This window comes from Pantoea sp. (assembly GCF_032114055.1).
GTDB lineage: Bacteria > Pseudomonadota > Gammaproteobacteria > Enterobacterales > Enterobacteriaceae > Pantoea.
In genome coordinates this window covers 422,904-538,246 of the sequence record NZ_DAMCTB010000001.1, presented here as the reverse complement: position 1 = coordinate 538,246, position 115,343 = coordinate 422,904, and the positions used below count along the sequence as shown (strand labels likewise).

At 53.9% G+C, this 115,343-nt stretch carries 101 protein-coding genes and 4 pseudogenes (2 of these 105 cut by a window edge); 54 read left to right on the top strand and 51 right to left on the bottom strand.

Annotated features, from left to right (window positions below):
* Both mfd and RT657_RS02505 read right to left on the bottom strand, forming a co-directional pair.
* On the bottom strand, positions 1 to 2,111 hold the 5' portion of the coding sequence (gene mfd / locus RT657_RS02510) for a transcription-repair coupling factor (protein WP_313652255.1). The gene continues 1,333 nt to the left of window position 1, outside the view; only the first 2,111 of its 3,444 coding nucleotides appear in the window; its start codon is at positions 2,109 to 2,111; its stop codon lies off the left edge, out of view.
* A 225-nt stretch (positions 2,112 to 2,336) separates the two neighbouring features.
* Positions 2,337 to 2,546, bottom strand: a complete 210-nt coding sequence (locus RT657_RS02505) for a hypothetical protein (protein ID WP_313652253.1) — start codon at positions 2,544 to 2,546, stop codon at positions 2,337 to 2,339.
* A gap of 241 nt (positions 2,547 to 2,787) precedes the next feature.
* Here RT657_RS02505 and lolC point away from each other — a divergent pair, with 241 nt between their 5' ends.
* The 4 genes from lolC (at position 2,788) to cobB (ending at position 6,907) form a co-directional block, all read left to right on the top strand.
* A complete protein-coding gene (gene lolC, locus RT657_RS02500) occupies positions 2,788 to 3,987 on the top strand; it encodes a lipoprotein-releasing ABC transporter permease subunit LolC (RefSeq protein WP_313652251.1) in 1,200 nt (399 codons plus the stop codon).
* Positions 3,980 to 4,684 carry a lipoprotein-releasing ABC transporter ATP-binding protein LolD gene (gene lolD / locus RT657_RS02495; protein ID WP_313652249.1) on the top strand — a complete coding sequence of 235 codons (705 nt, stop codon included), beginning with the start codon at positions 3,980 to 3,982 and terminating at the stop codon, positions 4,682 to 4,684. The genes lolC and lolD overlap by 8 nt, the downstream gene beginning before the upstream one ends.
* Positions 4,684 to 5,928 carry a lipoprotein-releasing ABC transporter permease subunit LolE gene (gene lolE, locus RT657_RS02490; protein ID WP_313652247.1) on the top strand — a complete coding sequence of 415 codons (1,245 nt, stop codon included), beginning with the start codon at positions 4,684 to 4,686 and terminating at the stop codon, positions 5,926 to 5,928. Before lolD ends, lolE begins: the two co-directional genes overlap by 1 nt.
* Positions 5,929 to 6,073: 145 nt before the next feature.
* The gene (cobB, locus tag RT657_RS02485) at positions 6,074 to 6,907 is read left to right on the top strand and encodes a Sir2 family NAD+-dependent deacetylase (protein ID WP_313652244.1); all 834 of its coding nucleotides are present in this window, start codon (positions 6,074 to 6,076) and stop codon (positions 6,905 to 6,907) included.
* 144 nt (positions 6,908 to 7,051) lie between these two features.
* On the opposite strand, the gene potD is transcribed toward cobB, so the two are convergent.
* The 4 genes from potD to potA are packed head-to-tail and all read right to left on the bottom strand — an operon-like array spanning position 7,052 to position 10,836.
* Positions 7,052 to 8,095 (bottom strand): spermidine/putrescine ABC transporter substrate-binding protein PotD, encoded by a 1,044-nt coding sequence (potD, locus tag RT657_RS02480; RefSeq protein WP_313652241.1) that lies wholly within the window; start codon positions 8,093 to 8,095, stop codon positions 7,052 to 7,054.
* Positions 8,096 to 8,106: 11 nt separating this feature from the next.
* A complete protein-coding gene (gene potC / locus RT657_RS02475; RefSeq protein WP_313652239.1) occupies positions 8,107 to 8,880 on the bottom strand; it encodes a spermidine/putrescine ABC transporter permease PotC in 774 nt (257 codons plus the stop codon).
* On the bottom strand, positions 8,877 to 9,728 hold the full coding sequence (gene potB, locus RT657_RS02470) for a spermidine/putrescine ABC transporter permease PotB (protein WP_313652696.1): 852 nt from the start codon (positions 9,726 to 9,728) through the stop codon (positions 8,877 to 8,879). The genes potC and potB overlap by 4 nt, the downstream gene beginning before the upstream one ends.
* Positions 9,721 to 10,836 carry a spermidine/putrescine ABC transporter ATP-binding protein PotA gene (gene potA / locus RT657_RS02465; RefSeq protein WP_313652237.1) on the bottom strand — a complete coding sequence of 372 codons (1,116 nt, stop codon included), beginning with the start codon at positions 10,834 to 10,836 and terminating at the stop codon, positions 9,721 to 9,723. The genes potB and potA overlap by 8 nt, the downstream gene beginning before the upstream one ends.
* Before the next feature lie 312 nt (positions 10,837 to 11,148).
* On the opposite strand from potA, the gene pepT reads away from it, so the two are divergent.
* Complete coding sequence (gene pepT, locus RT657_RS02460) at positions 11,149 to 12,378, top strand: peptidase T (RefSeq protein WP_313652235.1); 1,230 nt, start codon at positions 11,149 to 11,151, stop codon at positions 12,376 to 12,378.
* Positions 12,379 to 12,444: 66 nt separating this feature from the next.
* On the opposite strand, the gene RT657_RS02455 is transcribed toward pepT, so the two are convergent.
* The 8 genes from RT657_RS02455 to rluE all read right to left on the bottom strand — a co-directional run bounded on the left by RT657_RS02455 (position 12,445) and on the right by rluE (position 20,294).
* The gene (locus RT657_RS02455; protein ID WP_313652233.1) at positions 12,445 to 13,569 is read right to left on the bottom strand and encodes a cupin domain-containing protein; all 1,125 of its coding nucleotides are present in this window, start codon (positions 13,567 to 13,569) and stop codon (positions 12,445 to 12,447) included.
* 57 nt (positions 13,570 to 13,626) lie between these two features.
* The gene (phoQ, locus tag RT657_RS02450; RefSeq protein WP_313652231.1) at positions 13,627 to 15,087 is read right to left on the bottom strand and encodes a two-component system sensor histidine kinase PhoQ; all 1,461 of its coding nucleotides are present in this window, start codon (positions 15,085 to 15,087) and stop codon (positions 13,627 to 13,629) included.
* A 2-nt stretch (positions 15,088 to 15,089) separates the two neighbouring features.
* Positions 15,090 to 15,758 carry a two-component system response regulator PhoP gene (gene phoP, locus RT657_RS02445; protein WP_313652229.1) on the bottom strand — a complete coding sequence of 223 codons (669 nt, stop codon included), beginning with the start codon at positions 15,756 to 15,758 and terminating at the stop codon, positions 15,090 to 15,092.
* A 104-nt stretch (positions 15,759 to 15,862) separates the two neighbouring features.
* Entirely contained in the window at positions 15,863 to 17,233 is a 1,371-nt protein-coding gene (purB, locus tag RT657_RS02440) for an adenylosuccinate lyase (RefSeq protein WP_313652227.1), read from the bottom strand.
* A gap of 44 nt (positions 17,234 to 17,277) precedes the next feature.
* Positions 17,278 to 17,919 carry a high frequency lysogenization protein HflD gene (gene hflD / locus RT657_RS02435; protein WP_293769549.1) on the bottom strand — a complete coding sequence of 214 codons (642 nt, stop codon included), beginning with the start codon at positions 17,917 to 17,919 and terminating at the stop codon, positions 17,278 to 17,280.
* 42 nt (positions 17,920 to 17,961) lie between these two features.
* Complete coding sequence (mnmA, locus tag RT657_RS02430; RefSeq protein ID WP_313652221.1) at positions 17,962 to 19,074, bottom strand: tRNA 2-thiouridine(34) synthase MnmA; 1,113 nt, start codon at positions 19,072 to 19,074, stop codon at positions 17,962 to 17,964.
* 42 nt (positions 19,075 to 19,116) lie between these two features.
* A complete protein-coding gene (locus tag RT657_RS02425) occupies positions 19,117 to 19,590 on the bottom strand; it encodes an NUDIX hydrolase (RefSeq protein ID WP_313652219.1) in 474 nt (157 codons plus the stop codon).
* A gap of 41 nt (positions 19,591 to 19,631) precedes the next feature.
* The gene (gene rluE / locus RT657_RS02420) at positions 19,632 to 20,294 is read right to left on the bottom strand and encodes a 23S rRNA pseudouridine(2457) synthase RluE (RefSeq protein ID WP_313652217.1); all 663 of its coding nucleotides are present in this window, start codon (positions 20,292 to 20,294) and stop codon (positions 19,632 to 19,634) included.
* Between the two features lie 104 nt (positions 20,295 to 20,398).
* Here rluE and icd point away from each other — a divergent pair, with 104 nt between their 5' ends.
* On the top strand, positions 20,399 to 21,649 hold the full coding sequence (icd, locus tag RT657_RS02415; RefSeq protein ID WP_313652215.1) for an NADP-dependent isocitrate dehydrogenase: 1,251 nt from the start codon (positions 20,399 to 20,401) through the stop codon (positions 21,647 to 21,649).
* A gap of 120 nt (positions 21,650 to 21,769) precedes the next feature.
* On the opposite strand, the pseudogene RT657_RS02410 reads toward icd, so the two are convergent.
* Positions 21,770 to 22,027, bottom strand: a pseudogene (locus RT657_RS02410) (tyrosine-type recombinase/integrase); the annotation flags it as partial.
* A gap of 674 nt (positions 22,028 to 22,701) precedes the next feature.
* On the opposite strand from RT657_RS02410, the pseudogene RT657_RS02405 reads away from it, so the two are divergent.
* The 7 genes and pseudogenes from RT657_RS02405 to RT657_RS02375 all read left to right on the top strand — a co-directional run.
* A pseudogene (locus RT657_RS02405) lies at positions 22,702 to 22,901 on the top strand (DNA methyltransferase); the annotation flags it as partial.
* 679 nt (positions 22,902 to 23,580) lie between these two features.
* Positions 23,581 to 23,838 carry a hypothetical protein gene (locus RT657_RS02400; RefSeq protein ID WP_313652213.1) on the top strand — a complete coding sequence of 86 codons (258 nt, stop codon included), beginning with the start codon at positions 23,581 to 23,583 and terminating at the stop codon, positions 23,836 to 23,838.
* A gap of 77 nt (positions 23,839 to 23,915) precedes the next feature.
* On the top strand, positions 23,916 to 24,308 hold the full coding sequence (locus RT657_RS02395) for a putative holin (protein ID WP_313652211.1): 393 nt from the start codon (positions 23,916 to 23,918) through the stop codon (positions 24,306 to 24,308).
* A 106-nt stretch (positions 24,309 to 24,414) separates the two neighbouring features.
* Positions 24,415 to 25,258: pseudogene (locus tag RT657_RS02390) on the top strand (IS3 family transposase); the annotation flags it as partial.
* Positions 25,259 to 25,582: 324 nt separating this feature from the next.
* Positions 25,583 to 25,780, top strand: coding sequence for a hypothetical protein (locus RT657_RS02385; protein ID WP_128085120.1), 198 nt, complete (start codon positions 25,583 to 25,585; stop codon positions 25,778 to 25,780).
* Between the two features lie 73 nt (positions 25,781 to 25,853).
* Complete coding sequence (locus RT657_RS02380; RefSeq protein WP_313652208.1) at positions 25,854 to 26,138, top strand: hypothetical protein; 285 nt, start codon at positions 25,854 to 25,856, stop codon at positions 26,136 to 26,138.
* Positions 26,139 to 26,430: 292 nt separating this feature from the next.
* On the top strand, positions 26,431 to 27,501 hold the full coding sequence (locus tag RT657_RS02375) for a glycosyltransferase family 9 protein (protein ID WP_313652206.1): 1,071 nt from the start codon (positions 26,431 to 26,433) through the stop codon (positions 27,499 to 27,501).
* Here the strand turns inward: RT657_RS02375 and RT657_RS02370 are convergent.
* The 7 genes from RT657_RS02370 to RT657_RS02340 all read right to left on the bottom strand — a co-directional run bounded on the left by RT657_RS02370 (position 27,432) and on the right by RT657_RS02340 (position 32,103).
* The gene (locus RT657_RS02370) at positions 27,432 to 27,770 is read right to left on the bottom strand and encodes a DUF1493 family protein (RefSeq protein ID WP_313652204.1); all 339 of its coding nucleotides are present in this window, start codon (positions 27,768 to 27,770) and stop codon (positions 27,432 to 27,434) included. The genes RT657_RS02375 and RT657_RS02370 overlap by 70 nt on opposite strands.
* Positions 27,770 to 28,831, bottom strand: a complete 1,062-nt coding sequence (locus RT657_RS02365; RefSeq protein ID WP_313652202.1) for a glycosyltransferase family 9 protein — start codon at positions 28,829 to 28,831, stop codon at positions 27,770 to 27,772. Before RT657_RS02365 ends, RT657_RS02370 begins: the two co-directional genes overlap by 1 nt.
* A gap of 358 nt (positions 28,832 to 29,189) precedes the next feature.
* The gene (locus RT657_RS02360; RefSeq protein WP_167498249.1) at positions 29,190 to 29,360 is read right to left on the bottom strand and encodes a hypothetical protein; all 171 of its coding nucleotides are present in this window, start codon (positions 29,358 to 29,360) and stop codon (positions 29,190 to 29,192) included.
* Between the two features lie 158 nt (positions 29,361 to 29,518).
* The gene (locus RT657_RS02355) at positions 29,519 to 29,767 is read right to left on the bottom strand and encodes a CsbD family protein (RefSeq protein ID WP_313652200.1); all 249 of its coding nucleotides are present in this window, start codon (positions 29,765 to 29,767) and stop codon (positions 29,519 to 29,521) included.
* A 353-nt stretch (positions 29,768 to 30,120) separates the two neighbouring features.
* Positions 30,121 to 31,131 carry a phosphatase gene (locus tag RT657_RS02350; protein WP_313652198.1) on the bottom strand — a complete coding sequence of 337 codons (1,011 nt, stop codon included), beginning with the start codon at positions 31,129 to 31,131 and terminating at the stop codon, positions 30,121 to 30,123.
* Positions 31,132 to 31,154: 23 nt separating this feature from the next.
* Positions 31,155 to 31,712 carry a hypothetical protein gene (locus RT657_RS02345; protein ID WP_313652196.1) on the bottom strand — a complete coding sequence of 186 codons (558 nt, stop codon included), beginning with the start codon at positions 31,710 to 31,712 and terminating at the stop codon, positions 31,155 to 31,157.
* A 61-nt stretch (positions 31,713 to 31,773) separates the two neighbouring features.
* On the bottom strand, positions 31,774 to 32,103 hold the full coding sequence (locus tag RT657_RS02340; protein WP_313652194.1) for a hypothetical protein: 330 nt from the start codon (positions 32,101 to 32,103) through the stop codon (positions 31,774 to 31,776).
* A 212-nt stretch (positions 32,104 to 32,315) separates the two neighbouring features.
* Here RT657_RS02340 and RT657_RS02335 point away from each other — a divergent pair, with 212 nt between their 5' ends.
* From RT657_RS02335 to RT657_RS02325, 3 genes are all read left to right on the top strand, one after another.
* Complete coding sequence (locus RT657_RS02335) at positions 32,316 to 32,495, top strand: hypothetical protein (RefSeq protein WP_313652695.1); 180 nt, start codon at positions 32,316 to 32,318, stop codon at positions 32,493 to 32,495.
* Positions 32,496 to 32,680: 185 nt separating this feature from the next.
* Positions 32,681 to 33,064: a hypothetical protein gene (locus RT657_RS02330; RefSeq protein ID WP_313652192.1), complete on the top strand. Its 384-nt coding sequence runs from the start codon at positions 32,681 to 32,683 to the stop codon at positions 33,062 to 33,064.
* Positions 33,065 to 33,076: 12 nt separating this feature from the next.
* Entirely contained in the window at positions 33,077 to 33,490 is a 414-nt protein-coding gene (locus RT657_RS02325; protein WP_313652190.1) for a GNAT family N-acetyltransferase, read from the top strand.
* Here RT657_RS02325 and RT657_RS02320 read toward each other — a convergent pair whose 3' ends face one another.
* Together RT657_RS02320 and ldcA are read right to left on the bottom strand one after the other, a co-directional pair.
* A complete protein-coding gene (locus RT657_RS02320; RefSeq protein ID WP_313652188.1) occupies positions 33,491 to 34,153 on the bottom strand; it encodes an MBL fold metallo-hydrolase in 663 nt (220 codons plus the stop codon).
* 22 nt (positions 34,154 to 34,175) lie between these two features.
* A complete protein-coding gene (gene ldcA / locus RT657_RS02315) occupies positions 34,176 to 35,099 on the bottom strand; it encodes a muramoyltetrapeptide carboxypeptidase (protein WP_313652186.1) in 924 nt (307 codons plus the stop codon).
* A 162-nt stretch (positions 35,100 to 35,261) separates the two neighbouring features.
* Between ldcA and emtA the strand changes: the two genes are divergently transcribed.
* Positions 35,262 to 35,891: a membrane-bound lytic murein transglycosylase EmtA gene (gene emtA / locus RT657_RS02310; RefSeq protein ID WP_111138705.1), complete on the top strand. Its 630-nt coding sequence runs from the start codon at positions 35,262 to 35,264 to the stop codon at positions 35,889 to 35,891.
* A 10-nt stretch (positions 35,892 to 35,901) separates the two neighbouring features.
* On the opposite strand, the gene RT657_RS02305 is transcribed toward emtA, so the two are convergent.
* Positions 35,902 to 36,858 (bottom strand): sugar-binding transcriptional regulator, encoded by a 957-nt coding sequence (locus RT657_RS02305; protein ID WP_313652182.1) that lies wholly within the window; start codon positions 36,856 to 36,858, stop codon positions 35,902 to 35,904.
* Between the two features lie 563 nt (positions 36,859 to 37,421).
* On the opposite strand from RT657_RS02305, the gene RT657_RS02300 reads away from it, so the two are divergent.
* The 3 genes from RT657_RS02300 to RT657_RS02290 are packed head-to-tail and all read left to right on the top strand — an operon-like array spanning position 37,422 to position 40,679.
* A complete protein-coding gene (locus tag RT657_RS02300) occupies positions 37,422 to 38,252 on the top strand; it encodes a transketolase (RefSeq protein ID WP_313652180.1) in 831 nt (276 codons plus the stop codon).
* Positions 38,245 to 39,192, top strand: a complete 948-nt coding sequence (locus RT657_RS02295; protein ID WP_313652178.1) for a transketolase C-terminal domain-containing protein — start codon at positions 38,245 to 38,247, stop codon at positions 39,190 to 39,192. Before RT657_RS02300 ends, RT657_RS02295 begins: the two co-directional genes overlap by 8 nt.
* Positions 39,192 to 40,679, top strand: coding sequence for an FGGY-family carbohydrate kinase (locus tag RT657_RS02290; protein WP_313652176.1), 1,488 nt, complete (start codon positions 39,192 to 39,194; stop codon positions 40,677 to 40,679). The genes RT657_RS02295 and RT657_RS02290 overlap by 1 nt, the downstream gene beginning before the upstream one ends.
* Positions 40,680 to 40,848: 169 nt before the next feature.
* Here the strand turns inward: RT657_RS02290 and RT657_RS02285 are convergent, their stop codons facing one another.
* Positions 40,849 to 41,979: a mechanosensitive ion channel family protein gene (locus tag RT657_RS02285; RefSeq protein WP_313652173.1), complete on the bottom strand. Its 1,131-nt coding sequence runs from the start codon at positions 41,977 to 41,979 to the stop codon at positions 40,849 to 40,851.
* Positions 41,980 to 42,074: 95 nt separating this feature from the next.
* Complete coding sequence (locus RT657_RS02280) at positions 42,075 to 42,809, bottom strand: flagellar regulator YcgR PilZN domain-containing protein (protein WP_313652170.1); 735 nt, start codon at positions 42,807 to 42,809, stop codon at positions 42,075 to 42,077.
* Positions 42,810 to 43,017: 208 nt separating this feature from the next.
* Here RT657_RS02280 and RT657_RS02275 point away from each other — a divergent pair, with 208 nt between their 5' ends.
* On the top strand, positions 43,018 to 43,266 hold the full coding sequence (locus tag RT657_RS02275; RefSeq protein ID WP_009090782.1) for a GlsB/YeaQ/YmgE family stress response membrane protein: 249 nt from the start codon (positions 43,018 to 43,020) through the stop codon (positions 43,264 to 43,266).
* 93 nt (positions 43,267 to 43,359) lie between these two features.
* Here RT657_RS02275 and RT657_RS02270 read toward each other — a convergent pair whose 3' ends face one another.
* From RT657_RS02270 to treA, 3 genes are all read right to left on the bottom strand, one after another.
* Positions 43,360 to 44,043 (bottom strand): class I SAM-dependent methyltransferase, encoded by a 684-nt coding sequence (locus RT657_RS02270; RefSeq protein ID WP_313652167.1) that lies wholly within the window; start codon positions 44,041 to 44,043, stop codon positions 43,360 to 43,362.
* A gap of 274 nt (positions 44,044 to 44,317) precedes the next feature.
* Entirely contained in the window at positions 44,318 to 46,417 is a 2,100-nt protein-coding gene (locus RT657_RS02265) for a TonB-dependent siderophore receptor (protein ID WP_313652165.1), read from the bottom strand.
* Positions 46,418 to 46,608: 191 nt separating this feature from the next.
* Positions 46,609 to 48,294 carry an alpha,alpha-trehalase TreA gene (treA, locus tag RT657_RS02260; RefSeq protein WP_313652162.1) on the bottom strand — a complete coding sequence of 562 codons (1,686 nt, stop codon included), beginning with the start codon at positions 48,292 to 48,294 and terminating at the stop codon, positions 46,609 to 46,611.
* Positions 48,295 to 48,502: 208 nt separating this feature from the next.
* On the opposite strand from treA, the gene ghrA reads away from it, so the two are divergent.
* The 3 genes from ghrA to RT657_RS02245 are packed head-to-tail and all read left to right on the top strand — an operon-like array spanning position 48,503 to position 50,816.
* A complete protein-coding gene (ghrA, locus tag RT657_RS02255) occupies positions 48,503 to 49,444 on the top strand; it encodes a glyoxylate/hydroxypyruvate reductase GhrA (RefSeq protein WP_313652160.1) in 942 nt (313 codons plus the stop codon).
* A 39-nt stretch (positions 49,445 to 49,483) separates the two neighbouring features.
* Complete coding sequence (locus RT657_RS02250) at positions 49,484 to 50,221, top strand: phosphatase (RefSeq protein ID WP_313652158.1); 738 nt, start codon at positions 49,484 to 49,486, stop codon at positions 50,219 to 50,221.
* Between the two features lie 28 nt (positions 50,222 to 50,249).
* Positions 50,250 to 50,816, top strand: coding sequence for a molecular chaperone (locus tag RT657_RS02245; protein ID WP_313652156.1), 567 nt, complete (start codon positions 50,250 to 50,252; stop codon positions 50,814 to 50,816).
* A gap of 1 nt (position 50,817) precedes the next feature.
* Here the strand turns inward: RT657_RS02245 and RT657_RS02240 are convergent, their stop codons facing one another.
* Entirely contained in the window at positions 50,818 to 52,197 is a 1,380-nt protein-coding gene (locus RT657_RS02240; RefSeq protein ID WP_313652154.1) for a CoA transferase, read from the bottom strand.
* Positions 52,198 to 52,243: 46 nt separating this feature from the next.
* Complete coding sequence (locus tag RT657_RS02235; RefSeq protein WP_313652152.1) at positions 52,244 to 53,128, bottom strand: EamA family transporter; 885 nt, start codon at positions 53,126 to 53,128, stop codon at positions 52,244 to 52,246.
* 171 nt (positions 53,129 to 53,299) lie between these two features.
* Here RT657_RS02235 and RT657_RS02230 point away from each other — a divergent pair, with 171 nt between their 5' ends.
* Positions 53,300 to 54,028, top strand: a complete 729-nt coding sequence (locus RT657_RS02230) for a glutamine amidotransferase (RefSeq protein ID WP_313652149.1) — start codon at positions 53,300 to 53,302, stop codon at positions 54,026 to 54,028.
* Here the strand turns inward: RT657_RS02230 and RT657_RS02225 are convergent.
* Positions 54,016 to 54,579: a methyltransferase domain-containing protein gene (locus tag RT657_RS02225; RefSeq protein ID WP_313652146.1), complete on the bottom strand. Its 564-nt coding sequence runs from the start codon at positions 54,577 to 54,579 to the stop codon at positions 54,016 to 54,018. The two genes, RT657_RS02230 and RT657_RS02225, sit on opposite strands and share 13 nt — an antisense overlap.
* A 232-nt stretch (positions 54,580 to 54,811) precedes the next feature.
* On the opposite strand from RT657_RS02225, the gene RT657_RS02220 reads away from it, so the two are divergent.
* The 13 genes and pseudogenes from RT657_RS02220 (at position 54,812) to RT657_RS02160 (ending at position 80,399) form a co-directional block, all read left to right on the top strand.
* A complete protein-coding gene (locus RT657_RS02220) occupies positions 54,812 to 56,332 on the top strand; it encodes an aldehyde dehydrogenase family protein (RefSeq protein WP_313652144.1) in 1,521 nt (506 codons plus the stop codon).
* A 1,978-nt stretch (positions 56,333 to 58,310) separates the two neighbouring features.
* Positions 58,311 to 63,071: an inverse autotransporter beta domain-containing protein gene (locus RT657_RS02215; RefSeq protein WP_313652694.1), complete on the top strand. Its 4,761-nt coding sequence runs from the start codon at positions 58,311 to 58,313 to the stop codon at positions 63,069 to 63,071.
* Positions 63,072 to 63,904: 833 nt separating this feature from the next.
* Positions 63,905 to 64,093, top strand: a complete 189-nt coding sequence (locus RT657_RS02210; RefSeq protein ID WP_047416694.1) for a hypothetical protein — start codon at positions 63,905 to 63,907, stop codon at positions 64,091 to 64,093.
* A gap of 32 nt (positions 64,094 to 64,125) precedes the next feature.
* Positions 64,126 to 64,467 carry a hypothetical protein gene (locus RT657_RS02205; protein WP_313652140.1) on the top strand — a complete coding sequence of 114 codons (342 nt, stop codon included), beginning with the start codon at positions 64,126 to 64,128 and terminating at the stop codon, positions 64,465 to 64,467.
* Positions 64,468 to 64,512: 45 nt separating this feature from the next.
* Positions 64,513 to 65,325 (top strand): hypothetical protein, encoded by an 813-nt coding sequence (locus tag RT657_RS02200; protein ID WP_313652138.1) that lies wholly within the window; start codon positions 64,513 to 64,515, stop codon positions 65,323 to 65,325.
* Between the two features lie 634 nt (positions 65,326 to 65,959).
* Positions 65,960 to 67,627 (top strand): AAA family ATPase, encoded by a 1,668-nt coding sequence (locus RT657_RS02195; protein ID WP_313652136.1) that lies wholly within the window; start codon positions 65,960 to 65,962, stop codon positions 67,625 to 67,627.
* Entirely contained in the window at positions 67,620 to 68,801 is a 1,182-nt protein-coding gene (locus tag RT657_RS02190) for a hypothetical protein (protein ID WP_313652134.1), read from the top strand. Before RT657_RS02195 ends, RT657_RS02190 begins: the two co-directional genes overlap by 8 nt.
* Positions 68,802 to 68,930: 129 nt before the next feature.
* Positions 68,931 to 70,051 (top strand): IS3 family transposase gene (locus RT657_RS02185; protein WP_313652132.1). Its coding sequence is split into 2 segments (ribosomal slippage): positions 68,931 to 69,189 and positions 69,189 to 70,051, totalling 1,122 coding nucleotides; the frame shifts between segments, so codons are not numbered across the junction.
* 1,260 nt (positions 70,052 to 71,311) lie between these two features.
* The gene (locus RT657_RS02180; RefSeq protein WP_313652130.1) at positions 71,312 to 72,784 is read left to right on the top strand and encodes a hypothetical protein; all 1,473 of its coding nucleotides are present in this window, start codon (positions 71,312 to 71,314) and stop codon (positions 72,782 to 72,784) included.
* A 416-nt stretch (positions 72,785 to 73,200) separates the two neighbouring features.
* Positions 73,201 to 73,908, top strand: a complete 708-nt coding sequence (locus RT657_RS02175; protein ID WP_313652128.1) for a hypothetical protein — start codon at positions 73,201 to 73,203, stop codon at positions 73,906 to 73,908.
* A gap of 430 nt (positions 73,909 to 74,338) precedes the next feature.
* Positions 74,339 to 75,442 carry a DUF3800 domain-containing protein gene (locus RT657_RS02170; RefSeq protein ID WP_313652126.1) on the top strand — a complete coding sequence of 368 codons (1,104 nt, stop codon included), beginning with the start codon at positions 74,339 to 74,341 and terminating at the stop codon, positions 75,440 to 75,442.
* A gap of 343 nt (positions 75,443 to 75,785) precedes the next feature.
* Positions 75,786 to 76,176: pseudogene (locus tag RT657_RS02165) on the top strand (transposase); the annotation flags it as partial.
* A 266-nt stretch (positions 76,177 to 76,442) separates the two neighbouring features.
* Positions 76,443 to 80,399 carry a P-loop NTPase fold protein gene (locus RT657_RS02160; protein WP_313652124.1) on the top strand — a complete coding sequence of 1,319 codons (3,957 nt, stop codon included), beginning with the start codon at positions 76,443 to 76,445 and terminating at the stop codon, positions 80,397 to 80,399.
* 376 nt (positions 80,400 to 80,775) lie between these two features.
* Here the strand turns inward: RT657_RS02160 and RT657_RS02155 are convergent, their stop codons facing one another.
* The 3 genes from RT657_RS02155 to pth form a co-directional block, all read right to left on the bottom strand.
* Positions 80,776 to 81,969 carry an integrase arm-type DNA-binding domain-containing protein gene (locus RT657_RS02155; protein WP_313652122.1) on the bottom strand — a complete coding sequence of 398 codons (1,194 nt, stop codon included), beginning with the start codon at positions 81,967 to 81,969 and terminating at the stop codon, positions 80,776 to 80,778.
* A gap of 214 nt (positions 81,970 to 82,183) precedes the next feature.
* A complete protein-coding gene (gene ychF / locus RT657_RS02150) occupies positions 82,184 to 83,275 on the bottom strand; it encodes a redox-regulated ATPase YchF (RefSeq protein ID WP_128084712.1) in 1,092 nt (363 codons plus the stop codon).
* 107 nt (positions 83,276 to 83,382) lie between these two features.
* Complete coding sequence (gene pth, locus RT657_RS02145; protein WP_111140259.1) at positions 83,383 to 83,970, bottom strand: aminoacyl-tRNA hydrolase; 588 nt, start codon at positions 83,968 to 83,970, stop codon at positions 83,383 to 83,385.
* A gap of 255 nt (positions 83,971 to 84,225) precedes the next feature.
* Here pth and ychH point away from each other — a divergent pair, with 255 nt between their 5' ends.
* Positions 84,226 to 84,501 carry a stress-induced protein YchH gene (gene ychH / locus RT657_RS02140; RefSeq protein WP_313652117.1) on the top strand — a complete coding sequence of 92 codons (276 nt, stop codon included), beginning with the start codon at positions 84,226 to 84,228 and terminating at the stop codon, positions 84,499 to 84,501.
* On the opposite strand, the gene RT657_RS02135 is transcribed toward ychH, so the two are convergent.
* The 4 genes from RT657_RS02135 to lolB all read right to left on the bottom strand — a co-directional run bounded on the left by RT657_RS02135 (position 84,498) and on the right by lolB (position 88,419).
* Positions 84,498 to 85,649 (bottom strand): GGDEF domain-containing protein, encoded by a 1,152-nt coding sequence (locus RT657_RS02135; protein ID WP_313652115.1) that lies wholly within the window; start codon positions 85,647 to 85,649, stop codon positions 84,498 to 84,500. The two genes, ychH and RT657_RS02135, sit on opposite strands and share 4 nt — an antisense overlap.
* A 208-nt stretch (positions 85,650 to 85,857) precedes the next feature.
* Positions 85,858 to 86,805, bottom strand: a complete 948-nt coding sequence (gene prs, locus RT657_RS02130; protein WP_111140256.1) for a ribose-phosphate diphosphokinase — start codon at positions 86,803 to 86,805, stop codon at positions 85,858 to 85,860.
* A 136-nt stretch (positions 86,806 to 86,941) separates the two neighbouring features.
* Positions 86,942 to 87,799, bottom strand: coding sequence for a 4-(cytidine 5'-diphospho)-2-C-methyl-D-erythritol kinase (ispE, locus tag RT657_RS02125; protein WP_313652112.1), 858 nt, complete (start codon positions 87,797 to 87,799; stop codon positions 86,942 to 86,944).
* Positions 87,796 to 88,419, bottom strand: coding sequence for a lipoprotein insertase outer membrane protein LolB (gene lolB, locus RT657_RS02120; RefSeq protein ID WP_313652693.1), 624 nt, complete (start codon positions 88,417 to 88,419; stop codon positions 87,796 to 87,798). The genes ispE and lolB overlap by 4 nt, the downstream gene beginning before the upstream one ends.
* A gap of 216 nt (positions 88,420 to 88,635) precedes the next feature.
* On the opposite strand from lolB, the gene hemA reads away from it, so the two are divergent.
* The 6 genes from hemA to kdsA are packed head-to-tail and all read left to right on the top strand — an operon-like array spanning position 88,636 to position 93,957.
* Entirely contained in the window at positions 88,636 to 89,892 is a 1,257-nt protein-coding gene (gene hemA / locus RT657_RS02115) for a glutamyl-tRNA reductase (protein ID WP_313652110.1), read from the top strand.
* 42 nt (positions 89,893 to 89,934) lie between these two features.
* Complete coding sequence (gene prfA / locus RT657_RS02110; RefSeq protein ID WP_313652108.1) at positions 89,935 to 91,017, top strand: peptide chain release factor 1; 1,083 nt, start codon at positions 89,935 to 89,937, stop codon at positions 91,015 to 91,017.
* Positions 91,017 to 91,850 (top strand): peptide chain release factor N(5)-glutamine methyltransferase, encoded by an 834-nt coding sequence (gene prmC, locus RT657_RS02105; RefSeq protein WP_313652106.1) that lies wholly within the window; start codon positions 91,017 to 91,019, stop codon positions 91,848 to 91,850. The genes prfA and prmC overlap by 1 nt, the downstream gene beginning before the upstream one ends.
* 23 nt (positions 91,851 to 91,873) lie before the next feature.
* On the top strand, positions 91,874 to 92,266 hold the full coding sequence (locus RT657_RS02100; protein WP_313652104.1) for a SirB2 family protein: 393 nt from the start codon (positions 91,874 to 91,876) through the stop codon (positions 92,264 to 92,266).
* Between the two features lies 1 nt (position 92,267).
* Complete coding sequence (gene sirB1 / locus RT657_RS02095) at positions 92,268 to 93,077, top strand: invasion regulator SirB1 (protein WP_313652102.1); 810 nt, start codon at positions 92,268 to 92,270, stop codon at positions 93,075 to 93,077.
* A gap of 25 nt (positions 93,078 to 93,102) precedes the next feature.
* Positions 93,103 to 93,957 carry a 3-deoxy-8-phosphooctulonate synthase gene (gene kdsA, locus RT657_RS02090; protein WP_313652099.1) on the top strand — a complete coding sequence of 285 codons (855 nt, stop codon included), beginning with the start codon at positions 93,103 to 93,105 and terminating at the stop codon, positions 93,955 to 93,957.
* A 60-nt stretch (positions 93,958 to 94,017) separates the two neighbouring features.
* Here kdsA and chaA read toward each other — a convergent pair whose 3' ends face one another.
* Positions 94,018 to 95,109, bottom strand: a complete 1,092-nt coding sequence (chaA, locus tag RT657_RS02085; protein ID WP_313652097.1) for a sodium-potassium/proton antiporter ChaA — start codon at positions 95,107 to 95,109, stop codon at positions 94,018 to 94,020.
* Between the two features lie 372 nt (positions 95,110 to 95,481).
* Between chaA and chaB the strand changes: the two genes are divergently transcribed.
* Positions 95,482 to 95,712, top strand: coding sequence for a putative cation transport regulator ChaB (gene chaB, locus RT657_RS02080; protein ID WP_313652095.1), 231 nt, complete (start codon positions 95,482 to 95,484; stop codon positions 95,710 to 95,712).
* A 223-nt stretch (positions 95,713 to 95,935) separates the two neighbouring features.
* Complete coding sequence (locus RT657_RS02075; protein ID WP_313652093.1) at positions 95,936 to 96,610, top strand: gamma-glutamylcyclotransferase; 675 nt, start codon at positions 95,936 to 95,938, stop codon at positions 96,608 to 96,610.
* A gap of 54 nt (positions 96,611 to 96,664) precedes the next feature.
* Here the strand turns inward: RT657_RS02075 and RT657_RS02070 are convergent, their stop codons facing one another.
* From RT657_RS02070 to RT657_RS02030, 9 genes are all read right to left on the bottom strand, one after another.
* The gene (locus tag RT657_RS02070) at positions 96,665 to 98,089 is read right to left on the bottom strand and encodes a protein kinase domain-containing protein (protein ID WP_313652091.1); all 1,425 of its coding nucleotides are present in this window, start codon (positions 98,087 to 98,089) and stop codon (positions 96,665 to 96,667) included.
* A 44-nt stretch (positions 98,090 to 98,133) separates the two neighbouring features.
* Positions 98,134 to 99,087 carry a hypothetical protein gene (locus RT657_RS02065; RefSeq protein WP_313652089.1) on the bottom strand — a complete coding sequence of 318 codons (954 nt, stop codon included), beginning with the start codon at positions 99,085 to 99,087 and terminating at the stop codon, positions 98,134 to 98,136.
* 14 nt (positions 99,088 to 99,101) lie between these two features.
* On the bottom strand, positions 99,102 to 99,878 hold the full coding sequence (locus RT657_RS02060; protein ID WP_313652087.1) for a serine/threonine-protein phosphatase: 777 nt from the start codon (positions 99,876 to 99,878) through the stop codon (positions 99,102 to 99,104).
* The gene (gene tagH / locus RT657_RS02055) at positions 99,875 to 101,011 is read right to left on the bottom strand and encodes a type VI secretion system-associated FHA domain protein TagH (protein ID WP_313652085.1); all 1,137 of its coding nucleotides are present in this window, start codon (positions 101,009 to 101,011) and stop codon (positions 99,875 to 99,877) included. The genes RT657_RS02060 and tagH overlap by 4 nt, the downstream gene beginning before the upstream one ends.
* A 36-nt stretch (positions 101,012 to 101,047) precedes the next feature.
* Positions 101,048 to 101,746 (bottom strand): type VI secretion system-associated protein TagF, encoded by a 699-nt coding sequence (gene tagF, locus RT657_RS02050; RefSeq protein ID WP_313652082.1) that lies wholly within the window; start codon positions 101,744 to 101,746, stop codon positions 101,048 to 101,050.
* A gap of 7 nt (positions 101,747 to 101,753) precedes the next feature.
* Entirely contained in the window at positions 101,754 to 103,874 is a 2,121-nt protein-coding gene (gene tssM, locus RT657_RS02045) for a type VI secretion system membrane subunit TssM (RefSeq protein WP_313652080.1), read from the bottom strand.
* Positions 103,875 to 105,092, bottom strand: coding sequence for a type IVB secretion system protein IcmH/DotU (gene icmH / locus RT657_RS02040; protein ID WP_313652077.1), 1,218 nt, complete (start codon positions 105,090 to 105,092; stop codon positions 103,875 to 103,877).
* Positions 105,093 to 105,177: 85 nt separating this feature from the next.
* Complete coding sequence (locus RT657_RS02035; protein ID WP_313652075.1) at positions 105,178 to 105,669, bottom strand: SH3 domain-containing protein; 492 nt, start codon at positions 105,667 to 105,669, stop codon at positions 105,178 to 105,180.
* Between the two features lie 667 nt (positions 105,670 to 106,336).
* Positions 106,337 to 107,149 carry a DeoR/GlpR family DNA-binding transcription regulator gene (locus tag RT657_RS02030; protein ID WP_313652073.1) on the bottom strand — a complete coding sequence of 271 codons (813 nt, stop codon included), beginning with the start codon at positions 107,147 to 107,149 and terminating at the stop codon, positions 106,337 to 106,339.
* Between the two features lie 351 nt (positions 107,150 to 107,500).
* Between RT657_RS02030 and RT657_RS02025 the strand changes: the two genes are divergently transcribed.
* From RT657_RS02025 to RT657_RS01995, 7 genes are all read left to right on the top strand, one after another.
* A complete protein-coding gene (locus tag RT657_RS02025; protein ID WP_313652071.1) occupies positions 107,501 to 108,298 on the top strand; it encodes a GolD/DthD family dehydrogenase in 798 nt (265 codons plus the stop codon).
* Positions 108,299 to 108,353: 55 nt separating this feature from the next.
* The gene (locus tag RT657_RS02020; RefSeq protein WP_313652069.1) at positions 108,354 to 109,289 is read left to right on the top strand and encodes a D-ribose ABC transporter substrate-binding protein; all 936 of its coding nucleotides are present in this window, start codon (positions 108,354 to 108,356) and stop codon (positions 109,287 to 109,289) included.
* A 45-nt stretch (positions 109,290 to 109,334) separates the two neighbouring features.
* Positions 109,335 to 109,946, top strand: a complete 612-nt coding sequence (locus RT657_RS02015; protein WP_313652692.1) for a DUF2291 domain-containing protein — start codon at positions 109,335 to 109,337, stop codon at positions 109,944 to 109,946.
* 10 nt (positions 109,947 to 109,956) lie between these two features.
* The gene (locus tag RT657_RS02010) at positions 109,957 to 111,489 is read left to right on the top strand and encodes a sugar ABC transporter ATP-binding protein (protein ID WP_313652067.1); all 1,533 of its coding nucleotides are present in this window, start codon (positions 109,957 to 109,959) and stop codon (positions 111,487 to 111,489) included.
* Between the two features lie 159 nt (positions 111,490 to 111,648).
* Positions 111,649 to 112,716: an ABC transporter permease gene (locus tag RT657_RS02005; RefSeq protein ID WP_313652065.1), complete on the top strand. Its 1,068-nt coding sequence runs from the start codon at positions 111,649 to 111,651 to the stop codon at positions 112,714 to 112,716.
* Between the two features lie 11 nt (positions 112,717 to 112,727).
* Entirely contained in the window at positions 112,728 to 113,525 is a 798-nt protein-coding gene (locus tag RT657_RS02000; RefSeq protein ID WP_313652063.1) for an SDR family oxidoreductase, read from the top strand.
* A 173-nt stretch (positions 113,526 to 113,698) separates the two neighbouring features.
* Positions 113,699 to 115,132, top strand: coding sequence for a YchO/YchP family invasin (locus RT657_RS01995; RefSeq protein WP_313652061.1), 1,434 nt, complete (start codon positions 113,699 to 113,701; stop codon positions 115,130 to 115,132).
* 142 nt (positions 115,133 to 115,274) lie between these two features.
* Here RT657_RS01995 and RT657_RS01990 read toward each other — a convergent pair whose 3' ends face one another.
* On the bottom strand, positions 115,275 to 115,343 hold the end of the coding sequence (locus RT657_RS01990; RefSeq protein ID WP_313652059.1) for a hypothetical protein. Its footprint extends 132 nt past the window's final position; only the last 69 of its 201 coding nucleotides appear in the window; the start codon falls outside the window, past its right edge; its stop codon occupies positions 115,275 to 115,277.

Here is a 115,343-nt window from a genome sequence, read left to right as displayed (position 1 = left end):
ATCTTGCCCTCGCTGGCCTGTTCCAGCACCTGCGCCTGCTCTTTTGCGGTGCGGAAACGGGAAAGCATCTCAATGCGAACCGGCCAGTTGGCGAAGCGATCGCGGAAGTTATCGTAATGCTGCTGGGCCAGCAGGGTGGTTGGCACCAGCACGGCGACCTGTTTATGGTTCTCAATCGCCAGAAACGCCGCGCGCATCGCGACTTCGGTTTTACCGAAACCAACATCGCCGCACACCAGACGGTCCATCGCCAGCGGCTGGCACATATCGCTCAGTACCGCATTGATCGCCTGCGCCTGGTCTGGAGTAGTCTCAAACGGGAAACTCTCACAGAACAGCTGATACTGCTCACGGTCGTGTTTAAAGGCAAAGCCCGCTTTGGCGGCGCGCTGGGCGTAGATATCCAGCAGCTCAGCCGCCACATCGCGCACTTTCTCTGCCGCTTTCTGCCGTGCGCGTGACCAGGCGTCGCTGCCCAGTTTGTGCAGTGGCGCGTTATCGTCCGCACCGCCTGCGTAGCGGCTGATCAGGTGCAGCGAGGAAACCGGGACATAGAGCTTGGCGTCATTGGCGTAAGAGAGCATCAGGTATTCCGCCTCGATGCCGCCCGCTTCCAGCGTGGTCAGGCCGATGTATCGTCCTACGCCGTGCTCCAGATGCACTACCGGCTGGCCGGGGTGCAGCTCCGCCAGGTTACGGATCAGAATGTCCGGATTAATGGTGTGACGGGTATCCTGACGACGACGGCTGACGCGCTCACCCAGCAGGTCGCTCTCACAAATCAGCGCCCGGTTGCTCTGGGTGTCGATAAAACCGCGTTCGCTGGCCCCGATCATCAGCGTGAAACGGTCGTCGCCGTTTTCATCGAAGCGATGCACCGGCTGAGGCCGCAGCTTAATCCGCGCCAGCAGCTCCTGCAGGCTCTCACGGCGGCCTTCGCTCTCTACCGAGAAGACGACGGCTCCGCTGAAGGTTTCGATAAACTGACGCAGATGATCAAGCGGCGCTTTGGCCTGGGCCTGAATAGCCAGGTCCGGCAGCGGGGTGTAGCCAAGGTTGGTATTGGCCGCCTTTGCCGGCAGCACCTCGCTGGTCATCTGAATGCGCGGCCAGGCTTTCAGCTCGCCCATTAAGGCATCCGGGCGCAGCCACAGGGTCACCGGCTCCAGCAGCGGGCGCATCGGGTCAACGCGACGGTTTTCATAACGCGCTTCAGCATCCTGCCAGAAGCGGCTGGCGCTGCCTTCAAGATCGCCGCAGTTTACAATCAGGGTGTTGTCGGGCAGGTAACTGAACAGGCTGGGTAGTGGCTGCTCAAAAAAGAGCGGCTGCCAGTATTCAATACCTGCGGGCAGTGTGCCTTTGCTGACCTGCTGGTAGACATGTTCCGATTCGCGGCGCACATCAAAGATTTCACGCCAGCGGCTGCGGAATAGCTCAATGGCCGCTTTATCGCTGGGAAACTCATGCGCAGGCAGCAGGTTGATTTCGGCAACCGCCTCCAGCGTGCGCTGCGAATCGACGTCAAACAGACGCAGGCTGTCAATCTCATCATCAAAGAAGTCGATACGGTAGGGCTGATCGCTACCCATCGGGAAGAGGTCGAGCAGGGCGCCGCGGGTGGCATATTCCCCGTGCTCCATCACCTGGTCCACATGGCGATAGCCCGCCTGCTCCAGCTGATCACGCAGCCGGTCGCGTGACAGTTTCTGCCCCTGCTTCATGACCAGCGCGTGGCCATGCAGGAAACTGTGCGGGCAGACGCGCTGCATCAGCGTATTGACCGGCATGATCAGCATACCGTTCTGCATTACGGGCAGCTGGTAGAGGGTCGACAGACGGGCAGAGATAATATCCTGATGCGGAGAAAAACTGTCATAGGGCAGCGTTTCCCAGTCGGCGAGGTAGGCGACCGGCAGATCGGTAAACTGGCGGATCTCATCCAGCAGTCGTAGCGCAGTCTGAGTATCGGGGGTAATCATCAGGACCGGACCGGTGTGGCGTTCGGTAATGCTGGCACACTCTACCGCATGTGCCGCGCCTGTGAGCTGGCCGAGCTGGCGGAGATCGCCGGATTTAACGGGCAGGGTATAACGAGTCTGTTCGGACATGGGATCTCGGGGTTGCTCCATTTTTCCAGGACGTAATCATTCCATATTATGTCAGGGGGATCACCTTTGCGGCACAATTTTCCTGCCGCACCGCGCTGAAGCCGGGCGTTCAGCCCTTACCGGGTGTCGGCGGTAACGAAGCGGATAAGAAGAGGATAGACGCAGTCTGGAAAGGAAACAGAGAAAACCACCGTCGCCATGCAGCGACGGGGTTAAACGGGCAGATTATTTTATGGATTGCTGTGTGTAATGCATGCGTGGCCGGTCGATACTGGCCCAGGATAACGCCTGTTCAGGGTGATAGCTGAGAGTGCCGTCATCCCATTTTACGTAGTACCCGACGGGTTCGTCCCGCAGTTCAAAGACGTTGATAATCTCGCCTCTGATCTCGCCGGATTGATGTTTTACGATGCTGCCTTTGGAAAATTTCGACATAATCGCACCTCTCTCCAGCCCGGTGATGGTTTACCCTGTTACTGAGTGTAGTCTACCCGCCGGGGCGGGGGATAATCCGCCAATAAGCGACGGCTTTATCGGCTATTCCGCTGCTTTGGCGCTGAAGGTGACGCATTCTGATGCAACTTTGCTGCCGACTCAGAGGGTTAGAGGTTTCATAAAGCCAGCCGCTCCTTTATCATCCCACTACCTATTTTCAGGCAACGGCTTACTGAATTCCATGTATCAACCTGTCGCGCTATTTATCGGTCTGCGTTACATGCGCGGACGAGCATCGGATCGCTTCGGTCGCTTTGTCTCCTGGCTTTCAACGATTGGCATTACGCTCGGCGTGCTGGCGATGGTGACTGTACTCTCGGTGATGAACGGTTTTGAGCGTGAACTCGAAGGCAACATTCTTGGCCTGATGCCTCAGGCGCTGATCACCAGCGACAAAGGCAGCCTCAATCCGCAGCAGCAACCCGCGGCCTCGCTGAACCTGCAGGGCGTCAGCCGCACCGCACCGCTGACGACCGCCAGCGTGGTGCTGCAAAGTCCGCACAGCGTCGCCGTGGGCGTGATGCTGGGCATTAATCCTGATCAAAACGATCCGCTGACGCCGTTCCTGGTGAACACCCGGCAGAGCGTGCTGCAGCCCGGACAGTACAACGTGATCCTGGGCGAACAGCTCGCGTCACAGCTCGGCGTGAAACGGGGCGATCAGCTGCGTCTGATGGTCCCCTCGGTCAGCCAGTTTACACCAATGGGGCGCGTGCCGAGCCAGCGTCTGTTCACCGTGGCGGGCACCTACGCGGCCAACAGCGAAGTTGATGGTTATCAGATCCTGGTCAATCTTCAGGATGCATCACGCGTAATGCGCTATCCGGCCGGAAACATCACCGGCTGGCGTCTCTGGCTGGACAAGCCGCTGTCGGTTGACAGTCTGAGTCAGCAGACACTGCCCGCTGGGCTGGACTGGAAAGACTGGCGTGAGCGCAAAGGCGACCTCTTCCAGGCGGTGCGCATGGAGAAGAATATGATGGGCCTGCTGCTGAGCCTGATCATCGCGGTAGCGGCGTTTAACATCATCACCTCGCTGGGCCTGCTGATCATGGAGAAGCAGGGCGAAGTGGCCATTCTGCAGACGCAGGGCCTGACGCGCCGGCAGATTGTCGCCGTCTTTATGGTTCAGGGCGCCAGCGCCGGGATTATCGGCACGCTGCTCGGCACCCTGCTTGGCGTGCTGCTGGCCAGCCAGCTCAACAACTTAATGCCGGTGATTGGCCTGTTCCTCGATGGCGCCGCGCTGCCGGTGGATATCAATCTGTGGCAGGTGATTACCATTGCCCTCAGCGCGATGATCGTTGCGCTGTTGTCTACGCTCTATCCTTCGTGGCGCGCTGCCGCCGTTCAACCTGCTGAGGCTTTACGTTATGAGTAACTCTCCTTTGTTGCAGTGCCGCGACCTGTGCAAACGCTATCAGGAAGGCAGCGTGCAGACCGATGTGCTGCGCAATGTGGCTTTCAGCCTCCAGCCCGGCGAACTGACGGCGATCGTCGGCAGCTCCGGTTCCGGTAAAAGTACGCTGCTGCATCTGCTCGGCGGCCTGGATGCGCCGACCTCGGGCGATGTGGTGTTTGATGGTCAGTCACTGAATGCCATGTCCTCCTCGGCCAAAGCGGAGCTGCGTAACCGCGAGCTGGGCTTTATCTACCAGTTCCACCATCTGCTGCCGGATTTCAGCGCGCTGGAGAACGTAGCGATGCCGCTGCTGATTGGCAAAATTGCGAAAGCGGAAGCACAGGCGCGGGCTCGTGAGATGCTGGCTGCGGTCGGGCTGGAGCATCGCGCCGCCCACCGGCCGTCTGAGCTGTCGGGCGGGGAGCGCCAGCGTGTCGCGATTGCCCGCGCGCTGGTGAACCGTCCGCGGCTGGTGATGGCGGATGAGCCCACCGGTAACCTGGATGCGCGCAACGCTGATGCCATCTTTGAACTGCTGGGCGAACTGAACGTCCGTCAGGGCACCGCGTTTCTGGTGGTGACCCACGATCTGATGCTGGCAAAACGGATGACGCGTCAGATGGAGATGCGCGACGGCCAGTTAAGCGACCAGCTCACCCTGGCAGGAGCGGTGTAATGGGTTCATCGTTATCCCTGTTGCTGGGCCTGCGCTTTAGCCGCGGGCGCCGTCGTGGCGGCATGGTGTCGCTGATTTCGGTTATCTCCACCGTGGGTATCGCGCTGGGCGTGGCAGTGCTGATCATCGGCCTGAGCGCCATGAACGGATTCGAGCGCGAGCTGAATAACCGTATTCTGGCGGTCGTGCCGCACGGAGAGATCGAGGCGGTCAACCAGCCGTTCCGCCAGTGGCAGTCCCTGATCGCTCCGATAGAGAAGGTGCCTGGTATCGCGGCGGCTGCGCCCTATGTGAACTTCACCGGCCTGATTGAGAGCGGCGCCCGGCTGGAGGCGCTGCAGGTTAAGGGCGTTGATCCCGCTCAGGAGCCGCGCCTCAGCGCGCTGCCGCAGTTCGTGGCTGATAACGCCTGGTCCTCCTTTGCCGCGGGTAAGCAGCAGATCATCCTCGGCGGCGGCATTGCGAAATCGCTGAATGTGAAGCAGGGCGACTGGATCACCATCATGATCCCCAACAACGACGGCGACAATAAACTGTTACAGCCCAAACGCATCCGGTTGCAGGTCAGCGGCATCCTGCAACTCAGCGGTATGCTCGATCACAGCCTGGCGCTGGTGCCGCTGGCGGACGCGCAGCACTATCTGGAGATGGGTGACAGCGTTTCCGGTATCGCCCTGAAAATGACCGATCCGTTCCAGGCGGTGAAGCTGGTGCGGGAAGCCGGGGAAGCGACCCGCTCTTACGTCTATATTAAGAGCTGGATTGGCACCTACGGCTACATGTACCGGGATATTCAGATGATCCGCGCCATCATGTATCTGGCGATGGTGCTGGTGATCGGGGTAGCCTGCTTTAACATCGTCTCTACGCTGGTCATGGCGGTGAAGGACAAGAGCAGTGACATTGCGGTGCTGCGCACGCTCGGTGCGAAAGACCGGCTGATCCGCGCCATCTTCATCTGGTACGGTCTGCTGGCGGGGCTGCTGGGCAGCGTCAGCGGTGTGATCGCGGGCGTGCTGGTGGCGCTGAACCTGACCTCGCTGGTGCGCGGACTGGAGTCAGTGACCGGCCATCATCTGCTGGCAGGCGATATCTACTTTATCGATTTCCTGCCGTCGGAACTGCACTGGATTGATGTGTTCTCAGTACTGATCACCGCAATTCTGCTGAGTCTGTTAGCAAGCTGGTATCCCGCGAGGCGCGCCAGCCGCATCGACCCGGCTCGGGTATTAAGCGGTCAGTGATCAAAGGCGGCGCGAGTGATTTCGCGCCGCCTCTGTTTTAAGACCTTTGCTGTTGGGCCTGGCCCGCAGCAACCGTTACTATCGGGTGAACTTACCCGGAAACTGTTTATAGCGGCTCGCCGCAGCCGCTACGCCAGGAGATTTTATGCGTACACCACGTCGCCGCCTGCGACTTGCCCGCCTGAAGAAAACCCGGAGAAAGGTACATCAGCGCTTTCGTCAGCGCATTTTTGAGCGCGACCGCCAGGCCGAACTGGCGGCCCATCCTCTGCCGCATGTGGTCGTGCTGACCGGCGCGGGCATCTCTGCGGAGTCCGGCATCCGGACCTTCCGCGCCGCCGACGGCCTGTGGGAAGAGCATCACGTTGAAGATGTGGCGACACCCGAAGGCTTTCAGCGCGACCCGGCACTGGTGCAGCGCTTCTACAACGCACGCCGCCAGCAGCTTCAGCAGGCAGAGATCCAGCCTAACGCGGCGCATCTGGCCCTGGCGGAGCTGGAGCAGGTGCTGGGCGACAATTTCCTGCTGGTGACGCAGAACATCGACAATCTGCATGAACGGGCCGGCAACAGCCGGGTACTGCACATGCACGGCGAGCTGTTAAAAGTGCGCTGCGTCTCCAGCGGTCAGGTAATTGCGTGGACCGGTGACATTACCCCGGACGATCGCTGCACCTGCTGCCAGTTCCCCTCGGCGCTGCGACCGCATGTGGTGTGGTTTGGCGAGATGCCGCTGGGCATGGAGGAGATTTATCAGGCGCTGGAGCAGGCCGATTACTTTATCGCTATCGGCACCTCAGGCCACGTCTACCCGGCGGCGGGTTTCGTGCATGAGGCTAAACTGCAGGGCGCGCATACGGTTGAGCTCAATCTTGAGCCGAGCCAGGTCGGCAACGAGTTTGCCGAGCGGCACTATGGCCTCGCGAGCGAAGTGGTGCCGGAGTTTGTCCACACCCTGCTGCGCGGTTGCGTCCGGTAAGCGGGACGGGTGAGTGAGGCGTGCCCGGCGCAAATCCGGCGTCTGAGGTCAATACCTCTTCAGACGCCGTTACGCGGGCCTGGCCTGGCCCGCCTGATCGGCGGCGCGCGGCCTCCTTCACGCCTTTTTAAGAAACCGGCGGCTCTAGCGGCCCGCTTTCAGCTGCTGGAACAGCGTTTCGTACTGAACGCTGGCCTCACCCACATCATCCTGCCATTCGCCATGTTTAATCACGTCAGCGGGTGGATAGAGCGAAGGATCGTTCGCTACGGCCGGTGGCAGCAGGGCTTTGGCGGCGAGGTTCGGCGTAGGATAACCGATGGTCTCCGCGACGCTGGCGGCGACGTCCGGACGCAGCAGGAAGTTAATCAGCTTCAGCGCGCCGGCTTTGTTTTTCGCATTAGCCGGGATTGCCAGGTTATCCATCCAGAAGATGCCGCCCTCCTCAGGCCAGACCACCGCTAACGGCGTGCCCGCCTGACGCGCGACCCAGGCCGAGCCATTCCAGAGCATCCCCAGATTGACCTCGCCTTCCATATACGGGTTCCCCGGGTTATCGGAGTTGAAGGCCAGCACATTAGGCATCAGTTTTTTCAGCTCCAGATACGCCGCCTTGATCTGCGCCGGATCGCGGGTATTGCCGGAGTAGCCCAGCTTGCGCAGCGCCATCTGGAACACCTCGCGCGCATCGTCAGTCAGCAGCAGGCTCTGCTTATATTCCGGTTTCCAGAGGTCGGCCCAGCGGGTCACCTTGCTGGCGTCGATCTCGTCGGTATTGACGCCGATCGCCGTAGCGCCCCAGATATAGGGGATCGAATAGTCATTGTCGGGATCGAACGGCTTATTCAGCAGGTCAGGATCGAGGTTACTGAAGTTGCTGAGCTGGCTTTTGTCGATCTTCTGCAGCATCCCCTCGTTGCGCATCTTCGCCACGAAGTAGGTTGAGGGCACTACCAGATCGTAAGCGCCATCTTTCCAGGTTTTCAGCTTGGCGTACATGCTCTCGTTGGACTCGTAGGTGGAGTAGATCACCTTAATCCCGGTCTCTTTGGTGAACTGCTCCAGCAGTCCCGGCGGCACATACTCCGTCCAGTTATAGAAGTAGAGCGTGTTGCTGTCGTCGGCCTGGGCCACATTCATGCCCAGCAGCAGCGCACCTGCCGCCAGCCAGTGAGATCGCTTTTTCATTATCTTTCCTCTTATCGATTTCTGTCGCGCAGTAACCACTGGCTGGCCGTCACCAGCAGCAACGACAGCAGCAGTAAAATGGTGGCCAGCGCATTCACCTCCGGTGAGACGCCAACCTTTACCATGGAGTAGATCTTCAGCGGTAAGATCTCAAATGTCGGGCCGGTGACGAACGACGAAACCACCACATCATCCATTGACAGCGTGAAGCTCAGCAGCCAGCCCGCCGCGACCGCGGGCATCGCCAGCGGCAGGATAATCCGGCGCAGGATGGTGATTTCACTGGCACCGAGATCTTTGGCCGCCTCCAGCATCCGCACATCAAACCCTTTCAGTCGTGCGTAGACCGTAATCACCACAAACGGCAGGCAGAAGGTGATATGGGAGATCAGCAGCGACCAGAAGCCCAGTGAAATGCCCAGCAGCATAAACAGCACCAGCAGGGAGATGGCCATCACAATGTCCGGCGACATCATCACCACAAACAGCATGCCGCTGACAAACGGCTTACCGCGGAAACGGTAGCGATAGAGCGCCACGGCGGTGAGGGCACCGATCAGCGTGGCGCACGTGGCAGATAGCACACCCATGATTAACGAATGCTGCGCTGCCTGAAGCAGGCTGTCGTTGTTCAGCAGCAGGCTGTACCACGTCGTCGTGAAGCCCTGCCAGTTGATACCGAACCGGGAGGCGTTAAACGAATTGACGATCAGAATCACGATCGGTATGTAGAACCAGGCGTAAATCAGCGCCATAAAAGCGCCGCGTAACAGGCGAGCGATCATCCCAACTCTCCCCTGTTATTCAGCAGTCGCGCGACGCGCCAGTAAATCAGCAGCAGCAGCCCCATTAACAGGGTCATGACGACGCTGGTGGCGGCCCCCAGTGGCCAGTCACGGATATTCAGGAACTGGCTCTTAATAATATTCCCGATCAGCAGGTTTTTGGCGCCACCCATCAGGTCGGCGACGTAAAACAGCCCCATCGCCGGGATAAACACCAGCAGGCAGCCCGCGATAATGCCAGGCATGGTCAGCGGCAGAACCACCCGGAAAAAGGTCTGCAGCTTACCGGCGCCCAGGTCGCGCGCTGCTTCCAGCAGCGGTCTGTCCAGCTTCTCCAGGCTGGAGTAAAGCGGCAGCACCATAAACGGCAGCAGGATATAGATCAGACCGAGGATCACCGCTTCCGGCGTATAGATGATGCGAAACGGCTTGTCGATCAGCCCCAGCGACAGCAGGCCATCGTTGAGCCAGCCTCGGGTGCTGAGAAAGATTTTCAGACCATAGATGCGGATCAGTGAGTTGGTCCAGAACGGCACAATCAACAGGAACAGCATCAGCGGGCGCAGGCGCGGCGGCAGTTTCGTCAGGCACCAGGCGAAGGGATAGCCCAGCAGCAGGCAACCGAGCGTGGCGATCAGCGCCATATTCAGGGAGTGCAGCAGCACCTCCGCGTAAAGCGGATCGAGCAGGCGACCATAGTTGCTGAGCGTTGGCGTCGTGCTGACGAAATGGGCTTCATCACGCGTCAGAAAGCTGGTGACGAAGATCATCAGATCAGGAATAAAGACGAACAGCGTCAGCCAGCCGACAATCAGCGCGATGACGCACTTCTGAAAACCATTACGCATCAGCTTCATAGGGCAGCACCACCTCCCAGCCTGGCACCCAGTTCACCACCATCTTCTGATTCAGTGAGTGGTCGAAGTCGGGGTCGTCTTCATTAAAGAATTCGCTCACCGTAATCAGCTTGCCATTCTCCAGCGCGACCACGGACTCCAGCGTCATGCCCTTATAGTTTCGTTCACGGACATAGCCAATCAGGCCATCTGCCGGGCGATCATCATGGATCTCGTCGACCCGCAGATCTTCCGGCCGCAACATCACATGCAGCCGGTCACCGGTGCTGACCGGGAAGGAGCAGTGGATCTGGCACTCGCGCCCCTCAACCCGTGCACGCACCGCTGGCGCGTTATCGGCGGCGATAACCTCTGCGTCAAACAGGTTGATTTCGCCGATGAAGCGGGCGACAAACAGGTTTTCAGGCTCTTCGTAGACTTCGCGTGGCGTGCCGTCCTGCACCACCTTGCCGTCGCGCATCACCACGATACGGTCGGACATCGTCAGCGCCTCCTCCTGATCGTGCGTGACGAAGACAAAGGTGATGCCGAGTTTACGCTGCAGCGCCTTCAGCTCGTTCTGCATCTGACGGCGCAGCTTGTAGTCCAGCGCCGAGAGTGACTCGTCCAGCAGCAGTACTTTAGGCCGGTTAACCACGGCACGGGCGATCGCCACCCGCTGCTGCTGACCGCCAGAGAGCTGATGCGGACGCCGATCGGCGAAGCTCTCCAGCTGTACCATCGCCAGCGCCTCGTTAACCCGTTCGCGAATCTGCGCCGCCGGCGTTTTCTGCATCCGCAGGCCAAACGCCACGTTCTCAAACACCGTCATGTGCGGGAACAGCGCATAGCTCTGAAACACGGTATTGACGTGACGATGCTCGGCGGGTGTGTTGGTAATATCCTGATTATCGAGCGTGATCTGGCCGCGGTCGGCCTCTTCCAGACCGGCGATCAGGCGCAGGATCGTCGTTTTGCCGCAGCCCGATGGGCCGAGCAGGGTGATGAACTCACCGTGATTGATGGTCAGGTTAAAATCATCAATGATGGTTTTACCGTCGAAAGCTTTACTGATGCCAGAAAGCGTAACCAGCGCCTGCTGTGCGCATGTTTGCGTCATTTTAGTCTCAGTCTGTTAGAGGTCGGACAGATTCAGCATAGCCGCATTGCGCAGCCAGCCAGCAAAGAGGGCGGATGATACCTGAAAAATGCAGTAATGCCATGATTTGCCCGCCTGATTGGGGCTGATGGGTGCCATGACGAAAAAGATTGCGTGTTTTGCCGCAACATTCGCTGGCTGCGTCGCTTTTTTCAGGCTTATGGCTTTCCCAAAGGTCCCCGACAGCGCTAACCTGTCTGCGAATGATTTTACGCAACATTGCGTTCGGCAGGTCTGTGAATAATAGCGGACGGCACTTTTAAAGGATGGGATATGGAACAGTTACTTGAGCGCTTTCTGAGTTATGTGGCAGTTGAGACCCAGGCTAAGCCGCAGGCGCGCCAGGTGCCCAGCAGTGAAGGGCAGTGGACGCTGGCGCGTCAGCTGCAGGAGGAGCTGCTGGCCCTGGGCTTTGTCGATGTCACCTTAAGCGATCACTGCTGCGTCATGGGCACGCTGCCCGCCAATGTTGACTGGCCGACGCCGGTCATCGGTTTCATCTCCCACATGGATACCTCGCCCGATTTCACGGCAAAGCATGTGAATCCGCAGATCATTGAGAACTATCGCGGCGGCGACATTGCGCTGGGTAACGGCAACGAGATTCTGTCGCCGGTGATGTTTCCGGTGCTGCACAAGCTGATCGGTCACACGCTGATCACCACCGATGGCAAAACCCTGCTGGGCGCGGACGATAAAGCGGGCATCGCCGAGATTATGACGGCGATGGCGGAGCTGGCTGCCAGCGACAGGCCGCACGGCGCTATCCGCGTGGCCTTTACGCCCGATGAGGAGATTGGCCGCGGCACCTCGCACTTTGACGTCGAAGCTTTTGCCGCAGACTGGGCCTACACCATCGACGGCAGCGATCTGGGCGAGTTCGAGTATGAGAATTTCAATGCGGCCTCGGCTACCGTGAAAATCGTCGGCAACAACGTGCATCCCGGCTCGGCGAAAGGGGTGATGGTGAACGCGCTGGATCTGGCTAACCAGTTCCATGCCGCGGTGCCGGCCAGCGAAAAACCGCAGTCTACCGACGGTTATCAGGGCTTCTATCATCTGCATCAGATTAAGGGCACGGTCGAACACGCCGAGATGCTCTATATCATCCGTGATTTTGAAACCCGCAGTTTTGAGCAGCGTAAAGAGACGCTGCTGCAGATTGCTGAGAAGATCAACAAGACCCTGCATTCGGACTGCTCGATCACGGTCGAAATCACCAACAGTTACCGCAATATGCGTGAAAAGGTTGAGCCGTTCCCGCACATCATCGATCTGGCGTTGCAGGCGATGCGCGACTGCGGCATTGAGCCGGTAGTGAAGCCAATTCGCGGCGGAACCGATGGGTCGGCCCTTTCATGGAAAGGCCTGCCGTGCCCGAACATCTTTACTGGCGGCTACAACTACCACGGTAAGCATGAGTTCGCTTCACTGAATATCATGGCAAAGTCGGTTGAGGTAATTGTGCGCCTGTCAGAGCTGGCGGCGCAGAAGCGGGATTAAAAAAGGCGCTCTGCCAGCATAGCAGAGCGCCTGATTCAGCCGCGGCGCAGGGAGGCGCCGGGCGGCTTATTCGTCGCCGAAGTACCAGTAACCGGCATTCACCAGGCCAGCAATCTGCGCCAGAACCGCCGGATCATCCAGCGCGTCGCCCAGGTCGTCCAGCGTAATGCGACTGTGATGGGCCAGAACCGCCATCACCTCGGGACGCGAACACTCAACCTGCTCCCCGTTCACATAGACTGCATCGCCAATGGTCAGGACACGCAGGCCACCTAACCGGCTCAGCGCGTCGCCCTGCTGCAGCGCATCGTAGATCTCATCAGGCTGATAAGGCGGTTCCGGCGGTGCCACATCCAGTTCGTGGCGTGACTGCGAAATAAATTCGCCAAACCAGCGTTCGAAATGTTCAGGCTGATTGACCACATCCAGCATCAGCTGACGCACGCCTTCAATTTCCTGCGGCAGGATCTGCGACGGGCAGTCACGCGCGGGTACGTCCGGATCGCTGAAGCGCAGGCTGCCCAGTTCATTGGCCAGCGCGTAGTCGGCAAATCCGCTGATCAGCTCACGACCGCTGGGGGCACGGAAGCCGACGGAGTAGTTCAGGGCGTTCTCCAGCGAGTAGCCTTCGTGCGGGAATCCTGGCGGAATATAGAGAATATCGCCCGGCTCCATCTCTTCATCAATGATGGCGTCGAAGGGTTCGACCTGCAGCAGGTCCGGGTGCGGGCAGTGCTGCTTCATCGGCACCTTCTCCCCGACGCGCCAGCGGCGACGGCCCATTCCCTGAATAATAAAGACATCATACTGATCGAAATGGGGGCCGACACCGCCGCCAGGCACGGCAAACGACACCATCAGGTCGTCAACGCGCCAGTCGGGCAGGAAACGGAAAGGACGCATCAGCGCCGCCGACGGCTCATGCCAGTGGTTAACCGCCTGAACCAGCAGCGACCAGTTGTTCTCGCCAAGGTGATCGTAACTCTCAAACGGGCCGTGGCTGACCTGCCACTTACCATCCTGATGGCTGACCAGGCGGCTATCCACCTCGTTTTCCATTGCCAGTCCGGCCAGTTCATCCGGTGAAAGAGGATCCACAAAGTTTTTAAAACCACGCTTCAGCACGACCGGGCGTTTCTGCCAGTAGCGCTGAATAAAATCGGGCCAGTTAAGATCGAGCTGATAGTCCATACAAGGGTTCCGCTTAGGGCTGCAAATGCCAGCAAGTATAACAGCCTCGGAAGGTTTCTACTCGCGGCGATGTTCGACTTCCTGGCGCTTAAAGATCACTTCCATCCGCGCGCCACCCAGAGCACTGCCGGAGGCGATGACGTTCCCCTCATATTGTTCGAGAATATCGCGCACCACCGCCAGACCTAATCCCTGCCCGGGCCGCAGGGTATCCACGCGCTGGCCGCGAACAAACACCAGGTCGCGCTTGCTTTCGGGGATCCCCGGACCATCATCATCGATGTAGAGATGCAGCGCATTTTCACTCTGAAAGGCGCTGACTTCGATAAATTCAAGACAATATTTGCAGGCGTTATCAAGCACGTTGCCCAGCACTTCCATGAAATCGTTCTGATCGCCGACGAAGGTCAGCTCCGGGGAGATATCGAGCGTAATTGCCACGCCTTTGCGCTGATAGACTTTGTTCAGGGCCGAACAGAGGCTGTCGAGCAGACCAGAAACGGAATGCAGGTCGCGCTGCAGCGGGTTGTGGTCGGCCTGCATACTGGCGCGATGCAGATAGTACCCGACCTGCTGCGAGATGCGGCTGATCTGCTCCAGCATGACCGGCTCAGCCTGTTCCACGGTCAGCTCTTTGCCGTTGCGCAGCGAACGCAGCGTGCTCTGCAACACGGCCAGCGGCGTTTTCAGGCTGTGGGTCAGGTCAGACAGGGTGGTGCGATAACGGGTGTAGCGTTGCCGTTCATTTGTCAGCAGCAGATTGAGGTTGCGGACCAGACTGCGCAGCTCCTGCGGTGGATTGTCCGCCAGGTTTTCGCGCTGGCTGGTTTCCAGTTCGCGCACCTGCTGGGTCAGCGTGCCGATGGGCCGGAGGCTCCAGTGCGCCGCCAGCCATAGCAGCGGCACAATCAGAATCAGGTTCGCCGCCAGCACATAGCTGAACCACGACCAGACGACATCTGAGTGCTGCAGCTCCTGTGGAATCGAGTCCACCACGACGATGGTGAGTGCAGGCAGATTGGTGGTGGCGTCGTAACGGTTTACGGCAACCGAATGCGTAAAGGTGTCGTTGCTGTCCGTATCCCAGTCATTGAGCCGTCGCTGTGCGTTCAGATTGTTGCCCATCGCCATCAGACTGGTGTGGTTGCTGGTGTCAATCTCGTAGAAGTCAGGCTTCAGTAACCATTCACGGCGGATCTTTTTACGGATATCCGGCACGTCGCGCTGTTGCCACAGCAACTTGCCATGCTCATCATAGATAAACACCAGCGTCGGAAAGTTGAGTGTCATCCGTTCCGGCTGAGCGATGGTGAGCGTGTTGTCGTGCCACTGCGCCAGCGTAAAGAACAGGTTGCTCTCGCCACGCATCACGCGGTAGGTATTTTTGTCGAAACTCACCACATAGCCGATGACCGCGACCATACCGTAAGAGAGTGAGAGGAACAGAACAATGGCTGCAGAGGCCAGCAGAAAGCGGGCCCGCAGCGAGATAGGGCGATAGCGTTTAAACCAGGACATGGTCAGAGATCAAAGCGATAACCCTGGCCACGCACGGTGGCGATAACGTCAGTCGGATGCAGTGCCAGAATCTTTTTGCGCAGACGGCCCATCAGAACGTCGATGGTGTGGCTTTCACGCAGTTCGGCATCCGGATAGAGCTGCAGCATCAGCGAATCTTTACTGACGACCTTGCCAGCGTTGCGGATCAGCGTCTCAACGATGGTGTATTCAAAGGCAGTAAGCTTCACCGGCTCTTCATTAACCGTCAGTTCACGACGGGAGAGATCCACCTGGAACGGCGGCATATCAATGATTTGTGAGGCATGCCCACTATTGCGGCGCATCAGCGCCTGCAGACGCGCAGCCACTTCCTCAATGTGGAATGGCTTGGTCACGTAGTCATCTGCACCCGCCTCCAGCGCTTCGACTTTCGCCTGCCAGCCTTCGCGGGCGGTCAGCACCAGAATCGGCTGACGCACCGCATCACTGCGCCAGCGGCGAATCAGCGACATGCCATCTTCATCTGGCAGGCCGAGATCGACCAGCGCGATATCCGGCAGATGCTCCTGAAGAAAATAGTCGGCTTCTTTGGCGTCTTCGGCGGCATCGACCTGATGGCCCATGTCACGTAACTGGACGGCAAGATGATGGCGCAGCAGGGCATTGTCTTCAACAACCAGAACACGCATAGAAATTCCTTACACTCTGTTTGAGTCAACCTGCAGAAAGTATACGCGAAATGTATTAAACAGGATGTTAACGCAGACCGGAGAGCACCGGTCTGCGGCGGGCACTATTTCAGCTCGTCAACCATCAGGACAGCACGGCCCAGATAGTTAGCAGGTGTCATCTGCTTCAGGCGCACTTTTTCTTCTTCCGGCAGCGCCAGGCTGTCGATAAAGGCCTGCATACCGGCGGCATCTACGCGCTTGCCGCGCGTCAGCTCTTTCAGCTTCTCATACGGCTTTTCGATGCCGTAACGGCGCATGACGGTCTGGATCGGCTCGGCCAGCACTTCCCAGTTGTGATCCAGCTCGTCCAGCAGACGGTCGCGGTTTACTTCCAGCTTGGAGATGCCTTTCAGCGTAGCCTGATAAGCAATCAGCGCGTAACCCACACCTACGCCAAGATTACGCAGCACGGTAGAATCGGTCAGGTCGCGCTGCCAGCGTGAAACCGGCAGTTTGCTGGCCAGATGCTGCAGCACGGCGTTCGCCAGACCCAGGTTGCCTTCGGAGTTTTCAAAGTCGATCGGATTGACCTTGTGCGGCATGGTTGAGGAGCCAATCTCACCAGCAATCGTTTTCTGTTTGAAGTGGTTCAGCGCCACATAGCCCCAGATATCGCGATCGAAGTCGATCAGGATAGTGTTGAAGCGGGCAATACAGTCGAACAGCTCTGCAATATAGTCGTGTGGTTCGATCTGAGTGGTGTAGGGGTTCCAGGTGACGCCCAGTGAGGTGACGAACGCTTCGCTCAGCGTATGCCAGTCCACTTCAGGATAGGCGGCAATGTGAGCATTGTAGTTGCCGACCGCGCCGTTAATCTTACCCAGCACCTCAATCTGTTTCAGCTGACGCAACTGACGCTCCATGCGGTAAGCGACGTTCGCCATCTCTTTACCCATGGTGGAGGGGGTTGCTGGCTGGCCGTGAGTACGGGAAAGCAGCGGAATATCACGGTACTCGCTGGCCAGGCCCTTCACAGCATCAATCAGCTGCTGCCAGTAAGGCAGGATGACGTCCCGGCGGGCCGTTTCCAGCATCAGCGCGTGCGACAGGTTATTGATATCTTCAGAGGTACAGGCGAAGTGGATGAATTCAGAGACAGCGTGCAGGGCAGGGAAATCGGCAACTTTCTCTTTCAGGAAATACTCTACCGCTTTCACGTCGTGGTTAGTGGTGCGCTCAATCGTTTTGATACGCGCCGCATCGTCTTCTGAGAAACTGGCAACAATCGCGTCAAGGAAAGCGTTTGCGTCGGCGTCAAATGCAGGAACTTCCTTGATCTCTGCGGTCGCGGCCAGTTTTTGTAACCAGCGAACTTCAACCTCAACGCGGAATTTCAGCAAACCAAATTCGCTGAAAATCGCACGCAGCGGGCTGACTTTATCGCCGTAACGACCATCGACAGGTGAGACGGCGGTCAGAGAGGATAATTCCATCAGTGCAACTCCTGAATCATTTAGCAGTGTTTTGCCGCACCGACTTAGTAAGTCAGTGGCAGCCGGGATAAGAGGGTTTTCGCTTCACGCAGCAAACGCTGACGCGAGAACATCAGTTGCAGTCGGCCACCGCCGACCTGCTGCCACAATACCGCAGCACGGATACCGGCCAGCAGCGTGGCACGCACTTTACTCTGAACCTGGGTATTCTGCAGAACCGCCGGAGAGCCGGTCACCTGGATACGCGGACCCAGCGGGCTGATCACATCCACGTAGATGGCCGCCATCGCGCTGAGAATGGTATCCGATTCCAGTTCATAGTGCGCCAGCTGACGATCCAGCTGGCTGATACGCTGCGCCAGCGTGTTCATGGCGGACTGGCTGCCGCTGAGCTTGCGCTCCAGCACCATCATGCTCAGCGTATAGCGTGTCAGTTCAGCACCGGCGCCCTGGCGGCTGGTGCTGTTCAGCATCGCCATCAGGGTTTCAAGGCCGAGGCGCAGGTTCGCTTCACTGTTGCCGAACACCGCCAGCGTGGAGCCAGGATTGAGATCCAGTACGCTGCGCAGCGAGACGGTCAGCGCCTCCGGCTGGCAGTGACCCTGCTGAGCCAGTTGCTGAACCAGGTGCGCGGACTGACAGATGCCCGCCAGTGCCAGCGTGATGTCCTGATAATTTTTCGCCACGGTTACTCCTGTTTACGCGTCATCAATGCGGGCCAGGCCCGCTTACTCTGTCACCAGCGGCAGACGCTGTTCGATAATACCGCCACCGAGGCAGATGTCGCCAAGATAAAACACTGCGGACTGGCCCGGCGTAACGGCGGCAACCGGCTCGTCGAAACGCACCTCAATCCGGTCATCGCCCTGCGGAATGATCTCACAGGGAATGTCGGTCTGCCGATAGCGGGTTTTCACGGTGCAGCGAAGTGGGGCGGTGATCGGGGTGCGATCGACCCAGTGCAGCTGCTGCGCAATCAGGCCAACGGACATCAGCCGCGGATGATCGCCACCCTGGGCGACAATCAGGCGGTTACGCGCCACATCCTTATCGACCACATACCACGGGTCATCTTTGCTCTCTTTCAGGCCGCCAATACCCAGCCCTTTACGCTGTCCCAGCGTATGGTACATCAGCCCCTGATGCTCGCCGACGATCTGGCCATCTGTGGTTTCGATTTCGCCAGGCTGAGCCGGGAGATAGCGCGCCAGGAAGTCGCGGAATTTGCGCTCGCCGATAAAGCAGATGCCGGTCGAGTCTTTCTTCTTCGCAGTAATCAGATCCAGCTGCTCAGCGATGCGGCGGACTTCCGGTTTTTCCAGCTCACCGACCGGAAACAGACTCTGAGCGATCTGCTGATGACTCAGCGTGTAGAGGAAGTAGCTCTGATCTTTATTGCCATCCAGCCCGCGTAACAGCTGGCTCTGGCCTGCCACATCCTTGCGACGTACATAGTGGCCGGTCGCGATAAAATCGGCGCCCAGGTCTTCAGCGGCGAACTCCAGGAACGCTTTAAATTTGATCTCTTTGTTGCAGAGGATATCGGGGTTAGGCGTACGACCGGCCTTGTACTCTTCAAGGAAATGCTCAAAGACGTTATCCCAGTATTCCGCGGCAAAGTTAACTTTGTGCAGCTTAATCCCGAGCTTGTCGCACACCGCTTGCGCATCCGCCAGATCGTCCGCGGCGGTACAATACTCCTCGCCATCGTCCTCCTCCCAGTTCTTCATGAACAGGCCTTCAACCTGGTAACCCTGCTGCTGCAGTAACCAGGCGGAAACGGAAGAATCGACGCCGCCGGACATACCGACGATCACTTTTTTCTGGCTGTTGTCAGACATGACACGCTCGCATTACGATAAAAAAACAGGCGGCGCATTCTATCATGCTGAAGGCAGGCGCGCACCCTCATGAAACGGCCACTGGAAGGGGCTGACCAGATGCAACGGATAACGGATACCCTGTTGCCACAGGCGTACGCTCTCCGCCACTAGCGGTGAACGCAGGTTAGAGGCCGTGAGAATCCGCGCTGGCGGCAGCCACCAGCAGCAATCGATGTCACTGTCGTGCGGCTGCGTGGGCGCTTTTTCCGCCAGATCGACACCAAACAGAAAACGCACAAAAGGTGTACTGTCCGGGGCGATCCACTGATGGATTCCGATGAAATAGTGCATCTGCGCGGCGATACCCGTCTCTTCATAAAGCTCGCGTGCGGCGGCTTCCTGAAGCGTTTCGTCGGCTTCGAGATGCCCGGCAGGCTGGTTCCAGGTGGCGCGACCGTTAATCGTCTCCTCCACCACCAGCAGTTCACTTTCTGCCTGAACCAGACAGGCGACAGTAACATGAGGTTTAAACATCCTTTCTCCGCAATTGTTAACCTGAGGTTATAAAAAAGGCTTCAGCGCGGCTTGTCGCTGATGTCGCGCCACGCCCCGGGTGCCAGATCGTCGAGCGTGTAGCTTCCCATGGCAAAGCGAATCAGCCGCAGCGTAGGAAAGCCGATATGGGCGGTCATCCGGCGAACCTGACGGTTACGGCCTTCATAAAGCGTGACTTTCAGCCACTGGGTCGGAATATTTTTGCGCTCGCGGATTGGCGGCTGACGTGGCCAGAGCCATGCCGGTTCGGCCACTTTTTCGATGCCGGCGGGCAGCGTCAGGCCATCTTTCAGATTAACCCCATCCCGCAGCGGCTGCAGATCCGCCTCCTGAGGTTCGCCCTCCACCTGCACATAATAGACCTTACCCGTGCGCTTACCGGGCTGTGTCAGCGCGGCCTGCAGGGCACCGTCGTTGGTCAGGACCATCAGTCCTTCGCTGTCACGGTCGAGGCGACCGGCGGCATAGACCGCTGTCACGCTGACAAAATCTTTCAGCGTGCGGCGGCCTGCTTCATCGGTGAACTGCGGGAGAACGTCGAAGGGTTTATTAAACAGAATGACGCGGCGTGGGGCCGCCGGGCGGTCAGGCGCACGCCGCGTATCGCGTGTCGGGCGGCTGAATCGTTTATCCTGGTGAATTCGTTGAGAAGTTTTTCGCATGGGCTTTGCAGTCAGAAACATTCGGCGCATTATAACGTGAAATTGCGGTGATTGGCGTGGCGTAAATATTCAAGTAGTATTGACCCGCATCTTACAAATCATTAACAAACGCCCAGGAGAGGTTAATGGAAAGCAAAGTAGTTGTTCCGGCGGAAGGTCAAAAAATCACCCTGAATCAGGGCAAACTCACAGTGCCAGACAATCCGATCATTCCTTACATTGAGGGTGACGGTATCGGTGTTGACGTTTCCCCGGTCATGCTGAAAGTGGTCGACGCGGCGGTGAAGAAAGCCTACAACGGCGAGCGCAAGATCTCCTGGATGGAGATTTACACCGGTGAGAAATCAGTCGAACTCTACGGCCAGGACGTCTGGCTGCCACAGGAAACGCTGGATTTAATCAAAGAATATCGCGTGGCAATCAAAGGCCCACTGACTACCCCGGTCGGCGGCGGTATTCGTTCACTGAACGTGGCCCTGCGTCAGGAGCTTGACCTCTACGTCTGCCTGCGTCCGGTACGTTACTACAAAGGCACCCCAAGCCCGGTAAAACGCCCTGAAGAGACCGACATGGTGATCTTCCGTGAGAACTCCGAAGATATCTATGCGGGTATCGAGTGGAAAGCGGGCTCTGCCGAAGCGGACAAAGTGATCAAGTTCCTGCGTGAAGAGATGGGTGTGAAGAAAATTCGCTTCCCTGAGCAGTGTGGTATCGGCGTTAAGCCGTGTTCAGAAGAGGGCACCAAGCGTCTGGTGCGCGCTGCAGTGGAATACACCATCACCAACGATCGTGATTCACTGACGCTGGTTCACAAAGGCAACATCATGAAGTTCACCGAAGGCTCTTTCAAAGACTGGGGATACCAGTTAGTGAAAGAAGAGTTCGGCGGCGAACTGATCGACGGCGGCCCGTGGATGAAGTTCAAAAACCCGAACACCGGCAAAGAGATCATCGTGAAAGATGTGATCGCGGATGCGTTCCTGCAGCAGATCCTGCTGCGTCCGGCTGAATATGACGTGATTGCCTGTATGAACCTGAACGGTGACTACATCTCTGACGCCCTGGCTGCGCAGGTTGGCGGTATCGGTATCGCACCTGGTGCGAACATCGGTGACGAATGTGCCCTGTTCGAAGCGACCCACGGCACCGCACCGAAGTATGCCGGTCAGGATAAAGTGAACCCAGGTTCCGTCATCCTGTCTGCAGAGATGATGCTGCGTCATCTGGAGTGGTTCGAAGCGGCTGACCTGATTGTGAAAGGTGTTGAAGGCGCTATCGCTAACAAGACCGTGACTTACGATTTCGAACGCCTGATGGATGGCGCTAAACTGCTGAAATGTTCAGAGTTTGGTGACGCGATCATCGAAAATATGTAATCCGCATTACGTATTATAAAGCCAGCACGGATGTAAAAGTCGTGTTGGCTTTTTGCGTCTTCTTTTCTTTCCCCAAAACTTCCCCAAAACTCTTCCCCAAAACTGTCTATAAAATCATCATCACACAGCAACCACAATCCACTCTTTCCCGCGATCATCGTTGTAGCGATCAGTCATTTTTTGAGATTTATGGCCGAGTAATTTTTGAGTATCCACACCCTGTTCACGATAGAGACGTTCCGATAGCGAGCGCTGCTCATGAAAGGTAGGTGCTGCACCTTCAGCCCATGTTATGCCGCAGTGATTTCTGGCCTTTTTGAACGTCGTTGTAATAGAGCTGGCAGAAACCTTATCACCCCGGACGGCCTGCGAGGTTGATATTTCTGATATCGGCAAAGAGTAGAATTTTGATGTTTTTTTAATTACTTCAATTGTTCAGGATAAATTGTTTTCATTAGTAGGATAAGCTATGAAAGCTGAGAATGGCTCCGCAGATTTATCGACAATTTTCGATACGTATTCGAGTCATCTTTTAAATCCAAACGATTAATAAAATCGTTAAAATAACCTAATTTAGCACCTGCGATAAAACAGACTCCTTTTCTTATTCGGCTTTTATTATTGTAATTACTGCGGCGCATCGGTTCGATGAAGTTATTTGAACTCATTCTTAATTATTTGGATATTAATTCCTCAATGGAATCCAATCTATTTAATTTGTATTTTTTTAGCTATTGGGTTTGCGAGGGTTCTTTTATAATGAGGGTGTCTGTAACTCGATATATTGGATTGTCTGGTTATTTGTCAATTAACGCCTAATAAATCGCCTTTTCTAGCTTAAGTATTGATCCAAAAGTACCTGCCATGTCATTTTTATAGAATAATGTACGCTCATCTGAAATGTCGAATGGTATCGTAGTTCCATTTTCGGCAATCGTTATAACTGGGCGTCTCACAGCATGTCTAACTGCCAGTTCATACATTACGTTTGGGTTTTATTAGGTTAGATTAGCAATTACAAGTTCATCCTGAATTAAATGCTTGATCACTTCTATACGGATGTATGGACGCATAAACCGGTTCAGTCCTATCCCGGCAAACACCTCTGCGAAAAACCGGCTGATATGCTGGAGCAGATTATCAACGCCAGCAGTAGGCCGGGTGATGTGGTCGCTGATTTTTCATGGATTCAGGGTCAACGATAAAGGCGGCGATGAAGCTGGGACGCTCGGCAATTGGTGTTGAGCTGTAAGAGGAGCGATATCTGCAAACGGTAGATGAAATTCAGTTGCTCAATGCAGAAACGGCTGATAAAAGCGCCCTTACTAAATGACCTGGTTGCCAATTATGAATGTTAAAAATAAGTACGCTATTTACATCGTTATCACAAACTAAAAGTTAATGTGCTCTGTATCGCAGTTTTTTGTAATCTCTTTATCTTTCTAATGGGCTTTTATAAGCCAAAGAGTCATTAAATTGACGGTTTTTACTATATGTGACTGTTTATTTTTATAATTTATCGACCCCCTCCATTTCCTAATTCGATTTTGGAGAGTCTGGTTGTAAGTGATACAATAAATTAGCAGTGCTGCACATATGTAATTCAGGATGAAAACTTAGGAGATATAAGATGGAATTGTTGACTCACGAGCAGTGTGAACAGGTAACTGGTGCAAGCGGTGCATATGACCCCGCCTATGCTGGTGCAAGCTCCAGACACAGCCAGAGTGGCATTGCTTATGGCGGACAGGCTAACGGATTTTTAGGTACTCAATCAAACTGCCTGGATTTAGGTACAGTCATCAGTGAGAACCCATGTGCAACGGGTATTATTGCCGGCGCTATTGCGGGTTCAACCTCGTTGCCAGGCGTAGTCCGAGGGGTTGTTGCTGGGGCGATAACTGGACAATGCTTTTCAGGCGGAAACGGCAATGGTGGCGGTTCAGGGAGTAATTATGGCGGACAGTGCACGTGGTAGGGAAAAAAAGGTAAGAAGCACCTGCGTTATACCAGGGATATTATTGGCTGGGGTTCTATTAACCTCGATAAATATTTTCCCAAAAGATGGAGTGCTGGGTTTCCTGCCGTATGAATTTGCAAAGTTTTTTGTAATTTTATTTTGCTTCTATGGTGGCGTATCCATTCTCAAAGATTTGACTCTTTACTTCATGAAAAGAAAAGGGGAGTAATATCCCCTAACTTGCATAAGCTCGCTTCGGCGGGCTTTTTTTGTGTCTAAAGAATCCGATAATTAGAGAGGACAGTAATGGCCGAGCCATTAAGCACCGGCGCTACGACAACCGTAGCGGGCTGGGGCATAGTCACGTCTGCGCTGGTGGTATTTATTACCTCCGTGGATTATTCCATCGCGTTTGGTGCGTTTGCCGGTTCGATGTGTTTCATCGTCACCGCCATCAATCTGAAGCGCCGCCAGATTTTCGGGTATTTCCTGTTTGGCTATGTGGCTGGCGTATTTGGGGCCGGTTTTGTCGCTGACAAAATGGAGGTTTATCTGGATTACTGGGAAAAACCACTTGATGCCCTGGCGACTGTCGTAATCTCCGCTGCTACGGTACAGGGCTATTTCTGGCTGAAAAATGGTGGCGTTTCAAAACTGCCATTTGTAAAAAATGGCTTGGGGAGAAATCATGATCAGTAGCGATTTCCTGACAGTCATTGATGTCGCCATTTGCGCGGCTATTGAATCGCCAGAGTTTAACAGAAACCTCAGAGTCATTTAAGATGGCTTAAAGAGAGAGGTGCCCATGAGCGGTAAGCGTTATCCCGAAGAGTTTAAAATTGAAGCAGTCAAACAGGTTGTTGATCGTGGTTATTCTGTTTCCAGCGTTGCAACACGTCTCGATATCACCACCCACAGCCTTTACGCCTGGATAAAGAAATACGGTCCGGATTCTTCCGATAATAAAGAACAGTCAGATGCTCAGGCCGGGATTCGCCGTCTCCAGAAAGAGCTGAAGCGGGTTACCGACGATCGGGACATATCAAAAAAGCCGCGGCGTACTTCGCAAAGCTATCCGACTGAGGTACGACTTTTTCCGCGACAACAGCCGTTGCTGGCCTGTTCGCCTGCTCTGTCGGGTTCTGGATGCACATCCGGGTGGATTTTATTTCTGGCTTCAGAAGCCACATTCACAGCGTCACTATGCAGACCAGATGCTGACCGGGCAGATTTAACAGTTCTGGCTGGAATCGGGATGCGTCTATGATTATCGCAAGATCCATCTCGATCTGCGTGATACCGGGCAGCCGTGCGGAGTGTACCGGGTCTTGCGGCTGATGAAGCGTGCCGGAATAAAAGCTCAGTTCGGCTACCGGAGCCAGCGGGCACGTAAAGGCTAAGCCAGTATCGTTTCGCCTGACAGGCTCCGGCGGCAGTTCAACCCGGATGCTCCGGATAAGCGTTGGGTAACGGACATAACCTATATCAGGACCCACGAAGGATGGCTGTATCTGGCCGTGGTTGTTGACTTATTCTCACGTAAGGTTATTTGCTGGTCAATGCAACCCCGCATGGCAAAATAGATTGTCCTGAACGCATTACTTATGGCGGTGTGGAGGCGTAATTCTCAAAAACAGGTATTGGTTCACTTTTCGTCAAGGCTTTCAGCTGTTGCTGGCAGGAGCTGCCCGCGCGTCCGGTTCTGCGCTCTCATCCTTTTTTTACCGTCGTCCAGGGGCTTCAACAGACACTGCTTAGCGTTGTCGCTACATGAAACATCCCTTTAACATGCGCTCCATCCGGAAAACGATGTTCCGCGCAGGTGTAACAATACATTTCCTTCAGATGTAAATTGTAATACTTCTGCAAATTATATTATCCGATGCCACTGTAAAAACGGCGTGAAAAGCCACTTCGCGTCTCTGTCTGCGCCGCTATAGCGTTACTGTAAGTGCTCACGCTATGGAGGATGTATGGATACGAAATATACAAAAGACGCGATTCATCTCTGCCGCCTGATGTTTGGTCAGGCGGTACTGGAATTATTAGCCGAAGATCAGCCGGTGACCAATTACGCGCTGGAAGCAAAGATAAAGGGCATGTTGCCCGATGCGCAGCCTGCGCTGGTTTACAGTGTGGCACTTGAGCTGTTAAACGATACGCTCTGCTAATGCCTGCCCGCTGAAGGACGCGCCCGGCATGAACTCTGCCGGGCCAGGCTGGCATAAAGCGGGTCAGGGGTTTATGGAATCCGACACGCAAAAAGAGCTGTTGAGCATGATCCGGATGCCGCTGCGGTGTAGGCTGCAGCTGAAATACAGGGAGGGTAGGATGGACGATGAGTCAGTCGATGATGCTATTGCGGCATGCCGCCTGCTGTTTGGCCAGGCAGTGCTGGAGATCCTGGCCGAGGATAAGCCACTTACGCGCGACGCAATTTCAGAAAACATTGAGAGGATGTTTAACGGCATCCCTTCAGAACCCGTTATGAAGCTGGCTATCAGACTGCTGAAAAAAAGCAGCGACTGACAATCTGCACTCTGTCAGTCGCCGGTTGCCGCCAGCGGTGGCCATGCCGCGCCTGACATCCCTTGCTGGCACCATCACAGCCGAAACCCCGTCCGGTCTCTTATTGCAGAGAATCCTTACTGTAAGGTGCCGCGCCGGTATTTAACAAAGAATTACCTACGGAACCAATCTGACACTGCGCTGACTAATCTGCTGACTATTACCGTTACGTTATCGTTTCCAGAGCGTTAACCGGGCGAGTCTCACCTTATTCAGCCGGAATGGCTTAGCCTGTGCGCAGAGGATGTCAGATATGCGGGTTTTAATTATTTGTCGGGATAACATTGGCGACACCTTACTGACCACGCCGTTAATCAGTGCGCTGGCGCAGTCGGGTCAGCATCAGGTCGATGTGCTGACTAACCATTATGCCGCACCCGTGTTAGAGCATAATCCCGATATCCGGCAGCTCTTCTGTTACACCAAACTGCATCACCGGGAGGCCGGGCAGGGGCGGCTCGCCTGCCTGCTACAGCGGCTGACGCTGATGTGGACCCTGAAAAAACAGCGCTACGATGTGGTTATTCTGGCAAAAAGCCGCTGGGACCGGCATGGCCTGAAATGGGTGAAAACGGTGCGTCCCGGTCGGGTGATCGCGCTGGGCCAGCAGCCGCACCCGCTGATTACCGATCTGTTACCGCCTGATCCGTCGCCCGCTCATATCAGTGAAGTTCTGTTCCGTCTGGGAGGGCCGCTGCTGCCTGACGCCACGATGCCTGGCCGGCTGACGCTGCGGCCAGATGCGACCCTCGCGGCCCGTCTGCGGGATAAATATGCTATCGATTCCGCCATTCCGGTTTATGCGTTGCAGATCAGCGCACGTAAGCCGAGTCAGCAGTGGGACGTTACCCGCTTTGTCGGGCTGGCTGAAAAAATCGCCGCGCGTCAACGCTGCCAGATTATGCTGCTCTGGTCACCCGGCAGTCGCGATAATCCTCGGCATCCCGGTGATGATGAGAAGGCGCGCGACATCATGGCGCGCTGTCCCCATCTTCCGGTCAGAGCAGTGCCGACCACCACGCTGCCTGAGCTGATTGCGGCGATGTCATTGTGTCTGGGGCTGGTCAGCAGTGATGGCGGGGCAATGCATGTGGGCGCCGCGCTGGGATTACCGGTGGTGGCGCTGTTTGGTGACAGCGATCCTGCCTGCTGGCATCCATGGCAGGTAAATTATCAGGTGCTGCAACCCGCGTCCCGGGAGGTTAATGCGCTGACCAGCTGTGAGGTCTATGACGCATTCCTCCATACCATTCTTCACGCGTCCTCAGCGGGCCAGGCTCCCGTGCTGGCCGCTTCACATAACATGGCGACGGTCAGCGGATAGCCGGCTTTTGCGGCACCGGCTCTGAACCCGCGAGCCGGTGCGAAATGCCGCGTTTTTTCCGCCGGAAAATAGCGCGCTTCATCGTAGTGCTCTGAACTGACGCCGAAGGTAACGAAGAAGTCGCTCATCAGAATCGCAAATTCCACCTCGTTCAGCGGGAGCTGCTGCAGATAAAACCCGGCCCGGTCGACTCTGCGGAATCGCCCCAGGGCGGTAGGCCGATTGTGATATTCAATCAGCGTGATGATAGCCTGAGAGAGTTCGCGCATTATCCCACCAGTTTCGCCACGGCCTGCTCCACTTCTTCGGCCTGGATTGCCGCCATCGGATGCGGCGATGCGGCGCTATCCGGACGATGAATAATGATGTGACGATCGCTGTCCTGGCAGGGGCCGGTGTAGCGTGGGTTGGCGGTGGCGAAGAGGCTGACGGTCGGCGTCTGTGCCGCCACGGCGATGTGCAGAGGCCCGGTATCGCCGGTGACCAGCAGATCCAGCGTGCGAATCAGGCCAATCAGTCCGCTCAGATTGGTTTTTCCCGCCATCGGCGTGATGTTGCTGCGGCAGTGCGGAGGCAGGCCTTCGATAAATGCCCGCTCCAGGGGCTGCTCAGCGGCGGTGCCGGTCACAATAATCTCTGCGTCAGGCCAGCGCCCAAGCAGTGCGGTCGCGAGCTGGCAGAACGATTTCAGCGGCCAGCGGCGAATATCTTTGGAGGCGCCGAGCTGAAACCCGATGCGGCGATGACCCGGCGTGGCGGCGGTGGGGAGATTCAGCTCAGGCAGATGCATCCGGGTCTGCGCGCTCTCTGCACCCAGCGCCTCAATCAGTTTCAGCTTACGTTTAATCGTGTGGTCGTCGAAATAGCCGGAATAGTGGTCGAGATATTTATTCAGCAACGGCGATTCACTACCGTAATGGTCGCGCACGATAGCCTTACTGCCGCTGAGCACCGAACTCATAATATCGTAGGGGAAATGGGCGTGTAATATCACCGACAGGTCGGGTTTATGACGACGCAATTTAAAAAACAGCGGCAGGTAATTGGCAATCTTGTTATCCCAGATATAAATCTTATCGAACCAGTTATACCGGCTGACCAGATCCTTGTTTTTCTCGCTGGAAACCAGAACAAACTTGCTGGTGGGAAAACGATTTTTCAGGCTCCAGATAGCTGGCGTATTCATCAGGAAATCGCCCAGCGCGGTCGTAGAGTAGACGACTACCGTCTGTGGCGTCAGGGCCTGCAGAGGCTGAGAAACCTTTCTGCCGGAAAAACGGGAATAGGCAGTTAATAGTCGATCGATCAGATAAATCTTTTTTTTCTTCACGCCTGAATTCTCTTAGCAGTGCCGTAACAGTTAACAAAAAGAGGTTGTGCGTGATTAGAGATTATCATTGTGGCTGAAGTTCATTGCGGGAGGATGTTTTTTTAGCTTCTAAAGGGTTCGTTTAAATTGTTTCCATGATTTTTATGTTGTTTATTTCTGGTATATATACAGGATCGTGTAAAGAGAGTAAGGCATGTTAAAAAGAACTTAGATAACTCTGACTTTAGTGAGGAAAAAGCCCTTTTTATAATTCCTGTCATAACTAATAGCAGGTTAATTATTAGTAAGGATATTTTTATCAGCAGGCAGAAATATTACGACGATGATAAACCCCGGCAAATCTGCCGGGGCAGGGGAATCAAGACTGTGGCTGGCCGACAGGGCCGGAACCCAGTGTACCGCCAGGCGAAGACTGACCACTTGGCGCATGTGGACGGCCATCGGCTTTAATCGCGTCACTTCTCTGGGAGCAGCCTGCAAGCGAGGCGAAGGTCGCTGCAACCAGCAGCAGGGCAGGAATCGTTTTCATAAGGTCACCTTGATGTTGTCAGAAAGAGTACAGAATGAACGTCATAACCGCTTCCCCCCGCCTCGGACACGTCTCTTTCAGAGACCGCTTAACCGGCAGGCGTGAAAGCCAAAAAAAACGGAAGCCTCAGGCCTCCGTTCCGTTGACGTCAGGACGTATTACTTGCGGCCCAGCAGGAAGCCGATAAACACGCCTACGCCAGCCGCAATGGCCAGACCGGCAGCAGGATTAGACTGAACCTGATCCTTGATGCACTCAGCCGCATCGCGTGCTGCATAGCTTGCCTGGTTGGTATAACGGCGAGCTGCGCCTTTTGCCTGATGTTCGGATGAACCGGTTGCTGCACCCCATTGTTCCTGAACTGCGCCAGCCGCTTCTTTTACTTTATCTTCGATTTTTCCTGACATTTATTGCTCCTTGGTTTTGAGTGAGACCTTAAAAGCGTAGCAAAGATAGTGAGTTCTGCTCTGGCTGAGGGGATCTGGAGCCTGAAAAATCGTTTCTGACTGTGTAGAGCAGCCTGTTTGCGGGCCAGAGATTGTCTGTCTGAGCGACGGTTCTGGCGGCGCCAGGGCGCTGAAAAAGGAGCACGGTAAGCGTGTAGGGATGGCAGTATCGACCCGGTGAAGAGGGAAGCTGAAGAGGGGGGCGGCGCAGGGCACCCCCTTACGACGCAGCAATCCCTGAATGAAACCGCCAGCGGCGAACGGAAGGCATCGCGCACGCTCGTCGCACTTGCCTCCTGACGGGCGACAGGGGGTTACTGCAGCAGGACACCCTGAATCAGACTGGCCTCAACAACGGTGACCTCATTGATCTTCAGCGCCTGCATATAACCTTCGACCAGCAGCAGATTGCTGACGTCAGTGGCCCGGTAGTCGCCCGACAGTTCACTGTCGCCTTTCCAGACCTGCTGCTGAGACAACTGCTGGAGGGCCGCCAGCGTATAGCGACCCGGTTTTCCCGGTAGCTGATTGCGGATGGAGAAACCGTGAACGCCGCCGATGCCGATTACCCGCCGGCCGGCCACATCCTGTCTGATCTGCGGGCTGACATCATTCGCCGCATAAAACTGCACAAAACGCAGCACCGGGGGCCGCCAGGAGCCGATGGGATTGGGTGACGGGGCATCCGGTTGATTCTTCAGCACCGTCAGAATAAAGTTTTTCAGCGTTACGGAGGCCAGTCTGCCCTGATAAATATCGGCAACTGGTTTGCCCGCCTCCTGCCGCCAGGCGGTCATCTGCATCGAGCCGCCGCCGATATCCCAGACCAGTAACTGCTCATCGCGGATGCCGGGATCGCCCAGCGCCGCTTTTGCGGAGAGGAAACCGAGTTTCGCTTCCTGTTGCTGCGAAATGATGCTGATCGCCGCACCGGTCTGCTGCTGTAGCTGCGCGATCGCGGCTTCTCCGTTGCTGGCGTTACGGAACACTGCGGTGGCGACGCCGCTGATTCGCCTGGGGTGAAAACGCTGTGCACGGGTCAGCAGCTGGCGGAGCGCGGTCACCCCTTCCTGCATGATCGCCGGGCTAAGCTGATTATCGGACGAATGGGCCAGAGCGTCGTTCCAGGCCACAGCCCGCTGATCCTGATAGAGCATTTCCTCAATGCGCAGCTGGCAGACGTTAACGCGCGCGACCGCTATTTTAGTGGTGCCGGAACCGATATCCAGGCCGGCGCGGATCTGCTGGCAGCGATCGGCTTCAGCAGCCGTGGCAAACAGCAATGAGCAGAAGAGTATCACGGCAGACAGCGCAGCAGATCGCATGGCAACTCCAGGGGCAAAAGGGCTCAGCGTGATCGGGCAGCGACGCAGGCCGGGTAGACGCTGACCAGAAAATGACGCAGATGGTCGAAACACCATTCGGCATCCTCAGCCTGCGGACAGTAAAACTGGATGGTGATCTTCTCATAGTCGCGCTGACGCTGGCGCAGCGGTGACCAGCTCCAGTCGAGAACCGAACGGGCATAGTTCACCAGCGCGTCGGCGGGCATCTGATGCTGTTTCTCCTGTCCGGCCAGATAGCGGTTAAACCGGGCTTCAAGCTGTAGCGCCTCCTCATGACCGTGATGCGGTAAATCCGGGCGGAACGCGACATCAATAAACCCACAGACCGCATCGGTCTGCTGCTGCCAGTCGCAGGCCAGCGTCATAAACAGCCCCTCCTGCAGGTTGATCTCCTCAACCAGCCGCCGGAGATTCACCGAACGGTTCAGCACCGCAATCTCTTCAAGGCGGCCCGCTTCCAGCGTCAGATCGAACCCACAGGGATTAACGGAGCCATCCGCGTTACGGGTTGCGGGGAAGGGAAAGTCAATATAACCGTTGTTATCGAGACGTTTTTCCATCGGGGAGACCTGCAGCTTGACGTTTCCTGACAATAAACGATCTGGCAGCAGGATTCATCCGTTATGGGCAGGTCCAGGTGATTTGGGTGTCCTGCCAGGGGTTGATCAGGCGGAACTGCTTGTCTGACAGGCGCTGGGCATAATAGCCTTCGCGCGTTACGGCAGAAGGGACATATTTAAACCGATCCAGCGACTGCAGCGGGCCGCTCTCCACACTCACCTTGTCGCGGCTGACGGTAAAGGCGTTAACCAGGTCGAAAATCACCGCGCTGGTCTGTCCCATCGGCTGACCATAAATCGTGTAAACCTCACCCGGACACTCCACCCCTTTCGGGCCAGATGAACATCCAGTAAGCATCGCGATGAGGATTAACACGCTGAGTCGCATCATGAATTATTACCTGCTTCAATCCCTGGGAGTTTGCTGGCGCACTGTCACTCTTCTGCGCCCTTTTGACCTGATTATAGCATTTTCCGCTGTGCATCCTGTTTGTGATTTGTTTAATCGTTAAGCAGCAGGAATGTAAAAGGGTGACTTTTCCTGTTGATTAACGGTATTCTTGGCGTCTTTGCGCACCGCTTAGGCAAATCCAGGGATAAATGATGAAAGAAGAAGAAGCAAGTCTGATGATTATTCGGCAGGCGATTGATCAGTTAGAAGCCGATAAGAAGCAACAGGTGATTGCTTGTTCCGCCGATATCCGCGCAGCGATGCAGGCTTATGATGGCGAGAATGCCGGGCTGGCCCTGATGTTAGTGGCCGCAGAAGTGGCAGCTGAATAATCTTTATCCGGCCCGTGTGACAGCCTGTTACACGGGCCGGATATACTTTACCTTTTCTCAACTTTCAGCTTTTTCGCAGGCTGAGTCCACTTATCCGTGGTCTTAACGATCGCAGTCGCGCCGCTCACCCTTGTTCTCTGATGTGTTAAGCTAAAAATTCTGAATAAAATCAGCGGAGACACAGCATGAAGGCAGCACTGATTGCCCTGGGCCTGCTGGCCTGTCACATCGCCCCTGCCTGGAGCGAAACCGAATTTCAGCTTAACTGTCCCGGCCGGGCGACCATGATCGTTTCGCGCGCCGAATATGGCTTAACCACCCTGATGTGGCCGGAAAACCATTTCCAGATTGCGGCCGGCCAGCAGCGTACCCGGCTTGAGGCGGGCGACCGGGTGGCGATTACCCGTTTTCGCAATGGTGACCAGCTGATCGTGAATCAGCGCAGTCAGGCCACCTTCTTTGTCTATCACGACAGCGATAAACTGCTGCCCTGCAGCCGCAGCGAAAAACGCGATGTGGATGCGCTGAGCCTGGAACGCTACGACGACCGTCAGCGTTCCGATTCTTAACCGGGAGCCAGTATGCAACCTGAGATTACCGACACGGTCACCGCGCAGGATCTGGATGAGGTCAGGCTGGGCCTGAAAGCACATAACAGCCGCTTCTTCGACGCAGATGAAATTCGTTCAGTCGGCGTCTTTATCCGGGATGAGCAGGGCAGGAAACTGGCCGGGCTGACCGGCTCGACGGCCGGTAGCTGGCTGCGGATTGATATGCTCTGGGTCAGTGAAACGCTACGCGGTCAGGGCGTCGGCACCCAGCTGATGCGGGCGGCCGAACAGGAGGCGGTGCGGCGCGGATGCCGCTATGCGCAGGTGGATACGGCCAGTTTTCAGGCTCGCCCTTTTTACGAAAAGCTCGGCTACACGCTGCGGCTCACGCTGGGGAACTATATCCTGCATCACCAGCGACACTATCTGACCAGAGAACTTTGATCAGAATAGCGGTTGCTGACGCAGGTCCAGCGGGTGCTGCTCAGCTTCATCAATCGCCGCCAGCCAGCTCTGCAGCGTGACCGTTTTCCAGGAAAGATGCCCACGCGTGGTACTCATCAGTACGACATCAGGGCGCAGCGAGCGATAAAAATCCAGCGTCTTACTTAGTTCAGCCGGATTGCTGTCCGGCACCATGACGGTGATCCACTGGTCATGCGCACGCGTCACCGTATCGCCCACAAACAGATAGGTCATGCCCAGCGGTGAGGTGTAAAGATAGCTGGCGCTGCCCGGCGTATGGCCGGGTGTCGGCAGCAGATGAAAATCCCCGAAGTGTGTGTCCGGCTGAGTGAAGGTGTCGTCCGGCTCTGCAAAACGGCTGATCGGACCCAGCGACCGGCTGTGGCAGTAAAGTGCGCTGCTGAATCGCTGCTGGATCACGGCTGTTCCTGGTGCCGCCTCGTGCCAGTGGGTCAGATAGTGACGGATCACGCCGCCGCTATCGGCAATCACCTCGTGATCGAGCAGGTTTTCTACCCGGCCAATCAGCAGGTTGCCGCGCGGATGACGCAGCATAAAACCATGCATCATCAGATCGTTAACGGCATCTTCCACCGGAAATTCCGGGGTTGAGATCCACAAATCGTCATACAACGGCTTCAATGTCGATCTCCTGAAACGTTCGCTATTCCCGCAGAACGGGATGCCCGGTTGCCTGTAACTGCGCCTGCCCCTGACGTACAGCTAACCGCGCGCGGGCGCCCAGCGGCAGCGTCACGGTTTCCGTATCATGACCGAAATCGAGATCGGAGATGACCGGCAGCCCGGTGGTGTCGCGCAGCCGCTGCCAGACGGTGCTGAAGTCAAAGCCATTGTCATAGTCCGACAGCGCCGTGCTGGTAAAACTGCCGGTGATGATCGCCCGCTGTCGCGCCAGAATGCCGCTCTGCTCCAGCTGGATTAACATGCGTTCAATGCGAAATGGATGCTCATTGACGTCTTCGATCACCAGAATGCCATTGTTGATCTGCGGCATCCAGGGGGTGCCAATCAGGGAGCAGACCATGGCCAGATTCCCGCCCCAAAGCGTGCCCTGCCATTCACCCTGGTCCGGCGTTTCGCTTTGCCATTTCACCTCAACCGTCGGGGATGTCAATGCCTGCCAGAAGTGATGAAGGGTAAATTCAGATAAGGTCGCGGCCCCGAAATTACCGGCCAGCATCGGTGAACTGAAGGTAATCAGGCCAATCTGCGCCAGCAGCGCCAGCTGAATCGCGGTGAAATCGCTGTGACCGCACAACGCCAGCGGCTGATTCAGCAGACGACGTTGCAGACCTGTATAGTCGATCGACGACAGCAGCCGGCTGGCGCCGTAACCGCCGCGCACGGCCAGCACCACGTCGGGCAGGGTAGCCAGACCGGCGAGCTGGTTAATATCCGCCAGTCTCTCCGCATCCGTACCGGCAAAGCGCTGAAACCGGCGGGTAATCACCTGCTCGTTTTCAACCTGATGACCTGCCGCGCGCAGCCGTGCGATGCCCTGCAGCGCCGCAGGCTGATTGTGGCAGTAACCGGAGGGGGAAATAAGACGGACTGAACGTGAAATCATCATACTTTCCTGCTGTTAGCACCCTTTACCGCGATGATGGCGAAAAGCGCCACTGAAGTCACGGTACGCGCCAGATTTTAGCGCATTTAGGATAAACGGTAATTTTGCTCCCGGACTGTCTGGGTATGATAGCATTCGCCATCACAGCGAAGAGATGAAAAATTGCTGAAAATCCGACACCTTATACTCTCAGCGTTACTCCTGACCGGCTGTTCCAGCGAGCCACCGCATCAGATTGTGAAGCAGCGCAACACGCCGTTAACTCAGGCACCGCCGTCCAGCGTCAATGGAACCTGGGCCATGTTTACCGAAGATGCCGCCAGTCATTATGGCGTTGATGAGAAGTTAATCAGCGCCATTATCAGTGTCGAATCAGGTGGGAATCCGGGCGTTGTCAGCCGCTCCAACGCGGTAGGGCTGATGCAGATCAAAGCCTCAACCGCCGGACGCGAGGTCTATCGCACGCTGGGCCGCCGCGGACAACCCTCCAATGCCGAACTGCGCGATCCGGCAAAAAATATCGATATCGGCACCGCCTATATCCGCATCCTGCAGGACTCTGCGCTCTCGGGCATCCGCGATCCCCTGACGCTGCGCTACGCCACCATTGTCTCCTACGCCAATGGAGCCGGTGCGCTGCTGCGGACCTTTTCCCGCGACCGCGATCGGGCGATTGCGATGATCAATGCCATGTCACCCGATGAGTTCTATCAGCACGTACAGAACAAACATCCGGCGGCACAGGCACCGCGCTATCTGTGGAAAGTCACGACGGCTTACCGCACCATCTGAGCGCTCGTAATCAGATCTGCGGCGTGAGCAGCAGCCGTGCCGTAGGATAATCAACGATCAGCACGTTGATGTAACCGCCCAGCAGTGCCCCGCGAATGGCCTGGGCTTTTTCCCGCCCACCCGCCAGTCCGACAACCTGTGGACAGCGTTTCACCTGAGCCAGCTCCATTCCGATCACCGGATCTTCTTCGTCTTTCAGCACCGGCTGCCCACAGGCGTCGAAATAGTGCAGGCAGATATCGCCCACCGCGCCGCGCGCCGCCAGCGTCTGTAACATCCCGCCGTCGTAGTAGTTGCCTGAATTCCGCAGCAGGGCCGACGGCTCCAGATCGCCAATGCCGACAATCGCCAGATCAACCTGATCAAACTTGCTCAGCACCTCAGCCACCTCGGCATTGGCCGACAGCCGCTGGCGATCGCTGACCGAGTGCTCGATTGACTGCGAGGGCAGCAGCCAGGCAGGGCAGTTGAGCAGCGCCGCCAGATTCTGCGTCAGAATTGTCGCCTGCACGTTGCCGTTCGCGCCAACGCCACCCAGCAGCTGAATTACCCCCTTGCAGGCGCTATTCAGCGGATGCAGCGCGTCCACCATCGCCCGGATCGTGCCGCTCCATGAGGAGATGCCAATCAGCTCGTCATGGCGCAGCCGGGTTTCAAGATAGTGAGCAGCGGCCGAACCAATCGCCTGCTTGATTTGCAGCGGAGAGGCCTGATCGGGCACATCCACTACGATCGCCTGCGGCAGGTTATAGGTCTGCTCAATCGCTTTTTCCAGCTCCGGATAGACATTGGCGGGCGGCACCACACTGATCTTGACCACCCCCTCTTTCACGCTGCGATTAAGAATGCGTGAGACAAACGACTGCGATAGGGTGAGTGACTGCGCAATCTCCGACTGCTTCAGCCCTTCGACATAGTAAAGGGTGGCAATCTTTACCATCAGTCGCTGTTCGTCCTGTTTTGCCATCGGTTTTTCCCTCTCTGACTCTTGCCCGGTATTGTTAACCAGGATGTTCAAAATCACAACGCAGGCTGATTTGTGATCGTTTTCGCTTTTTAACGATTGTGGATTGGACGCCACCGTTGCGCAGGTGCATAGTCATTATGCATATAAAATCGAACATGAATATATATTCATGAAGAGAATTGACGTGCTGTTGTCTGATGGGATCAACCCGTCGGTTTTACTTTTCGCTCAGCCGCCATAAAGCGGATGACCTGCGGGCGATGCTCATCTCATAGCATTCCCGCAGGTTTTATGACGGGCTTAAGTGAAGCCTGACAAAGGAGTATCACAGACAATGTTGCGACGCTCAGATCCAAATCGGATGCCGCAGGAGGTGAGGCTGATGGAAAGAAGGCGTTAACTGAGAAAGCCATGGCAGCAACGTCCGGCACGCCGCTGACGGCTTAGCAGCAGACGTGTCTGAATACTGAAAGCGTGAGGTCGCCAGACCTGTCTGTCGCGACTGATTTTTTTAAGCACCTTGAATATATATTCACAACCGACTCAAAATTCAGAGGTAGAGCATGAATCCTTTCAATCTCCCGGTGGCGGATCTGGAGCGCCGGGCACGCGCCATCCGCCGCCATATTATCCAGCTGAATGCAGGCAGCCCGGCGGGCGGTCACACGGGTGCCGATCTCTCTCAGGTTGAGATCCTCACCGCACTCTATTTCCGTATTCTGAACTGTGCAGCGGATCGTACAGAGGACGACCAGCGTGACATCTATATTCAGTCAAAAGGGCATGCGGTTGGCGGCTACTACTGCGTACTGGCTGAAGCGGGTTACTTTCCTGTCAACTGGCTGGCCACCTATCAGCATGCCGACTCGGCACTGCCGGGCCATCCGGTGCGGCAGAAAACCCCGGGCGTTGAACTGAACACCGGCGCGCTGGGACACGGCCTGCCGGTAGCCGTGGGCCTCGCTATCGCGGCAAAAAAAGATAACAGTTCGCGTCGCATCTTTGTCGTCACCGGCGACGGTGAGCTGGCTGAGGGCAGTAACTGGGAAGCGGCGCTGGTGGCCGCTCATTATGGCCTCGACAACCTGATCATCATTAATGACAAAAACAAGCTGCAGCTGGCCGGGCCGACCCGCGACATCATGAATACCGATCCGCTGCCGGAAAAATGGCGCGCCTTCGGTCTGGAGGTGACCGAGTGCAACGGTAACGACATGGCCGATGTGGTCACGACCCTTGAAAACCTGCCGCAGAACGGCAAACCCCAGGTGATCGTCGCGCATACCGAAAAAGGTTTTGGCGTCTCCTTTATCCAGAGCAAAGCCGAATGGCATCACCGGGTGCCGAAAGGCGAAGAAATTGCACTGGCACTGGAGGAACTAAAAGATGAGTAATGCACAACATTTAGCCAGCGTCATGGTCACGGCATTTATCGACGCCGTGAATCGCGGCGTCGACCTGGTGCCGGTGGTCGCGGACTCCACCTCCACCGCTAAAATCGCGCCCTTTATCAAAGCCTTTCCCGGTCGGCTGATTAACGTCGGTATCGCTGAGCAGACGCTGGTTGGCACCGCGGCGGGTCTGGCGCTGGGCGGCAAGATCGCGGTGACCTGTAACGCCGCGCCTTTTCTGGTTTCCCGCGCCAATGAGCAGGTGAAAGTGGACGTCTGCTACAACAACACCAACGTCAAACTGTTCGGGCTCAACGCCGGTGCCAGCTATGGTCCGCTGGCGAGCACCCACCACAGCATTGATGATATCGCAGTGATGCGCGGCTTTGGCAATATCGAGATCTATGCGCCGTCCTGTCCGCTGGAGTGTCGTCAGATTATTGATTATGCCCTGGATCATGTCGGCCCGGTCTACATCCGTCTGGATGGCAAAGAGCTGCCGCAGCTGCATGATGAAAACTATCGTTTCAGGCCGGGTGCTATCGATGAACTGCGCGAAGGTCGTGACATCGCGCTGGTGGCAATGGGCTCGACGGTTCACGAGGTGGTTCACGCCGCTGAGCAACTGGCTGAAAAAGGGATTTCAGCCGGTGTGATCGCGGTTCCATCAATCCGACCCTGTGATACCCAACAGTTACGCAACCTGTTAAATCACTATCCAGCGGTGATCACTGTGGAAGAGCATAACGTCAATGGCGGTGTCGGCAGCCTGGTGGCTGAAGTGCTGGCAGAGGGCGGCGGCGGCATCCGGCTGTTACGGCTGGGCATCGCGGATGGCGAGTATGCGATTGCAGGCGATCGCGCCGCCACCCGCGCCCGTCATGGCATTGATGCCAGCAGCGTGGTGAATCATGCAGCGCGCATCTGCACAGGAGAAAAGTGATGGCGGGCCCTCTGATTCTGGCGATAGACGAAGGCACCACCAACGCCAAAGCGATTGCGGTTGATCGCGAGGGACGTGTAGTGGCTCGGGGCAGCCAGAGTTTAACCCTGCAGCATCCGCAGCCTGGACTGGCTGAGCAGGACCCGCTGGCGATCTGGCAGGCGGTCAGAGAGGCAATTGCCCAATGTCTGGCGACCTGTGGCGGCACGCCGGTGGCGGCGGTAGCAATCAGCAATCAGCGCGAATCGGTGCTGATCTGGCAGCGACGTGACGGTCAGCCGCTGACGCCGCTGGTGAGCTGGCAGGATCGGCGGTCTGAGGCTCGCTGTCGCGAGCTGCGTCAGGCAGGCAAAGCACCCCGCATCACCGGTCTGACCGGACTGGCGGTTGACCCGATGTTCCCGGCCGCCAAGCTGGGCGACATGCTGGCCACCATCCCTGACGGCCCGGCGCGGGCGGCGGCTGGTGAACTCTGCATCGGCACGGTGGATTGCTGGCTCGCCTGGCAGCTCAGCGCCGGTGACGTTTTTGTGACCGACCACGCCAATGCGTCACGTACCCAGCTCTACAGCCTGCATCTGAACGACTGGGATGACGAACTGCTGGCGCTGTTCCATCTGCCGCGTGCCGCGCTGCCGCATATTGTCGCGTCCGCCAGCCAGCAGGGCACGGTGGCGGTAAAGGATATTCCGGGCCTGGCGCCGGGAACACCGATACTGGCACGTATCGGCGACTCCCATGCCGCACTCCAGGCGCAGCGGCGGGGAGAAGCTGAAGTGGTCAAGGCCACCTACGGCACCGGCTCGTCACTGATGATGTCGATGGCGACGCCGCTGCTGACCGAAAATGGCCTCAGCACCACCGTCGCCTGGCACGACGGCACGCTGCGCTACGCCTTCGAAGGTAATATCACTCATACCGGTTCGGGCGCGGCCTGGCTGGGGAGAATGCTGGGTGTGCAGGACCCGCGTGAACTGACCGCGATGGCGCAACGCTGCGACGACAATCAGGGCGTCTATTTCGTTCCGGCGCTGTCGGGGCTGGGCGCACCCTGGTGGGATTTGCAGGCGCGTGGCATGGTGTGTGGTCTGACGGATGCCGCCACACCAGCGGTACTGGCGCGGGTGGCGCTGGAGTCTGTCGTCTGGCAGATCGCCGACGTCTTTTTTGCGATGGAGCAGGCCAGCGGCCAGTATCTGCCAGCGCTCTGCGTGGATGGCAGCGCCACCGAAAATGCGTGGCTGATGCAGTTGCAGGCCGACGTATTGCAGCGGCCGCTGCAGCGGGTGCCGACCGCCGAGGTTTCCGCGCTGGGGGCGGCGCTGCTGGCAGGTAAAGTGCTGGGATGGTGGCAGCAGGGCAGTGATATGCAGGCGCTGCAGGGCGGCAGTGTAATCATGCCGCGTGAGGACTATGCGCAGCCTATGCAGGAAGCCTATAAAGGCTGGATCGACGCCGTTGCGCGTTGCCGTTATCAGCCGCATTGATCCCCGTCCGGCGTGGGGCAGTGGCAACATGCCGTCAGCCCCGTAAGCAGTGCGGGCAGCCGTGACGCTTGCCAGGAAAGAGGTGAGATGTCAGGTGAACAGCCGGTGCGGGCACGCGCTGTGCCGCACCGGCTTCACTGCCTGCGTTGCCGGAGAGAGGTGCAGGGGATCAGCGCGCCATTCTGCGCACGTCGCCCTCGTCATTCTCCACCGCTACCAGATCCACCGGCGGCAGATTACCGCCGCTGAACTCCACCTGGCGAATCGGGAAGGCGAAGCGAATATCACGTTCCTCCAGGGCTGCCATCAGTTGCAGGTTAATCTCCTGCTGAATATCCATATATTTGTTGTAATCCGCATCCAGCACGAAGTAGACCACTTCAAAGGTCAGCTTTGAATCCTCGAACGCCAGGAAGTGGGCACGGTCAAAGCGGGTGGTTTCCACACCTTCGATAATCGATTTCACCAGCGGGCTAATCTCACGTACCCGCTCAGACGGCGTCGCGTAGCTGATGCCAAACTTAAAGACGATGCGGCGCTGCTGCATACGCTTGTAGTTGTGGATCGTCTGCTGTAACAGGATGGTGTTTGAGCAGACGATCTGCTCACCACTCAGGCTGCGCAGGCGGGTGGTTTTCAGACCAATATGTTCAATCGAACCGGCAATATCGCCAAAAACAATGAAGTCACCATGCTCAAACGGCTTATCAAACCCTATCGCCAGTGAGGCAAATACATCGCTCAGCACGGTCTGAATCGCCAGCGCAATTGCGATACCGCCCACGCCCAGACTGGCGACCAGCGCGGTAATGTCGATACCCATATTCGACAGAATGGCGAGGAGCATCATTACCCAGACCACCACCCGCAGCAGAATACCCAGGATCACCGTGGTGACCGGATTACGCACATGCAGCGGGTCGCGCAACAAACTCTTCAGCCAGAGCCGGATGCCGCAGTCAATCCACAGTGCGAGCTGCACAATCAGCGCCAGGAACCAGCCATGCGAGATCGTTACGCCCCAGGAGGCGGGCAGATCCACAAACTTCAGGGCGATCAGTAGTGAAAAAATCAGCAGCAGGGTCTGGCTGGTACTGCGCAGTATCTCCACCAGAATCGCCGTGGCGCGAACGTGACGATGTTCGCTGTAGAGAGCAATCCGGTTGGAGATAAAGCGAATCAGGGTACGCAGTACCCAGTAGATGACCAGAGTCGACACCACCACGATAGCGCTGTTGATCCAGAGATTCTGATTAAAAAAGAGGGAGTGAAAACGACGTGAAGAGAGCCAGTTTTCCATTGGGGAGAGTCTCCTTGCTGGGTTCCGGTTTAAAAGAATCGAGCAAGAAGCATAGCCTGGAAACGCGCCATTCGCGGCGCGCATCCCTGAAGCCGTTACTGAAAACGGGTCGATTTCTCGCGAGCAAGTCGCTCAAGTGCAAAGATAATCTGCTGCAGCTGCCGCTCCTGCGCGGGATTCAGCGTAGCAAATTGAAAGCTCAGCCGGGGAGTGATGCGGGTTTCGTTTTTACGGGTCACCACGCAGCGTTCGCCTATGTGCAGCAGTTTTACCGGTACGTCAAAATGACCATACTCGCCCAGCTCAACCCGGAACTGACTGAAGCTGTCGCCATTCTGCAGGTCTTCCGGCAGCGCTTCATCCACCAGTACGCCGATGCCGCCCAGCGACAGATCCTGTAATCGCAGTCGCGTTTTAGTTCCATCAGGCCAGACGGTATGACACCAGAATTGGGGTTCAAGCGGGGCAGTCACGCGGAAAAATTCCCGGCGCTGGATCTGCCATAGCAGCTCAGGCAGGGGTGCACTAAAAGCAGGCAGGCCATCAAATTCCACTTTTTCCAGCGCGGTAAGGCTGAACTCCACCTTTGCGCCGTAAGTTTCCGCGGTGATACTGAGATCCTCGCTGTTAAGGGCGTGGTCGTTGTCCAGATGATGACTGCCAAGGTCAAACATCAGGCGCGTTTCATCAGCCGCCAGCATCCGGCTGATAAACTGTCCGCGCGGAAAACTGACCAGTAGTGGCGTCTGCAGCCGTAGCAAATCTTTCATCACGCCCAGAACCGCCAGCGTGCCACGTTTGAGATATTGTTCCTGGTCGGTTTCTTTCACATCCTGCTCCACAAGCGGGTCACTGTTCTGGGGTATTGTCTGTTTCGTCACGGTTATCGGCTCGGTTAAAAAAAGCTTTAGTCAGGACATCCTGAAAAATGCGTGTGCGCAGTCAGGCATTTCCTGAAAAGCTGTCTATACTTATCGCAGTAAACCGCTTGATTAATCAGGCGTTCACGATTTAATCATAAAAAGGAAGGAGCAACAGATGGGTATTATTTCCTGGATCGTCTTTGGCTTAATCGCGGGTATTCTGGCGAAGTGGATTATGCCAGGTAAAGACGGTGGCGGTTTCATTCTGACAGTAGTGCTGGGTATTATCGGTGCTGTGGTCGGGGGCTGGATCAGTACGCTGTTTGGCTTCGGCCGCGTCGATGGGTTTAACTTCGGCAGCTTTGTGGTCGCCGTGATTGGTGCCATCGTGGTGCTGTTTATCTACCGCAAGGTACGCAGTTGACCGTAACGGTTTCAATAAAAAGGGGACGAAGCGATTCGTCCCCTTTTTTTAATGTGACCACCCGAACGGATTGCTTTTTATCGCACATGTCGTTTATGTCGTGAGCGTGTTTTGCTGCGAACAGACTATCGTGGCGTGATCCCACCAGGCATTTTCATTAACGCTGATTGCCTCCACAGTAAAATGGGCACTCTCTACTTCACGTCTTAAATCAGGGAGCGGCTTCAGAGTCCGCCAGGGCTTGCCGGCTTTCCATAAATGATGTCTGCAAGGGTCATAGGCCGCAATATCAGCGGAATGGCGAGGCGTGCCGCACATCGAACCAATCACAAATCGCCCCTCCGGGCTGAGCAGCCTTCTGACCTCTGCAAAGAAGCGCGCCCTGTCATCGTCGATCAGGCAGTGTAGGCAGCTGCCGTCAATAATGAGCGCAAATGTTGCCTCCTGAAAATGAGCGAGATGACAGACATTGCCGACAAGAAAGGTCGCGGTGAGGCCGGCCTGTTGAAAACGCTTTTTGGCCCACGCTATTGCAGTCTCTGACCAGTCTACTCCCCAGACCGAATATCCCTGCTCAGCGAGAGACTGCGCGGCCATGGCACCATTACCGCATCCCATCTCCAGTACCGGCGCGCCAGGCGCCGGTAAATAGTGGTGAGTGCGGAGCCACTGAAAGATCTCTTCCTGCTGTTTTTTGGCTCTGAGATAACCTTCTCCCGCCCAGGCGACCGCGCCGTTTGCCAGAAGTTGCCTGTAATAGTGTTCATAGGGGTTCATGTCAGAGACTCCTTTTTAACGCCAGACCCTCTGTTTTATACGTCAGGTTCGGCTGTGTGTCATCGCGACAATTTGGCCACAGGCCTCTCTGTGAGCGAAACAGCAGGGAAGAGCCGGGCGGATTCAGAAACCTTGGGGCGTGGAAAATCTGCAGGGACAGAAAAGATAACCTGGCGCAGGTTGTCTTCAGGTATGGCCGGAGATGCTAAAAAAGCGTGCTGTCAGACGAGAAAACCCCCCGGCTGGCCGGAGGGTTTCATAACGGACGCGCTTATCAGAAGTCGTAACCCACGGTCGCCATTACGCTGCGTTCCGCACCCCGATAGCAGAAGCCTGTGCCATAGCAGCCCGCCACATAAGTGCGGTCAGTCAGGTTATTGGCGTTAACCTGCAGCCAGGCACCTTTCAGACTGCTGCTCCAGACCCCCAGATCGGCTTTCACAGACGCATCAAACAGTGTCACCGAAGGAACACGGGTGGTATTTTCATTGTCCGCCCACTGTTTACCGATGTAGCGCACGCCTGCGCCTGCACTCAGGCCGTAATCAAACTGATAGTGGCCCCACAGAGACGCCATGCTGTTGGGCGTGATGTAAGGCGTGTGCCCATCATTACCATCCACCGAATCTTTGTAGCGCAGATGATTCAGCGTGTAACTCGCTACGGTGCTCAGGCGTGAGGTCAACTGATTACGTGCTTCCAGCTCTATGCCCTGGGAATGCACTTTGCCCGATGGCGTGAACGTCGACGTCAGCACGTCGCGGTTCGACACATCTTTCTGCGTCAGATCATAAATCGCAGCGGTATAGAGATCACGTGTGCCAACCGGCTGATATTTTACTCCGGCCTCATACTGCTCAGCGGTGGTCGGTTTCAGCAGGTTATTGCTGCGGTCAGTGAGCGCGGTGGGCGTAATTGCCTGACTCCAGCTGATATAGGGTGAGATGCCATTGTCGAAGGCATAGAGCAGGGCGGCGCGTCCACTGATATGATCATCCTGACGGCGATCGCTGCCGCTGTTATTCGCGACGATGCGATCGTACCGGCCAGAGAGATCCAGATGCCAGCGATCCAGCGTCATCTCATCCTGCAGATAGAGGCCGGTCTGGTAGTAGCGACGGGTTTTATCCGTCCACGTATAGGCTGGCATGTCACCGACCTGCTCGCCGGTCAGGGCATTCAGCTGTGAAGCCGAGCCGCCTGTGGTGGAGATCTCATTCTTGTAGCGGTGATATTCGGCACCCAGCGTCACGCGGTGCTCCAGTTCGCCGGTGTCGAACTCCGCCTGTAAGCGGTTATCGGTGGACCATGCAGAGAGCGACGAGCGCTCACCGGAGTAAGCGCGGTTCAGCAGGTCGGGATTATTTTCATCCCAGCCAGACTGATAGACCTGATCGAGATCGACATTTGAGTGGCTATAGCTGCCGGTCGAAGAGAAAGACCAGACGTCATTGAAGCGGTGGGCAAAATCAAAGCTGTAGATCTGCTCGCGGCGTTTAAACTGATCGAGGTCGCTGTTGCCCTCATAGAATCCTTTGCTCAGCTTGTAGCCGTTGTGTTCGGTGAGGCTGCCGTCACCGGGAACAGAACCGTGATAGCCGCCAGAGGGATCTTTCTGCAGATAGGCTTTCAGGATCAGATGGGTATCTTCATCCGGCTGCCACATCAGCTGCGGCATCAGCGCATATTTCTCTTCGCGGGTATGCGCATACTGGGTATCGCTGTTGTGGGTTATCCCGGTCAGCCGGTACGCCCACTGGTTGTTGATCGCATTGGTGTAGTCAAACATCGTGCCGGTGGTGGCGTTGCTGCCGGCCTGCAGCTGGATGTGGCCTTCCTCCGCGAACTGAGGGCGTTTGGTCACCAGATTGACCAGCCCGCCAGGCACCGTCTGGCCGTAAAGGGCCGATGAGGGGCCTTTGATCACGTCAATGCGCTCAAGGAAGGCATTATCCACCTGGAATATATTGTAACTGCCGCCGTCGCTCATCAGCCGCATACCGTCGAGGAAGGTATTATCGGTATCGCCGCCATGGAAACCGCGCAGCGAGATAGTGTCATAACGGGTGGCGGCACCGCCAAAGTTAGTAAAGACACCCGAGCTGTAGCCCAGCGCCTGATTCAGGGTCAGGGCACCCTGGTCCTGCATCTGCTGACGGGTCACAACTGAGATGGACTGCGGTGTGGTCACCAGCGGCCGATCGCTTTTGGTTGCGCCCGCGCTGGTGGTGGCCAGATAGCCCCGGGTAAGTGAAGTCGAATCTTCCAGCGGTTGAGCCGTCACTACCATATCGGCAGCAAAACTCAGAGCAGGCGTGGCCAGCGCCAGGGTGCAGAGGGGAACATAACCTTTCAGCGGCAATGACAGTTTCATCGAAAGTCCTTTCATAACAAAGCGATCAGGCAGGTGGATAATATTCTTGATAGCTAATCTCATTATCATAATGAGAATTATTACCTTTTGTAAAACGCTGCAATTTTGCCTGTGAAGGAGAGAACGTCAAGTAAAATTCGCGGAAGTGAAGTGAGAATACCTCCGGCCGGGCCAGAGGTATTCAGAGAGGATCAGGGCTGTGAGGCTGACGCCTGAGGAATATCGTGGGCGCTGTTACAGGTTTTCTCTTTCGGACAATATTTATCGAGCAATTTCAGCGTGACACCGTTGGTCCAGCCAAAACCATCCTGCAGCGAATATTCGCCGCCGCCACCGCCGCCAAGATTGTTACCCTCAACGACATACTTCTCCACCAGCTTATGTTCGCGGTCGTAGGTGTTCTGGACATTCTGCAGGAAGCGGATGCCCACCTCTTTCGCCAGTTTTGGCTGGTTGTAATGCTCCAGACCTTCCACGGCAACCCACTGCAGCGGTGCCCAGCCATTCGGGGCATCCCATTGCTGGCCATTGTTAACGGTCGTGGTCACCAGTCCCCCCGGCTTCAGCAGCTGTTTTTCCACCGCGCGAGCGGTGCTTTCAGCCTGCTTATCGCTGGCGACCTGCAGATAGAGCGGGAAAAGCGCCGCGGCGGTCAGCTGTGGATGGACCTGCTTTTTCTGCCAGTCATAATCGGCATACCAGTTCTGTTTGCTGTCCCAGAGATAGCGGTTAATGGCGGCCTGGCGCTTCTCTGCCCGGTCGGCGAACTGCTTCGCCAGATCGGACTGCTTGTTCATCTGATAGGCTTTCGACAACGTCTGCTCCAGATGGAACAGCAGGCTGTTGAGATCGACAGGGGCCAGCTGTGTAGTCCGGATGGTGGAGAGATTATGCGCGTCGGTAAACCAGCGCGAACTGAAATCCCAGCCCGAGGCCGCACCGGAACGCAGATCCCGGTAGAGTTCTGCTTTATTGCGCTGAGGCGCTTTCTGCGCGGTGGCGATGTCATCCATCCAGGACTCGGTTCGCGGAACGTCACGCGCATCCCAGTAGCGGTTGAGCAGCGTACCGTCTGCCAGCTTGATCACTCGCTTGCTGGCCGCGCCAGCCGCCACGTTGTCGCTGTCCGCCATCCAGTAGTCATACTCTTTCTGCAGCTGAGGCAGATAACGGGTATAGGCCTGGCCGTTGTCGTGCGTTGCCAGCAGATCGACCATCAGGCTGAAGAACGGCGGCTGTGAACGGCTCAGGTAGTAACTCCGGTTGCCGTTAGGGATGTGGCCGTAGCGGTCGAGCAGGGAGGCGAAGTTATCCGTCATATCCTGCACTTTATCCCAGTGTCCGCTCTCGGCGAGGCCCAGCATGGTAAAGTAGCTGTCCCAGTAATAGATTTCGCGGAAGCGTCCGCCCGGCACCACATAAGGTTTGGGCAGCGGCAGCAGCGAGTCATACTGACCGGCGCTGCTGGCCGTGCGCGTCAGCACCGGCCACAGGCCATCAATGTGCTCACGCAGATTCTGACCGGCCGGCGGCACATATTTGTCGCTCGCTGCGGGCAGGGTAAAGTTGGCATCGACAAAGCGTTTCAGGTCGAAATTGCGCTGTTTCTTCTGCATCTGCCAGTCAGCCAGAATCGAAGAAGGGTCAAATTTCGGCACCGCATCCGCAAAGGTTTTTTGATCCGGATAGAATTTTGCCTGCTGCACGGCATTGAACAGCGGGCCCAGGCGAATATCCGGCGGCTGCGGCTGATTATTCAGCATGCGGCTGCTGTCGTCGGCCTGGACGGTGAAAGCGGGGACGCTCAGCAGCAACGTGAGCAGAAAAGGTGCATAACGCTGACGCCGTTCAGCGGCGTTTACCTCAGTTTTTATCATCGGTTTTTCTCCTTGTCCGAAATGCGGCCGCGCGTAACGCATTGACCACACGACCAACTTTAGACCTTATCTGGCCACTTCACCCTGAAGCGAGCAGGAAATGTGAAGCGGCAGGAATTATTTGCAGGGAAAAAACCATGCCCACCACCGGTTTTTTCTTGCTCTCATGCTGCTTTTCCTGGACGCTGAAAGAAAAAAGGAGAGCAGGATGGAGATCATCTGGTATCACCCGTCGCAGTCTGCCGCGGCCTGGATTAACGGTTTGCAGCAGCGTCTGCCTCAGGCAAAAGTACGAGCCTGGCAACCCGGCGACGATCGGCCAGCCGATTATGCGCTGGTCCGTTCGCCACCCGCTGAGATGCTGCGGGGCCGCGCTACCCTGCGCGGGGTCTTTGCGCTGGGCGCGGGCGTGGACGAAATCCTGAAACAACTGCAGCAGCAGCCAGAGATGTTGCCCGACAGCGTACCGCTCTATCGGCTGGAGGATACCGGCATGGCGCGGCAGATGCAGGAGTATGCGGTGCATAGCGTTCTGAACTGGTTCCGCCGGTTTGACGACTACCGTCTTCAACAGCAGCAGGCGTGCTGGCAGCCGCTGCCGCCTTACAGGCGCGAAGCCTTTACCATTGGCATCATGGGCGCGGGTGTGCTGGGGCAGAGCGTGGCAGAAAGCCTGAAAACCTGGGGATTTCCCCTGCGTGTCTGGAGCCGTTCAGCCAAAGTGATTGAGGGCGTCACCAGCTTTGCCGGCCGCGAGGCGTTGCCTGCGTTTCTGCAGGAGACGCGGGTGTTAATCAACCTGCTGCCGAGCACGCAGGAAACCGTGAATCTGGTCGATCACGCCTTTTTGCAGCAGCTTCCGCATGGCGCATTCTTCCTCAATATCGCGCGCGGTGCGCAGGTGGTGGAAGCCGATCTGCTGGCCGCGCTCGAGAGCGGACAGCTGAAAGCGGCGGCGCTGGATGTGTTTCAGGTTGAACCTCTGCCCGAGGCGCATCCGCTCTGGTCGCATCCGCGCGTCACCATCACGCCCCATAATGCGGCAGTAACCTTGATCGACGAAGCTATCGACTTTATTGCCTGCGCGATCCTGCAGGATCAGGCTGGCGAACAGCCGAAAGGCAGGGTGGATCGTCAGCGCGGCTATTAATTAACCGGCCCTGTCAGGGGCAATCAGCAGGAGAAGAGGATGTATCCGGTAGATCTGCACATGCACACCATCGCCAGTACGCATGCTTACAGCACGCTGCATGACTACGTGGCTCAGGCGAAGCAAAACGGCCTGAAACTGTTTGCCATTACCGATCACGGCCCGGACATGGCCGACGCGCCGCACTACTGGCACTTTATTAATATGCGCATCTGGCCGCGCGTGATTGACGGTGTGGCTATTCTGAGGGGTATCGAGGCCAATATTAAAAATCAGCAGGGCGAGATCGACTGTTCCGGGCCAATGCTTGATGCGCTGGATTTGATCGTCGCCGGTTTTCACGAGCCGGTCTATGCACCGCGCGACAGAAAGCATCACACCGACGCTATGATCGCGGCGATGGCGAGTGGGCTGGTTCATATCATCAGCCATCCGGGTAACCCGAAATTCCCGGTCGATATTCCGGCCATCGCTGAAGCCGCCGCCTGTTACAATGTGGCGCTGGAGCTGAATAACTCCTCCTTTACCCATTCGCGGCCGGGCAGTGAACCTAACTGCCGGGCTATCGCCGCTGCGGTTCGTGATGCCGGTGGACGGCTGGCGTTTGGCTCCGATTCCCACACGGCTTTCACGCTCGGCCATTTCGACCACTGCCTGCGCATTGCCCGCGAAGTGGATTTTCCGGAGGATCGGGTGTTAAATGTCACGCCGCGTCGCCTGCTCGACTTTCTGGAAATGCGTAGCGGCAAACATATTGCTGAACTGGCTGACTTTTAATTTACTTTGCCTCAAGGAAATCTGACTCATGAATGAGTTTTCCATTCTGTGCCGCGTAATTGGCTCACTGTTCAATCGTCAGCCGCAGGATCCGCTGCTGGTGCCGCTGTTCACGCTGCTGCGTGAAGGCAAACTGCAGTCACAGTGGCCACTCGAGCAGGATGAGCTGCTCCAGCGTCTGCAACAGAACAGCGATCCGCAGGCGCTGGCCGCCGATTATAATGCGCTGTTTGTGGGCAGTGACTGCAATGTGCCGCCTTACGCCTCACAGTGGCCTGAAGGCAAAACCGAACCGGAAGTCCGTGCATTTTTAACCTCCCGCGGCATGCCACTGAGCGATGCGCCGGCTGACCATTTCGGAGTGCTGATGCTGGCGGCCTCCTGGCTGGAAGACCAGTCCGCAGAGGATGAGAGCGCCGCGCAACTGGCGCTGTTTGAAGCGTATCTGCTGCCGTGGTGCGGCGCGTTCCTGGGCAAAGTGGAGGCACACGCCAGTACCGCTTTTTACCGTACGCTGGCGATGCTGAGCCGCGAAGCGATTCAGGCGATGTACAACGAACTGCTGGAAAGCAGCGAATCGGGCGACGACGCCTGATTCACCACTCCGCCGGATGCGTGCCCGGCTGAGAGCCGGGAGTCGCACAGCACTGTGGCGTGCCGGGCAGGCGGGCAGCAGCTTTGAGCCTCACCCCGAATCCCCACGGCGTGAGTTCATAACAGGGCAGATTATCTTTCACCAGCGGCACAATCCCGCTGTCTGCGCGATGCGCCGTAGGATACTGCTGCAACAGCCAGGCGGTGCGCGCCAGCGACAGCCGCACCTGGCTGCCGTGACCGGTTGTCAGGCGTCGCCTCAATCCCTCCAGCACTGCGGCCGCCAGCAGATAGCCAGTGGCATGGTCAAGCGCCTGAACCGGCAGCGGGACGGGCCTGTCGCTCTGCTGCCACTGCATTCCCCGTTCGGCAATCCCGCAGCCCATCTGTACCAGACTGTCAAAGCCGCGACGATTGCGCCACGGCCCCTGCCAGCCCCAGGCATTCAGACCTGCATCGATCAGACCCGGCGAGAGTGCCTGCAGCGTTTCTGCGTCAAACCCGAGCCGCTCCAGCGCATCAGCCCGATAGCCATGTACCAGTACGTCGGCTTCGCGCAGCAGACGAACAAACTGCTCACGATCGCCTGACTGGGTCAGATCAAGTACCGCACGGCGTTTGCCACAGCTCATCTCCTCATCCAGCGTCGGCTCCTGCCAGCCGGGCGGATCAATGCGCAATACGCTGGCGCCCAGGCTGGCCAGAAAGCGGGTCGCAACGGGCCCGGCAATAATCCGTGTCAGATCCAGGATTCTGATGCCCAGCAATGGCCGGGCACGTGGCAGCAGCCATGCGGGTGCCGGTGCCGGAAGCGTGCGCTGCCAGCTGAACAGCGGTTCACGCTGTACCGCCTGACCTTGCGGATGTTGCTGCCACGCGGCGGCGCTGCGCATCTCTGCGGCGCAGCCGCCTGCATCGATAATCGCCTGCTCCAGTTCGCTGGCCTGCCACTGCTGAACCTGACGCGCCAGCGCGGAGCGATCGGCATGACGGCCCAGTACCCGCTCCATCGCCTGACGATGGTGCGCCGCATTGGTATGCAGGCGGATCCAGCCATCGTGACTTTGATAGTCACCCGCGAAAGCATCCCATATCGCAGGGGCAGCACGATTCAGTGGACAGAAGCTCTGCTGAAACCAGCGTGAAGCAAGCCGGACGTTAACGGTAACGGACGGGGGGACGACGTCAGGGCAGGCGGCGGCGAGCAGGTCGGCCACGGCCTGCGTTGCCAGACCGGTGCTGGTGGCCGCCAGCTCACTGACGGCAAAGGCTGATGAGAAGGTGGCGCGATCGGTAAAGGCGGGCAGCGGCCCGGGGGCGCTGTGGCCGCGCAATCCCTGCTGCATCTGCTGCCACAGCGCGCCAGCGAGCGTAAGATCCATGCTGAATGTCCTTAAAGGCGGATTTTTTTAAGCATAGCATGCGGTATCAGCGCCGCCGCAGACGCGGAAAGCGGGCGTGCATTCGCAGATTGCGCAGGTTCAGCACCGCGATAGCCGTACCCAGCACCACCAGCGATGCACCGATAATCTTAAAGCTGTTGAGGCTGTCGCCCAGTACCACAATGCCCATCAGTACGGACAGAACCGGTGTCAGCAGTGAGTAGGGCATGATCAGATTGACGTTGTACTTCTTCAGCAGCATATACCACAGCGTATAGGCGACAATCGAGGATGCGATGGCGCTATAGAGAATGGCGAACCAGCCGCGCCAGCCCGCATGTTGCAGGGCGTAAAGCTGATGAGATTCCATCACCAGACTCGATCCGCCGACAATCGGTATGGCCAGAAATGCAATCCATCCAGTCATGGTCAGGGGCTTAATCGGCGGTGACTTTTTTACAATCAGATTACTTACCGCCCAACCGGTGGCGCTGCACAGCAGCAGGCAGAGCACCCACCATGACGGAATCGTCGGGCTGCCGGATAACACCACCACACCACTCAGTGAAATCATGATGCCCATCAGCTGCACAAGTTTCAGCTTCTCTTTAAGCACCACCATCGCCAGCAGCATCGCGATTGGCGTGCCCAGCTGCACGACAATCGCACCAGTGCCGGCATCGGTATAGCGCAGGCCGACGAACAGCAGCGAGAAGTGCATAAAGCCAAACGTGAAGGCCAGCAGCAGCAGCCAGGGCAATTGCTGTCGGGTAATGCGGCAGAAGGGCAGCAGCACGATCGCGACCACCACAAAACGCATAAACGTCAGAAAAAGCGGCGGCAGCTCCAGCAGGCCCCATTTCACCGCGACGTTGTTGAAGGCCCAGATTGAAACCACCATCAGAATCAGAAAAAAATGCCGCACAGCCACGATAATATCCTTTCAATGTTTTTGCATAGCCTGCTAATGATGGCACGAACTCCGGCAAACCCGCTAATCGTCAGCGGAAATTTTCTGTGCCTGTACCGTCACCCGATAAGACATTTAACCCCGTTGATGGCAGACTGATTTCACACGACTTCTGAGAGGATCTGATCCGGTATGAACCCTGCGTCCGCCTTACCCCTTGCGTTAATTCAGCTTGAAGTCCCGCCCGCCGACGTCGTCACGCAGATCGGCGAACAGCCACGCTGGTTCATCGATGCGCTGGATCTGCAGCCGGATGATTACCTGATTATCCGGCCCCATCTGGGCGAAGTCCTGCCCGATTTTGATCAGATTTCCGGCGCGATCCTCAGCGGCTCCTGGGCGATGGTGACCGATCACGCAGACTGGAGTGAACGCAGCGCCGCCTGGGTGCGGGCGGCTATCGACTATCGCCTGCCGCTGCTGGGCGTCTGTTACGGCCATCAGCTGATGGCTTATGCGCTGGGCGGCACAGTGGCGGACAATCCTCAGGGCTGGGAGCGCGGCCTGTTACCGATTCGCTGTACGGAACAGGCGCAGCGCGATCCGCTGCTGCAGACGCTGCCTGCCGGATTCAGCGTCTGGCTGTCGCATCGCCAGTCGGTGGTCATCGCGCCACCCCATGCTCAGGTGCTGGCCGCGTCTGAGCGCGATGGCTGTCAGATTCTGCGTTATTCGCCCCAGGCCTTATCGGTGCAGTTTCATCCCGAATTCTCCCGGCGGATTATGGACGCCTGTCTGCCGTCGGGCGCGGTTGAAGAGGGCAGCGGGTGTGGGATGGAGGGCAAAGACTGGGCGCGTGCGTTGCTGGTCTCCTTCTGGCAACAGACACGCCCGTCTTTCAGGCAGGTTCAGGGCGCGTAGTGACGCGTACAGCGGTAGACCCAGGCGGGAGGCACATTCTTCAGCACCCGCTGGCGTTCCCAGGTGAAGTAACGTGACAGATCCGGCTGGGTCAGTGATGTGTACTGGAACTGTACAAAAACGCCGTCCGGCCTCAGGGCGTTAAACACCGCACGCAGAATGGCTTCGCGCAGTTCGGGCGGTAAGGATAACAGCGGCAGGCCTGAGAGGATGGCATCGTACTCGCCATTCAGATACTCAGCTGAACAGGTGCGCACGGTCATGCGGGGATCGCCAAGGGCGGCGAGATTATCTGCCAGAGCAGTGCTGATCTCAAAGGCATCCAGCGTGGCATCAGAGGGCATCTGCGCGAGTATCTGCCGCGTCAGCACCCCATCGCCTGCGCCGAGTTCGGCAATACGTAACGTGTCAGACCATTGAACTGCCCCGGTCATTGTACGGCAGAGTGTCTCTGAAGACGGGGTGATACTGCCCATCATGCGCGGGTTACGAATAAACTGATGCACGAAAGTGGCTTTGGTGCGCATTAACGTCATAGCTGAAGCCAGCATACTCATCTCCGTAATCTGATCATCCTCACGTTGACCTCGCTCTGCCGCACGAGTTTCCCGCGCTGCCGCTTCGCAAAGAAAAGTCAGAGCATTCCTGGCATATTATGGAAACGCCTATTCCTTCGGGACGGTCACAGTTTCAGTGCAAAAGACCTGACACGCTCTTGATGTTGCATCATGTTAATAGCAAGTTTCATTCTTGTTGCATCAATCATCTTTCAGGAGAATGACCATGCGTTACGCCGCCCCCGGAGAACAGGGTTCTCTGATTACGCTACAAAAGAATTATGGCAACTTCATTAATGGTGAATTCGTCGCGCCGGTAGGGGGAAACTACTTTACCAATACTTCGCCAGTGAATGGATCAGTAGCCGGTGAGTTCCCGCGTTCGGACGCTGCCGATGTGGATAACGCCGTCGCCGCCGCCGCCGCTGCCGCTGACGCCTGGGGAAAAACCTCGCCGCAGCAGCGCTCATTGCTGCTGTTGAAAATTGCCGATCGGCTGGAGCAGCATCTGGAAACGATGGCGGTGTATGAAACCTGGGACAACGGCAAACCGGTACGCGAAACGCTGGCGGCAGATATGCCGCTGGCGGTCGATCATTTCCGCTACTTTGCTGGCTGTCTGCGGGCACAGGAGGGGAGTGCGGCAGAGATCGATGAGTTTACGGCGGCCTACCATTTCCATGAACCCCTGGGTGTGGTGGCGCAGATTATTCCATGGAACTTCCCACTACTAATGGCTGCCTGGAAGCTGGCACCGGCGCTGGGTGCGGGTAATTGCGTGGTGCTGAAACCTGCTGAACAGACGCCCCTGTCGATTACTGTCTTTGTGGATTTGATTAAAGATCTGCTGCCGCCTGGGGTGCTGAATGTCGTGCATGGGTTTGGTAAAGAGGCGGGTGAAGCGCTGGCTTCACATTCCGGCATCGCCAAGGTTGCCTTTACCGGCTCTACCGCCACCGGCGGCCATATTCTGGAGTTGGCTGCTAAAAACCTGATCCCGTCGACAGTCGAACTGGGCGGAAAATCGCCTAACATTTTCTTTGAAGACATAATGCAGGCGGAAGAGAGTTTTATCGAGAAGGCCGCTGAGGGGGTGGTGCTGGGCTTCCTGAATCAGGGCGAAGTCTGTACCTGTCCATCCCGTGCGCTGGTTCAGGAGTCGATTTACGAACCCTTTATGGCGGCCGTGATGAAACGGATTAAAACCATCAAACGCGGCGACCCGCTGGATACCGACACCATGGTCGGTGCGCAGGCCTCGCAACAGCAGTTTGACAAAATACTCTCTTATCTTGAGGTTGCGCGTCAGGAAGGGGCGGAAGTGCTGACCGGCGGGGGCGTCGAGAAGCTGGATGATACGCTCAACAGCGGCTACTACATTCAGCCGACGCTGCTGAAAGGCAACAACAGCATGCGGGTTTTCCAGGAAGAGATCTTCGGGCCGGTCATCGGCATTACTACCTTCAAAGATGAAGCGGAAGCGATCAGTATCGCCAACGACTCCATTTATGGTCTGGGTGCGGGTGTCTGGACCCGCGATATCAACCGCGCCTACCGGGTCGGCAGGGCGATTAAAGCGGGGCGCGTCTGGACTAACTGCTATCACCTTTATCCGGCGCATGCCGCCTTCGGGGGTTATAAGAAATCGGGCATTGGCCGTGAAACCCATAAAATGATGCTGGACCACTATCAGCAGACGAAAAACCTGCTCATCAGCTATAGCATTGAACCGCTGGGTTTCTTCTGACCGGCTAACGTTGTCTGGCGTTATCTCACCACATGCGACACTGAACCACGCTCCGGCGTGGTTTTTTTAGCTGAAAGCGTGGCTGCTGGCATAAAACACCCGGGTTAAACATTAATAATATCAATTAAAAATTGTGCATCTTAAGGCCATCTCTGCGCTTGCTTTAGGAGTGAGCAGATGCTTTGTGCTATTTAATTGCAAGCGGATTCTGGCATTGTGGCTGAACGTACTGATGAAGTTTACACCGGCACTGACTCACCGGAGTATAAGTCGACAGCGTGAGGTTTCTGATTTGCCATACTGTAAGAGCACTATCTGAGTTTTATTGTTTTCATAATGTAGATATTTTTCTTATTAAAATAACCTTTAGTCCTGTCGTGTATTTCACTATGAAAAGTTTCAGCTCAGATGTACGAATAAATTTCGGGCAGAAAGTCATTTTTAAGGAAAGGAAAGGATGTCGTTAACGCTATCTGTATCTGCTACGCTTTTATAAAAGCATTGTGCTGATGAGAACGGAGACGCAGAGGTTATTGACAATAAAACGCGAGTCAGTCAGCAAAACGCATTTTACCAGAAGCCCGGCCGCGTTGAGAGGAAATGCTGATTGCTTTTATGTTAATGCTTACAGTGGCGTTAACAGGAAACAAGTGTACAAAAATTGGCATCTGAGCTTTTCCCTCTCTGCAAGGGGTGCTGTGATTCTGCAAGGCCGGGATGACACACGCAGTCGCCTCCGGCTGGCGGCATGATTTAAACAGAAGATTAACACTGAATCCTTTTTCGGACGGAAATGTTTTAATGTCAGCAGGCGCTATGTCTGTCATGCCAGAAGATAACTGCAGGCTGAGAAGATGATATACACCCTTTCCTGGACATGTTTGTAATACGGGTTCATCAGGCTGTTGTCCGGAAAGCGCGTATCCCGACACGACTACGCTCTCTGCTACAGAGAGTAGTCTGTTACCTGAATGACAGCGTTGCCTCTGTGCATGGAGGGAATGTTTATCCTGTCAGGAAGATGGTGTAACGCGCTTCAGGCATGGCCGCCGGCATGGCGCGTTGACAGGCGACTGAATGCAGAGGCTGAGAATGACATGGGCTCAGGCAGGTCATCAGTTCAGGCCAGAATATCTTACTGTCATGCAGGGACTTCAGGAGGGGGACTTTTACATTGAGAAATGATACAGAGAATATCAATGAAAATATTGCGATGTCTGGCATTATTTAAAGCAATTTTGTCATCAGATTTTAAATCAGTAGCTGATGCCTATTCCGCTCCGATCGTTAAATGAGCATCTGCGCCGAAGGGCTGCATTTATCTCTTCTCAGGTTTTAAAATCTATCTGGTCGTTAAACAGAATAGATATCCTGGTGATTTTTGGTGTTATCTCACTTAAACTGCCTCTGTTAAATTAAAGTCCTCTTCAGGCAGGTCTGAGGCACACTGGAAATGAACTTTCTGTATCCCGTCTGTTTTAGCATCAGGCGCGTGTTAATAACACTAGCTTTTATAGGTTATCAAAGACTGAGCGGGTTCTCCTGCAGATTGCGTTTCAATTATGCGCTTTGTTCCGTCCGGTTAATCAACTTACCGGCAGAACGCACTGTCGCAGATCTGCCAGCGTGACATAAAGCAGAGATGGCGGCGAATCTCATCCCGAGAGTAGCGCAGGCTGAATAACGGCGCATCAATGAGCTTCATTATCAGTGGTATCGGTCTTTGCCCGCTGCCGGAAAGTTCGTGAATTAAAAGCAGGTGGCGGCGGGGCAGGCGTTACGGTGTTCAATTGAGATAAAAATTATGCGGACAGTCATAATGGCGAATTTTAATCTGATATAGTATGGCTTTGTTACTCACCGTTATTAAGAAGTTTTTTTGATTGTCAGGAGCCCATAGTGCTTTTCGTTGCGCTTATGGGCCTCGGATTTTGCGGGTTTATCCTCATCTGTCTTCGGTAATCACTTAAATGAAAAAATAAATTCATACGCGTCAAACCCGGTCAGTCAGACTTTTTTTTCAACCTGCTTTCGGCCGCTTGCCTGGCTCAACATTGCTGTCCAGGCCAGTTTTCCTCTCGCGCTCGCATTCACGCCTGCCATCGCCGCGACCACCGGACAGTCTGCTCTCCAGCCTCCTGCTTCTCTGTTTACCCAGCGCACGCGTGTCTATACGCTGAAAGAGAACGAGACGGCAGCCACTGTCGCCGCAAAGTATGGCCTTACGCTACAACAGCTTGGTGCACTTAATCAGTTCCGCACCTTTGCACGCGGTCTGAATGGCCTGAAGCCCGGCGATGATGTGGATGTGCCGGCAGTCACACCAGCGGATAAACCCTTATTTACAGCGCGTTCAGCGGGTGACACATCCGGATCGCCTGACCCTCACGGCTGGGCTTCTGCAGAGCATGACAGCAGCAATGAACAGGCGCGCAGAGTGGCAGGCTATGCTTCTCAGGCAGGGGGGTTCCTGGCTGGCAGTGCCAGAAGTGATACGGCCGCCTCCAGAGCGCGCGGCATGGCAACGAATGAGGCAGGTGGCGCACTGCAGGCGTGGCTCAGTCAGTTTGGTACCGCCCGCGTTCAGCTGGATGCGGACAAAAATCTCTCCCTGAAGAACTCTCAGTTTGATCTGTTGATGCCGCTGTATGACCAGGGAAGTGACCTGGTCTTCGCACAGGGCAGCCTTCACAGAACAGATGGCCGGACCCAGGCTAATCTCGGGACTGGCCTGCGTTATTTCACCCCCACCTACATGCTGGGCGGAAACCTGTTTGGTGACTATGACGTTTCCCGGGATCATGCGCGCGCGGGCGCGGGTCTTGAGTACTGGCGTGACTTTCTGAAGCTGGGTTTCAATGGCTACAAGCGCCTGACCAACTGGAAGGACTCACCTGACCTGGCTGACTATCAGGAGCGACCGGCAAACGGCTGGGACGTGCGGGCACAAGCCTGGATGCCTGCACTGCCGCAACTGGGTATCAAGCTGACGTACGAGCAATATTACGGGCGGGAGGTCGCTTTGTTTGGCATTGACAACCGCCAGAAGGATCCGCATGCCATTACTGCAGGCATTAACTATACGCCGGTTCCGCTGATTACGCTCGGAGGAGAGCAGCGGCAGGGGCAGTCGGGTCAAAACGACACGCGATTTACTGTGAACATGAATTATCAGCTTGGTGTGCCGTGGCGTCGCCAGGTGGATCCGGCGGCCGTGGCCGCGATGCGCAGTCTGGCGGGCAGCCGGTATGACCTGGTTGAGCGCAACAACAATATTGTGCTGGAATATCGCAAGAAAGAGGTCATCAGGCTGCATACCGTGGATCTCATCACCGGTAAAGCGGGGGAACAGAAATCATTAGGGGTGTCTGTGACCTCAACCTACGGGCTGGCCCGGATTGACTGGGATGCCCCTGCGCTGATCGCTGCTGGCGGCAGGATTGTGCAGAATGGCTCCGATTATGCTGTGGTGCTCCCGCCCTATCAGCTCGCATCGCAGGCGGTGAACACCTATTCAATAAGCGGTATCGCTGTCGACGTTAAGGGAAACCGCTCTGACCGGAGTGAAACTCAGGTAACCGTTCAGGCGCCGGAGGTTAATAAACAGTACAGTACTTTTACACCCGCGAGCAGCGTGCTACAGGCGGGCGGAAAGGGTACGCAGGTGCTGACTCTGACGCTAAGAGATGAAAACAATCAGGTCGTGGATGTTGATGTACAGGCTATCAGCCTGACTAAAAACAGCTTAAAAAGCGCGCTGGTATCCGCAATCACTAAAAAATCGCCGGGCGTTTATACCGTGACAGTCACGGCGGGTAATGATATCGAGAATGTCACTCTGACGCCGATCGTCAGCGGCATCACGCTCTCTTCAGCCGTGGTGGCCATCAATGATGCTCTGCCTGATGCTGAGCGGTCCACATTTACAGCAAATCCGGCAAGTATTGCGGCCGATAACACGGTTACCTCAACGCTGACGCTGGTCGCGAAGGATGCCAGTGATAACGCCCTGACAGGCCTGAAGGATAACCTGACATTTCTGGTCACCGACAGTAATGGAAAAACACCTGCCAGTGGTGTGATTACAGAAAGCGCCATCACGGAAAGCAGCACCAGGGGAACCTACACTGCAACCCTGAAAGGCACGGTGCCGGGCAGATACAGCGTGACCCCGCTCTTTAAGGGTACGGCCCTGGGCAATCTGAGCGCGATAGTGACGCTTACCTCAGCTGCGCCAGATCAAGGGAAATCGGCCATAACCACTGACGCGACCTCCTACCTTTCTGGTGCAGAGATGGCGGTGACGGTGACGCTAAAAGATGCGCAGGATATTGCCGTCACGGGTGCCTCTTCACTTCTGACAACAGACACCGTGGTAGTGGCGAATGCGGTGCTCAAATCCGGCAGCGGCTGGAAGGATAACGGTAACGGGACCTATACGGCGATCTATATGGCCAGCACGGCGGGCGTTAATCTTCGGGCGACACTGAAACTGAACGGCTGGAGCGGAAGTGCGGAATCGGCACCCTATGCCATCACACTGGCCACGCCGGATCAGGCGAAGTCAGCTATCAGAACGGACGCGACCACCTATCTTGACGGCGCAGAGATGACGGTAACCGTCACGTTAAGAGACGCACAGGGAAATGCGGTGACCGGTGCCGCCGCCTCGCTGACGGCAGAGGCCGTAACAGTGGCGGATGCCACGCTGAAATCAGGCAGCAGCTGGCGGGACAACGGTGACGGCACCTATACGGCAATCTACAGGGCCAGCAGAGCAGGGTCAGGACTGAAGGCGGTGCTGAAGCTGAGTGGCTGGAGCGGAAGCGCGGAGTCACCGGCTTACACGATCACGCCAGCAACGCCGGCACAGACGAAATCCTCGATAGCTGTGAATAACGCGACCTACCTTGCCGGCGCCGACATGACGGTGACCGTGACGCTCAGGGATGAGCAAAATGTTGCTGTGACCGGCGCATCCTCGCTGCTGACATCAGAGGCGGTGACAGTTGCCAACGCTGTGCTGAAGTCAGGCAGCAGCTGGCGTGACAATGGTGATGGCACCTATACGGCGACCTATATTGCCACCACGACGGGCACGGGACTGAAGGCAACGGTGAAGCTGAGCAGCTGGAGCGCAGGCGCGGAGTCAGCCGCCTACAGCATCACGGCCGCTGCCCCGGATCAGGCGAAGTCGGCCATCAGAACGGATGCGACGACCTACAACGCAGGTGCAGACATGACGGTGACGGTGACGCTGAAAGATGCACAGGACAATGCGGTGACGGGGGCTGCGTCACTGCTGACGGGCGGCGCGGTCAGCGTGGCGAATGCGGTGCTGAAGTCAGGCAGCAGCTGGCGGGATAACGGTGACGGCACCTACACGGCGACCTATATTGCCACCACAGCGGGCACGGGGCTGAAGGCGACGGTGAAGCTGAGCAGCTGGAGCGCAGGCGCAGAGTCAGCAGTCTACAGCATCACGGCCGCTGCGCCGGATCAGGCGAAGTCGGCCATCAGAACGGATGCGACGAGCTATAACGCAGGTGCGGACATGACGGTGACGGTGACGCTGAAAGATGCACAGGACAACGCGGTGACGGGAGCAGCGTCACTGTTGACGGGCAGCACGGTCAGCGTGGCGAATGCGGTGCTGAAGTCCGGCAGCAGCTGGCGGGATAACGGTGACGGGACCTACACGGCGACCTATATTGCCACCACGACGGGCACGGGGCTGAAGGCAACAGTGAGGCTGAGCAGCTGGAGCGCAGGCGCAGAGTCAGCAGTCTACAGCATCACGGCCGCTGCGCCGGATCAGGCGAAGTCGGCCATCAGAACGGATGCGACGAGCTATAACGCAGGTGCGGACATGACGGTGACGGTGACGCTGAAAGATGCACAGGACAACGCGGTGACGGGAGCAGCGTCACTGTTGACGGGCAGCACGGTCAGCGTGGCGAATGCGGTGCTGAAGTCCGGCAGCAGCTGGCGGGATAACGGTGACGGAAGCTATACCGCGACCTATACAGCGACTACGGCGGGCACCGGCCTGAGAGCGTCACTGAGGCTGAGCAGCTGGAGCGGAAGCGCGGAGTCAGCACCTTATGATATTGTGCAGCAAACAGAAGCGCCTGCCTCTATCAATACCCAGGCTGACTCGCACACCTTTACCATTAGTGGTGAGGAAGGCACTTTCCCTACAACCGGGTTCGCGGGGGCCACCTTTACGATTGTTCCTCAAAACAGCGTGGATGCTTCGGAATATAACTGGTCGTCAAATGTGAGCTGGGTCTCCGTCACCAATGGCGTTGTGACTTTCACAGGGACAGGGAATGGCGACAAGGTTGTTATTACCGGGTCACCCACCAACCCGCAAAATAAAACCATTCGTTATGCGTTCACGCTGAAAAGCTGGTACATCAATGACCAGTCAGTACAGATGACCTGGGACCAGGCGAATGCTTACTGCCAGAGCCAGAGTGGTTACAGCCTGCCAACGGTAGCGCAGATGTCGCTGAACTCAGGCTATGTCGCAACTCAGACGCGGGGCATCGGCGCGTTGTGGAATGAATGGGGAAATGTGACGCATTACAGTGGTGCAGGATTCTTCGGCAGTAACTACTGGTCATCAGAACCGGATAGCAGTGGTGGCCACTACTATATCGATTTAGGTGCAGGCTATATCCACAACGATGTTGGAAGCGTAACAGATATTGTTACCTGTAACCGGAGTCTTTAAGTGACGGCGTTACAGGGAGGTGACACGGCCTGAAAACTGTGCGGTTGTCTGGGTCTGTCAGATTCAGGCCAGCAGCAACGGGCGGTAACCGGGTTTCAGAGAAGGCTGTCGGGTGACAGGCTTCTCTGTGATTAGCGGCCCGGTTTAGCCTCAGGAGTGGGGTGCGAACCAGCGTATATTTACGATTGTGCGAGCGCCATGACGCGCAGAATCGTGGAGCATTACCCCCGGTGCAGGCATTAAGGTAATAAAAACGCCACGCGTACCGTGGCGTTTTTTTATTAACTGGCGAGGTGCGCTGAAAGATAAAACGTAACCGTCTGGTTGTCATGATTTCTGAAAGCACTGACAGAGCGTTTTTATAACCTCTGCGGGCTGGCGGAGATTCAGGCTGTTTCCCCCGAACCTGTCATCCCATGGCGCCATGCCGGGGACGGAATAGTAGCGAAGTTTAATCTTCACTGGGTTGCTGGAGAGGGGCGAAAAAAATCCACGCGGGGGCGTGGATTATGTCAGGCAAGCCGGTCACCCTGAGATTCACTTGAATCTCATGAGTCAGCCAATCAGACGTTGAACCGTGATTTTAAATTTATTATGTTGATTAAATTGATTATTTTAAATTGTTTTTTTATTTGTACTCATAATTGTACTCATTTTGGAGTTGGCTCGAATTCGTAATGCGAAGGCTGTAGTTTCGACTCCTCTTTGGGAGCTCGGAAGAAATAATTTCAAACATCCAGGCTGTCGTTGATTCTGGCTATAACGCGGTGCAATTTGATTGCGGCGCCGAGCTGGTGGACCGATTACCAACCTGGTACTAGTATGAGAAAGCTATGAAGGCTGAAGACATTATTAATGATGTGTTGGTAGATGTAGGCAAGACGCCAGAAGAGCTGCTAAAAGCAACGATTTTCGATAGCCTGCCAGACAGTATAAATGGGTTGGCGAAAGAGCAGGGATGGTGTGATATAGAAGTGCATGAAAAAGTGTACGCTGTGGCCTGGAAAATGATCAACCGTTAGCCAACAGATGCATCGCTTACAAGGAATCGCGAATGACTGATACAGCATACTCAAAAGCTCTGCAAAAAGAGGTAGACCCTGAGCAATATGTAGCACTATTGGGTTTAGATGACAGCACAGTACATGCCTTTGCTCGAGAAGATACAGTCTGTCCAATATGCGAGGCTAATGGTGGTTCTTATGTAAGAGCATCTGTAAACGATACTTATCGCAAAAAAGCTCATTTCAGGTTTGTGGGAGATAACGATATTAGCGCACATCACCCGTCTTGTGATTTTTATGGCGATCGGCTTTCTAATGAAGTCAGACAACATCTTGTGCAGTTCACTACGGATCGCACGAAAATCACTCATGTAATCAGAAAGATGGTTTGAGCAGGTATTCAGGAAAAAATCTTCACGCAAGAAGCAATGCGCAATATGAGGCAATGGTTTTTTGCTAAACGGTGCGAGTCAACATTCGAAATCGCCTTGAGCGAAGAGCAAATCGATTGGTTAGCATATATTGTTGCGCTGCCTGTTTATCCGTATGCGTGGCATAGAGATGACCTTTTACCTTTCCACCCAATGCAGGCTATCGTGCCTGGTTTCGATTGGGATAAGGCTATTTCGAGAGAAGCGGTAAGGTTGCATCAACCGACGTTGAGGCGTCTGGATGAACTAAACCTTCACCGGAAGCACATTGAGGAACTGCAAAATTATATCTCAAAAACCCAACATGCTACACTTTTAGACCCTGAGCTATTGAAAGAAGAGTATGCAAAGACCCTTCAATTAAACTCTTTCATTATCAATAACTACATAGAATTTCAGAATGAGTCAGTTAAAGACAGAGCAAATGGAGAGGAAAAGTTACTCGCATTTTCCGCCTTGCTGTTGTTCGTTGCTAACTGGGATATTGATGAGGCAATTGCGAAGTTTTCGGTCATTGCCAAGGTTCGGCACGTAGAGGATTGGCTCGCCGGCAACTTCATGGGGTTGAACCCATACTTTAAGTTTTCAATTGCCAACACAGCTAAAACACTGCAGGACAACTGGTCGATTGATTACCAGGAACTTGAAGGATGGCAGGTTGAACAGTCTATGAGAGAGGCGTATGTGAGTTGTAGCCTTACGCGTTCGCTTCCGCTACCCCCTCTACAGCCTGATATTTACGTCACGACTCATTTAGAAAGAGCCAGGAGAGCGGCAGAGATAAATCGTATGATGGAAAACGACACCATTGACTTTTAGTTTTACCTATCCACAGTAATAAGACGCAACTCGTTGACATTGGCGGTCACAAATTGAGGCTCTCTATAAGAGCCAGTTGAACGCCACTTTCTTAATCCTCCCCTGAATTGGTCTAAATAGTTGACATTTTCTTACGGCATCTCTTATATCCAAAATCCTGCGTGCCAGAACTCGTGGACAAACAACTGCAACATAGCCGCAGGTGGCATGGATGCAGAGGGGGAGTGTGTATCCAGCAAGAACCACCGGGGACATAAATCAGGCATTGAATTTGACCAGAATTGATAAGTTCTAGATATCAATTGATTGCAATCTAACAAGGCCCCCTGACAGGCGATAAGAAATGCTCACGTGATAAATCTGCAACGCACGGAATCATCATATTGTCACGCTTGGATCAAAATTTTTCACACAAATCCTCGCACGTGATAAAAAACAGGTATAAAATCGTTCTTAACGAAACACGAGTGCTAGGAAAATTAGTGTAAACAGTGTTTCTTTAATTTTTTCGTGAAAAATATAGAAATTCATTGTTATGGATAAGTAATATTGATAATCGAAAAATAATATATAGATAGCTGAAGGAACATACTCATAGTATGTTTTCTTTAAATGGATTTTTGTGGAGATATCAGTGGAACTAGTTTATGTGTATGTATCAGAACATAAAATACTTACTGAATTTGGAGCATCATTTAGTTCTAATTATATTGTAAAATTAACAAATTGGAACATAACAATACTAAAAAAAACTGCTACAATTGATTATTACAATGGCCTAAATATCAAAGCGATTGTTGGAAAGAATGGCTCAGGCAAATCCTCTTTGTTAGATTTTATTGAAGAATCATGTTCCCCATATACTGAATCAAGGGGGTTTGTCATCTGGTATGATTCGCAAAGTGATGAGTTTATTGTTCATGATGTTAATCGTGTGTTGAATGAATATTCTCTGGATTTTTGTTTAGGTTATAAAATAATAGATGATAATAGTCGATTTCTGAAAAGAAGAAATTATAAGATATATAAAGTCAATAGTTTGTCTTCCACTGAATTATTTTCTTTTCAAAGCCGAAAAAGAAATGTAATAGACTATTCTATAGGTAATCAAAATAAGTTTAGAGGGGTTAAACGGACAGTAAATCTACAGAGGTTGTTAAATTTTTTCAACAATAGTCAATGGCTTATTAATAAACAAGCGAATTATACTTACACATTCTATTTTAAAACACCAAGCACGTCAATAAGAAAATGGGTTGAGCGTATTCTCAATGGTGCAAAAGAGAGCGTTAATGTAGATGGAAGTAAGTCTAATGATGGTCAATATGGTATTGATTTGAATTTTTTCCCAAATATCTTTGATGATTTTGAAGTTAGCCTTAGATCTATTTTTCAAAATCTTGTGATGAGGAATATTTTTAGTTTTATTAAAATGTTCCCATCTCTTCGTATAGGTAATTCTGAATATACAAATGCATTTTGTTTATATTTTATTGAAAAAAAATTCTTTCAAGAAAGATTGACGAGCAATATATTTGTCGAGTGTCTTATTGAGTTCAATCAGATGTGGGAAAGCCAATCAAATGCACGTAGTTATAATTTTGATATTCAATATGTTCGGTTTTTATGCCAACGATTTTTTGATTCCATGCGCACCATTTCAGAAATAACCTGTGCATCAGTTGATAGAAGGTATTTAAAAAATGGAGATGCATTTAGTACTAATGATTATAATTCAATAATTTCCATGCTTGACGGTTTGTCATCGCTCCACCCTGGCTTAGCTAGCAATTTCAAATATGGGTGGGAGGGGTTCAGTACTGGCGAATTTGCAAAGCTTAATATATTTTCTTCGCTTTTCAATATAATACAGGAGGGAGGGGTAAAAGGTTTAATAGTAATTGATGAAATAGACCTATTTCTGCATCCAGAATGGCAGAGAACATTAATAAGTGAGTTGATATCGTTTTACAATGATTATAAAAACGTGTCAGACTTACAGTTTATAATAACTACACACTCACCTCTTATCATCGGTGATTTGTTACCAGAGGATATAATTTCTTTATATATTAACGATGATGGTATTCCAGAAAGAACGGAATCTTTTGGGTTCGGTACTGAAATTACCGATGCCTATGTTTCTGGGATGCATATAAAATCAACCTTTGGTGAGCATTCAAGGAAGAAATTAGTTGAATTGATTGATAAGAAAGTCACCAATGATTTAGATGCGAACGATAAATTGCTTGCTGCAAAAATATCAAATAAAGAATTAAAAAAGAGATTGCTTGATGATTAAATTCAATTACAAATTGAATAAAAGTTTTACTAAGAAAATTGATCACGATTTTATTTTGAGTTCTATGTTGATTTCTGCTGAGAAAGTAAAGAACGAATGTTGTCAACAAGATTATAAAAACGCTAATTTTCTGATAAAACTTTTAACACTAGCAAACTTAAGGAAGTTAGTTTTCTGTAAACCAGAGTTTTTTTCTCATTGGGTTGGTCTAATATATAATAATTTACCTATACTTGCAGATAGATATAATCAGGAATTAATTTTTAAAAATGCCAGTGTTGATTATGATTTAATTAATTTAAATGCAAATAGTGCTCAAGTTAAAGCGAGAATAATTGAGTACGGCTCATATTTGCTTGTGGAATTAAGTCGATTATATTTCATATACGATTCAAAGATAAGTCATTATTTATATAATGAATTATGCAAAGAGATGACAGTGGCAAATGTAAAAAAAACCTTGCGCCAAATGAAGCTTCTGAGCGAGGGGAATAGCAAAATTTTATCAAATAAAAAGTCAGCCCCGCATATAGTTTACCCGCTGTGGGTAAATTCTTTTCAAAACATTTTTGATTATAAAAAGCTAAGTACAAAATTTGGCTATGAACTGGTCAAAGCCAGTGGCTTGAGGGTTTGTCCATATTGTAATGCAGAAACAATTAGAACGATTGATGGTATTAAAAAGCATAGGCCAGATATAGACCATTTTTTACCAAAATCAAAATATCCATTTTTTGCGGCATCTATTTTTAATTTCATACCAGCAGGAAGTGCTTGTAATCGTTCATTTAAAGGAAGTGTAGATGTTTTAACTGGTTATATTCATCCTCTGATTACTGGAATTGACGATGTAAAGTTATTTGATTTCAATTATGACATGATTAATTCATGTGTGCAAATTAACATCAATGATATTGATTGTTTCGATAATAATAGAAGATTATTTGAAATTGACGCTGTTTATCAAGACCCATCCTATGAGGAAATTTATCTTTCAACACGTAAGCAATATAAAATCTTAAAGGATGCAAAGCCAGGTGAAAATATTTTTAATGATAAGGATTTAATGGATACTTATTTTTACACAAATAAAACGAATCAAAATAGAGTTAACATGAAATTTGAGCGAGAAGTACTTTCTGATGTTATAGAACATGTTGAGAATAGAAGATAAACATATTATATCTAGAAGGTATGCTGCTTAGTTGTGAACTGACATTTTGTAGATAATCTGACCTGCTCCCCGTTGATTAACACACCCCGATGTTAGTAATGTCTTCATAAGCCACATGAGGACATCCCCATGAAGAAGCGTTTTTCCGACGAACAGATCATCAGTATTCTTCGCGAAGCGGAAGCCGGGGTTTCTGCCCGTGAGCTCTGCCGTAAGCACGCCATTTCCGATGCCACTTTCTACACCTGGCGCAAGAAGTTTGGTGGCATGGAAGTCCCTGAGGTGAAGCGGCTTAAATCTCTTGAAGAGGAGAACGCCCGCCTCAAGAAGCTACTTGCCGAAGCCATGCTGGATAAGGAGGCGCTTCAGGTGGCTCTGGGGCGAAAGTACTGACGACAGGCCAGAAGCGGGAAGCTGTTGAGTTTATGTGTGATGCGACCGGTCTGTCGCAACGTCGTGCCTGCAGGCTTACAGGTTTGTCCCTGTCGACCTGCCGTTATGACGCTCAGCGTCCATCTGCTGATGCACATTTATCAGAGCGTATCACTGAACTGGCGCTTGAACGCAGACGTTTTGGTTACCGGCGCATCTGGCAGCTACTGCGTCGGGAGGGCCTTCACGTCAATCACAAGCGGGTATACCGTATTTACCACCTTAATGGACTGAGCGTAAAACGCAGACGACGCCGTAAAGGGCTGGCGACCGAACGGTTTCCGCTTCTACGTCCGGATGCGCCGAACCTGACATGGTCGATGGATTTCGTTATGGACGCATTGGCCAACGGTCGCAGGCTCAAGTGCCTGACCTGTGTGGATGATTTCACGAAGGAGTGTCTGACGATCACCGCTGCTTTCGGTATTTCAGGCGTTCAGGTCACGCGTATTCTGGACAGTATCGCGTTGTTTCGCGGTTATCCGGCTACGATAAGAACCGATCAGGGCCCGGAATTTACCTGCCGCGCGCTCGATCAATGGGCTTTTGAGCATGGTGTGGAACTACGGCTTATCCAGCCGGGCAAGCCGACACAGAACGGATTTATTGAGAGCTTTAACGGCCGATTCAGAGATGAATGCCTGAACGAGCACTGGTTCAGCGATATCGTTCACGCCAGGAAAATCATTAACGACTGGCGGCAGGATTATAACGAGTGCCGTCCACATTCATCGCTGGATTACCAGACGCCAGCTGAATTTGCAGCGGACTGGCGAAACGGGAAATATGAAGAAAAACCAACCGACATTACTAACTGAAGGTTGTATCTAATCTTGGGGACAGGTCAGCTACTCTCAGATTATGCATCCGAGTTTGAGGGCTGGGCTCTTGTGGGCAATAGACAACTACGTTATCCACTTCTGGGCCTAGAACTCTCCTCCTCCACTGATTGAATGTTTCTCCCTGAACAACCCCAGGGACTTTGGAAAGATGCGGTTTTCCATCAAAATCAACAATTACCGAGTGGATCTTTAAGATTTGATAACAGTAACGCTCTTTAGCTGCCACTTTGTTCCTTCCCTTAGGAAATTTTTATTTACTATCTTGCCATAACAGAGTTGTCACGCAACATAGATTTGTTGATTAGCTTTTCGCTGAAATCGTTCAAAGAGGATATCGGGAGGGTATGTAGATGCGTTAACCCGCCTAGTTGCTAAAAATGGGCGATCAACACTATTCAGCACTGGCAGGCTAACCATGATGAAAACATTTAGCGCTTTGAAAAAAGTGATTTAGTGATTGCGGCTTTGTAGGCGAGCCTGGTCTCTGACTGTGCAATTCTGCATTCAACGCAGAGTCGGGTTGCTGTCCTTCACCAGCAATTCATCCCTAAGCAAGGATGCTGTCCGCTGCGTCATCAGCCTGTTGTACGGAGACCAGCCCGGCAGATTCAGAGGCCAGTTACTTCACTGATTAATCGGTTAACAGGCAGAACTGAAATGAGTGACCTACAAAAAAACACCCTTCCAGACCGCCCAACGTTTCCGGATTTTGACCTAGTAGACCAGCTAGCTACCGCTGCTGTTTAGTGTCAGATTCGCATCTCGTACAATGGTAGGGGAAAACCGCCGATGGCTTTCCCTAACTCTGACAGTTGCAAGGAGCGGCGGTTTTGAGCAAATTCGAGGTTTCAAAAGAATAAAACCAGAGAATAACATGCGCCTACAACCGCTATTTAATATCACCGGAAGAGAGTTGCACCTCCTAATAACCGGTAACGTTTTACGTATCCGCTAATCCCATTCTGACCAAGCTGATATTTAATCGCTATTTACGTCTGCAAGGTATATAGATGTATCTATTATGCTCTGTATACACTCTATCTCTATATTACTGTATATATGTCATTACATACTATAGCCATTATCCAGTATCAGCTATCACGAGGCTCCAGCCTCCAATATTATGATCATTATCTAGCATCTGAACCTTGTTGGGTTCACACAAGATTTGCGTAACTCAGTTGTAAATAAATGGGGTCAGGGCATGGTGCTTTGATCTCAATATACAGGTGAATTATGAAACCATACATTACGCATAACAATATCCTTGTGACAGATTCAACGCTGGACTATTTCAAGTCGGTCGTTTTCAGTATTACTTATAATGGTGTGCCAAGTCTGCGACGTCCATTTTGTCGTAATATAGCAGTATTCCTTCAGCATGTTATTTGTGTGTCGACCTGTAGTCGTAAAAACAAGAAGAGAGCAAAGATTAAGGCGAATAAAAAATGGTCCTATTCTGTGCCTGTTCCATTTGAATTAGGCCGGGAGAAACTTCCCGGCGTATTTAAGAAAAGTGGGCCGACCAATGAGCGTGCAATCGAGGCATTGGCAAGCGCGGGAATCATCAAACTAACCGGGTATTCTAATGTTCAGCACTCATGCCGGGAATATGCTGTTTCTCAACGTTTTCTGTGTAAGTTGTTTGGCACCGACAGAGAGGCATATCTTAGCCGCAAGGATCGTTACCATTATCTGACTGACATTTTCACCAAGCGTAAAAGTTACTCATTTGACGAGCTGATTGGGATTGCCATTGATCGTGGGCAGCATGCCAAACATAAGCAGTCTAAACGCGATATCCCTAACGTTGCCTTCAGGGAGCTGGTAGTGAGTGTCTGGAACAAACTTGAGCCGGTTGAAATCAATCTGGATGCACTGCTGGATTACTATAACGAGTATCCCACAAAGAAGAACAAAATGTTCATTTTCAACTTCCTGTCGCGACTGGCTGAAACAGGTGTGGATTTGGTGAAGGAATCACCGCTAACGGTTTCTTACAGGCAGTCGTATAAAACAGCGTACATCGGCGGGAGATCCTTTGAGATTGGTACAGGCTTCCAGACTCTACCGTCTAAAATGAAGTGGGCGTGTCTGGCACGTGGTGTGAACTATGACATCAAGGGATGCCAGCTTGAGATACTACGGCATGAGCTGCTGAGTATTGGCATTTCGGCTAAATCGCTGGAGGTGCTGGAAACTCAATATATCTGCCGGGTATTACGTGTCGCAGAGGAGTTGGTAAAGCAATTTAGGTTCTCCAGCGTATTCAATGCCGGGTTCGTTACGCTATCACTTAAATCCAGTACCCGACGCTTGTTGAATAGTGAGCTAGGTAGGGTAGAAGCAAAGCGAGTACTGAAACGCTGGAAGCACCTCCTGAAACCCCTGAGGCGAGATCTGGCTTTACTGCTGAATCATTACGAAAGCACAGCTAAAACGAATCGTTACGGTAAATGCGTTACCAACGCGGTAGGGCAACCATTCAACATTACCTATAAAGATGTGGCATTGCGTAAACGCAGGAAGTCAGATGTGATGCGCCGGAAGCTGTTGTCGCACATGTTACAGGGGCTGGAAAGCCGGGCTGTTTACGATTACGTTGCCAGCCATAAGGGGGTTTGCGCACTGGAGCACGATGGGTTTGTTTCTTATGAAGAGGTAACTGACTGGTCCCATCCATACCTTTTGATTGAGAAAAAGCACTAAAGGATACCATTCAATCAATTAGCGCTTATCCGGGTTCATAAACTCGACGGGATACTAGGAACTTTCATTATGTGCATAGCCAGCAGGTGACCCTGTCCTGCTTTCAGTTAGGAGCTGGCATTTAATTTATATTATTTTCAGGTTATTACATTCAATATCCACCACAATTCCTTATTAACAGCGTCTCCGCAGCAAATCGTCCACAGCTGCACCCGACAGAAATTGATACTATTGTTTGTCGAGAGGTACTGGCTGGTGGCTGGAAAGCGATAACAGGGCGACGAACCACAATATATTCCCCTTTTGTTACTTTGATACGATTGCTCAAAATGGGCGGTAACACTGAGATCGTTGATATGACAGCATGTTACATTGCTACTTTTGTTACCGTTGAAAACATCAAGTTGGAGCGCTAAATGGATTGGCCAAAGGAGTACAGCAAGACGACTCAAGCGGTTAGGGATGCGGCGTATAAACGCTACTATGTTGAAGCAATCACCCGGTCGGTTCTGCTACCGGGACAGGCGAAAACCGCTTATCACGATGGACTACTAACGACGGATTATTACCTTTTCCTGTTTACCTGTAGGGAGAATCCGAAGCTTACTGGGTATTTTACCTGTGGCTTGTATGCAGCAAAGGGGTGGTTCGAGTTGAACGGACAGCGACCAGAGGAAATTCCATCATACAACCCCCTTACGGGCGAGTCCTCCGGTGATAGTAAAAAGGGTGGCAGCGGGGTTACAAAGCCGCTGAAAGCTGAATCAGACCCAAGAATGAAACGTCTTATCAGGGTACTTCAAACGTTCATTTCTCTGACGGACGATGAGAAAAGGAAAATCAAAGGCGAATCAACCACACTGACTGTCCTACAGAAGCTCATAAAAGCGTCAAAAGATGCCCCCACTACGTCAAATATCAGATCAGTAAATACCACTCTGTACAAAGCGCTCAAGGATGGTCGTCATGGTGGTGCTCGTACATTCACTCAACTAGTTGATCATTACGAGATTCTTCTTGGTGTGACTTTCAAAAAGATATCTATTGATGATTTCAATCAGGAAATCGACGCTACTCGCAACAAGTCAGCGACATATCCGTATATCCCTTTGGCATCATTCTGAAATTAAGAGCTATCGTCCTGTCTGCTATTGGCCCATCGATCAAGCGTAGTGGTCGTAAGCTCTGCTAGAAGCGAGGGGCAGGGCACCGCTTCTGTTACCAAGCGGCCTCAGTCATTGAGCAGAAGGTTCGCTGTGAGCGAGGAGCGGAAGTTTCTGGTATGCTTAACAGCAGTGCTAAATAGCTGTTCCAAATGATAGAACACTTAGTAGCTAATGGTGATTATTTTGCTACTCATCACCTGAGCCTTGATATAAAAGTGTTTCGGGGCATGAAGCTGACTTTTTCTTGTGCTACAAGGCTCCTGTAGGATGTAGAGATATTAAGATCTGCTATTTAGATTAGCTACATATAAATTAGTTATTTTGGGATCAATAGTTCTATAAATAAAAATTGCTTACCCTGAAGAACATTAATAAACACGGAGGAAAAATGTCAAATCAATATTTTTTAGATGAGAGTGGAAATACTGGAGATCTGGTTAAAATCCCACCAGATTTGAGTTTTGCTAACCAACCATTTTTTGCATTATCTTGTATCGGAGTTCTTGATTGCGATGACCTTCAAAAATATATTGATTCATTAAAAAACAAACACAAGATCCAAGGAGAAGAGTTAAAGTCTAAAAATCTATATAAATCAAAACCAAAATTCATCTATGATTTATTTGATTACATCGCAGAAAATGAATTACCATTTTATGTTGAGGTTGTTGATAAAAAATATTGTATTGCTGTCTCAATTGTCAATCAGCAGATCTGTCCGCCATATTTTCAACAATTTGATTCAGACATCAATGCTCAGGGATTTCGTAACGAACTCTCTGATTACTTATCAGAAAATCTACCACTAGAATGCTACATGTCTTTTTTTGAGGCATGTATAGATAAGTCCGAAGTCGCTTTGCTAGGGTCAATGAAAAAGTTGAGAAACTATTTCAAAAGTAGAGAATTTACTTTCAAGTATAAATCTGAAGCTATGCGCTGCTTGCAATCAACTATCAGATTCTATCATTCTAATAAATCATCAAACACTGATTTAATAAAAAATCTTGTTCCTATACCTGACATTAACAAAAAAGGTAATGAAATACACTTATTGCCTCATGTGCATTCATGGTTCAACCTCATGGGGAAAGTAAATAAGCACCATAATGGTGATATATCTGATGTGACATTTTTTCATGACAAACAGGATCATTTTGATGATATTTTGATTTTCTGCTCGGAGCAATTAAAAAATTCAAGCGTAAAAAACCCATTCGATCCAACAACGGATTTTAATATAAAAACGGACTTGGATTTAAAATTCCCAGACTCAAAAAAATCTGCGGGAATTCAGCTTGCAGATGTTCTAGCAGGTTATATTTCACGCTATGTCATGGAGTATCTTTACGATAATTCTTTAAAAGATGATTTATATCATGATATTTTTTCTAAATTGATAGCTTGTTATGGCTCTGACAAAAACTTTGGAGTTAACTTTGTTCTTCCAATCAACAGAAGGAACACAATATTTAAAAAATTCAATTTATAAATAAATATACTCAAAAACTTCAAGTATGACGGGTATAGTAGTTAGTTGCATCGACCCATTGAACTCACAGCACAAAACGGACCGTTTGAAGAGCCGAGAGGTCTGCTAAGAGTGAGATATAGTCATTCGTACCCTGAGAATTACACTTTAAAGTGATTTACGGTATGCGCTTACTGGTTACGAATATTGAGCGAGAATCATGCGGTGATCGCCGCTTTTCTTTCAAGCCAGTAGGTGCTCCACGTTCCCTAACGAATACTCAGGGCATGCAGATAAACTGCTGGCTATATTTCTTGCGAAGAACGTGGAATGCATACCAATCCCTAATAAAAAAGAGTTGGTGATGACTGTCACTAATCAGTTTGCTACACACATTAGTTTGGACTAGGTAGATAAAAAAACGAAGTCTTTGTTCAGTTTAAAAACGGTGAACGCGTGTTCCATGTGATTGAACATACAGCAGAAGCGCTTGATGTCTGGGTTACTGAGTTACACCAGAAGGTAAAAGACAGAATCGCAATAGCTCTCGAACTGAAGAAGGGCCTCGTGGTATATGCTCTTCAAAAATATTCCTTTATCATCATTTTCTCTGTCCACGCTTTGTCCCAGGTTACCGGCAAGCCTTCTCGCGCAGTGGCGCTAAAGATGAACTGCAGGATGCCTAGCTGGCATTAGAGTTAATGCTGCGTTACCCCCAGAAGATAAAAGCCATTGAACCCGACAATGAGGATATCTAAATGGGCGTATCAACGTTAGTCAGTAAATATCGATGGAGCTCGGATATGGTGATGGGCGTGGCAGATATGTAGCATGGGTGTACCATAAGCTTGATCTTGAGTGAGCGTAATCTGTGACACTATCGTGGGCAAAACCTGTGCAGCGTGAAAAATGCTATAAAAAACAGGTTCTAGCTTATTCTTTTAACCACATGATTCTTTTGATTTATGCTAGGATTGTCTCCAATTTATGAATTTAATATTCGTGATTGTGAGGACACTCAATGGCGCTGTCTTTTGGGCTGAAAACGGCCGCAGACTGGTTACACAAAGCAGTCGCAAGATTCCAGTTTGCTTCAGGCAACATTTCCGGGACGGAAAATCCACCTGAAACGCAATCGTCGATTGCCGGGGCTGAAACTGTAGTAACGGAAAATGAATTCCAAACACTAACCCCGATTGTCGATCCTGATAAAGAGGGCTATCAACCCTATTTTAAGGCGCTGGATTATGCCCTCAGCCGGGATGATGTGAAGAACATCGCCATCACAGGCCCCTATGGCGCCGGCAAAAGCTCGGTTATTCTCTCATACCTTAAAAAAATTGAAGGGCGAAAGCGGCTGTGGCACCGCCTGAAATATTGGCTCAGGTTTACAAGTTTAAAACCAGCGGATGAGCACGTGACTATCTCACTGGCAAACTTTGAAACGGATGAGACGTTAAAGAGTTCCGAGTCTTTATCAAAAGAACAAAGCATTGAATACAGCATATTGCAGCAGATTTTATACAAAGTGGATAAAGGTACGCTGCCAGATTCGCGGGTAGAGCGCATCCACACTCGAAGTGTTGGGCAAATACTAACAACATCTTGTTTGCTGTTTTTTGTTCTCGCACTGGCAATTGTTGTCACTACATTGTTGTTTCCTCAAAAAATCGTCAGCACGTTTTCATTATCGTCAGAGGTAAGTCACTTCATTGCTATACATCCGGTATGGCGTTGGGGATGTATTGGTTCGCTATCGTTTATCATTTGTTGGTATTTACTATCCCGTTTTTATCGGATAGGATTTTTTGACAGGAAAATTGCGCTTGATAAAGTAAATCTCCTAAAGGCGGAAATTGCAGCTGAAAAACAGAATACGGCTTCCCTGCTAAATTTGTATATTGATGAGATTGTTTATTTCTTCCTTAAAACAAAATATAGGGTTGTCGTATTTGAAGATTTGGATCGTTTAAATAATGGCCATATTTTTATTAAACTCCGAGAAATAAATCAAGTAGTAAATAATTCCAGTCTCTTGGAAAAGAAACCTATTAAGTTTATTTTTGCAGTCAGGGAGGATTTATTAAAGGATGCTGAATCACAAACTAAATTTTTTGATTTCATTGTGCCAATTATACCCGCAGTAGATAGTGAGAATGCTTACGATATATTAAGTGGTAAAGTTATAAATTTTAATGCAGCAGATAAAGAACAGTTTTTCAAAAAGGTATCCCTTTACCTGACTGATATGCGGGTAATGAATAATGTTATAAATGAATTTAATATCTTTAAAAAATTAATCACGGGTGAGATTTCTGATGTAAAGTTATTTTCTTTGATAATGTATAAAAACTTATGCACCAAAGATTTTACTCTTCTTGATAATCAGGATGGTTTTTTATACAGAGTAGTTAATGCCTACTCTAAGAGAGCACTACATGAAGTGTATTTTAAAGATTTGGAAATAAGTATTTCTCAACAGAAAGAAAAATTAGAGAAAGCACAAGAAGAATTGCAAACATCCAGTTTAAATCTGAGGGCTGAAATCCTAAGACGTTATCTTCCTGAACAAATTGAAGCGAACACAGTGTTTTATATAAGCCATAATAAGCATGGGCAGATTGGGAATAGTTGGAGCTTTGTTGAACTTTGTGAAAATGAATCTTTGTTCTGTGATTTTCTGAACAGAGAGCTTCCATCTGGAACAGCGATCTCTCATGCAAGAAACGGGTATCACTATCATGATGCCTTCCCAATCTCACGGGACAAGCGGTCTGAAAGTTTACGCGAATACAACAAGCGTTCACCTATCATTTTAGACAAAAATCAGAAAACAATTGAGCAATTATCTAAAAGTATTTTAAATACACAGCGTGTTCTTTCTCAACGAAAAGGTATATCCCTTCATGATTTATGCGAAAAAATTACATTAACAAAATTGCGTGAATGGTTGCTCAAAGTACCATCAGCAGATGATGGATTAAGTAAAAATACAGCCAAGGCATCGGCGATCAATTTCAATGTGGAATTGTTGTTTTTCATGTTATCAAATGGATACATAGAGCAGGATTATATGCAGTATCGCTCTATCTTCCATGCAGGTGCTTTAAGTAAATCAGATAACGTTTATATCCAGAAGGTCGCTGCCAAGGTGAATTTTGAGGAATTGAAAGATATACATCTGAATAACGTTTCCAATGTTGTGGATAAAATTGAGTCACTATCATTTAAATATTATGAAGGGATTTTTCATCCGCATATAATTGGTTTTTTGATCAACTGCCGAGTTGATTTTGCCCGTGATGTATTTATTCACTTATTCAATCATTGCTCACCCGGGTTAATTGTTCGCACTATGCGGACGTATTTTTATGAATTCAGTAATGATACCTATCAAGATTTAATTAATTTAACTTTAGGCAATGAAAAGACATTGGGTAAATTGACGGAGGCGATGAGCACTTACCGTGACATAGACTCTGATGATGATTTTTATCAGCAGCTATCTGTGTCATTTCTTCGTTTTGGTCTGATAGAAAACATTACCCGACAAAGTGCTGTTCAGGATTATCTGCATGAATTAAAAACAGATACTACATTTTTTACATACATACAACCCGATGAGATTGCGTCATTCAGCATAAAATTAAAAGAACTCAACATTGTATTCGATAGCGTCAGTGAAGCTAGCGGTGAAAGTGAACGTGTGTTGGTGAAGTTTATCGCAGAGAATTTTCTGTATGTGTTTAATATTAATAATCTCACTGCAGTGTTTAATGCGTACTCTGATAACAGAAAGAATGTTGAGGAGCTATCGCGCAATCCGTATACCTTAATCATTAGTGAAAAAGTCCCATGCTTAACTGAGGCTGTAAATAAAAACATTGAGATGTTTATCCTTGAATATTTCATTCATTCTGAGGAAAACGTTGAGTCTGTTATTTCACTCATTAACTCAGATGTTACTGAGCATTCCAAAGAAATTATCATTGAAAGCATGAATTTTGAAGTTCAGCAGCTGTCGACAGTTGAAAATATCAGGTTATCTGTAGTAGATGGAGTGTCATTCACTGTTTATGACCTCTTGTTTAAACATGGGCGTGTCGCTGCCAACTGGGATAACATCTTTGACTATATGTTTACCGATGTCGACGATGAGATATTGTGGGAGTTTTTTGCTCACCATCCGGAGGCGCTTTCAGGCCATAAGGTCAGTGTTCCTGAGGAGTCTGTTGATAATGTTGTAAATCACATCATTTCAGCAGCAGATAAGCCAGACGCGTTGTATGCACAGTTGATTAGCGTGCTGCCTGTGAGCATCGACCAAGCAGTCAGTGACCTGCCACTGACAAAATTTAAAGCACTTTGTGACAGCAACAGAGTTTTGCTGTCAGAAGCGCTCTATAAAGACGTACTCAGTATTTATGAAGGACAACGTAGCAAGGGCCTCAATGGGTGTCTGTCGCTTATGATTAGAAACAACGTTGCTGTTTTTGAAAGTAATATTGAGTTTTACTTGCAAGATGACGAAGATTTCGATAATGAACTTATTGAGCTTGTGCTCAATGATGACGATATAGCGTTGACGACTAAAGTTTCAATCATCGACATTATCTGGCCGCACTATACCAATAGTTTCTTCGACCATATAAGCGTGAATAGTAAGATCAGTATGGCTCTTCTTCTTAATGTTTCGGAAGATGACACCCGGCTTGTGTTCTTGAATCATCTTTTAGAGTTTGAAAAACTGCCTTTTGAATACATCAATCGTGCACTTATGGCCTTCGTGTCGGAAGAATACAATTTGATTGCGGATAAAACCAAACGAGCAAAAGTACTCAAAACTGAAGGTAATGAGATCCTTTTAAAGTATTTAACGCATTGCTACTTTATCAGCAGTTATAAAGACAAGGGGGAATCCTTTGAAGTGTATCATTACCGTAAGATGTTTCTGGACGAATCACCAGAGGATGATTAACTCGCCACTTAAAAAATCCGACAGATGGATTGAATTGTCTTCATATGATCACTAGTATTGACGGGTTGTCATTCTGAGGTGTAAAAATTCATTTATCGAAGGCGTGTATTCGAATGCTTGTCAGAATGCAGCGGCGTTATGAAAAGGTCACCCTTAAAAGGTGGCTTTTTCGCTTTCAGGAGAGATGAAAACATCATTCGTTTTGTCAGCCTTGTGTTATTAGAGTGACGGAAAAACAAGGGGAACATAGCGCTGGGTGAGTACAACAAACAATATCCGTAAATCGGATGGTTACAAAAATGTAGGTCGAAAAGTAATTTTTATATTTTTTTGAGAATAATCGTAATAATCAGTTTTAACCACCAATGCATTATGTTTACGAAACATCAATATTGCTGTGTGTGCTTCCTACCCATCCTTCAAGTTTATCTGCCCAGTCTTGCATCATAACCTTTCGCTCATCAAGATACGTCGCATGGTTGTACGTGCGGCGAACGTTGTTGGTATCAGCGTGCGCAAGCTGAGCTTCGATAGCATCAGGTCGATAGCCCATCTCGTTTAACCGTGTGCTGCCTGTGGATCGGGTTGCGTGTGGGCTGTAAGTTCCACTCCAGCCGAGGCTTTTAAGTAGCTGGCGCAGCGAGTGCGATGTCATTGGACCTAACGGATTATCCCTGCCCGGAAAAAGGTGCTGCCGATGCCCGGTTAATCCCTGTAGTGTTCTGAGCATTTTGACAGCTTGGAAGGGTAGGGGAATAACGTGTTCTCGGCGGGCTTTCATTCGCGCTGCCGGAATGGTCCACAGGGCGTTATCAAGATCGAATTCTGTCCATTCTGCTTCGGTGGCTTCTGCAGGACGCGACAATGTCCACCACATAAGCCACATGCAATAGTTAACCTGGTACGAACCACGACTATTGTCAAAACAGCTTAATAACTTCCCGATTTGCAGAGGATTCAGTGCTTGTTTGTGCTGTGTCTTATTGGCCGGAATGGCCTTGCGCACAGGCCAGATAGGATCGCTATCAGCTCTAAGTGTCGCTACTGCCAACTCGAAAACTGATGAAATGGTTCGACGGGCTTCAGCGGCAACTGTCGGTGCTCCTCGTTTAGCAGTTTCTTGAAGAATTTTAAGAATGTGGTGTGGGGTGATCTCCCTGACCGGGAGCTTACCGATTGCGGGAAAAACCACTCGTTCAAGCATATCCAGTCGGCGCGTTTTGGTGATCTCGGCCCAGTCTTTCATCTGCAACCACTCTTTGGCGATCAGCTCAAAGGTGTTAGAAGCGTCATTGACCTTGCGGATCTTATCTAATTGACGAGCCTGTGTCGGGCTAACTCCATCTGCGACTTGCTTACGCGCTTGCTCGCATTTCTCGCGGGCTTCAGCAAGTTTGACCGTCGGGTACTCACCCAGCGCAAACATGCTGGATTTACCGTTGAGTTTAAACCGATAGCGCCATGCCTTTTTGCCATTGGGTTTCACTTCGAGGTAGAGACCATTGAAATCATTGAGTCGATAGAGTTTTTCTTTCGGCTTGGCAGTGCGGCATTGCGTATCGGTGAGCATAACGGGGCCTTGTTTAATTACTATACCGTTATTGTACTCACTTAAAATGAAGATGGAAGAATGTTGTACTCATCTATGTACTCATTTTTGACAGCGTTGTTACGAGATGATTTGAGACATTATGAAATGAAAAATCCACGCAATTGCGTGGATTTTATAGGGTTTCTCCGTTGTTATGAGGTTCAGCGAAACCTCATGAGACAACAAATTTTATTTAGACGTTAAACAGGAAGTTCATCACATCGCCATCTTTCACGATGTACTCTTTTCCTTCTGAACGCATCTTGCCGGCTTCTTTCGCACCCTGTTCGCCTTTGAAAGCGATAAAGTCTTCAAACGCGATGGTCTGGGCGCGGATAAAGCCTTTTTCGAAGTCGGTATGAATTTTACCGGCTGCCTGTGGCGCCGTCGCGCCGACCGGGATAGTCCATGCGCGAACTTCTTTCACGCCTGCGGTGAAGTAGGTCTGCAGGTTCAGCAGGGCGTAACCGGCGCGGATCACGCGGTTCAGGCCCGGCTCTTCCAGACCCAGTTCAGCCATAAACTCGTCACGATCTTCATCTTCCAGCTCAGCAATGTCTGACTCAACCGCAGCGCACACCGGAACCACGACAGACCCTTCCGCTTCAGCGATAGCGCGAACCTGATCCAGGTACGGGTTATTCTCGAAACCATCTTCATTGACGTTGGCAATGTACATGGTCGGTTTCAGGGTCAGGAAGCTCAGGTAGCGGATGGCGGCTTTCTCATCCGCATCCAGATCCAGTGAACGCAGCATGCCCGCTTCAGAGAGGTGCGGCAAACACTTCTCCAGCGCAGCCAGTTCCGCCTTCGCATCTTTATCGCCACCTTTGGCTTTCTTCTGGACGCGCTGAATCGCACGCTCACAGGTGTCGAGATCGGACAGCGCCAGCTCGGTATTGATCACGTCAATATCTTCAGCCGGGTTCACTTTCCCTGCGACGTGGATAATGTTGTCGTTCTCAAAGCAGCGAACCACATGGCCGATCGCCTCGGTTTCCCGGATGTTGGTCAGGAACTGGTTGCCCAGACCTTCACCTTTTGACGCGCCTTTCACCAGACCAGCAATATCGACAAATTCCATGGTAGTCGGTACCACGCGCTGCGGTTTAACGATCTCAGAGAGCTGATCGAGACGCAGGTCAGGCATTGGCACAACGCCCGTGTTTGGCTCAATGGTGCAGAAGGGGAAGTTAGCCGCTTCAATACCCGCTTTGGTCAGCGCGTTAAACAGAGTGGATTTACCGACGTTCGGCAGGCCCACGATACCGCATTTGAATCCCATGGTTTAATACCCTTTATGACTGGATGGACAGTGCGCCAGACGACGAACTGTCGGAGACGAATTGAAAATTTCGCGCATTATACACGGAAACGCGATGTTTCGGGCGTTTAAGCCGGTTTGAAGGCGTGCAGCCGGTTCATCGCCTTGATGCGATCCTCTTTCAGCCACAGTTCAGTGCAGCGCGCCGCTTCATCTATCGCATCATCGATCAGTTTCTGCTCGCTGGCGGGCGGCTTGCCCAGCACAAATCCGGTCACCTTGTTGCGGTCGCCAGGATGGCCGATGCCGATACGCAGACGGTGAAAGTTGTTGTTGTTGCCCAGCTTGCTGATGATGTCTTTCAGCCCGTTATGGCCACCGTGGCCGCCGCCTTGTTTGAACTTTGCCACGCCAGGGGGCAGATCGAGTTCGTCGTGTGCCACCAGGATCTCCTCCGGGGCGATGCGATAAAAAGTCGCCATCGCCGCTACCGCCTTACCGCTCAGGTTCATGAAGGTGGTCGGCACCAGCAGACGCACATCCTCTCCGGCTATCGCCAGACGGGCGGTGTAGCCATAGAATTTGCTTTCCTCTTTCAGTGACTGATTGTGACGTTCAGCCAGTAAATCCAGATACCAGGCACCCGCGTTATGACGCGTGGCGGCATATTCAGCGCCCGGATTGGCAAGGCCTACAATCAGTTTAATGCTGCTCACAATGATTATCCTGCGGTTATTGCGAAAGGGCGTTAGTTTACTTCGCTCTGCGCGAGATGACAAAGCAGAAGCCGCGAAATGGTTCAGGAGGGTGATTAATCATTTTCTATCTGAATCAATAGGCTGCCGTCAGTACCACGCAATCCTTTATGGCTGATGTGTGATCCAGTACGCAACGTTCACGTCAGCCATTGCCTAAACTTATGGCACTTAACATTGTGTGCGGTTCTTAACCTGTATGGATGGAGGTTCAGCATGAAACATCAACACTGCCGTATGGCGGGTAACAGCCTGATGATACTGGGATTAGTCACGATGGTTCTGGGCGTGGGTGTCTCCATTGCAAACCAGCTGCCCACCCTGAATATGCCGCAGATTCTGGCGCAGGGCGCGATTTTAAGCATTTTTATTGGTGCGCTATTATGGCTGGTGGGCGCACGTGTCAGTGGTCGTGAAAAAGTGGAAGATCGCTACTACTGGCTGCGTCACTATGACAAACGCTGCCGCCGGTCGCCCGATTCTCACCATTAATGTATAGCGACAGGATGCTGATGTTGTTCGGTGCGGTTCCGGCCGCTGGCCTTAGCCTGATAGAGCGCGGCATCTGCCAGTGCCAGTAAGTCTTCAAACCCCCGCTGCGCATGTGTGACCGTCGCAAACCCGATGCTGACCGAATAGGCGACCGTGTCGGGCCGCGACGCACAGACGGCCAGGCGAATCGCTTCACACCAGCGTTCTGTTTCTTCTGCCGCCGCGGGCAGTATCGCCGCAAACTCCTCACCGCCCATGCGCGCAAAGCGTCCTTCAGCGGGCAGCAACGTTCTGACAATCCCGCAAAAGTGGATTAAGACTTTATCACCCTGCTGGTGGCCATACTGATCGTTGATGCTTTTAAAATGATCCAGATCGAACAGAATGGCGCTATAGGGCCGGTTCTGACGCCTGCATCGCGCCACAATTTTCTCCGCTTCATTAAACAAGGCGCGTCGGTTCCACACGCTGGTGAGAGGATCGTGCAGTGAAGTCTGTTTCAGCGTTATCTGCATCCGCTCATTAACCATGGCCAGAATGGTAAACGCCAGCCCGATAACAAACAGAATGGACTCCAGGATAACGTAAACCGAGAAGGCTGATCCGCCAATCGCGCCCGGCTTTGCGCTGGGGATCGCGCTATCCACAAACAAACGCGCCAGATGAAACAGCAGATGGATCCAAAGCAACAACTGCGCGGGCCAGAAGGTGACTCTCAGCGTCTCGCGGGCCTGCCACATCAGCTGAATCAGGGCCGCGGTATAGAGGATGCAGGCGATGCAGAGTATGACCACCCGTCTGGGCAGGCTGTTGTAAAACGCCGGAAAACAGCAAAGAATCGCCCAGATCAGGGCACCCAGTAACCAGTGATGACCGATCGGTTTGCCGCAGAAGCGCCGGAAGGCATTCAGCAATGCGCCATAGGCGAGCATCACGACAACATTGCCAACCACAATCGGCAGGAAGTGCAAACCACTGCTGCGCAGGCTACTCAGTAACACGGAAATCAGGGTAAAAATCAGCGACAGGCTGGTAAAACCCAGCACGCGATCGCACTGCGAACCCAGCCAGGCAAAAACCATAATAATGCTCAGAAACCCCAGAACATAGAGCTCGCAGACAAACAGAGTATATATATCGAGACGCATGATGACGGGTTTCTGATGAGAAATGGCGCTGCAAATTACCATTTAATGCTACAGGGCAGAAGCGGGGAACACAGGGTTTTATAAAAAGAGTGAGAGGCGTCAAAAACCGGGGGTTTTAAGGGAATTTATCGCGCCAATATCCGAAAAGAGAGCGCGTTAATCCGGAGAGGGGAAAAAAAACCGGGCACAGGGCCCGGTTTAGCGAAGATTAGTGCTCGAACATGGCCGAGATAGACTCTTCGTTACTGATGCGGCGAATCGCTTCGGCCAGCATGCCGGACAGGGTCAGCGTGCGAACATTCGGCAGGGACCGGATCTCTTCAGAAAGCGGGATGGTATCGCAGACGATAACCTGGTCGAGGACTGACTTACGCAGATTTTCAACGGCGTTGCCGGAGAAGATTGGGTGAGTAGCGTAAGCAAACACGCGTTTCGCACCACGCTCTTTCAACGCTTCCGCCGCTTTACACAGCGTGCCGCCGGTGTCGATCATGTCGTCGACCAGCACGCAGTCGCGGCCAGCAACGTCACCAATGATATGCATCACCTGAGAAACGTTCGCGCGAGGGCGGCGTTTATCAATGATCGCCATATCGGTGTCGTTCAGCAGTTTGGCAATAGCACGGGCACGGACTACGCCACCAATATCAGGAGAAACAACAATCGGGTTTTCCAGACCGATCTGCATCATATCTTCCAGCAGGATCGGGCTGCCAAATACGTTATCAACCGGGACGTCGAAGAAGCCCTGGATCTGCTCGGCGTGCAGGTCAACCGTAAGAACACGGTCAACTCCGACGCTGGAAAGGAAGTCTGCCACTACCTTAGCGGTGATAGGCACACGCGCAGAACGCACGCGGCGATCCTGGCGGGCATAGCCAAAGTAGGGGATGACTGCGGTAATACGACCAGCAGAAGCACGACGCAGTGCGTCGACCATCACAACCAGTTCCATCAGATTATCGTTGGTGGGAGCACAGGTGGACTGGATGATGAAAATATCACCACCGCGTACATTTTCGTTAATCTGTACGCTCACTTCACCATCACTGAAACGACCGACAGCGGCGTCTCCCAGACTGGTGTAAAGGCGGTTGGCAATACGTTGTGCTAGTTCCGGGGTGGCGTTACCAGCAAATAGCTTCATATCAGGCACGAGAAGAACCTCAGGCTTTGCGTCCAGAGAATGAACGGCATGATTGTAACCGGCGCGTACAATCATGAGCGTTCACACGGGTGTGTTGATGCGAAAGGTGCAGCGTCCGGAACGTGGTGACGCTGTCACGCTTTCGCTAATCGCCCTGCAGAGTACGCTGTAGCGGCGAAACGTTTACGCCCCGGGCTACAAATCCGCGTACCCCCTGCGGGGCAAGCTCCAGCACCTGGCGGGCAGCAGACTCGGTGTCAAATTCAGCAAACACACAAGCGCCTGTGCCAGTCAGGCGTGACGGCGCGTATTCTAGCAGCCAGGAAACAAGCTCATCAACCTCACGAAAACGTTTTCTTACCACTGCTTCACAATCATTGGTGAAGGGTAAGGCTAAAAGCGTCGATAAACTGCGCGATGGCGTATCCCGTGTCAGTTCAGGATCGTTAAACACCTGCGGGGTACTGATATGCACGCCGGGATGGGCGACCAGATACCATTTCTCTTCCGGCCCGGCGGGCTGCAGCTCTTCGCCTACGCCCTGCGCAAAGGCCGCAAAACCCTGAACGAATACCGGGACATCCGCGCCCAGCGTCACACCGATGGCCGCCAGCTCATCCGGCGTAAAGCCGGTCTGCCACAGATGATTCAGCGCAACCAGTACAGTGGCCGCATCCGACGAACCGCCGCCCAGACCGCCGCCCATTGGCAGCTGCTTTTCGAGGGCAATCTGCGCACCCGCGCGGGCGGGCAGGCTGTTTTTCGCCTGCGCCGCCTGTTTCAGCCGGTTGGCTGCTCGTACAATCAGGTTGTCCGCATCAGCGACGCCGGGCAGCGGCGTCAACAGCGTAACGGTATCGCTGTCATCAACGGTGATCTGCAACCGGTCGCCATAATCAAGGAACTGAAACAGCGTCTGCAGGTTGTGATAGCCGTCAGGACGACGGCCGGTGATATAGAGAAAAAGATTCAGTTTCGCCGGAGCGGGCCAATGGGTGATCATTGTACGGTCCAGCCGTCCATACGCAGTTTGATGCGCTGGTCACCCTCTTTCAGCTCCAGACTGGAGGGCAGCGGCGGGGTGACTTTGCTGTCGTAACCGGCGATGGAAACCTGCCAGGTCTGACCGTCGCGGCTGTAGTTCAGGCTGCGCAGCTGATAGTTTTCGTTAAGCTGGTAGTCGGTGGCATCGCCCGGCAGGCCCATCATCCACTGCCGCAGGTTCGTCAGCGGAATGTTCATGCCGGTGAGCTGCGAGATCATCTTCTGTGCATCGTTGCTGACGTAGCGTTTGCCCTTATTATCAACGATCTGCACGACGGAACCCTGCGCATCCAGCTGCAGTTCAGTGCTGCCGAGCGGATTGGTCAGCAAGAGGCGATAGCGATCGGGCGCGGTCTGCTGCCAGTTGAAGCGGGCATAGACCTTCTGTTTATCGGAGAGGTAAGCAAAGGCGCCGCGCGTCTGATAATGCGTGACCTTTGAGACCGCCTGCTGATGCTGTTGCCACTGTGGCGCGGTGACGCTGGGGCCGGGACCTTGCGGTTTGTTGACGCTACAGGCCGCCAGCAGGACGCTGGCAAGGGGCAAAAGGCGCAACAGATTGCGTGGTGAAGTAAGCATCAAGTGGTCATCTCCTCGGACACATTGATTATTCGTAACGGATAACGCTAACCGCCCTGGTTTTAACCGTCAATGCTGTTATGCAGCAAATTGCGGTTGATCAGGTTAATCTTATTACAGTCATAGCCTTTGTATGGCTTTTCTTGATCTGCCGCATCTTGTAGAATGCGCCTCACAAAACCCTGACATTATTGGGACATCCCAACCAAAACGACCATGACGCTGCTTGCTCTCGGAATCAACCACAAGACCGCCCCCATTGCTCTGCGCGAACGTGTTTCGTTCGGGCCGGAGACGCTTGAGCAGGCACTCAACAGCCTGTTATCACAGCCAATGGTGCAGAGCGGTGTGGTGCTGTCCACCTGTAACCGGACTGAGCTCTACCTGAGTGTAGAGCAGCAGGCCGATTTACAGGCGCGTCTGGTGAACTGGTTGTGCAATTACCATCAGCTGAATGAAGAGGATGTGCGTAACAGCCTCTACTGGCATCAGGATAACGAGGCGGTCAGCCACCTGATGCGCGTCGCCAGCGGGCTCGATTCACTGGTGCTCGGCGAACCGCAAATCCTGGGTCAGGTTAAGAAAGCCTTTGCGGACTCCTCGCGCGGTCAGGCGCTGAGCAGCGAACTGGAACGCATGTTCCAGAAAACCTTTTCGGTCGCCAAGCGCGTGCGCACGGAAACCGATATCGGTGCCAACGCGGTGTCAGTGGCGTTTGCCGCCTGTACCCTGGCGCGCCAGATCTTTGAATCCCTCTCTTCGGTCAATGTCCTGCTGGTGGGCGCGGGTGAAACCATTGAGCTGGTGGCGCGTCATCTGCGTGAACATCAGGTCAAAAATCTGATCATCGCCAACCGGACCCGCGAACGCGCCGAAACCCTGGCGTCGGAAGTGGGCGCTGAGGTGATCACGCTGGCGGAGATCGATGCCCGCCTGGCCGAAGCCGACATTATTATCTCTTCTACCGCCAGTCCATTGCCGATTATTGGCAAAGGAATGATGGAGCGCGCCCTGAAAGCGCGACGCAACAAACCGATGCTGCTGGTCGATATTGCCGTGCCGCGCGATGTGGAGCCGGAAGTGGGCGACCTGCCTAACGCCTATCTCTACAGCGTGGACGATCTGCAGGCGATCATCGAGCAGAACCTGGCGCAGCGTAAAGCGGCGGCGGTGCAGGCCGAAAACATCGTCGTTCAGGAAAGCAGTGAATTTATGGCGTGGCTGCGCTCGCAGGGCGCCGTCAACACCATTCGTGAATACCGCTCTCAGGCGGATGAGATCCGTGCTGAGCTGGAAGGCCGCGCGCTGCAGGCCCTGCAACAGGGCGGCGATCCGCAGAAAATTATGCAGGAACTGGCGCACAAGCTGACTAACCGTTTAATTCATGCTCCAACCAAATCACTTCAGCAGGCCGCCCGCGACGGCGATAATGAACGCCTGCAGATTTTACGCGACAGCCTGGGTCTCGATTAGGCGCACCGCTGTCGCCACCTGTTACGGGAATCCCACATTTAAATGAAAACCTCGATAGTTGCCAAACTGGAAGCGCTGCAGGAGCGCCACGAAGAAGTGGAGGCGATGCTGGGCGATGCTGGCGTGATCGCCGATCAGGAACGTTTCCGTGCGCTGTCACGCGAATATGCGCAGCTGACCGACGTGAGCCGTTGTTTCCGCGACTGGCAGCAGGTGCAGGACGATATCGACACCGCGCAGCAGATGCTTGATGATCCGGAAATGCGCGACATGGCGCAGGAAGAGTTACAGGAAGCGCGTGAGAAAAGCGAAGCCCTTGCGCAGCAGTTGCAGGTTCTGCTGCTGCCCAAAGATCCCGATGACGAGCGTGCCTGTTTCGTCGAAGTGCGCGCCGGAACCGGCGGCGACGAGGCGGCGATCTTTGCAGGCGACCTGTTCCGGATGTACAGCCGCTATGCGGAAACGCGGCGCTGGCGTGTGGAAATCGTCAGCGCCAATGAGGGCGAGCACGGCGGTTATAAAGAAGTCATTGCCCGTATCACTGGCGACGGTGCTTATGGCCGCATGAAATTTGAATCAGGCGGACACCGCGTGCAGCGTGTGCCGGAAACCGAATCTCAGGGTCGTATCCACACCTCTGCCTGTACCGTCGCTGTCATGCCAGAGATTCCGGAAGCGGAACTGCCTGAGATTAACGCCGGGGATCTGAAAATCGATACCTTCCGCTCATCCGGCGCAGGCGGTCAGCACGTTAACACCACCGATTCCGCAATCCGTATCACCCACCTGCCAACCGGTATTGTGGTGGAGTGCCAGGACGAACGTTCCCAGCATAAGAACAAAGCCAAAGCGCTGGCAGTGCTGGGTTCGCGGATCCACGCTGCGGAGATGGCCCGTCGTCAGGCCGCCGAAGCCAGTACCCGCCGCAATCTGTTAGGCAGCGGCGATCGTTCCGACCGTATCCGTACCTATAACTTCCCGCAGGGCCGCGTCACTGACCACCGCATCAACCTGACCATCTACCGTCTGGATGAAGTGATGGAAGGCAGGATTGACAGCCTCATTGAGCCGATCGTGCAGGAGTACCAGGCGGATCAGCTGGCGGCGCTGGCTGGTCAGGAGTGATGGATATTCGTCACTGGCTGAAACAGGCTGTCGCCACGCTCTGCGGCGGCGACAGTCCTAAGCGTGACGCTGAGATCCTGTTAGGTTTCGTGACCGGTAAATCCCGCAGCTGGTTAATTGCCTTTGATGAAACGGTGCTCAGTGCCGACCAGCTCGCGCAGCTGGAGCGCCTGCTGGCGCGTCGTGCACGGGGTGAACCGGTGGCGCATCTGGTCGGCGAGCGCGAGTTCTGGTCGCTGCCCCTGCGGGTCAATGACGCCACGCTGATTCCGCGTCCCGATACTGAGCTGCTGGTGGAACAGGCGCTGCTGCACCTGCCCGCGACCCCGTCGACGATTCTGGATATGGGCACCGGCACCGGGGCGATTGCGCTGGCGCTGGCCAGCGAGCGGCCTGACTGTCAGGTCACTGGCCTTGACCGAATCGCCGCCGCCGTTGAGCTGGCAAACAGCAACGCGCAGCATCTCAGCCTGAGCAATACCACCTTTCTGCTCAGCCACTGGTTTCAGGCGCTGACGCCACAGCGGTTTACCCTCATTGCCAGTAACCCTCCCTATATCGACGCCAGTGATGTTCATCTGGAGCAGGGCGATGTGCGTTTTGAACCACGCAGTGCGCTGGTGGCGGATGAGGCGGGACTGGCGGATCTGCGCACGCTGATCGAAGAGGCGCCCGAATGGCTGCTGCCGGGCGGCTGGCTGCTGCTGGAGCACGGCTGGCAGCAGGGCGAGGCGGTAGCTGCGCTGATGCGACAGACCGGTTATCGCGACGTTGAAACCGTTACGGATTACGGCGGCAATCCGCGCGTGACCTTAGGACAGTTCTCTCTTTAAATGCATGCTGAAAAGGATTCCTGATGGCTGCTTTTTATCCCCTGATTAAAAATCTGCATCTGGCCACGGTGTGGATTACCGTAACGCTGTTTCTGCTGCGCTTTTACTGGCAGCGGCAGGGATCGGCGATGCTGACCCGCCGCTGGGTGCGTATTCTGCCGCACATTAACGACACGCTGCTGCTGGTGAGCGGCGTCTCGCTGATGATGATAGCCCGCTTCTATCCCTTCACACCGCAAGGAAGCTGGCTGACGGAGAAGCTTTTAGCGGTTATCATCTACATCGCCTTAGGATTTGTGGCATTGAGTCGCCGTCCACGTACTGATCGCACCCGATGGATCGCTTTTCTGATCGCGTTAATCGCTCTGGTGGCCATCATTACGCTGGCGCTGACCAAAATGCCGTTATGGGGATAGCATGACCTCGACCGAACAACTAGATTTCAGCCAGACACCGCTATGTGAAGCAGTCATTGGCGCAACGCTTGCCATCCGGGCCGATTTCCCGGCGCTGTCGGTGGAAGCACAACTTGCGGCATTAGTCGCCGAAGCCCGTGACTATGTCAGCCCTGTACAGGATGCCGACCTGCAGCTCGAAACGTTGCTGGATCTGTTTTATCGTCAGTGGGGATTTGGCGGCGCCAGCGGCGTCTACAATCTCTCTGATGCACTCTGGATCGACAATGTCCTGAAGACCCGTCAGGGCACTGCGGTGTCACTCGGTGTTATCCTGCTGCACATTGCTGCTGAACTGGAACTGCCCCTGATGCCGGTGATCTTCCCGACGCAGCTGATTCTGCGCGCCGACTGGATCGATGGCGATAAGTGGATGATCAATCCGTTTAATGGCGAAACGCTCGATCGCCATACGCTGGAAGTGTGGCTCAAAGGTAACATCAGTCCGACAGCGCGCCTCTATGATGACGACCTCGACGAAGCCAAAACCGTCACCGTGATGCGTAAAATGCTCGACACGCTGAAAGCGGCGCTGATGGAAGAGAAGAAGATGGAGCTGGCGCTGAACGTCAGTCAGGTGCTGTTGCGCATCGATCCGGACGATCCTTACGAAATTCGCGATCGCGGTTTGATCTACGCGCAGCTGGAGTGTGAGCATATCGCCCTGAATGATTTAAACTACTTCGTTGAGCAGTGTCCTGAAGACCCGGTCAGCGAGATGATTAAAGTTCAGATTCACGCAATCGAACAAAAACAGGTCACGCTGCACTAAGCGGACCCTCAGAAAAGGAAAGGGCATGACACAGAAAGTCGTGAGTATTGGCGAGATCAAGGTAGCAAACGATCTGCCATTTGTGCTGTTTGGCGGAATGAACGTGCTGGAGTCGCGCGACCTGGCGATGCGCATCTGCGAGCATTACGTCACCGTCACCAATAAACTCGGTATTCCTTACGTTTTTAAAGCCTCTTTTGACAAGGCAAACCGCTCCTCTATTCACTCTTACCGTGGTCCGGGCCTGGAAGAGGGAATGAAGATTTTCCAGGAGCTGAAGCAGACCTTCGGCGTAAAAATTATCACCGACGTGCACGAAGCCGCTCAGGCGCAGCCGGTTTCTGAGGTAGTGGATGTGATCCAGCTGCCCGCCTTCCTGGCGCGTCAGACCGATCTGGTGGAAGCGATGGCGAAAACCGGTGCGGTCATCAACGTCAAGAAGCCGCAGTTTGTCAGCCCTGGCCAGATGGGTAACATCGTGGACAAGTTCGCTGAAGGCGGCAACGAGAAAGTCATCCTGTGCGACCGCGGCAGCAACTTCGGTTACGACAATCTGGTTGTTGATATGCTCGGCTTTAACGTGATGAAGAAAGTCACCCACAACAGCCCGGTGATTTTTGACGTGACCCACGCGCTGCAGACCCGCGATCCCTTTGGTGCGGCATCCGGTGGTCGTCGCGCGCAGGTGGCTGAACTGGCACGTGCCGGTATGGCTGTCGGCATCGCCGGCCTGTTTATCGAAGCGCATCCGGATCCGGACCATGCCCTGTGTGACGGCCCATCCGCGCTGCCGCTGGATAAGCTGGAGCCGTTCCTGGTGCAGATGAAAGCGATTGACGATCTGGTCAAAAGCTTTGCAGAAATCGATACCAGCAAATAAACGTTGCGGTAAAAAAAAGAGCGAATCCTCGCTCTTTTTTTTCGTCTGTTAGCTGAAGATTTACAGCATGATAGTCATCAGATAGCCAATAAAGAGGGCCAGATGCGCGGCACCGTTCAGCACATTAGTACGTCCCGTGGAGAAGGCGATCTGACAGAGAAGCAGCGAGGCCATCATAATCACCATCTGCGGCGGCTCCAGCCCAAAGATGAGCTCCTGACCGGTCAGGGTTGCAATAATGGTCACCGCGGGGACGGTTAACGAGATAGTCGCCAGTACCGACCCGAAAAACAGGTTCATCGCCCGCTGTACCTGATTCATCAGCACGGCTTTGATCGCGCCCAGCCCCTCTGGTGAGAGGATCAGCAGGGCCACCAGGAAGCCGGTAAACTGCGCCGGGGCATTCATTTCTGTCAGCAGGTTTTCCAGCGTGTTGGCATTCATTTTGGTCACGGTAATGACCGCAATCAGGTGAACGATCAGCCAGACGGTGTGCCAGACGCTGCTGTGGGCGGAAGGCTTGCCATGATGCGGGTCGCCATCGTCGCTCTCATCTTCATGCTCATAGACAAACAGGCTCTGGTGGGTTTTTGTCTGGATCAGCAGGAAAACGCCATACATGGCTGCAGAAATGGCAGCAATCAGTAAAGCCTGAGTGGTGGAGAAGTTGCCGCCCGGCAGCGCATTGGGAAACACCAGCACCAGAATTGCCAGCGGAAAGATCGCAATCAGATATTGCTTTACGCCTGCAAGATTCACGTACTGGGTCGCAAATTTATTGCCGCCCAGCAGCAGCGCAAAGCCTACCAGCCCGCCGGTGACAATCATTACGATCGAATAAAGCGTATCGCGCATCAGGCCGGGTGCGGCATCGCCGGTTGCCATCAGCGCCGAGATCAGGCTGACTTCCAGAATCACTACCGAGAGGCTCAGGATCAGGGAGCCGTAGGGTTCGCCAAGCCGGTGCGCCAGAACATCTGCGTGACGCACCACACTGAACGCGCTGCTCAGAATAGCGATCAGCGCCACGATATTGATACCAACCACGACAGGGAATGACGTATCAGCACCAAAGAAATAGAGGATTCCCAGCGTGATAAGAGGAAATATCAGCGAGAACTCCTTGTGTCGGGTTTTTTCATGTACAGGCATTCACCATCCTCTCTGGTTAATGGTTATCCGGGAACAGCGGATGCTGTTGTTAAAAATATAATCAGTTTCAGGGTAGTTCGCAGTTTATCTTTTCACCGGCCTGAACAGGAGAAATTTACTACTTTTTACTTAAACAGCATAATAACGCGAAGCAGGGCTAACCAGCGGTTATGTGAAATATTGCATTCAGAATCAGCAAAAAAGCGCTTTCACTTATTCAGCTATCTGACAATTTACTGCCAGTAAACGCCATTCTAAACAGGGTTTGTCAGGGTTAAAGGCTGCTTTTTATCTTAACCGGCAATAAATTACAGTTTGTAATCTGCCAGGTCTGCGCCAGGCTTAAAAGGAATCCATCACACAGGAGCCGTTATGCCTTACTCAACCCGCACCGACCTACCCGATAACGTTAAACACGTTCTGCCCGCGCATGCTCAGGAAATCTATCAGCAGGCATTTAACAGTGCCTGGGAGCAGTATAAAGAGGCGGAAGATCGTCGCGGCGATGACTCACGGGAGGAGGTCGCTCACAAGGTGGCCTGGTCAGCCGTAAAAAAAGAGTATGAAAAAGGGGATGATGATAAGTGGCATCGCAAAAAATGATCGGCTGCTAGCTGCTTTAACATAAAGGGCCAGGTGTTTCTGGCCCTTTTTTGTTTCTGCGCTATCAGTTTTATCTGTTATTTTTTAATCTGCGACCGGAATCACGCTTGAAACCCTGCAGAGAAATAGATTACTGTCGATTAATGAACGAAACGCAGTGCCGTTTTGGCCATCATGTTACAGGAGCTTTTCGCAGGACGCCGTTGACGTTGAGGAGGTCGCATTGCTTACCCGGGAATTTCTACTAAAAGCGGATTGTAAAACGTCGTTCGGGGACATCGAAGAGACGCTGCTATGGAGTTGTGAGCAGCGTGCGGCCTCGCTGGCAGCCACGCTGGCCTGTCGTCCCGATCGCAGCCCGGTGTGGATCTTTGGCTACGGCTCACTGATGTGGAATCCGATTTTTGAGGCGGATGAAGTCGCCTCCGGCTCGCTGGAGGGCTGGCATCGCGCGTTCTGCCTGCGGCTGACTGCCGGACGCGGTACCGCCGCGCATCCCGGCCGGATGCTGGCGCTGAAGCAGGGCGGACGGACGTCGGGTCTGGCGTTCCGGCTGCCGGAAGCACGGTTGCAGGAAGAACTGATGCTGCTGTGGAAGCGTGAAATGATTACCGGCTGCTATCTGCCGACATGGTGTGAGCTGCAGCTGGAGGATGGACGCAGCGTGACGGCACTGACCTTTATTATGGACCCGCGCCATCCGCTCTATGAATCGGACTCCTGCCCGGAGGCAATAGCGCCCCTGATCGCGGCGGCCAGTGGTCCGCTGGGTACGAATGCGCAGTATCTGTTTGCCCTGGAAGAGGAGCTGAGCCGGCGCGGTATGCAGGAGGAGAATCTGAGCCGGCTGGCGCAGCAGGTGCGGATGCTACAGCAAGCCTGGCCGAAGCAGGCCTGAGCAGGATCAGAGCAGAAGGGTGCGACAGGGTCGCGCCCTTTTTTGATCCGGCGGTCAGTTACCCGGGTTAATCAGCCAGGTGCCGGGCTTATCGATCGTCAGGGACTGGCTATGGGTCTGGCTGCCATTGCTGACATCAATTTTATACTCTCCTGCGGCCAGGTTCAGCGCTGCAAATCCGCTGCTGCCGGGTTTCACCTCCACCGGCTGTCCGTTCAGCATCACGCTCTCGCCGCTCACAAGTTTAAGGTAGACCGTGGCCAGCGCCGCCGGCGTAGCCGCCTCAGGCGTTACGGGCGTTGCCTGCGGCGCAGCCGCACGCGTGTCCACCTGCTTTGGTGCGGCGTCGGGACGATTAGTCAGCCAGACGGTGACCCCCACCGCCAGTAAAGCCACGGCGGCCAGGGCCAGCAATCCCGGCGACAGCCGCCGCACCGCGCGCGGCGTCACAGGCTCAGCCGAAGCGGAGGCCGGATTCATCGCCATCACCACCGGCGCTGTCGCCTCAATGGGTTCCTCAACCGGCAATGCGGGCGGTTCGCCCGGCTTCGGGAAACTGTTTACTACCGCCTCGACATCGCTGACGGGCAGGTCGATGAGCGCGGCAAAAGCATCAATGGTCTGCGGGCGATCGCCGGGTTTCATTGCCAGCGCACAGTCGATGGCATGCAGCAGAGGCAGTGAATAGCCCTCTGGCTGGCGTTCTGTCAGAGGCTGATAATTATCTTCGATGCAGCGTACCACGCTGACCGGTGGCGGGTTGCCGGTAATCAGACTATGCAGCACCGCGCCCAGCGCGTAGATGTCCGTCCACGGCCCCTGTTCGATTTCACCCTCTTCGCTGTACTGCTCAATCGGCGCAAAGCCGGGTTTAAGCATGATTTCCGTTTCGTCGGAGAGGTTACCAATTTCCTTACGCGCTGAGCCAAAATCGAGCAGCACCGGCAGCTGGTTTTCCTGAATCTGAATATTGTCGAGCGAGATATCGCGATGCAGATACCCGGCCTGATGGATGGTACTGATAGCACCCAGCAGGGGCGGTAGCAGGCGACGGATCCAGGTCTCAGAGATCGACGCCGGGCTGGTAAGCTGCCACTCTTTCAGCGTCATACCGCTGTAATAGAGCGTGCCCATATATGCGGTGCCGTTCTGCTCCCAGAAACGCAGCACATGCAGCAAGCCGGGATGATTGAAACGGGCCAGCAGCCGGGCCTCCTGAATAAAACTGTTCAGTCCGGCATTGAACAGCTTCTGGAAACGCTCACCGCGCAGTTCCAGCGTTAAGTCGGCGGTACGGACCGCCAGCGAAACCGGCATGTACTCTTTGATGGCAATCGTGCGTTCAAGCTGGTGATCCCAGGCACGGTAGACGATGCCAAAGCCGCCGCCGCCGATCACTTCTTTAATCTCAAACTCATTGAAGCGGTATCCGTCAGGCAGGGCATTTGGAACGGTTTTCGGATTATCATTTGCCGACATAGTGAACTCTCTGTACACGGCCTGCTCGCCAGGCTGCGCGGTAATTAATTGATGTTACGCCAGGCACCGATGGCGGGATCGGCCAGATCCGCATGCAGGGTGTCGATAAGCAACACATTCACTTTTTGCTGTGGCATGAAATAGGGCGCCCACTGACTGCGCAACGTATCGACTCGCGATTTCACGGCGTCAGCATCCTGCTGCGCAGCATTCTTATCCATTTTAATCAACAGGGCACCATTGAAACGCCAGACATGCTGGCGGGTATCAAAGGGCAGCACCAGCCAGCTGTCCGCGGCGTCTGCGCGCGTGACGATCATGCGCTGGTTGTTCGCAGCAATGACCTCCAGCTTGCTGTCCGGAATGGTCAGGTTGGCGACAGGATAGCCCTGGTAGAACGTGACAGCCACTGGCGTCCTCTGATCCGGCGTGGCCAGCATCAGCTCGCTTTTACCCTCTGCCCAGCCATCCGGCGAGCAGTGCTGTTTACTGACGTCCGGAATAAACAGGGTCCGGGCATTTTCACTCCAGGCGGTGCGGAAATGGCAGCCGCTGGGGAGATCAAAATGTTGCAACGGCGTGCTGTCAGCGGGTCGTGACAGATCAAGCGGTGCGGCGTTCGTTTCGCTGGCGCTGGCTGTGGCATCGGCCATCACGATAGGCCGCCAGTTCTGCAGTTTACTGGCGCTCCCGCTGGCCAGCACGCCGCCCTCTTTGTTGGTCATCTGCCAGGGCAGCTCATCCAGTAAGCCGCACTGATTCGCGAGCAGAGTGCCGACACGGGGTAAAAAGGTGGTCAGCACCGCTGAATCCTTGCTTTTGCCGGAGACAATGCGCAGCGGCAGCGTCTCTTTACACCAGTCATCAGGCGCTTTGCTCACCACATTGTCGATGTAGACCTCCAGCGCCAGGCTGGGGGAGTAGACAACACGATAATTTTCAGCCTGGGCGTGAAAGGCAATCAGCAGAGTCATGATGCCGGGCAACCACAGTTTCATAAGAATCCTTGGAATCAAAATCGAGGCGGCAGGAAGCGCGCCGAATCAGCCAGTGAATAGAGCAGCGTTGCCTCTTCCGGCTCACCAATCCAGACCGCCAGGGCGCTGAGATTGTCTTTCTTAACATTGCGGCTTACCGCCTGTTCCATCAGGGCCAGCCACTCTTCGCAGGCATTGACCATGCGCAGCGCCTGTTCCATTTCACCGCTGGTCAGGTTCAGCCAGAAACCGTCGGTGCAGACCAGAAACGCATCGCCATCCTCCAGAGCAATCTCCTGCGAGAAGCTCACTAAGCGAGGCGGCTCAGCGCCGAGCGCATTATAAAGTAAATTACTGTTAATGCCGGTATTTTCATAGCCTGCTTCTTTGAGTTGCTGCGCCAGGCTGTGGTCACGGGTGACCTCATGCAGCACGCCACGCCGGAAGTGATAAACCCGGCTATCACCGGCATGCGCCCACCATGCGCGCTGTTTTTCGCGGTCGATAAACAGGGCCGCCAGTGTGGTGCTCATACGGGAATATTTCGGATTTTTACCCTGTGCCTCGTGAAGTACGGCGCGGCACTGTTCAACCGCCTCACGGGTACGTTCCGGCGTAAAGGTGTCATATACCTGTAGCTGGCTTAGCAGGGTGTCACGTACCAGCTGCGCCGCCACCTCACCGCCAGGCAGACCGGCCACCCCATCACAGACCACGAAACAGGCTTTGCGCTCATCCAGCTCTGCGCCAGTGCGATCCTGATTCTCATCACGCAGGCCCTGCTGACAGCGGCTGGCAAAAACGATCTTCATGCTTCATCTACCCGCGTTTGAGAATCTTTATACTGATTGACCTCCATGTCGTAGGCATGAAGGAAAGCTTCACCAAACAGCGTATGGAAATCATCATCGATCTCACCCGCTGTTCTCTGGTAGTTACGAATAAAGTAGTCCCACAGCGCCGCCTTTTTCACTGTAGAGAAGGGCAGTTTTGACAATACGCCATCGGCGCGCGCCTGCTCCTCCAGCCGCTGCGGATTAAAGGATTGCAGCATCGCCGCGATAATCGCGCGGATACCGGCAATCATGCCCAGCTGGTGGGCCTGCAGATCGACCAGCGCATCGCGCACAGCCTGTTCCGGCGGCATAAAGCCAGGCATCTGACTCTGGTACATCTGCATCAGTACGGTTTTGCCGGATGGCAGGATCTTAAACGGATTGTTGGCCTCGTTGAGGATCATCGTCATGTCCGCTTTGACGCCGCGCTTGAGGATAGATCGTGATGAGAGCAGCGCCACGGTACCCTGCGAAAAGAGGCTTAACATCCGGCCCGTAATGCGCATCTGCTCTTCATCCACTGGCGTAGCGTGGCCGTTGCTCAGCCCCATTCCCTCAAGCAACGCCGCGACAAGCCTGTCCTGATCGACCGGCTGCGCCATCAGCGCCCGGCGCGGCTCACTGGCCTGCGGATCAATCGCCAGCCGTGCGTCGGTGTGGCGCTCATGGCGTGAAGGTGTCGCCTCGCTGACCAGCAGCGCGGCCTCCACGTCGGGAGGGTCCTGAATACCCAGCGGATTGGCAGGGTCGTCATTGTCGCCGGCAAACAGCGCCAGGGGGTCGCTCGGTATACTCTGGCAGGCGGGATCACGCACCTCCAGCGTATAGTCGCCGATCCGCAGCGCATCACCATGCTTCAGCAGCACCTGCATGCCGCGTCCCAGCGTCAGGCCGTTATGTTCGACCGGCGTGACGCTGCCCTGATTGGTCAGGCGGCACTCGCCGTCATGCGACAGGTGAACCAGCGCCTGCAGCCGTGAAATCGCGCGTGTCTCATCCGGCAGCACCAGATCGTTGTCCTGACTGCGGCCAATGGTGCCGCCAGGTGGCTGAAACGCGACGCTTCTGACCGGAACATCCGTAGTGCATTGCACAATGGTAAATTGCATGAGTTATCCCAGATTAGACGGCAAACGCATCCGGCCTCATTCGAACATCGGAGGATAGAGGCCATTACGCCCCGGCTGTGAACCTGCAGCCGGGTTAAACAGTAACGAAAACAGTTGCGCCGTGAGGTTGCCGCTATGCTTGTGAGTCGCATGGGTAAAACCATCACTGCGGTTACTCCACCAGTAGCTTATGTGCTGCTGTGGATCGAAACGTTCAGCCACTTCACGCCAGCTCAGCGTACAGGGCAGATCCTGAAAACCAATCACGTCCATGATTTCCGACGGCTTTCTCGCAGGCACCATCAGCGGCGGCAGGGCCTGAATATGCTGTTCAAGTTGCTCACCGTTCAGCGGTGTCTGAACCGCCTGCAACAGCGTTGCACCCAGATCCTGAAACCAGTCCCCGGAGATGGCGAGCTGGGCAGAATGCCACTGCGCCAGCGAAAAACTGTGCAGCGCCAGCAGCGGCCAGGCGCGCCCGACACGGTCGCAGGAGGGCAGCAAGCAGCCCATCTGAATCTGCGGCCGGGTTGCGGTGACGGGCAGAACAAAGTTCCACACCGGCGCGTTAAGAAAGTTCGCGCTTAACGACCAGGCCTGCTGATGCCAGTGCAATAATCCCTGCTGGAACCAGTGGTTCCATGGGCCGATCTGTTGTTCGCTCAGCCGGCGATGCAAAAAGTCCCCGGTCGACGGCAGCTTGCCATACCAGCCGGGAGCCGTGTGAGCCGCCATATTCACCTCACCATGACCCGCTATGCGGGTTCGCCTGCGGTGCCGGATGCGCTGGCGTCACGGCCAGCATAGCCCCGGACTGACCCGCTATGTTCAGATTCTCAGCCAGCTTGCGCATCATCAGGGCATTATCCCGCGCATAAGGCGACGACTGTATCTGTTGATCCAGCAGCTGACTCAGATGCCAGTCCAGCTGTTGCAAATCGCGGGCGCTGACTGTATCAGGCAGACTTCGCTGTAAATTCTGCAGCAGCCAGGCTCGCAAAAATTCGCCATCATAATTTCGCGGCTGATAGAGCATCTGATAAGCGCGAAGCGCATTGCGGCTATAGGCGTTGTCATCGCCCGGATCGTTGCGCAGGATATTGGTAATCTGCTGGGCGACCCGGGGCAGCAACAGAGACTTAAGCGCATTTTGATAAAGCACCCAGGCGGCATCGCTGACCTGACTGCCGCGATATAAGCCAGCCCGCATAGTAAGCGGCGGATTATCGAGAGAAAAATGTGCTGACAGCGGCAGCTTTACCAGATTATTCAGAAAGGGTAGCAGATCAAAAATATTATCAGCAGGCTGATGAATCACCTGCTGACTTTGTGTGCGAATAGCCGGTATCCGCGCAGCAATCTGCTGAAGATAGTGCTGGTTCTGATAGTAGCTGAGGCTCCAGAGGCCGCTGGCAATCAGTAGCGCGCCTGCCAGCACACCGTAGCCTATCCAGTGGAAAAGCTGATTACGATATTCCCAGCGACGGTTGCTGCCCGCCAGGCCACTCTCTTTGAAAATCAGATCGCTCAACAGGTCACGAATAAAGAAGCTCTGGCCTTTGTTGCCAGGAATCGGGCTGTTACGGTTCACGCTATCCCAGGCGGCGATAGAGTGTTCACCTGCCTGACGAAGCTGCAGTTTGCGGCTCAGTTCACCCATGACCCGATCAAATGGCAGGCCTTCCTGGGTACCACTGGTAAAGAAGAGGCCACGCGGGCTCCAGGCGACGGCATCCTGATGTTCAGAAAAGACAATATCCAGATATTCATTCAGCAGTGAACGCAGTGAGGCGAACTCCTGCGGAAAGAGGAAGCACTCAGCGCGCTCGTTGAGGTCGCGTTCCTGTGCCATCTGCTCCGCCAGCTGCTCTTGCAGTTGCTCTTCAAGCCGTCTGAACTGCTGATTAAAATGGTTATGCCAGTCATCTCTGTGAGGCTTAGCCGGTTCCCGGTTAAAGGTAAAACCCCAGATCGCGTCACGTCGTGCTTTATCGATTGTGCCGAAATAGCTCATGAAGCCTTTGAGCAGATCGGTTTTGGTCACCATCACATAGACCGGGAAATGAATGCCGGTCTGCTGATGCAGCTCCGCCATGCGTTCACGCAGCGCGCTGGCCTGAGCGAAACGCGCTTCGGCAGAGTCACTCAGCAGGTCGGCCACGCTGATGGTCATGATGACACCGTTGATCGGCTGGCGGGTGCGATAACGTTTAAGCAGATTAATAAAGGTGTGCCACTCCGCCGCATCGCGCACGCGCTGGCTCTCCTGAAGCGCATAGCGACCGGCTGTGTCGATCAACACTGCACTATCGGTAAACCACCAGTCGCAGTTGCGGGTCCCGCCGACGCCACGAACGGCGGTTTTCCCCAGCGTGTCGGTTAGTGGAAAATCGAGACCAGCGTTAAACAGCGCGGTGGTCTTGCCGGCGCCCGGCGCGCCCATCACCAGGTACCAGGGTAACTGATAGAGATAACTGGCGTTGACACGCGAAAGCAGGCTGCCGCTGTGGCGACGGCCAAACTGGGTGCGCTTGAGCTGCATTACCGCTTCGCTGAAGCGATGATTAAGCCGTTCCTCTGTGATCTGGCGCTCTGCCGGATCGTCGTGGCTGCTCACCTGAAGCTGCGTCAGCAGGCGGCTGTTAAACCAGGCACGGTAAAGTGCCGGAATCAGCTGAAACAGGATCCAGAGAAAGTAGAGAACGCCTACGGTGAGCTGGCGAGGCAGCACGGATTCCAGCGGGCGGGATTCATCCCATGACCAGAAGGGCCCGAGCATCCAGACCAGGCAACTGAGCGCCGTGACGCCAATAAAGCTCCACAGCAGGCGATGCGTTAGCAGCAGGCGAAGGGAAGCGCGCATTTATTGTGCTCCTTGATGATTACTGAGCGTTTCTGGCGCGGCAAACAACGTGATTTCAACGCGGCGGTTGCGGGTACGGTTTTCGCTGCTGTCGTTGGGCAGAAGCGGATCGCTGTCGCCACGGCCTTCAGATCGCACCGTATGGCCGTCAGCCAGCTGTAGCTGGAGCAACTGGGTAATGGCGCGTGCACGGGCAAAGGAGAATTCGTAGCTGGAGGCAAAGCGGCTGTTATCCACCGGGCGATCGTCCGTAAAGACCGAAACCAGAATGGTGCCTTTTACATCTTTCATCGCGGCGGAGACACGGGCGATGAGGGCGCGGCCCACGGGGTTGATGACCGTGCCCTGTTCGGCGAAGAGTTTGTCCGCCGGAATAATCACTTTGCTGCCGAATGCGCCGTCGCTGACTTCAAGCTGTCCGGCGGCAATGACATCGTTCAGGCGCTGGCGCAGGTCGAGCAGCGCCTGCGGAGAAGAGGGACGGCGGCCTGCCGTGATCTGCGGAAGCGGCATCTGATAGATGGTGCGCAGCAGCGGTTCGGCAGCATTACCGAGCCGCCAGTTCAGACCGCTGTAGATCAGACAGCCGATCAGTGCGACCAGCATGGCACAGGCCCAGAGCGGCACCATCGGGCGGGCCAGGGTGCTGACCAGCGGGTGCACCTCTACCAGCGGCGGTTGCGGCGTCTGACGCTGCGCGCGCGTCTCATCAATCAGGGTCTTGAGGCGCTTACGGATGCCTTCGCACTGGATGCGGCCGTTTTCACTGCCGCGATAGCGGCCTTCATAGCCCAGCAGCAGGCAGTATTGCACGACCTCCAGCAGCCAGAGGTGCTGTTGTGGACTCTGTGAAATGCGTGACAGAAGCTGGAAGAATTTTTCGCCGCCCCAGCTTTCGTTATGGAAGGTGACCAGCATACCGTTGCCTGACCACACGCCGCGTGTGCCCCAGGGGGTTTGTGCCGCCGCTTCATCCAGGGCGCTACAGATGCAGTAACGTGCACCGATAATCATCTCGAAGGGGAGTCCTGCCTGTTTGCAGCGTTGTTCAAACTGGCGGATTTCATCAATCAGTGACTGGCGCAGCCCTGCAGGATCGTCATGAGTCGCTGCCTGCCGGATTTGCACCACGGCGTTCAGCAGTGGCGCGGCAGCCTGCAGCAACAGATTCTCATTGCCTGAGGGAGGCGCTTCACGCGCCGGGGATTCCACAGTCATTAATTTGCGATCTTCCAGCCAATGGCAACACCCTGTCCCCGCAGAGCGGAACAGTGCTGCGGGCAATATGCGCCGGATTTCATAATCAGTCTAAGATCCAGGTCGCGGTATCGTTAGTCCGACAGGCTTTACTGGCACCGCCAACGGCGACACAAACTTGTTTCGCTTTGCGCGGACGGGGACGATCGCTCTGCAGGGTGGCATCGTAACGGCTGCTTTCCACGCCTGCCTTCAGGGGGACATAACCAATTAACGGGCCATCAGCCTGATCGGCAATCGCCAGCCAGTTATGTTCGACGTTACCCAGGACTTCAAAGGGTTTGCCTGTTTCAAGATAGCGGACCACTTTGCCACCGTAGTCAGGCGAGGTCATAACGGAGGCACTATAGAGCGCCCGCCAGGTCTGGTTAACCGGTTCGAATTCAGTCGGTGCCGCGACAGCATGTCGATGGACCAGTTTGACGCCGTTAATTTCGCTGGTCACCAGCGTATCGTCTGTAACGGGCGGCGGCGGGGCCTTACAGCCTGCCAGGGTAAGCACCGCCAGCAGCGTTAACGCAAGACTCTTTTTCACCATGTTCCTCGTGATCTCATCAAAGTATCTGCATATTGCCAGGCCCAATGCAGGAGGCGCTGTGTATCGCGCCGCATCGTGCCGAAATTCTGTTAAAGAAATAAGGTCAGATTACATCAGGATAGTAACGCGATTAGTCTACCTAAGACTTTTGAGAATTCAAACCATTGCGCCTGCTGACGATGCGTGTTACCGGACACTTTGGACGCGGGTTTCGGTGCAGGAAAAGCGCCAGCGAAAGCGATAGTTTAACCGAACTGAATGATCGCAGGGTAAAAGTTATTCTGACTGATGTTATGCATTCTGGCACGCAATGAATTCAACTGGAAACTATTAATTTTTTCTAATGCCTTTCGAGCGAAAAATTTTATCGATTTGCGTTATGAAACGCATAAAAATCAGAATTTACGCGCCTGTTCTGGCCCCCTTTTTTCCAGATAACGGCACGCCTTTTGCTTCAGCGGTGTTTTAATGAGGAGAGGCGGTTTCGGGGAGCGCGGTGTCTCGTGCAGGAAAGGCCTGTCCAGTCGCAAAGGGAACCCGCTTTCCTGCAGATCGGGTTCGCCATCCCTGGCTCGCACACTTTGCGCGTCAGGCAGGTCTTTCCTGCCCGCTTCACTGTGGTGCGTAGTTTAACGGATGGGGTTTTCGCTGCCGCCCCGATAGCCGGTTACATCGCCCGCTTCAGTGGCAAGGGGGCCACCAGCACTTTTACGCCCAGTGCTTCAAACGCGCTAACCTGCGCGGCACTGATACCGCTGTCGGTGATCAGGTAATGGATGTTGCTCCAGTCGCACGGCAGCGCAAACATCGATACCTTGTCGATTTTGCTGGAGTCCGCGACCACATAAACCGTGCTGGCGGAGTTAATCATCGCCAGTTTGACCTTGATGTCGGTTTCACTTGGAAAGCTCAGCCCCAGTCGTGGTGATATGCAGGCCGTCGCCAGGAAGAGTTTTTCGGCCAGCACGTTTTCAAAGAAGCTGGCGGCTTTTTCACCGGAGGTGGAGAGCGTCGGAAATTTAAAGGTGCCGCCGGTCAGCAGGATATTAATCCCTGGCTCACCGCCGAGTTTCAGCGCGATATTGACCGCTGTCGTGACCACAGAGAGACGACGAATATGGCTGATGGCATCCGTAATCGCCGTCGTGGTGGTACCGGAGTCAAAAATCACGGTATCACCATTTTCGATATGCTGTGCGGCAAGCCGGCCAATCGCTTCTTTCTCTTCCAGATGCGTCTGACGTTCCAGCAGCATTGCGCCGGTGTTCTGTTTACCCGTCATCAGCGTTGCACCACCGTGGTAGCGCTGCACAAAACCCTGTTTTTGCAGCATACGCAGGTCACTGCGTAACGTCGCTTCGGTCAGCCCAAACGTCTCTGTCAGCGCTTTGACCGTCACCGTGCCATCTTCACGGATCATTTCCAGAATTTTCTCGCGGCGTTGCTGCATGTCAGCGAGCTGCTCACTTTTGCTTTTCAATCGAAATGCTCCCTTTTCCAATCATCTGTCGGTTCGGGCAAATAACGTTCCAGGGCTGAGTTTACCGCGCCATTTTTATGAATGCGAGATAGCCAGTGAGGGGTTTCGTTTTCGAACGAAAATAAAAAACAGACAGGCTGTTGAATCGTTCACGCTTTTCTGATTGCCTGCAACAAAGTTTATTTGCTTACTGCAAGCGAGATCACGCCTTTTCAACCAGATAAGCCAGGCCGGATGGCAAATGGTCGAAATTTGATCTGCCCCACATAACGTTTCTTTTCGATAGCATATATTTTTGTTCGAAAATGAATGCGTCACTGGCGGCAGCAAAAATCTGAGGGAGAGAGTGGGATGAGTGGTGAATATGACGTAAACCTGCGCTACGGCGTGGATACCGCACTGAATCTGGCTGACAAAGTGGCGGTCGTGACCGGCGGACTGGGCGGCATCGCCATGGCAACGAATGAGATGTTGCTGGAGAAAGGCGCACGTCTGGCACTGCTTTATCCACCGTTTGAGGCGGAAAAGGTCGCCAGCCTGCAGGCGGATTTCGACGCCGGACAGGTGCAGTTTATCTGTTGTGATGTGACGGATCCTGCGTCGGTGGACGCGGCGTTTGAGGCGGTGGTTTCCCACTATGGCCGGATCGACATACTGGTGAACTGTGCGGGCTACGTCATGCTGCAGCCGGTCATTGAAACGGATTTTGCCGAGTGGCAGAAGCAGATTGCGGTGAACCTCACCGGACCGTTTCTCTGTTCGCAGGCGGCAGCCCGGCTGATGATCCGGGCGGGCACGGGCGGAAAAATTATTAATATCGCCTCTCAGGCGGCCTCTATCGCAATTGATAACCATGTTGCTTACACCTCAGCCAAAGCCGGTCTGCTGGGCATGACCAAAGTGATGGCTAAAGAGTTTGCGCCGCACCGGATTAACGTCAATACCCTGTCACCCACTGTTGTCCTGACACCGATGGGCGAGAAAGCCTGGCGCGGCGAAAAGGGGGAACAGATGAAAAAACTGATCCCGCTGGGTCGCTTTGCCTACACCGATGAGATCGCCGCCGCCGTACTGTTTTTCGCCAGCAACGGCAGCGACATGATCACCGGCGCAGATTTAATGATCGATGGCGGCTTTACCATCTGGTAAGACCGACTCAACACCCGGGCCCCGATACCCTGCCATAACGATAAGAGAGAACATCATGAAAAACCGTACCCTGCTGTGTAGTGCCGTGGCTGCCTGTCTGCTGTCGCAGGCGGCGTTTGCCGCTGAAAAGGGCACCATTATGATTCTGGTTAACTCCCTCGATAACCCTTATTACGCCTCTGAAGCGAAAGGTGCCAATCTCAAGGCGCAGGCGCTCGGCTACAAAACCACGGTGTTGTCGCATGGTGAAGATGTCAAAAAACAGAGTGAACTGATCGACGCGGCCATCGGTAAGAAAGTACAGGGTATCGTGCTGGATAACGCCGACTCCACTGCCAGCGTTGCGGCGATTAAGAAAGCGAAGGATGCCGGTATTCCGGTGGTGCTGATCAACCGCGAAATCCCGGTAGATGATGTGGCACTGGTGCAGATCACCCATAACAACTTCCAGGCGGGCTCCGATGTCGCCAACGTTTTTGTTGAGAAGATGGGTGAAAAGGGTAAATACGCTGAACTCGCCTGCAATCTTGCAGACAACAACTGCGTGACCCGCTCGAAATCGTTCCACCAGGTACTGGATCAATATCCTGATATGCAGAGCGTGGCGCGCCAGGATGCGAAGGGCACGCTGATCGACGGCAAGCGCATCATGGACAGCATCCTGCAGGCACATCCGGACGTCAAAGGGGTGATCTGCGGCAATGGCCCGGTGGCGCTGGGCGCGATTGCGGCGCTGAAAGCCGCTGGCCGTAATGATGTCATCGTAGTGGGCATCGATGGCAGTAACGATGAACGCGATGCAGTGAAAGCGGGCACGCTGAAAGCGACGGTCATGCTGCAGGCGCAGGCCATCGCGGCTGAAGGGGTGACCGATCTGGATAACTATATCCAGAAGGGCGTGAAGCCGGAAAAACAGCGGGTGATGTTCCGCGGCATTCTGATTACCCCGGAAAACGCCAAAGGTGTTCAGGACTTTAACTATAAGTCGTAATTAACCGCTGTCGCGCCTGCGCAGGCAGGCGCCAGGGAGAAGATGATGTCCCGAAGAGTCTGGCTGTCGCTGCTGGTCATGCTGTTAAGCGGCTGCAAAATTGTGTCACAGCAGGAGCTGGCCGATTTAAAAAATCCCCCTAATCCGAAAATGGCAAATATCGATCAGCTCTGGCAGCAGAAACTGGTACCGCAGATTCAGGCGGAGGCCCGGCCGCTGGCGACGCTGATGAAATCGCTGCAGTCTGCCAAAGATTTTGACAGCGCCTGTCAGCAGTTTGGTTATCGCAGCCAGGCGGAAAATCCCTGCGTGTTCACTGTTTCGGTGCAGGGTGACGTGACGGCGCTTAATACGACGTCGCGCAGCGGAAAGATGACCGTAAAGGATGAATCAGGTGACAGTGTCACTATTCAGGCCGGGCCGATCATCCGCGGCACTGCGCTTCGGGATGTTTACCGGGGCGCAAGCTATCAGGACTTTAACGATCAGGTACTGTTTGGCGACTATGGCAAGGCCATTAACCAGCAAGCCTCCAGCCTGATGAAGCAGTTCGCGCCTAAAGTGGGCGATAAGGTGAAGGTCACGGGCGTGTTCAGCAGCTGGGACATTCCGCCGTCGCTGCCGGATATCACCCCGGCCGCGATTACCCGGCAGTAAGGAGCGGCAGATGCAGAGTTCTCAACCGCAGCAATCCGATGATGTGATCATCGAAACGCGCAATGTGTCGCGTCTCTATCCCGGCGTTACGGCGCTGGATCAGGTCAATTACCGTGTCTACCGCAACAAAGTCAATGTCCTGATCGGGGAGAACGGCGCGGGTAAATCCACCATGATGAAGATGCTGGCCGGGGTAGAAACGCCGTCGTCCGGCAAGATCCTGCTGGATGGCAGGGAGGTGGCGCTGAACTCCACCCATCAGGCGGAGAAGCACGGAATCAGCATTATTTTTCAGGAGCTGAATCTGTTCCCCAACATGAATGTGATGGACAACATCTTTATCGCCAACGAATTCTTTCAGCGCGGCGTGATTAACGAAAAGTATCAGTACGCGCTGGCGAAGTCGCTGCTGGAGCGGCTGCAGCTGGATGTCGATCCCTATGCGCCGCTGGGCGAGCTGGGTATCGGTCATCAGCAACTGGTGGAGATTGCCCGGGCGCTGTCGAAGGATACGCGGGTGCTAATCATGGATGAGCCCACCAGTGCGCTGAGTCAGTCAGAAGTCAAAGTGCTGTTCAGCGTCATCGACCAGCTGAAACGGCGCGGGGTCACCATTATCTACATCTCTCACCGGCTGGAAGAGCTGATGGAAATTGGCGATCACATCACTATTTTTCGCGATGGCCGCTTTATCAGCGAGCGCGAAGTGTGCGACGCCAGCGTGCCGTGGATTATTGCCCAGATGGTGGGCGACAAGAAAAAGCAGTTCGACTATCAGCCTGCGCCGCAGGGCGAAACGGTGCTGGAGGTGGAGGGGCTGACCGCGCTGCATCAGAACGGGGGTTACAAACTCAACGATGTCACCTTTACGCTGCGCAAGGGCGAGGTGATCGGCATCTATGGTCTGCTGGGGGCCGGACGCACCGAGCTGTTTAAGGGGTTGATAGGGCTGATGCCCTGTCAGTCGGGGCAGATCCGGCTGGCGGGCAGCAATCTGGCAAAACGTAGCTTCCAGCAGCGCCTGAAAAGCGGGCTTGCGCTGGTGCCCGAAGATCGCAAGGGCGAAGGGGTCATTGAGCTGATGTCGATCACCGCCAACATGACGCTTTCCGACTTCAGTCTGCGCGGGTTTCGCCGGGCGCTGGGGCGGCTGCATCCGGGCCGGGAGCAGCAGCGGGTCAGCGAAATGATTGGTCATCTGGCGATTAAGGTCAGCAACCCTGAACTGCCCGTAACGTCGCTGAGCGGCGGCAATCAGCAGAAGGTGGTGCTGGGTAAGGCGCTGATGACCGGGCCACAGGTGGTTCTGCTGGATGAGCCTACGCGCGGCATTGATGTCGGCGCGAAAACCGATGTGTATCACCTGATTGGCAATCTGGCTCAGCAGGGGCTGGCAGTGATGTTTTCCTCCTCCGAACTCGATGAGGTGATGGCGCTGGCGGACCGTATTCTGGTCATGGCCGATGGCCGCATTACGGCTGACCTGCCACGCGCAGCGGTGACGCGGGAACAGCTGATTGCCGCATCAACCCCGCAGGATTAAAAGCCTGTCAGGGCTATTTTATTTGTCAGTCAGAACGCGAGCCGTGCTCACCATCCTTCTGTATTGCGTGTACGTCGGGTTGTTATGCACTGTCCGTGCCCGGACTGTCAGCAACCCTTTTGCCTGGTGGGCCAGGCGCTAAGCTGGCCGGAGAATGTCATGAATCAACACTATCTGCTCTATATGTATCTGCTCAAGGCACGCACCTTTATTGCATTGCTGATTGTGATCGCTTTTTTCAGCGTGATGGTGCCGAACTTTCTGACCCCCTCAAACCTGCTGATCATGACGCAGCATGTGGCCATCACTGGCCTGCTGGCGATTGGTATGACGCTGGTAATTCTGACCGGCGGGATCGATCTCTCGGTCGGCGCAGTCGCCGGCATCTGCGGCATGGTCGCGGGTGCGCTCCTGACCAATGGTATTCCACTGTGGGGGGGTAACACGCTGTTTCTCAATGTGCCCGAAGTGATTCTGGTGGTCGCGATCTTTGGCGTGCTGGTGGGGCTGATTAACGGCACTGTAATTACCCGACTGGGTGTGGCGCCCTTTATCTGTACGCTGGGCATGATGTATGTGGCGCGCGGTGCGGCCCTGCTGTTCAATGACGGCGGCACTTATGCCAACCTGGTCGGGCTACCGGCGCTGGGCAACACGGGATTTGCCGTGCTGGGTGCCGGCACCGTGCTGGGCGTTTATCTGCCGATCTGGCTGATGATCGGCTTCCTGCTGCTGGGTCTCTATCTGACGCGAAAAACACCACTGGGACGCTATATCTATGCCATTGGTGGCAATGAGTCCGCCGCGCGACTGGCGGGCGTGCCGATTATCAAGGTGAAGATCTTTGTTTACGCCTTTTCCGGCCTCTGTGCCGGCCTGGTCGGGCTGGTGGTGGCCTCTCAGCTACAGACCGCACATCCGATGACCGGCAATATGTTTGAGATGGACGCCATTGGCGCTACCGTTCTGGGCGGCACGGCCCTGGCGGGTGGACGCGGACGGGTGTCGGGCTCGATCATCGGCGCGTTTGTCATCGTCTTCCTGGCGGATGGCATGGTGATGATGGGGGTCAGCGACTTCTGGCAGATGGTGATCAAAGGTCTGGTGATCGTGACAGCGGTGGTGATCGACCAGTTCCAGCAACGTCTGCAAAGCAAAGTGGTGCTGTTGCGTCGCCATGAAAGAAAGCAGCAGGCGGTTCCCCTTACTGATGTCCGTCACAGTTAACAGGAGCGATTATGAGCCACGAACAACCTGGAAAAATCGTCGTGATTACCGGTGCCTGCCGGGGTATCGGTGCCGGTATTGCGGCGCGCTTTGCCCGCGATGGGGCGAAGCTGGTAATGGTGTCGAATGATGAGCGGGTCTTCAGCACCGCCAGCCAGCTTCAGCAGCATTATGGCAGTGAGATACTGGCCCTGCAGGCCGATATCACGGATGAAGCCGCCGTGCAGCAGCTCTATCAGCAGGCCTTTGCACGCTTTGGCCGCATCGACGTGTCGATACAGAATGCTGGCGTTATCACTATTGATCGTTTTGACACGATGCCGAAAAGCGATTTTGAACGCATCCTGGCGGTGAATACTACCGGCGTCTGGCTCTGCTGCCGTGAGGCGGCGAAGTATATGGTGCAGCAGCGCAGCGGCAGCCTGATCAACACCTCATCCGGTCAGGGGCGGCAGGGCTTTATCTACACGCCGCACTACGCCGCCAGCAAAATGGGGGTGATCGGCATTACCCAGAGTCTGGCGCTGGAGCTGGCGCCGTGGAGCATCACGGTCAACGCTTTCTGTCCGGGCATCATTGAGAGCGAGATGTGGGACTATAACGATCGCGTCTGGGGTGAGATCCTCAGTAGCGCGGAGAAAACCTATGGCAAAGGTGAGCTAATGGCGGAATGGGTCAATACTATTCCGCTGAAGCGGGCCGGTCAGCCGGAGGATGTCGCCGGGCTGGTTGCGTTTCTGGCCTCTGATGACGCTCGCTACATCACCGGACAGACAATCAACGTGGATGGCGGATTGATCTTCTCCTGATCCGCAGTGTGAATAGCAGGTCTGCCCACGGGCAGGCCTTTTTTTCTGCCAGACTTTTCTGGTATATGCACAAATAGCTGCTGCTGTCCTGCATCTTCGTCACAATATGTTAAGGTAATAGTCACTATTTCTGACTTTATCTCAGCAACGAACAGAGCAATGTGCCGGGTGACATGATACAGAAAACAGGGGTTTACGCTTTTATTGCGCTGTCGCTGGCTGCTACGCAAAGCGTCTGCGCGATGCAGACTGAAACGCAGGTGTCAGAGACACCTTTTGATGATCCTGCGCGCTACAGTGCGTCGCTGCCAACACTGGGTAGCGTGAGTGACCAGAATGAAGAGTGGAGCAAAAAGCTGGCCGCCATTGCCAAAAGTATCGGAGAGGCAAGTAACAACAGCGATAACGATGTCACTTTTGGCCAGCAGGCGGGTGTCTGGGCCTTTAATCACCTGCGTGATGAAGTAGCCGAGCGGGTTGAGAACGAAGGGCAGTCGCTGCTTTCGCCCTACGGAACCGCGCAGCTGGATCTGAAAGTGGATATGGAGGGTAATTTCACCGGCACCGGCGGGGATCTTTTCAGCGCCCTGGCTGATGAGGAGAGCCTGTTAACGTTCAGCCAGCTGGGGCTGCACGATACCAGTAACGGGCTTGTCGGCAGTGCGGGTCTGGGGCAACGCTGGGAAGCCGGGAACTGGCTGCTGGGCTACAACGGGTTTGTGGATCGGATCTTCAGCAGTGGCCTGCAGCGCGCTTCTGTGGGCACAGAAGCCTGGAGCGATTCGGTGCGGCTCTCTGCTAACTACTATCAGCCACTCTCCGGCTGGAAAAACCTTAGCCGTTCACAGCAGCAGCGCATGGCGCGGGGCTATGACATTACCAGCCAGAGCTATCTGCCTTTTTATCGTCAGCTGGGCGTGTCAGTCAGCTATCAGCAATATCTGGGTGAAAATGTCGATCTGTTTAACAGCGGCAATCGCTATCATAACCCTTCCGCCATGTCCTTTGGCCTCTCTTACACGCCTGTGCCGCTGGTGACGCTCTCCGCGAGCCACAAAACCAGCAGCGCCGGCGAAAGTCAGGACCAGCTGGGGCTGAAACTTAACTACCGGTTCGGCGTGGCGCTGAGCCGTCAGCTTGATGCCGGTAACGTCGCCGAAGCCCACTCGCTGCGCGGCAGCCGCTACGATACCGTGACCCGCAATAATACGCCGGTGCTCGCTTTCCGCCAGCGCAAAACGCTATCGGTCTTTCTGGCGACGCCGCCCTGGCAGTTAAGCAGCGGCGAGAGCCTGCCGCTGAAGCTGCAGGTGCGCGCCAGCAACGCTATCAGAGCGGTCAGCTGGCAGGGCGACACTCAGGTGCTGAGCCTGACGCCACCAGCCAACAACGCTGACCCGCAGGGCTGGAGCGTCATCCTGCCGCAATGGGATCCGTCGCCGGACGCCAGCAACGAATATCGCCTGTCGGTGACCCTGGAGGACAGTAAGCAGCAGCGGGTGACCTCTAACTGGATCACGCTGAAGGTTGAGCCACCGATGGCAATGGGTGACGCGCTGCAGAACGATCGCTTTAATCTGATGGCTCCCACCGGAACCGCGCTGTAGGCGCGGACTTGGCGCGGAGAGGCACAAAAGTAAGCAGGGTGCCGAGGGAGATGGGCGTAATGACAGAAACGAGCAGCCGGGCCGGATGAGCATTCCGCCGCGCGGCTTTGCAGGTGCGCCAAGGCTGCCCGCCCGCCGGGAATCAGTTTACCAGGCTTTTCACAATATGAATGGCTCTGGCGTAAAGCTCCCTCTGGCCATTAACGGACTG

Bases quoted from the DNA above. Each gene is read 5' to 3' on its own strand.
- RT657_RS02505 (WP_313652253.1), bottom strand. From the start codon at position 2,546: ATGTCGAAATTTTCCAAAGGCAGCATCGTAAAACATCAATCCGGCGAG.
- lolC (WP_313652251.1), top strand. From the start codon at position 2,788: ATGTATCAACCTGTCGCGCTATTTATCGGTCTGCGTTACATGCGCGGA.
- lolD (WP_313652249.1), top strand. From the start codon at position 3,980: ATGAGTAACTCTCCTTTGTTGCAGTGCCGCGACCTGTGCAAACGCTAT.
- lolE (WP_313652247.1), top strand. From the start codon at position 4,684: ATGGGTTCATCGTTATCCCTGTTGCTGGGCCTGCGCTTTAGCCGCGGG.
- cobB (WP_313652244.1), top strand. From the start codon at position 6,074: ATGCGTACACCACGTCGCCGCCTGCGACTTGCCCGCCTGAAGAAAACC.
- potD (WP_313652241.1), bottom strand. From the start codon at position 8,095: ATGAAAAAGCGATCTCACTGGCTGGCGGCAGGTGCGCTGCTGCTGGGC.
- potC (WP_313652239.1), bottom strand. From the start codon at position 8,880: ATGATCGCTCGCCTGTTACGCGGCGCTTTTATGGCGCTGATTTACGCC.
- potB (WP_313652696.1), bottom strand. From the start codon at position 9,728: ATGCGTAATGGTTTTCAGAAGTGCGTCATCGCGCTGATTGTCGGCTGG.
- potA (WP_313652237.1), bottom strand. From the start codon at position 10,836: ATGACGCAAACATGCGCACAGCAGGCGCTGGTTACGCTTTCTGGCATC.
- pepT (WP_313652235.1), top strand. From the start codon at position 11,149: ATGGAACAGTTACTTGAGCGCTTTCTGAGTTATGTGGCAGTTGAGACC.
- RT657_RS02455 (WP_313652233.1), bottom strand. From the start codon at position 13,569: ATGGACTATCAGCTCGATCTTAACTGGCCCGATTTTATTCAGCGCTAC.
- phoQ (WP_313652231.1), bottom strand. From the start codon at position 15,087: ATGTCCTGGTTTAAACGCTATCGCCCTATCTCGCTGCGGGCCCGCTTT.
- phoP (WP_313652229.1), bottom strand. From the start codon at position 15,758: ATGCGTGTTCTGGTTGTTGAAGACAATGCCCTGCTGCGCCATCATCTT.
- purB (WP_313652227.1), bottom strand. From the start codon at position 17,233: ATGGAATTATCCTCTCTGACCGCCGTCTCACCTGTCGATGGTCGTTAC.
- mnmA (WP_313652221.1), bottom strand. From the start codon at position 19,074: ATGTCTGACAACAGCCAGAAAAAAGTGATCGTCGGTATGTCCGGCGGC.
- RT657_RS02425 (WP_313652219.1), bottom strand. From the start codon at position 19,590: ATGTTTAAACCTCATGTTACTGTCGCCTGTCTGGTTCAGGCAGAAAGT.
- rluE (WP_313652217.1), bottom strand. From the start codon at position 20,294: ATGTTTCTGACTGCAAAGCCCATGCGAAAAACTTCTCAACGAATTCAC.
- icd (WP_313652215.1), top strand. From the start codon at position 20,399: ATGGAAAGCAAAGTAGTTGTTCCGGCGGAAGGTCAAAAAATCACCCTG.
- RT657_RS02400 (WP_313652213.1), top strand. From the start codon at position 23,581: ATGGTGGCGGTTCAGGGAGTAATTATGGCGGACAGTGCACGTGGTAGG.
- RT657_RS02395 (WP_313652211.1), top strand. From the start codon at position 23,916: ATGGCCGAGCCATTAAGCACCGGCGCTACGACAACCGTAGCGGGCTGG.
- RT657_RS02385 (WP_128085120.1), top strand. From the start codon at position 25,583: ATGGATACGAAATATACAAAAGACGCGATTCATCTCTGCCGCCTGATG.
- RT657_RS02380 (WP_313652208.1), top strand. From the start codon at position 25,854: ATGGAATCCGACACGCAAAAAGAGCTGTTGAGCATGATCCGGATGCCG.
- RT657_RS02375 (WP_313652206.1), top strand. From the start codon at position 26,431: ATGCGGGTTTTAATTATTTGTCGGGATAACATTGGCGACACCTTACTG.
- RT657_RS02370 (WP_313652204.1), bottom strand. From the start codon at position 27,770: ATGCGCGAACTCTCTCAGGCTATCATCACGCTGATTGAATATCACAAT.
- RT657_RS02360 (WP_167498249.1), bottom strand. From the start codon at position 29,360: ATGAAAACGATTCCTGCCCTGCTGCTGGTTGCAGCGACCTTCGCCTCG.
- RT657_RS02355 (WP_313652200.1), bottom strand. From the start codon at position 29,767: ATGTCAGGAAAAATCGAAGATAAAGTAAAAGAAGCGGCTGGCGCAGTT.
- RT657_RS02350 (WP_313652198.1), bottom strand. From the start codon at position 31,131: ATGCGATCTGCTGCGCTGTCTGCCGTGATACTCTTCTGCTCATTGCTG.
- RT657_RS02345 (WP_313652196.1), bottom strand. From the start codon at position 31,712: ATGGAAAAACGTCTCGATAACAACGGTTATATTGACTTTCCCTTCCCC.
- RT657_RS02340 (WP_313652194.1), bottom strand. From the start codon at position 32,103: ATGATGCGACTCAGCGTGTTAATCCTCATCGCGATGCTTACTGGATGT.
- RT657_RS02335 (WP_313652695.1), top strand. From the start codon at position 32,316: ATGAAAGAAGAAGAAGCAAGTCTGATGATTATTCGGCAGGCGATTGAT.
- RT657_RS02330 (WP_313652192.1), top strand. From the start codon at position 32,681: ATGAAGGCAGCACTGATTGCCCTGGGCCTGCTGGCCTGTCACATCGCC.
- RT657_RS02325 (WP_313652190.1), top strand. From the start codon at position 33,077: ATGCAACCTGAGATTACCGACACGGTCACCGCGCAGGATCTGGATGAG.
- ldcA (WP_313652186.1), bottom strand. From the start codon at position 35,099: ATGATTTCACGTTCAGTCCGTCTTATTTCCCCCTCCGGTTACTGCCAC.
- RT657_RS02305 (WP_313652182.1), bottom strand. From the start codon at position 36,858: ATGGCAAAACAGGACGAACAGCGACTGATGGTAAAGATTGCCACCCTT.
- RT657_RS02300 (WP_313652180.1), top strand. From the start codon at position 37,422: ATGAATCCTTTCAATCTCCCGGTGGCGGATCTGGAGCGCCGGGCACGC.
- RT657_RS02295 (WP_313652178.1), top strand. From the start codon at position 38,245: ATGAGTAATGCACAACATTTAGCCAGCGTCATGGTCACGGCATTTATC.
- RT657_RS02290 (WP_313652176.1), top strand. From the start codon at position 39,192: ATGGCGGGCCCTCTGATTCTGGCGATAGACGAAGGCACCACCAACGCC.
- RT657_RS02285 (WP_313652173.1), bottom strand. From the start codon at position 41,979: ATGGAAAACTGGCTCTCTTCACGTCGTTTTCACTCCCTCTTTTTTAAT.
- RT657_RS02275 (WP_009090782.1), top strand. From the start codon at position 43,018: ATGGGTATTATTTCCTGGATCGTCTTTGGCTTAATCGCGGGTATTCTG.
- RT657_RS02270 (WP_313652167.1), bottom strand. From the start codon at position 44,043: ATGAACCCCTATGAACACTATTACAGGCAACTTCTGGCAAACGGCGCG.
- RT657_RS02265 (WP_313652165.1), bottom strand. From the start codon at position 46,417: ATGAAACTGTCATTGCCGCTGAAAGGTTATGTTCCCCTCTGCACCCTG.
- treA (WP_313652162.1), bottom strand. From the start codon at position 48,294: ATGATAAAAACTGAGGTAAACGCCGCTGAACGGCGTCAGCGTTATGCA.
- ghrA (WP_313652160.1), top strand. From the start codon at position 48,503: ATGGAGATCATCTGGTATCACCCGTCGCAGTCTGCCGCGGCCTGGATT.
- RT657_RS02250 (WP_313652158.1), top strand. From the start codon at position 49,484: ATGTATCCGGTAGATCTGCACATGCACACCATCGCCAGTACGCATGCT.
- RT657_RS02245 (WP_313652156.1), top strand. From the start codon at position 50,250: ATGAATGAGTTTTCCATTCTGTGCCGCGTAATTGGCTCACTGTTCAAT.
- RT657_RS02240 (WP_313652154.1), bottom strand. From the start codon at position 52,197: ATGGATCTTACGCTCGCTGGCGCGCTGTGGCAGCAGATGCAGCAGGGA.
- RT657_RS02230 (WP_313652149.1), top strand. From the start codon at position 53,300: ATGAACCCTGCGTCCGCCTTACCCCTTGCGTTAATTCAGCTTGAAGTC.
- RT657_RS02225 (WP_313652146.1), bottom strand. From the start codon at position 54,579: ATGCTGGCTTCAGCTATGACGTTAATGCGCACCAAAGCCACTTTCGTG.
- RT657_RS02220 (WP_313652144.1), top strand. From the start codon at position 54,812: ATGCGTTACGCCGCCCCCGGAGAACAGGGTTCTCTGATTACGCTACAA.
- RT657_RS02210 (WP_047416694.1), top strand. From the start codon at position 63,905: ATGAAGGCTGAAGACATTATTAATGATGTGTTGGTAGATGTAGGCAAG.
- RT657_RS02205 (WP_313652140.1), top strand. From the start codon at position 64,126: ATGACTGATACAGCATACTCAAAAGCTCTGCAAAAAGAGGTAGACCCT.
- RT657_RS02200 (WP_313652138.1), top strand. From the start codon at position 64,513: ATGAGGCAATGGTTTTTTGCTAAACGGTGCGAGTCAACATTCGAAATC.
- RT657_RS02190 (WP_313652134.1), top strand. From the start codon at position 67,620: ATGATTAAATTCAATTACAAATTGAATAAAAGTTTTACTAAGAAAATT.
- RT657_RS02180 (WP_313652130.1), top strand. From the start codon at position 71,312: ATGAAACCATACATTACGCATAACAATATCCTTGTGACAGATTCAACG.
- RT657_RS02175 (WP_313652128.1), top strand. From the start codon at position 73,201: ATGGATTGGCCAAAGGAGTACAGCAAGACGACTCAAGCGGTTAGGGAT.
- RT657_RS02170 (WP_313652126.1), top strand. From the start codon at position 74,339: ATGTCAAATCAATATTTTTTAGATGAGAGTGGAAATACTGGAGATCTG.
- RT657_RS02160 (WP_313652124.1), top strand. From the start codon at position 76,443: ATGGCGCTGTCTTTTGGGCTGAAAACGGCCGCAGACTGGTTACACAAA.
- RT657_RS02155 (WP_313652122.1), bottom strand. From the start codon at position 81,969: ATGCTCACCGATACGCAATGCCGCACTGCCAAGCCGAAAGAAAAACTC.
- ychF (WP_128084712.1), bottom strand. From the start codon at position 83,275: ATGGGATTCAAATGCGGTATCGTGGGCCTGCCGAACGTCGGTAAATCC.
- ychH (WP_313652117.1), top strand. From the start codon at position 84,226: ATGAAACATCAACACTGCCGTATGGCGGGTAACAGCCTGATGATACTG.
- RT657_RS02135 (WP_313652115.1), bottom strand. From the start codon at position 85,649: ATGCGTCTCGATATATATACTCTGTTTGTCTGCGAGCTCTATGTTCTG.
- ispE (WP_313652112.1), bottom strand. From the start codon at position 87,799: ATGATCACCCATTGGCCCGCTCCGGCGAAACTGAATCTTTTTCTCTAT.
- lolB (WP_313652693.1), bottom strand. From the start codon at position 88,419: ATGCTTACTTCACCACGCAATCTGTTGCGCCTTTTGCCCCTTGCCAGC.
- hemA (WP_313652110.1), top strand. From the start codon at position 88,636: ATGACGCTGCTTGCTCTCGGAATCAACCACAAGACCGCCCCCATTGCT.
- prfA (WP_313652108.1), top strand. From the start codon at position 89,935: ATGAAAACCTCGATAGTTGCCAAACTGGAAGCGCTGCAGGAGCGCCAC.
- prmC (WP_313652106.1), top strand. From the start codon at position 91,017: ATGGATATTCGTCACTGGCTGAAACAGGCTGTCGCCACGCTCTGCGGC.
- RT657_RS02100 (WP_313652104.1), top strand. From the start codon at position 91,874: ATGGCTGCTTTTTATCCCCTGATTAAAAATCTGCATCTGGCCACGGTG.
- sirB1 (WP_313652102.1), top strand. From the start codon at position 92,268: ATGACCTCGACCGAACAACTAGATTTCAGCCAGACACCGCTATGTGAA.
- kdsA (WP_313652099.1), top strand. From the start codon at position 93,103: ATGACACAGAAAGTCGTGAGTATTGGCGAGATCAAGGTAGCAAACGAT.
- chaA (WP_313652097.1), bottom strand. From the start codon at position 95,109: ATGCCTGTACATGAAAAAACCCGACACAAGGAGTTCTCGCTGATATTT.
- chaB (WP_313652095.1), top strand. From the start codon at position 95,482: ATGCCTTACTCAACCCGCACCGACCTACCCGATAACGTTAAACACGTT.
- RT657_RS02070 (WP_313652091.1), bottom strand. From the start codon at position 98,089: ATGTCGGCAAATGATAATCCGAAAACCGTTCCAAATGCCCTGCCTGAC.
- RT657_RS02065 (WP_313652089.1), bottom strand. From the start codon at position 99,087: ATGAAACTGTGGTTGCCCGGCATCATGACTCTGCTGATTGCCTTTCAC.
- RT657_RS02060 (WP_313652087.1), bottom strand. From the start codon at position 99,878: ATGAAGATCGTTTTTGCCAGCCGCTGTCAGCAGGGCCTGCGTGATGAG.
- tagH (WP_313652085.1), bottom strand. From the start codon at position 101,011: ATGCAATTTACCATTGTGCAATGCACTACGGATGTTCCGGTCAGAAGC.
- tagF (WP_313652082.1), bottom strand. From the start codon at position 101,746: ATGGCGGCTCACACGGCTCCCGGCTGGTATGGCAAGCTGCCGTCGACC.
- tssM (WP_313652080.1), bottom strand. From the start codon at position 103,874: ATGCGCGCTTCCCTTCGCCTGCTGCTAACGCATCGCCTGCTGTGGAGC.
- icmH (WP_313652077.1), bottom strand. From the start codon at position 105,092: ATGACTGTGGAATCCCCGGCGCGTGAAGCGCCTCCCTCAGGCAATGAG.
- RT657_RS02035 (WP_313652075.1), bottom strand. From the start codon at position 105,669: ATGGTGAAAAAGAGTCTTGCGTTAACGCTGCTGGCGGTGCTTACCCTG.
- RT657_RS02025 (WP_313652071.1), top strand. From the start codon at position 107,501: ATGAGTGGTGAATATGACGTAAACCTGCGCTACGGCGTGGATACCGCA.
- RT657_RS02020 (WP_313652069.1), top strand. From the start codon at position 108,354: ATGAAAAACCGTACCCTGCTGTGTAGTGCCGTGGCTGCCTGTCTGCTG.
- RT657_RS02015 (WP_313652692.1), top strand. From the start codon at position 109,335: ATGTCCCGAAGAGTCTGGCTGTCGCTGCTGGTCATGCTGTTAAGCGGC.
- RT657_RS02010 (WP_313652067.1), top strand. From the start codon at position 109,957: ATGCAGAGTTCTCAACCGCAGCAATCCGATGATGTGATCATCGAAACG.
- RT657_RS02005 (WP_313652065.1), top strand. From the start codon at position 111,649: ATGAATCAACACTATCTGCTCTATATGTATCTGCTCAAGGCACGCACC.
- RT657_RS02000 (WP_313652063.1), top strand. From the start codon at position 112,728: ATGAGCCACGAACAACCTGGAAAAATCGTCGTGATTACCGGTGCCTGC.
- RT657_RS01995 (WP_313652061.1), top strand. From the start codon at position 113,699: ATGATACAGAAAACAGGGGTTTACGCTTTTATTGCGCTGTCGCTGGCT.